At 57.9% G+C, this 110559-nt stretch carries 114 protein-coding genes (2 of these 114 running past the window's edge); 60 read left to right on the top strand and 54 right to left on the bottom strand.

The features are described from left to right. Positions 1-106 carry the end of an SDR family NAD(P)-dependent oxidoreductase gene (locus tag ACR3EH_RS11560; RefSeq protein ID WP_171184472.1) on the top strand. 620 nt of this gene lie to the left of the window's left edge, so only the last 106 of its 726 coding nucleotides appear in the window; the start codon falls outside the window, past its left edge; the stop codon is at positions 104-106. Between the two features lie 3 nt (positions 107-109). On the opposite strand, the gene ACR3EH_RS11565 is transcribed toward ACR3EH_RS11560, so the two are convergent. Next, positions 110-1762 (bottom strand): DUF6504 family protein, encoded by a 1653-nt coding sequence (locus ACR3EH_RS11565; protein WP_171648267.1) that lies wholly within the window; start codon positions 1760-1762, stop codon positions 110-112. 61 nt (positions 1763-1823) lie between these two features. Beyond that, positions 1824-2111: an I78 family peptidase inhibitor gene (locus ACR3EH_RS11570; protein ID WP_171184468.1), complete on the bottom strand. Its 288-nt coding sequence runs from the start codon at positions 2109-2111 to the stop codon at positions 1824-1826. Positions 2112-2240: 129 nt separating this feature from the next. Here ACR3EH_RS11570 and ACR3EH_RS11575 point away from each other — a divergent pair, with 129 nt between their 5' ends. Continuing rightward, positions 2241-3353, top strand: a complete 1113-nt coding sequence (locus ACR3EH_RS11575) for an S-(hydroxymethyl)glutathione dehydrogenase/class III alcohol dehydrogenase (protein WP_170488149.1) — start codon at positions 2241-2243, stop codon at positions 3351-3353. A gap of 57 nt (positions 3354-3410) precedes the next feature. Here the strand turns inward: ACR3EH_RS11575 and ACR3EH_RS11580 are convergent, their stop codons facing one another. The 4 genes from ACR3EH_RS11580 to ACR3EH_RS11595 form a co-directional block, all read right to left on the bottom strand. Then, positions 3411-3758: a single stranded DNA-binding domain-containing protein gene (locus ACR3EH_RS11580; RefSeq protein ID WP_171184466.1), complete on the bottom strand. Its 348-nt coding sequence runs from the start codon at positions 3756-3758 to the stop codon at positions 3411-3413. 373 nt (positions 3759-4131) lie between these two features. Beyond that, entirely contained in the window at positions 4132-5070 is a 939-nt protein-coding gene (locus tag ACR3EH_RS11585; protein WP_171184463.1) for a DMT family transporter, read from the bottom strand. Positions 5071-5214: 144 nt separating this feature from the next. Further along, entirely contained in the window at positions 5215-5628 is a 414-nt protein-coding gene (locus tag ACR3EH_RS11590) for a group III truncated hemoglobin (protein ID WP_171675824.1), read from the bottom strand. 48 nt (positions 5629-5676) lie between these two features. Next, positions 5677-8595 carry an error-prone DNA polymerase gene (locus tag ACR3EH_RS11595; protein WP_171184461.1) on the bottom strand — a complete coding sequence of 973 codons (2919 nt, stop codon included), beginning with the start codon at positions 8593-8595 and terminating at the stop codon, positions 5677-5679. A 109-nt stretch (positions 8596-8704) separates the two neighbouring features. Between ACR3EH_RS11595 and ACR3EH_RS11600 the strand changes: the two genes are divergently transcribed. Continuing rightward, complete coding sequence (locus ACR3EH_RS11600) at positions 8705-9169, top strand: DUF1203 domain-containing protein (RefSeq protein ID WP_171184459.1); 465 nt, start codon at positions 8705-8707, stop codon at positions 9167-9169. On the opposite strand, the gene ACR3EH_RS11605 is transcribed toward ACR3EH_RS11600, so the two are convergent. Continuing rightward, positions 9166-10155 (bottom strand): ABC transporter ATP-binding protein, encoded by a 990-nt coding sequence (locus tag ACR3EH_RS11605; protein WP_171184792.1) that lies wholly within the window; start codon positions 10153-10155, stop codon positions 9166-9168. The two genes, ACR3EH_RS11600 and ACR3EH_RS11605, sit on opposite strands and share 4 nt — an antisense overlap. An 87-nt stretch (positions 10156-10242) precedes the next feature. Here ACR3EH_RS11605 and ACR3EH_RS11610 point away from each other — a divergent pair, with 87 nt between their 5' ends. The 3 genes from ACR3EH_RS11610 to polA all read left to right on the top strand — a co-directional run bounded on the left by ACR3EH_RS11610 (position 10243) and on the right by polA (position 13841). After that, positions 10243-10419 carry a zinc-finger domain-containing protein gene (locus tag ACR3EH_RS11610; RefSeq protein ID WP_170533977.1) on the top strand — a complete coding sequence of 59 codons (177 nt, stop codon included), beginning with the start codon at positions 10243-10245 and terminating at the stop codon, positions 10417-10419. 82 nt (positions 10420-10501) lie between these two features. Continuing rightward, the gene (locus ACR3EH_RS11615; RefSeq protein ID WP_171184457.1) at positions 10502-10972 is read left to right on the top strand and encodes a hypothetical protein; all 471 of its coding nucleotides are present in this window, start codon (positions 10502-10504) and stop codon (positions 10970-10972) included. Between the two features lie 70 nt (positions 10973-11042). Beyond that, the gene (gene polA, locus ACR3EH_RS11620) at positions 11043-13841 is read left to right on the top strand and encodes a DNA polymerase I (protein WP_171184455.1); all 2799 of its coding nucleotides are present in this window, start codon (positions 11043-11045) and stop codon (positions 13839-13841) included. Between the two features lie 42 nt (positions 13842-13883). Here polA and ACR3EH_RS11625 read toward each other — a convergent pair whose 3' ends face one another. Both ACR3EH_RS11625 and ACR3EH_RS11630 read right to left on the bottom strand, forming a co-directional pair. Continuing rightward, on the bottom strand, positions 13884-14114 hold the full coding sequence (locus ACR3EH_RS11625; RefSeq protein WP_171184452.1) for a DUF2798 domain-containing protein: 231 nt from the start codon (positions 14112-14114) through the stop codon (positions 13884-13886). 62 nt (positions 14115-14176) lie between these two features. Continuing rightward, positions 14177-14932, bottom strand: coding sequence for a hydroxypyruvate isomerase family protein (locus tag ACR3EH_RS11630; RefSeq protein WP_171184451.1), 756 nt, complete (start codon positions 14930-14932; stop codon positions 14177-14179). 178 nt (positions 14933-15110) lie between these two features. On the opposite strand from ACR3EH_RS11630, the gene ACR3EH_RS11635 reads away from it, so the two are divergent. Then, a complete protein-coding gene (locus ACR3EH_RS11635; RefSeq protein ID WP_171184449.1) occupies positions 15111-16067 on the top strand; it encodes a DMT family transporter in 957 nt (318 codons plus the stop codon). Here the strand turns inward: ACR3EH_RS11635 and ACR3EH_RS11640 are convergent. Beyond that, positions 16050-16625 (bottom strand): DUF1285 domain-containing protein, encoded by a 576-nt coding sequence (locus ACR3EH_RS11640; protein ID WP_171184447.1) that lies wholly within the window; start codon positions 16623-16625, stop codon positions 16050-16052. The genes ACR3EH_RS11635 and ACR3EH_RS11640 overlap by 18 nt on opposite strands. A gap of 64 nt (positions 16626-16689) precedes the next feature. Between ACR3EH_RS11640 and ACR3EH_RS11645 the strand changes: the two genes are divergently transcribed. From ACR3EH_RS11645 to ACR3EH_RS11660, 4 genes are read left to right on the top strand one after another with little or no spacing between them, the layout of a single operon-like run. Beyond that, the gene (locus ACR3EH_RS11645) at positions 16690-17697 is read left to right on the top strand and encodes an AAA family ATPase (RefSeq protein ID WP_171093089.1); all 1008 of its coding nucleotides are present in this window, start codon (positions 16690-16692) and stop codon (positions 17695-17697) included. Beyond that, the gene (locus ACR3EH_RS11650; protein ID WP_171184445.1) at positions 17694-18569 is read left to right on the top strand and encodes a DUF58 domain-containing protein; all 876 of its coding nucleotides are present in this window, start codon (positions 17694-17696) and stop codon (positions 18567-18569) included. The genes ACR3EH_RS11645 and ACR3EH_RS11650 overlap by 4 nt, the downstream gene beginning before the upstream one ends. Further along, the gene (locus ACR3EH_RS11655; RefSeq protein WP_171184443.1) at positions 18566-21328 is read left to right on the top strand and encodes a DUF4159 domain-containing protein; all 2763 of its coding nucleotides are present in this window, start codon (positions 18566-18568) and stop codon (positions 21326-21328) included. The genes ACR3EH_RS11650 and ACR3EH_RS11655 overlap by 4 nt, the downstream gene beginning before the upstream one ends. Beyond that, on the top strand, positions 21325-23367 hold the full coding sequence (locus ACR3EH_RS11660; protein ID WP_171093093.1) for a hypothetical protein: 2043 nt from the start codon (positions 21325-21327) through the stop codon (positions 23365-23367). The genes ACR3EH_RS11655 and ACR3EH_RS11660 overlap by 4 nt, the downstream gene beginning before the upstream one ends. Here the strand turns inward: ACR3EH_RS11660 and pbpC are convergent. Together pbpC and ACR3EH_RS11670 are read right to left on the bottom strand one after the other, a co-directional pair. Continuing rightward, on the bottom strand, positions 23364-25400 hold the full coding sequence (pbpC, locus tag ACR3EH_RS11665; RefSeq protein ID WP_171184440.1) for a penicillin-binding protein 1C: 2037 nt from the start codon (positions 25398-25400) through the stop codon (positions 23364-23366). The genes ACR3EH_RS11660 and pbpC overlap by 4 nt on opposite strands. A 36-nt stretch (positions 25401-25436) precedes the next feature. Next, positions 25437-30863 carry an alpha-2-macroglobulin family protein gene (locus ACR3EH_RS11670; RefSeq protein ID WP_171648277.1) on the bottom strand — a complete coding sequence of 1809 codons (5427 nt, stop codon included), beginning with the start codon at positions 30861-30863 and terminating at the stop codon, positions 25437-25439. Between the two features lie 116 nt (positions 30864-30979). On the opposite strand from ACR3EH_RS11670, the gene ACR3EH_RS11675 reads away from it, so the two are divergent. Continuing rightward, positions 30980-33238, top strand: coding sequence for a response regulator (locus tag ACR3EH_RS11675; RefSeq protein ID WP_171675826.1), 2259 nt, complete (start codon positions 30980-30982; stop codon positions 33236-33238). A gap of 84 nt (positions 33239-33322) precedes the next feature. On the opposite strand, the gene yaaA is transcribed toward ACR3EH_RS11675, so the two are convergent. The 3 genes from yaaA to ACR3EH_RS11690 all read right to left on the bottom strand — a co-directional run bounded on the left by yaaA (position 33323) and on the right by ACR3EH_RS11690 (position 36632). Continuing rightward, positions 33323-34093 carry a peroxide stress protein YaaA gene (yaaA, locus tag ACR3EH_RS11680; protein ID WP_171184433.1) on the bottom strand — a complete coding sequence of 257 codons (771 nt, stop codon included), beginning with the start codon at positions 34091-34093 and terminating at the stop codon, positions 33323-33325. Between the two features lie 133 nt (positions 34094-34226). Next, positions 34227-36266: a DNA helicase RecQ gene (gene recQ / locus ACR3EH_RS11685; RefSeq protein WP_171184432.1), complete on the bottom strand. Its 2040-nt coding sequence runs from the start codon at positions 36264-36266 to the stop codon at positions 34227-34229. 78 nt (positions 36267-36344) lie between these two features. Then, the gene (locus ACR3EH_RS11690) at positions 36345-36632 is read right to left on the bottom strand and encodes a YggT family protein (RefSeq protein WP_171178365.1); all 288 of its coding nucleotides are present in this window, start codon (positions 36630-36632) and stop codon (positions 36345-36347) included. Between the two features lie 127 nt (positions 36633-36759). Here ACR3EH_RS11690 and ACR3EH_RS11695 point away from each other — a divergent pair, with 127 nt between their 5' ends. The 10 genes from ACR3EH_RS11695 (at position 36760) to smpB (ending at position 44972) form a co-directional block, all read left to right on the top strand. Next, positions 36760-38127: an MFS transporter gene (locus ACR3EH_RS11695; RefSeq protein ID WP_171184430.1), complete on the top strand. Its 1368-nt coding sequence runs from the start codon at positions 36760-36762 to the stop codon at positions 38125-38127. Continuing rightward, complete coding sequence (gene mepA / locus ACR3EH_RS11700) at positions 38124-38987, top strand: penicillin-insensitive murein endopeptidase (RefSeq protein WP_171093108.1); 864 nt, start codon at positions 38124-38126, stop codon at positions 38985-38987. The genes ACR3EH_RS11695 and mepA overlap by 4 nt, the downstream gene beginning before the upstream one ends. Continuing rightward, a complete protein-coding gene (locus ACR3EH_RS11705; RefSeq protein WP_171184428.1) occupies positions 38960-39844 on the top strand; it encodes an esterase-like activity of phytase family protein in 885 nt (294 codons plus the stop codon). The genes mepA and ACR3EH_RS11705 overlap by 28 nt, the downstream gene beginning before the upstream one ends. A 91-nt stretch (positions 39845-39935) precedes the next feature. Beyond that, positions 39936-40583, top strand: a complete 648-nt coding sequence (locus tag ACR3EH_RS11710; RefSeq protein WP_171184427.1) for a queuosine precursor transporter — start codon at positions 39936-39938, stop codon at positions 40581-40583. Between the two features lie 264 nt (positions 40584-40847). After that, positions 40848-41267, top strand: a complete 420-nt coding sequence (gene arfB, locus ACR3EH_RS11715; protein ID WP_171184425.1) for an alternative ribosome rescue aminoacyl-tRNA hydrolase ArfB — start codon at positions 40848-40850, stop codon at positions 41265-41267. Between the two features lie 57 nt (positions 41268-41324). After that, the gene (locus ACR3EH_RS11720) at positions 41325-42071 is read left to right on the top strand and encodes an SDR family oxidoreductase (RefSeq protein ID WP_171184423.1); all 747 of its coding nucleotides are present in this window, start codon (positions 41325-41327) and stop codon (positions 42069-42071) included. A gap of 81 nt (positions 42072-42152) precedes the next feature. Further along, positions 42153-43169: a P1 family peptidase gene (locus ACR3EH_RS11725; protein ID WP_171184421.1), complete on the top strand. Its 1017-nt coding sequence runs from the start codon at positions 42153-42155 to the stop codon at positions 43167-43169. Positions 43170-43282: 113 nt separating this feature from the next. After that, entirely contained in the window at positions 43283-43696 is a 414-nt protein-coding gene (locus tag ACR3EH_RS11730; protein WP_171093120.1) for a c-type cytochrome, read from the top strand. Positions 43697-43894: 198 nt separating this feature from the next. Beyond that, positions 43895-44437 (top strand): isopentenyl-diphosphate Delta-isomerase, encoded by a 543-nt coding sequence (gene idi, locus ACR3EH_RS11735; protein ID WP_171184417.1) that lies wholly within the window; start codon positions 43895-43897, stop codon positions 44435-44437. 58 nt (positions 44438-44495) lie between these two features. Next, complete coding sequence (gene smpB, locus ACR3EH_RS11740) at positions 44496-44972, top strand: SsrA-binding protein SmpB (RefSeq protein ID WP_171093124.1); 477 nt, start codon at positions 44496-44498, stop codon at positions 44970-44972. A gap of 83 nt (positions 44973-45055) precedes the next feature. Here the strand turns inward: smpB and ACR3EH_RS11745 are convergent, their stop codons facing one another. The 4 genes from ACR3EH_RS11745 to panB all read right to left on the bottom strand — a co-directional run bounded on the left by ACR3EH_RS11745 (position 45056) and on the right by panB (position 48939). Then, a complete protein-coding gene (locus ACR3EH_RS11745) occupies positions 45056-45625 on the bottom strand; it encodes a carboxymuconolactone decarboxylase family protein (protein WP_171184415.1) in 570 nt (189 codons plus the stop codon). Between the two features lie 78 nt (positions 45626-45703). Next, positions 45704-47182 (bottom strand): glycerol kinase GlpK, encoded by a 1479-nt coding sequence (gene glpK, locus ACR3EH_RS11750; protein WP_171184413.1) that lies wholly within the window; start codon positions 47180-47182, stop codon positions 45704-45706. A 69-nt stretch (positions 47183-47251) separates the two neighbouring features. Further along, complete coding sequence (gene panC, locus ACR3EH_RS11755) at positions 47252-48103, bottom strand: pantoate--beta-alanine ligase (RefSeq protein ID WP_171184411.1); 852 nt, start codon at positions 48101-48103, stop codon at positions 47252-47254. Then, complete coding sequence (gene panB / locus ACR3EH_RS11760; RefSeq protein WP_171184409.1) at positions 48100-48939, bottom strand: 3-methyl-2-oxobutanoate hydroxymethyltransferase; 840 nt, start codon at positions 48937-48939, stop codon at positions 48100-48102. Before panB ends, panC begins: the two co-directional genes overlap by 4 nt. A 170-nt stretch (positions 48940-49109) precedes the next feature. On the opposite strand from panB, the gene ACR3EH_RS11765 reads away from it, so the two are divergent. The 6 genes from ACR3EH_RS11765 to ACR3EH_RS11790 all read left to right on the top strand — a co-directional run bounded on the left by ACR3EH_RS11765 (position 49110) and on the right by ACR3EH_RS11790 (position 56610). Next, positions 49110-50597 carry an ABC transporter substrate-binding protein gene (locus ACR3EH_RS11765; RefSeq protein ID WP_171675828.1) on the top strand — a complete coding sequence of 496 codons (1488 nt, stop codon included), beginning with the start codon at positions 49110-49112 and terminating at the stop codon, positions 50595-50597. A 134-nt stretch (positions 50598-50731) separates the two neighbouring features. Continuing rightward, complete coding sequence (locus ACR3EH_RS11770; RefSeq protein ID WP_253746724.1) at positions 50732-51730, top strand: ligand-gated ion channel; 999 nt, start codon at positions 50732-50734, stop codon at positions 51728-51730. A 40-nt stretch (positions 51731-51770) separates the two neighbouring features. Then, positions 51771-52718 carry an ABC transporter permease gene (locus tag ACR3EH_RS11775; RefSeq protein WP_171184403.1) on the top strand — a complete coding sequence of 316 codons (948 nt, stop codon included), beginning with the start codon at positions 51771-51773 and terminating at the stop codon, positions 52716-52718. Next, positions 52715-53530: an ABC transporter permease gene (locus ACR3EH_RS11780; protein ID WP_171184401.1), complete on the top strand. Its 816-nt coding sequence runs from the start codon at positions 52715-52717 to the stop codon at positions 53528-53530. Before ACR3EH_RS11775 ends, ACR3EH_RS11780 begins: the two co-directional genes overlap by 4 nt. After that, positions 53527-55125, top strand: a complete 1599-nt coding sequence (locus tag ACR3EH_RS11785) for an ABC transporter ATP-binding protein (RefSeq protein ID WP_171184399.1) — start codon at positions 53527-53529, stop codon at positions 55123-55125. The genes ACR3EH_RS11780 and ACR3EH_RS11785 overlap by 4 nt, the downstream gene beginning before the upstream one ends. A 21-nt stretch (positions 55126-55146) precedes the next feature. Continuing rightward, positions 55147-56610, top strand: a complete 1464-nt coding sequence (locus tag ACR3EH_RS11790; protein ID WP_171184397.1) for an aldehyde dehydrogenase family protein — start codon at positions 55147-55149, stop codon at positions 56608-56610. On the opposite strand, the gene pncB is transcribed toward ACR3EH_RS11790, so the two are convergent. Further along, positions 56607-57899: a nicotinate phosphoribosyltransferase gene (gene pncB, locus ACR3EH_RS11795; protein WP_171184395.1), complete on the bottom strand. Its 1293-nt coding sequence runs from the start codon at positions 57897-57899 to the stop codon at positions 56607-56609. The two genes, ACR3EH_RS11790 and pncB, sit on opposite strands and share 4 nt — an antisense overlap. A gap of 164 nt (positions 57900-58063) precedes the next feature. Here pncB and ACR3EH_RS11800 point away from each other — a divergent pair, with 164 nt between their 5' ends. Next, positions 58064-58594, top strand: a complete 531-nt coding sequence (locus ACR3EH_RS11800) for a hypothetical protein (RefSeq protein ID WP_171093151.1) — start codon at positions 58064-58066, stop codon at positions 58592-58594. On the opposite strand, the gene pncA is transcribed toward ACR3EH_RS11800, so the two are convergent. After that, complete coding sequence (pncA, locus tag ACR3EH_RS11805) at positions 58591-59184, bottom strand: bifunctional nicotinamidase/pyrazinamidase (RefSeq protein WP_171184393.1); 594 nt, start codon at positions 59182-59184, stop codon at positions 58591-58593. The genes ACR3EH_RS11800 and pncA overlap by 4 nt on opposite strands. A gap of 96 nt (positions 59185-59280) precedes the next feature. Here pncA and trhO point away from each other — a divergent pair, with 96 nt between their 5' ends. Next, positions 59281-60186, top strand: a complete 906-nt coding sequence (gene trhO / locus ACR3EH_RS11810) for an oxygen-dependent tRNA uridine(34) hydroxylase TrhO (protein WP_171184391.1) — start codon at positions 59281-59283, stop codon at positions 60184-60186. 65 nt (positions 60187-60251) lie between these two features. After that, the gene (locus tag ACR3EH_RS11815) at positions 60252-60764 is read left to right on the top strand and encodes a potassium channel family protein (RefSeq protein WP_171184389.1); all 513 of its coding nucleotides are present in this window, start codon (positions 60252-60254) and stop codon (positions 60762-60764) included. 3 nt (positions 60765-60767) lie between these two features. On the opposite strand, the gene ACR3EH_RS11820 is transcribed toward ACR3EH_RS11815, so the two are convergent. After that, positions 60768-61097, bottom strand: a complete 330-nt coding sequence (locus ACR3EH_RS11820; RefSeq protein ID WP_171093159.1) for a hypothetical protein — start codon at positions 61095-61097, stop codon at positions 60768-60770. A 186-nt stretch (positions 61098-61283) separates the two neighbouring features. On the opposite strand from ACR3EH_RS11820, the gene betB reads away from it, so the two are divergent. Continuing rightward, positions 61284-62738, top strand: a complete 1455-nt coding sequence (betB, locus tag ACR3EH_RS11825) for a betaine-aldehyde dehydrogenase (RefSeq protein ID WP_171184386.1) — start codon at positions 61284-61286, stop codon at positions 62736-62738. Positions 62739-62958: 220 nt separating this feature from the next. On the opposite strand, the gene ACR3EH_RS11830 is transcribed toward betB, so the two are convergent. The 5 genes from ACR3EH_RS11830 to ACR3EH_RS11850 are packed head-to-tail and all read right to left on the bottom strand — an operon-like array spanning position 62959 to position 67584. Further along, entirely contained in the window at positions 62959-65097 is a 2139-nt protein-coding gene (locus ACR3EH_RS11830) for a hypothetical protein (RefSeq protein ID WP_171675830.1), read from the bottom strand. Next, entirely contained in the window at positions 65094-65963 is an 870-nt protein-coding gene (motA, locus tag ACR3EH_RS11835) for a flagellar motor stator protein MotA (protein ID WP_171093164.1), read from the bottom strand. The genes ACR3EH_RS11830 and motA overlap by 4 nt, the downstream gene beginning before the upstream one ends. Before the next feature lie 47 nt (positions 65964-66010). Then, the gene (locus ACR3EH_RS11840; protein ID WP_171184382.1) at positions 66011-66595 is read right to left on the bottom strand and encodes a MotE family protein; all 585 of its coding nucleotides are present in this window, start codon (positions 66593-66595) and stop codon (positions 66011-66013) included. Next, positions 66592-67077, bottom strand: a complete 486-nt coding sequence (locus tag ACR3EH_RS11845; RefSeq protein ID WP_171184380.1) for a DUF6468 domain-containing protein — start codon at positions 67075-67077, stop codon at positions 66592-66594. The genes ACR3EH_RS11840 and ACR3EH_RS11845 overlap by 4 nt, the downstream gene beginning before the upstream one ends. A gap of 9 nt (positions 67078-67086) precedes the next feature. Continuing rightward, positions 67087-67584: a flagellar basal body-associated FliL family protein gene (locus ACR3EH_RS11850; RefSeq protein ID WP_171184378.1), complete on the bottom strand. Its 498-nt coding sequence runs from the start codon at positions 67582-67584 to the stop codon at positions 67087-67089. Between the two features lie 118 nt (positions 67585-67702). Between ACR3EH_RS11850 and fliF the strand changes: the two genes are divergently transcribed. The 5 genes from fliF to fliP are packed head-to-tail and all read left to right on the top strand — an operon-like array spanning position 67703 to position 70890. Then, on the top strand, positions 67703-69286 hold the full coding sequence (gene fliF / locus ACR3EH_RS11855) for a flagellar basal-body MS-ring/collar protein FliF (RefSeq protein ID WP_171675832.1): 1584 nt from the start codon (positions 67703-67705) through the stop codon (positions 69284-69286). Further along, positions 69286-69483 (top strand): hypothetical protein, encoded by a 198-nt coding sequence (locus ACR3EH_RS11860; RefSeq protein WP_253746726.1) that lies wholly within the window; start codon positions 69286-69288, stop codon positions 69481-69483. The genes fliF and ACR3EH_RS11860 overlap by 1 nt, the downstream gene beginning before the upstream one ends. A gap of 3 nt (positions 69484-69486) precedes the next feature. After that, positions 69487-69882 carry a hypothetical protein gene (locus ACR3EH_RS11865; protein WP_253746728.1) on the top strand — a complete coding sequence of 132 codons (396 nt, stop codon included), beginning with the start codon at positions 69487-69489 and terminating at the stop codon, positions 69880-69882. Beyond that, positions 69875-70162, top strand: coding sequence for a FliM/FliN family flagellar motor switch protein (locus tag ACR3EH_RS11870; RefSeq protein ID WP_171093175.1), 288 nt, complete (start codon positions 69875-69877; stop codon positions 70160-70162). Before ACR3EH_RS11865 ends, ACR3EH_RS11870 begins: the two co-directional genes overlap by 8 nt. Then, positions 70162-70890 carry a flagellar type III secretion system pore protein FliP gene (fliP, locus tag ACR3EH_RS11875; RefSeq protein ID WP_171675834.1) on the top strand — a complete coding sequence of 243 codons (729 nt, stop codon included), beginning with the start codon at positions 70162-70164 and terminating at the stop codon, positions 70888-70890. Before ACR3EH_RS11870 ends, fliP begins: the two co-directional genes overlap by 1 nt. An 88-nt stretch (positions 70891-70978) precedes the next feature. Here the strand turns inward: fliP and ACR3EH_RS11880 are convergent, their stop codons facing one another. Both ACR3EH_RS11880 and ACR3EH_RS11885 read right to left on the bottom strand, forming a co-directional pair. Then, positions 70979-71578, bottom strand: coding sequence for an MlaC/ttg2D family ABC transporter substrate-binding protein (locus tag ACR3EH_RS11880; RefSeq protein ID WP_171184372.1), 600 nt, complete (start codon positions 71576-71578; stop codon positions 70979-70981). Continuing rightward, positions 71568-72383 (bottom strand): MlaA family lipoprotein, encoded by an 816-nt coding sequence (locus tag ACR3EH_RS11885; protein WP_371732097.1) that lies wholly within the window; start codon positions 72381-72383, stop codon positions 71568-71570. The genes ACR3EH_RS11880 and ACR3EH_RS11885 overlap by 11 nt, the downstream gene beginning before the upstream one ends. A gap of 290 nt (positions 72384-72673) precedes the next feature. Here ACR3EH_RS11885 and ACR3EH_RS11890 point away from each other — a divergent pair, with 290 nt between their 5' ends. From ACR3EH_RS11890 to ACR3EH_RS11905, 4 genes are read left to right on the top strand one after another with little or no spacing between them, the layout of a single operon-like run. Beyond that, positions 72674-73129 (top strand): RidA family protein, encoded by a 456-nt coding sequence (locus tag ACR3EH_RS11890; RefSeq protein WP_171184370.1) that lies wholly within the window; start codon positions 72674-72676, stop codon positions 73127-73129. Beyond that, complete coding sequence (locus tag ACR3EH_RS11895) at positions 73126-73896, top strand: glycerophosphodiester phosphodiesterase family protein (protein ID WP_171093183.1); 771 nt, start codon at positions 73126-73128, stop codon at positions 73894-73896. Before ACR3EH_RS11890 ends, ACR3EH_RS11895 begins: the two co-directional genes overlap by 4 nt. 45 nt (positions 73897-73941) lie before the next feature. Beyond that, complete coding sequence (locus ACR3EH_RS11900; RefSeq protein WP_171184368.1) at positions 73942-75129, top strand: GNAT family N-acetyltransferase; 1188 nt, start codon at positions 73942-73944, stop codon at positions 75127-75129. Beyond that, entirely contained in the window at positions 75126-75419 is a 294-nt protein-coding gene (locus ACR3EH_RS11905; protein ID WP_171184366.1) for a 4a-hydroxytetrahydrobiopterin dehydratase, read from the top strand. Before ACR3EH_RS11900 ends, ACR3EH_RS11905 begins: the two co-directional genes overlap by 4 nt. Here ACR3EH_RS11905 and ACR3EH_RS11910 read toward each other — a convergent pair. The 4 genes from ACR3EH_RS11910 to ACR3EH_RS11925 all read right to left on the bottom strand — a co-directional run bounded on the left by ACR3EH_RS11910 (position 75416) and on the right by ACR3EH_RS11925 (position 76939). Beyond that, a complete protein-coding gene (locus ACR3EH_RS11910; RefSeq protein ID WP_171093188.1) occupies positions 75416-75724 on the bottom strand; it encodes a hypothetical protein in 309 nt (102 codons plus the stop codon). The genes ACR3EH_RS11905 and ACR3EH_RS11910 overlap by 4 nt on opposite strands. 24 nt (positions 75725-75748) lie before the next feature. Next, positions 75749-76096, bottom strand: coding sequence for an EF-hand domain-containing protein (locus ACR3EH_RS11915; RefSeq protein ID WP_171093191.1), 348 nt, complete (start codon positions 76094-76096; stop codon positions 75749-75751). A 10-nt stretch (positions 76097-76106) separates the two neighbouring features. Further along, a complete protein-coding gene (locus tag ACR3EH_RS11920; protein ID WP_171093193.1) occupies positions 76107-76352 on the bottom strand; it encodes a glycine zipper 2TM domain-containing protein in 246 nt (81 codons plus the stop codon). Positions 76353-76453: 101 nt separating this feature from the next. Continuing rightward, positions 76454-76939, bottom strand: a complete 486-nt coding sequence (locus ACR3EH_RS11925; protein ID WP_171184365.1) for a peroxiredoxin — start codon at positions 76937-76939, stop codon at positions 76454-76456. 99 nt (positions 76940-77038) lie between these two features. Here ACR3EH_RS11925 and ACR3EH_RS11930 point away from each other — a divergent pair, with 99 nt between their 5' ends. Genes ACR3EH_RS11930 through ACR3EH_RS11945 form a run of 4 tightly spaced genes read left to right on the top strand, consistent with a single transcriptional unit; the run spans position 77039 to position 79640 of the window. After that, positions 77039-78250 (top strand): NAD(P)/FAD-dependent oxidoreductase, encoded by a 1212-nt coding sequence (locus ACR3EH_RS11930; RefSeq protein WP_171675836.1) that lies wholly within the window; start codon positions 77039-77041, stop codon positions 78248-78250. Beyond that, on the top strand, positions 78247-78807 hold the full coding sequence (rsmD, locus tag ACR3EH_RS11935; protein WP_171184361.1) for a 16S rRNA (guanine(966)-N(2))-methyltransferase RsmD: 561 nt from the start codon (positions 78247-78249) through the stop codon (positions 78805-78807). The genes ACR3EH_RS11930 and rsmD overlap by 4 nt, the downstream gene beginning before the upstream one ends. Continuing rightward, positions 78800-79441: an HAD family hydrolase gene (locus tag ACR3EH_RS11940; protein ID WP_171184359.1), complete on the top strand. Its 642-nt coding sequence runs from the start codon at positions 78800-78802 to the stop codon at positions 79439-79441. The genes rsmD and ACR3EH_RS11940 overlap by 8 nt, the downstream gene beginning before the upstream one ends. A 19-nt stretch (positions 79442-79460) precedes the next feature. Further along, positions 79461-79640 (top strand): hypothetical protein, encoded by a 180-nt coding sequence (locus tag ACR3EH_RS11945; protein WP_171184357.1) that lies wholly within the window; start codon positions 79461-79463, stop codon positions 79638-79640. Here ACR3EH_RS11945 and map read toward each other — a convergent pair. From map to sfsA, 4 genes are all read right to left on the bottom strand, one after another. Next, entirely contained in the window at positions 79628-80440 is an 813-nt protein-coding gene (map, locus tag ACR3EH_RS11950; protein ID WP_171093205.1) for a type I methionyl aminopeptidase, read from the bottom strand. The genes ACR3EH_RS11945 and map overlap by 13 nt on opposite strands. Before the next feature lie 165 nt (positions 80441-80605). Beyond that, a complete protein-coding gene (locus ACR3EH_RS11955) occupies positions 80606-80956 on the bottom strand; it encodes a hypothetical protein (RefSeq protein WP_171184356.1) in 351 nt (116 codons plus the stop codon). 46 nt (positions 80957-81002) lie between these two features. Beyond that, positions 81003-81377, bottom strand: coding sequence for a hypothetical protein (locus ACR3EH_RS11960; protein ID WP_171184354.1), 375 nt, complete (start codon positions 81375-81377; stop codon positions 81003-81005). Positions 81378-81544: 167 nt separating this feature from the next. Next, positions 81545-82240 (bottom strand): DNA/RNA nuclease SfsA, encoded by a 696-nt coding sequence (gene sfsA, locus ACR3EH_RS11965; protein WP_171184352.1) that lies wholly within the window; start codon positions 82238-82240, stop codon positions 81545-81547. Positions 82241-82290: 50 nt separating this feature from the next. Between sfsA and ACR3EH_RS11970 the strand changes: the two genes are divergently transcribed. The 4 genes from ACR3EH_RS11970 to ACR3EH_RS11985 are packed head-to-tail and all read left to right on the top strand — an operon-like array spanning position 82291 to position 85207. Continuing rightward, positions 82291-83013, top strand: a complete 723-nt coding sequence (locus ACR3EH_RS11970; RefSeq protein ID WP_171184349.1) for a competence/damage-inducible protein A — start codon at positions 82291-82293, stop codon at positions 83011-83013. After that, complete coding sequence (locus ACR3EH_RS11975; protein WP_171184348.1) at positions 83010-83720, top strand: GNAT family N-acetyltransferase; 711 nt, start codon at positions 83010-83012, stop codon at positions 83718-83720. The genes ACR3EH_RS11970 and ACR3EH_RS11975 overlap by 4 nt, the downstream gene beginning before the upstream one ends. Before the next feature lie 30 nt (positions 83721-83750). Next, positions 83751-84308 (top strand): peroxidase-related enzyme, encoded by a 558-nt coding sequence (locus ACR3EH_RS11980; RefSeq protein WP_171184788.1) that lies wholly within the window; start codon positions 83751-83753, stop codon positions 84306-84308. Beyond that, entirely contained in the window at positions 84305-85207 is a 903-nt protein-coding gene (locus tag ACR3EH_RS11985; RefSeq protein ID WP_171184347.1) for an OmpA family protein, read from the top strand. Before ACR3EH_RS11980 ends, ACR3EH_RS11985 begins: the two co-directional genes overlap by 4 nt. A 78-nt stretch (positions 85208-85285) precedes the next feature. Here the strand turns inward: ACR3EH_RS11985 and ACR3EH_RS11990 are convergent, their stop codons facing one another. Beyond that, entirely contained in the window at positions 85286-86191 is a 906-nt protein-coding gene (locus tag ACR3EH_RS11990; RefSeq protein ID WP_171093217.1) for a LysR family transcriptional regulator, read from the bottom strand. Positions 86192-86418: 227 nt separating this feature from the next. Here ACR3EH_RS11990 and ACR3EH_RS11995 point away from each other — a divergent pair, with 227 nt between their 5' ends. Both ACR3EH_RS11995 and ACR3EH_RS12000 read left to right on the top strand, forming a co-directional pair. Continuing rightward, positions 86419-86859 (top strand): DUF4399 domain-containing protein, encoded by a 441-nt coding sequence (locus ACR3EH_RS11995; RefSeq protein ID WP_171184345.1) that lies wholly within the window; start codon positions 86419-86421, stop codon positions 86857-86859. Positions 86860-86926: 67 nt separating this feature from the next. After that, positions 86927-87535, top strand: a complete 609-nt coding sequence (locus tag ACR3EH_RS12000) for a LysE family translocator (RefSeq protein ID WP_171184343.1) — start codon at positions 86927-86929, stop codon at positions 87533-87535. 6 nt (positions 87536-87541) lie between these two features. On the opposite strand, the gene ACR3EH_RS12005 is transcribed toward ACR3EH_RS12000, so the two are convergent. Then, on the bottom strand, positions 87542-89569 hold the full coding sequence (locus tag ACR3EH_RS12005; RefSeq protein ID WP_171670647.1) for an NADPH-dependent 2,4-dienoyl-CoA reductase: 2028 nt from the start codon (positions 89567-89569) through the stop codon (positions 87542-87544). A gap of 137 nt (positions 89570-89706) precedes the next feature. On the opposite strand from ACR3EH_RS12005, the gene ACR3EH_RS12010 reads away from it, so the two are divergent. Together ACR3EH_RS12010 and trhA are read left to right on the top strand one after the other, a co-directional pair. Next, a complete protein-coding gene (locus ACR3EH_RS12010) occupies positions 89707-90201 on the top strand; it encodes an RNA pyrophosphohydrolase (protein WP_171184338.1) in 495 nt (164 codons plus the stop codon). A 66-nt stretch (positions 90202-90267) separates the two neighbouring features. Next, on the top strand, positions 90268-90912 hold the full coding sequence (gene trhA, locus ACR3EH_RS12015; protein WP_171184337.1) for a PAQR family membrane homeostasis protein TrhA: 645 nt from the start codon (positions 90268-90270) through the stop codon (positions 90910-90912). A 59-nt stretch (positions 90913-90971) separates the two neighbouring features. Here trhA and ACR3EH_RS12020 read toward each other — a convergent pair whose 3' ends face one another. Genes ACR3EH_RS12020 through ACR3EH_RS12030 form a run of 3 tightly spaced genes read right to left on the bottom strand, consistent with a single transcriptional unit; the run spans position 90972 to position 93547 of the window. Beyond that, positions 90972-91961 (bottom strand): adenosine kinase, encoded by a 990-nt coding sequence (locus ACR3EH_RS12020; protein WP_171184335.1) that lies wholly within the window; start codon positions 91959-91961, stop codon positions 90972-90974. Then, positions 91958-92602, bottom strand: a complete 645-nt coding sequence (nth, locus tag ACR3EH_RS12025) for an endonuclease III (protein WP_171093231.1) — start codon at positions 92600-92602, stop codon at positions 91958-91960. Before nth ends, ACR3EH_RS12020 begins: the two co-directional genes overlap by 4 nt. A gap of 57 nt (positions 92603-92659) precedes the next feature. Next, a complete protein-coding gene (locus ACR3EH_RS12030) occupies positions 92660-93547 on the bottom strand; it encodes a serine hydrolase domain-containing protein (RefSeq protein WP_171184334.1) in 888 nt (295 codons plus the stop codon). 139 nt (positions 93548-93686) lie between these two features. Between ACR3EH_RS12030 and ACR3EH_RS12035 the strand changes: the two genes are divergently transcribed. Together ACR3EH_RS12035 and ACR3EH_RS12040 are read left to right on the top strand one after the other, a co-directional pair. After that, positions 93687-94538: a bifunctional helix-turn-helix domain-containing protein/methylated-DNA--[protein]-cysteine S-methyltransferase gene (locus ACR3EH_RS12035; RefSeq protein WP_171184332.1), complete on the top strand. Its 852-nt coding sequence runs from the start codon at positions 93687-93689 to the stop codon at positions 94536-94538. Positions 94539-94545: 7 nt separating this feature from the next. Then, entirely contained in the window at positions 94546-95151 is a 606-nt protein-coding gene (locus ACR3EH_RS12040) for a glyoxalase superfamily protein (RefSeq protein WP_371732096.1), read from the top strand. Between the two features lie 62 nt (positions 95152-95213). Here ACR3EH_RS12040 and ACR3EH_RS12045 read toward each other — a convergent pair whose 3' ends face one another. Then, positions 95214-96650, bottom strand: coding sequence for an aldehyde dehydrogenase family protein (locus tag ACR3EH_RS12045; protein ID WP_171675838.1), 1437 nt, complete (start codon positions 96648-96650; stop codon positions 95214-95216). A gap of 214 nt (positions 96651-96864) precedes the next feature. Here ACR3EH_RS12045 and ACR3EH_RS12050 point away from each other — a divergent pair, with 214 nt between their 5' ends. Next, positions 96865-97515, top strand: coding sequence for a peroxiredoxin (locus tag ACR3EH_RS12050; RefSeq protein ID WP_171093240.1), 651 nt, complete (start codon positions 96865-96867; stop codon positions 97513-97515). A 221-nt stretch (positions 97516-97736) separates the two neighbouring features. Here ACR3EH_RS12050 and ACR3EH_RS12055 read toward each other — a convergent pair whose 3' ends face one another. Next, positions 97737-98426, bottom strand: a complete 690-nt coding sequence (locus tag ACR3EH_RS12055) for an outer membrane protein (RefSeq protein WP_171105790.1) — start codon at positions 98424-98426, stop codon at positions 97737-97739. A 255-nt stretch (positions 98427-98681) separates the two neighbouring features. Here ACR3EH_RS12055 and ACR3EH_RS12060 point away from each other — a divergent pair, with 255 nt between their 5' ends. Then, a complete protein-coding gene (locus tag ACR3EH_RS12060) occupies positions 98682-99317 on the top strand; it encodes a DUF1326 domain-containing protein (RefSeq protein WP_171184325.1) in 636 nt (211 codons plus the stop codon). A gap of 6 nt (positions 99318-99323) precedes the next feature. Here the strand turns inward: ACR3EH_RS12060 and ACR3EH_RS12065 are convergent, their stop codons facing one another. From ACR3EH_RS12065 to ACR3EH_RS12075, 3 genes are all read right to left on the bottom strand, one after another. After that, entirely contained in the window at positions 99324-100328 is a 1005-nt protein-coding gene (locus tag ACR3EH_RS12065) for a Hint domain-containing protein (RefSeq protein ID WP_171184323.1), read from the bottom strand. A 177-nt stretch (positions 100329-100505) separates the two neighbouring features. After that, positions 100506-102653, bottom strand: coding sequence for a polyribonucleotide nucleotidyltransferase (pnp, locus tag ACR3EH_RS12070; RefSeq protein WP_171184321.1), 2148 nt, complete (start codon positions 102651-102653; stop codon positions 100506-100508). 118 nt (positions 102654-102771) lie between these two features. Beyond that, positions 102772-103059: a hypothetical protein gene (locus ACR3EH_RS12075; RefSeq protein WP_171093251.1), complete on the bottom strand. Its 288-nt coding sequence runs from the start codon at positions 103057-103059 to the stop codon at positions 102772-102774. Positions 103060-103134: 75 nt separating this feature from the next. On the opposite strand from ACR3EH_RS12075, the gene ACR3EH_RS12080 reads away from it, so the two are divergent. Further along, positions 103135-104736 carry a BCCT family transporter gene (locus ACR3EH_RS12080; protein ID WP_171184319.1) on the top strand — a complete coding sequence of 534 codons (1602 nt, stop codon included), beginning with the start codon at positions 103135-103137 and terminating at the stop codon, positions 104734-104736. A 60-nt stretch (positions 104737-104796) separates the two neighbouring features. Here ACR3EH_RS12080 and ACR3EH_RS12085 read toward each other — a convergent pair whose 3' ends face one another. Next, the gene (locus ACR3EH_RS12085; protein WP_171184318.1) at positions 104797-105567 is read right to left on the bottom strand and encodes a nuclear transport factor 2 family protein; all 771 of its coding nucleotides are present in this window, start codon (positions 105565-105567) and stop codon (positions 104797-104799) included. Positions 105568-105748: 181 nt separating this feature from the next. Here ACR3EH_RS12085 and ACR3EH_RS12090 point away from each other — a divergent pair, with 181 nt between their 5' ends. Next, positions 105749-106126 (top strand): winged helix-turn-helix transcriptional regulator, encoded by a 378-nt coding sequence (locus ACR3EH_RS12090; protein WP_171093255.1) that lies wholly within the window; start codon positions 105749-105751, stop codon positions 106124-106126. A 90-nt stretch (positions 106127-106216) separates the two neighbouring features. Here ACR3EH_RS12090 and rpsO read toward each other — a convergent pair whose 3' ends face one another. The 6 genes from rpsO to rbfA form a co-directional block, all read right to left on the bottom strand. Then, positions 106217-106486, bottom strand: coding sequence for a 30S ribosomal protein S15 (rpsO, locus tag ACR3EH_RS12095; RefSeq protein ID WP_170329634.1), 270 nt, complete (start codon positions 106484-106486; stop codon positions 106217-106219). 143 nt (positions 106487-106629) lie between these two features. Beyond that, positions 106630-107643, bottom strand: coding sequence for a calcium-binding protein (locus tag ACR3EH_RS12100; RefSeq protein WP_171675840.1), 1014 nt, complete (start codon positions 107641-107643; stop codon positions 106630-106632). 94 nt (positions 107644-107737) lie between these two features. Next, a complete protein-coding gene (locus ACR3EH_RS12105) occupies positions 107738-108241 on the bottom strand; it encodes a DUF1643 domain-containing protein (RefSeq protein WP_171093258.1) in 504 nt (167 codons plus the stop codon). 21 nt (positions 108242-108262) lie between these two features. Next, entirely contained in the window at positions 108263-109168 is a 906-nt protein-coding gene (gene truB, locus ACR3EH_RS12110; protein WP_171184314.1) for a tRNA pseudouridine(55) synthase TruB, read from the bottom strand. 54 nt (positions 109169-109222) lie between these two features. Continuing rightward, the gene (locus tag ACR3EH_RS12115; protein ID WP_171184312.1) at positions 109223-109966 is read right to left on the bottom strand and encodes a phosphodiester glycosidase family protein; all 744 of its coding nucleotides are present in this window, start codon (positions 109964-109966) and stop codon (positions 109223-109225) included. Beyond that, positions 109963-110358 carry a 30S ribosome-binding factor RbfA gene (rbfA, locus tag ACR3EH_RS12120; RefSeq protein WP_171093264.1) on the bottom strand — a complete coding sequence of 132 codons (396 nt, stop codon included), beginning with the start codon at positions 110356-110358 and terminating at the stop codon, positions 109963-109965. The genes ACR3EH_RS12115 and rbfA overlap by 4 nt, the downstream gene beginning before the upstream one ends. Before the next feature lie 91 nt (positions 110359-110449). Between rbfA and dapB the strand changes: the two genes are divergently transcribed. After that, positions 110450-110559, top strand: the 5' end (the start) of a protein-coding gene (dapB, locus tag ACR3EH_RS12125; RefSeq protein ID WP_171093266.1) for a 4-hydroxy-tetrahydrodipicolinate reductase. Its footprint extends 700 nt past the window's final position; the window shows 110 of its 810 coding nt (coding positions 1-110); it begins with the start codon at positions 110450-110452; the stop codon falls past the right edge of the window.

The following is a 110559-nucleotide window of genomic DNA, read 5'->3' on the forward strand; positions in this document are numbered from 1 at the left end:
AGCGATGTCGCGCCGCCGGTTCCGTACCGATTTCCCGGCACCATTCTCGTGGTTTATTCGTTTGATTGACTACCTGCCGGATCTGCTGGTGTATCGCGGAAAATAGACTCTAACAAAACTGCCCCTGACAGAACCAGCCTGCCGACATGGTGCCTCCGTGCCCGTAGAACAGCCATAGGCGTTCGCCCTGTTCCGTCACCACCACCCAGTAATCGCGCACGCCGCTGCGCCAGTTGGGATCGTCCAACCACCATTCCGGCGCGATCCGTTCCGGGCCAGTAGCCTGGGCCAGTAGCCAGTCGCGTCCGCGCCAGCGGAAGGCGGTTGGGACATCCGGGGTTTCCGGTGCCATAACCGGCTCGGGCTGCCACATCTGCAAGGGGCGTGGGCGCGGCGGTGCAGGCCAGTCGCGCGCGGGTTCCGACCATGCAGCCGCCAGCGTCTGTGCCGTTTTCTCGGGGATATGAGAGGCGGCGGGATGCCGTCTTGTGATCGCCTCCAGCCCCACCCGCGCACCCAGCTTGCCGATCAGGTCATCCACGGCTGTATTGCCCTCAAGCCGGTTACGGGCCACGCGGCGTGCCTCGGCGTGACCGGTGATGGTGCGGGCATGGATGGGCTCGGTCTGGATCGCCTCAAGCCGCAGCATGTCGATGCCATAGCCCGCATCGATCTTGTCAATTTTCATCTCTAACAAAGGACGAATGCGATGTTTGTCATAGGTCGGGCGGGCTAGTCCAATCTCGATGACCTCGGCCGCCTGATCGGCGCGATGCGCCTCTAGCCGCAGGGTGCGGACACCGCGATCTTTCTCTTCCAGCTTGGCGCAGAGGGTGGGCAGCACCCGATCGACAGCGGCCATCACATCCTCAATCAGGCCGATTGGGTTGGGCAACGTCATCCGCACCGCAAAATGATGTGGTGGGCGGGCCGGAGAAACCGGCTCGGGCGCGCTGCCCATGGCCTGATCCAGCCGCAATACCAACCCCCGCCCGAACCGCCGCGCCAGCGACGCGCGTGGCTGTCCCAGCAAGTCACCGATTCGGCGCAGGCCCAGACGGTTCAACTGCGTCACAACCGGGTCGTCCAATCGCAGCGCCGCGATGGGCAGGGGGCTGAGCGCGCCATAGGATTGCCCCGGCGCTGCAATACGCGCGCCACCACCCAAGGCCATCACCTGCGGTGCAGTCCCGCCTTTGGTCCAGTGCCGCCGCTTTCCTGCCCGGGCGCGGGTGGCGCGGGCTTCCTGGCTGATGGCGTCGCCGTTGCGGTCGGATGTGGCCTCTTGCCCTGCATAGCGCGCCAAAGCCCAGGCTGCGCCCAGCGTGTCGGCAATGCCCATTTGTACGCTGAGGCCCATATCAGCGCAGTCCGTTTCAAGCACGCTCAGCAGCGTCTCTTCCCCGCCAAACAGATGCGCACAACCCGACAGATCAACGATCAGCCCATCCGGAGCTTCTTCGGCCACCCAAGGGCTGAACTTGCCCGCCCAGCGGCGCAGCGCGGTTAGAAACGCGGCTTCGGCCGGGGCGTTGCGGTGCCGTGTGATCAGGCTGGCGCACATGGCATGTGCATCGCGCACGGGCTGGCCCACACGCAGCCCGGCGGCCTGTGCTTCAGTATTCAATGAGGTAATGACCTGCATGTTCGACTGCTCAGTAACCACAGCCAACGGCCCGGAATGCAGCCCCCGCGCGGCGCGGATCAGCCGTTCAGCCCCAAGACGGGGAAACCACAGTGAAAGTACTCGGCGTTTTGGCATCGGCAGACATCAAAATGTTCCCATTTTGTTCTTACCCGAGAATCAACGCCCGAGTCCACGCTTACCCGCAGGTCAGGCGCTGAATTACACCGGCACCATTTACAAAGACGTTCAGTCTGTCGATCCGGTAATCCTGCGTTGCAATGTCATCAGGTCCCAGCACACGGGTGCGTTCCGGCAAATCGGCCTGAATGGTCGAAACCGGCTGGCCCACCGAGTCGGCAAATGCTTCGCCCTGACAAAAGGCCAGATCAACCGGCGCGGCCTCGGGCGCAAGTCGCGCTTCTTCGGGGGCCGGGGTCTCGGCGCAGGCGGCCAGAAGGATCAGAATCGGTAAAAATCGGTGCATTGGCGTTCCTCATTCCGGCAATGTCGTTTCTGCAATATCAAACAATTAGCAAGTCTGTCATGAAAGCACAGTTGAAAACACCCTGCAATTGACGCAGGGTCGGGTCAAAGAAGACAGGGAGACAGTGATATGCGCACCCGTGCCGCCGTCGCCGTTCAGGCGGGCAAACCTTTGGAAGTGATGGATGTGAACCTCGAAGGTCCCAAGGCGGGCGAGGTTCTGGTGGAGATCAAGGCCACCGGCATCTGCCACACGGATGAATTCACCCTGTCCGGGGCAGACCCCGAAGGTCTGTTCCCAGCCATTTTGGGTCACGAAGGCGCAGGTGTTGTGGTTGAGGTCGGCCCGGGCGTCACCAGCCTGAAGCCGGGCGATCACGTGATCCCTCTTTACACTCCTGAATGTCGCGAGTGTGAATACTGTCTGCATCCCAAAACCAACCTGTGCCAGGCGATCCGGGAAACCCAAGGCAAAGGCTTGATGCCCGACGGGACCTCGCGATTCTCGACTTTGGATGGCGATCCGATCCTGCACTATATGGGCTGCTCGACCTTCTCGAACCATACAGTTCTGCCCGAGATTGCGCTGGCCAAAGTGCGTGAAGACGCGCCCTTCGACAAGATCTGCTATATCGGTTGCGGCGTCACCACTGGCATTGGCGCGGTGATCAACACCGCCAAGGTCGAGATCGGCAGCCGCGCCATCGTGTTTGGTCTGGGTGGCATCGGCCTGAACGTGATTCAGGGGCTGCGTCTGGCCGGGGCAGATCAGATCGTTGGCGTTGACCTGAACCCATCGAAAGTCGAGATGGCCACGAAGTTTGGCATGACCGATTTTGTGAACCCCAAAGAGGTCGAAGGCGACCTGGTTCCCTATCTGGTCAACCTTACCAAGGGCGGCGCGGATTATACCTTTGACGCCACCGGCAATGTCGGCGTGATGCGGGACGCGTTGGAATCGGCGCACAAAGGCTGGGGTGAATCGATCATCATCGGCGTGGCGCCGGCTGGGGCCGAGATCTCGACCCGCCCGTTCCAGCTGGTCACCGGCCGGTCATGGCGCGGCACCGCCTTCGGCGGCGCGCGAGGCCGGACCGATGTGCCCAAGATCGTCGACTGGTATATGGAAGGGAAGATCGAGATCGACCCGATGATCACCCACACCATGGGTCTGGATGACATCAACCACGGCTTTGATCTGATGCATAAGGGTGAGAGCATCCGGTCGGTGGTGGTTTACTGATAGCTGACTTTGGCAGGCCACCATAAGGTGGCCTGTACCTGAATCCTCCTTCTGAATTTACCCGAGAAATTCGCAGTTTTCTTCGATATAGGATCTAATCCTCAGCGCGGTTTCTTCTGTTTTGGCGTATGTGTCCTCGCCATGAAACAGCACCGAAAAATTTGTTAGCGAAATGACCACATGCGTATTGCCACCATTGCGATCGCTCCAGACGGCTTTACCTATTTCAATCTGTTTCTGAGCGGTTTTGCGCTTATGCCAGTATTCTTGTTGGCCGGACCAATCGTCACGCGCTGAGAGTGTGAATGATACGAAAGGATTGTCCCCGTCGCGCCCATCGAAGACCTTGGATTCTGGGATTGGATACCCGTCTGCGGCAAACTGGGCCTTAACTTCCTCACTCAACCCGTCCATCGGATGAAAGAGGTGCGCACCGACAAGGTCAATCTCAGCGAAATGCCAGAGAATACGACCGCCACCCTCTTGTTTTTCCCATTGTTCCTTTGTGAGCGTACATTCCTGGACGGTGAGTTTTGTGAAAAAGCGAGGCTCGTCATGTTCAGCGATAATTCAGGTTGCTGCATCCTCATTAGCCAGTGCCGACATGGTGGAAGTTGCCAAGGCCAAGAGCGTCAAAGCAAGTCTCATGTTGTGTTCTCTAAACTGCAAGGGTCAATCAATGCTCTACTTATGCGCGTAGTGTGCACAACTCACGCTATAGTTTGCGATTTTGGAGATTAGGCTAGTTCTGTTGCATCGGCGCCGGGTTGCTTTTGGATTATTTCCCCGGTCGCGACGCCCCTGTATCTGATCGTGGAGACCGTACCCGCAGAACCGGGGTGTTCACAGACGTGGTGTTAGAGCGACTCTCTCTCCAGACCACAAAGACACCGGACGCAATGATGATACTGGCCCCGACGGCGACCCAGCCGTCCGGGTGTTCCCCAAAGAAGACCATGCCGAAAATCGTGGCCCAGATGATCTGGCTGTATTGGCTGGGCGCGACAACCCCGGCGGGTGCCGCGCGATAGGCGAGGATGATCAGGTGCTGGGCGATAACCGAAAACACGCCGACCAGCGCCATCATGGCCAGATGCAGCAGGGATGGCGGCTGATACACAGCCGGCTGCGCAAGGCTCATGACCAGAATGGCCAGTAGCATAGGATAGAGGATCAGTACGGCGGATCGTTCCTCGTTCCCGATCTTGCGTACAAGAACAGAGCCAAACGCGCTGCAAAATGCGGCTGTCAGGGCGGCGAGGTGGCCGAGGGTGATGTCTGTCGCGCCCGGACGCAGAACTATCAGAACGCCGATCAGGCCAACACCGACTGCAGCCCAGCGTTGGATGCGCACAACTTCTCCCAGAATGGGGATCGACAGGACGGTCACAATCAGCGGGAAGGAAAACAGCAGCGAATAGACCTCGGCCAGTGGTAGCACCGAAAAGGCGTAAAAGGCGCAGACCATAGATGTAACCACAAGGCCCGAGCGCAACAGCACCAGCCAGGGATGATGCGGGCGGAAGTTGCTGGGCGTCCGGTCGGCCAGCATGGATACGGCCATTGGCACAAAGGAAAACAGCGTGGCGAAAAAGATGATCTGCATCACCGAATAAGTCCCGCCCAGCACCTTGATCAGCGCGTCGTGGCTGGCAAAGACCGCAAATCCCGCGAACGCGAAACCAAGTCCCCGGAGGGTGGTGTTTTGAGTGCTCATCGATATGGCCTCAGGTGATGTCGGTGTGGTGGCACTGTGTCGTCGCAGCGCAGAGGGGCTGTCTTGCCCCTGAGTAACCCCATTTTTGCGGTCCGCATAGCCCCTATTTTACCGCTAACATGGCAAAGCCGCCATGCAGAGGGATCAACGCAGGATCGGTGGCGCGTCTTTGGGTTGACGGGCCGATTGCACGCCTGCCTTCATCCCCACGCCGATACGTCGGGCCAGCGCGACCCATGGGATTGCGGTGTCGTGCGGCAGCGTCTGGGTGGCTATTTCTTCGAACAGGTCCAACCAGTGGGCGAACATCTCGGGTTTTACATCAGGCCGTTCGATATGGACCCGCTGTGGATTGCCGTCATAGCTGCGTTCAAACAAGATGGCGTTGCGCCAGAACGCGGCGATCTTTTTCTCATGCGCGGGCCAGTCGGTGACATGGTTGGCAAAGACCGGACCCAGCACAGCGTCTTCACGCACGCGGGCATAGAAGGCGTGGACCTGCGCATTGATCTGATCGGGTGTCGCCGGAAAGCGCGGCGGCAGGATGGGTCTGGTCATGAGGTCACCAAATTCGACTCTGTCCCGGGGAAGTATCCCCTTCAGCCGTCATGCAACAGGCGTGGTTTTGTCGCGCGGCTCGGGCGTCAGGATATGCCGTAGCAAGGCCACCGGATGCGCCCGCAGGCTAAGACGGGTGGCGACATAATCCTCGACCACCTGCTCACCCAATGTCATCTGCGGCAGATAGGCTTCGGGCTCGTCCAGCGCCTCACCTTCCAGATCCTGCGAGAACAGAGGCAAGGGCTTGGCGGTTGCAATCGCTTTGGCCTGCCACAATGCCTCGCGCCGGGTTAGGTCGCAGGCGGCGAAGGCATCGGCCTCGGCCAGCCGTTCGATCACCGACGGCCCCAGCCCCGCGCGACGCCACACATCGTCGACCTGATGGTAGCCGTTGCCGCGCGCGGCGGTCAGCCAGCTGGCGTCTTCTTCGCTGAGTCCCTTGATCTGGCGGAACCCCAGCCGCAGGGCCAGCCCGCCATGGCCGTCGGGCTCCATCACGTTGTCCCAGAAGCTGGCATTGATGCAGACCGGACGCACCTGCACCCCATGTTCCCGCGCATCGCGCACGATCTGGGCAGGGGCATAGAACCCCATCGGCTGTGAATTCAGCAGGGCGCAGGCGAAAATACCGGGATGGTGGCATTTGATCCAGGCGCTGGCATAGACCAGCAGTGCAAAGCTGGCCGCGTGGCTTTCGGGGAAACCGTATGAGCCAAACCCTTCGATCTGTGAAAAACACCGCTCGGCAAAGTCGTCATCATACCCGTTGCGCTTCATTCCGCGCAGGAATAGCGCGCGGAATTCGCTGACATTGCCATGCTTTTTGAAGGTTGCCAGCGACCGTCGCAGCCGATCGGCCTGTTCCGGGGTGAACCCCGCGCCCACAATGGCGATCTGCATCGCCTGTTCCTGAAACAATGGTACGCCCAGCGTTTTACCCAGCACCTCACCCAGTTCGTCCGAGGGGAAGCTGACCTCCTCCTCTCCGTTCCGGCGGCGGATATAGGGGTGAACCATGTCGCCCTGAATGGGGCCGGGGCGGATGATGGCGACCTCGATCACCAGGTCATAGAAATTGCGCGGCCGCATCCGGGGCAGGAAGTTCATTTGAGCACGTGATTCCACCTGAAACACGCCGATGCTGTCGGCTTTGCACAGCATGTCATAGACCACCGGATCCTCAGGCGGCAGGGTTGCTAGTGTATAGCTGGTCTGGTGGTGCTGACCGATCAGATCGAATGCCTTGCGGATGCAGGTGAGCATCCCAAGGCTGAGGACATCGACCTTGAGGATGCCAAGCGAGTCGATGTCGTCCTTGTCCCAGCAGATGACCGTACGGTCCTCCATCGTGGCGTTCTCGATAGGAACAAGTTCGTCCAAACGCCCCTCGGTTATGATAAAGCCGCCGACGTGCTGGGATAGATGACGGGGGAAACCGTCAATCTCATAAACCAGCATTAGAGTCTGTTTCAGGCGGCGGTCCTCGGGATCGAGGCCGATCTCGCGCATCCGGTGCGCCTCAAGCCCGACGGTCGAGAAGAAACCCCAAAGCTGCGAGGACAGCGCCGAGATCGTGTCCTCGGTCAGCCCCATAGCACGGCCGACCTCGCGAATGGCCCGCTTGCCGCGGTAATGCACGACCGTGGCGCAGAGCCCCGCGCGTTCGCGGCCATAGCGGTCATAGATGTGCTGGATCACCTCTTCGCGGCGTTCGTGTTCAAAATCCACGTCAATGTCAGGCGGTTCATCACGCGCCTCAGAGACAAAGCGCTCGAACACCATCGTACCCATCTCGGGGCTGACTTCGGTGATGCCGAGGCAGAAACAGACCACCGAATTGGCTGCCGAACCGCGCCCCTGGCACAGGATGCCCCGAGATCGGGCGAAATGGACGATGTCGCGGACGGTCAGGAAGTAGGGTTCATATTTCAGTTTGCCGATCAGCGTGAGCTCATGGGCCAACATCTTCTGAGCCTTATCCGACGCGCCCGCAGGATAGCGCCATTTCAGCCCCTCATGCGCCAGACGGTGCAGACGTTGGGTCGGAGTTTCCTGTTCGCTGCCTTCGCGGGGATATTCATAGCGCAGCTCGTCGAGCGAGAATGTGAGTTGCGTGCTGAGTTCATGGGCGCGGGCAACAGCGCCCTCGTGACCTTTGAAGATGCGCAACATCTCGGTCTCGGATCGCAGGCGCTGTTCCCCATTGGCAAGCGCTTCGCGGCCCAGATCATCCACCTTACGGCGCAGGCGGATGGCGGTCAGAACGTCGGCCAGCTTACGACGGGCCCCGTGATGCATCATCGGTGTGGCACTGGCGAGTGTGGGGATGCCCAATTGCTTTGATTCAATCTCTAACAAAGAGAAATATGCGCTGTCTGCACCATCGTATCGAGGGTGCATCAACAGGTTTATCCGCCCGGCAAAGCGGCGCGTCAGCTGTTGCGCTTGTGTCCTCCACGCGCTCGCGCCGCCTTGGGATCGGTCCGCCTGTGGCCAGAGCAGCAGGTGTAGACCGTCGGAAAACGCCAAAAGGTCGGACAGGTGCAGGATGCAGTCGCCTTTCTCGGCACGCAGGCGACCAGTGGACAGGATGCGGCATAGGTTGCCCCAGCCCTGCCGGTTCAGCGGCAAGGCGGTGACGGTAGGTGCGTCGGTAAAGATCAGCCGCGCGGCTGGGATCAGGCGCGGCACGGCGTGAATCGGATACGAGGGCGGTTTGGCGATGTGGTCAGGGTAGGGTGGGCCGATGGAGGTGTTCTGCTCTTCCCACTCCAGCCGTTCGCGGACCTTGCGGGCAATCTCGCGCGCCTGGGTGTGGGCGCGGACAATCCCGGCGACCGAGTTGTCATCGGCAATCGCAATGGCGGGCAGGCCCAGGGTGACGGCGCGCTCCATGTATTCCTCGGGGTGCGAGGCCCCGGTGAGGAAGGTGAAATTCGATGTGATCGACAGCTCGGCATACATGGCGAGTCACTATTATATTCACGTTTTGTTCTTTTTCGAGTCCTTTGCGCAGAAAACGGGTCGCTTGAGATCGATCAGATCGGCAGGGTCGGCAAAAAGGAGACCCGATATGTTCAAGATAACCGCACTGCCCACATCCGAAGTTCGCGCCCTTCAAGCTGGAGCGTCGGACGCTTATGGCGCTACGCCCGAGCGCACCGTTTCGACGGGTACAGGCAACCCTTGCCGCCACTGCCTACAGAACATTCCCGAAGGCGAAGAGATGATGATATTGGCCCATCGTCCTTTTTTAGAGACACATCCGTATGCGGAAACCGGCCCGATCTTTCTGTGTGCCGCACCGTGCGAGCGGTATGAGGGGGAAGAGATGCCCGAGATTCTGACCACCTCTCCTGACTACCTGATCAAGGGCTATGGTGCGGATGACAGGATCGTCTATGGCACCGGGGCGATCACGCCCATGGAGCAGATCGGCGCAGCGGTGAAGGGCATCTTTGCTCGACCGGATATCGCTTATATCCATGTCCGCTCGGCCAGAAACAACTGCTATCAGGCGCGGATCGACCGCGCCTAAAGCTTGACCCGGTGCATTCCCCGGCGCGGCTGATCCTGATCGTCTGCAGGTTCCTCGGCGCGCGACGATGTCAGTGCAAGGAACACATCCTCAAGATCGGCTTCCTCGGTACGCACGTCGCGAATGCGGATACCCACGGCACGGACGGCTTCCAGCACCTGCTCGGCGCTGGTTTGATTGCCTTGATATTGCAGCACAAGGCTACCATCGTCGCGCAGTCCGGCTTCGACCCCTTCGGTTACAGGCAGATTCACCACAGGGTTGTCTGGGACGATCACCATCGTCCGGCTGTCCATCCGACCCAGCAGGTTGGCGGTGCTGTCCTGTGCGATCTTTTCGCCATGGTTGATGATGGCGATCTCGTCGCACATCTCTTGCGCTTCTTCCAGATAATGCGTGGTCAGGATGATGGTCATGCCCTGTTCATTCAGTTTGCGCACATTGGTCCAGAGCATCTGACGCAGTTCAATATCCACACCAGCCGTGGGTTCATCCAACACCAGAATCTTCGGGTGATGCACCAGCGCCTTGGCCAGCAAAAGCCGCCGCCGCATCCCGCCCGACAGCGTGCGGGCATACGCCTCGGCCTTGTCGCTGAGACCCACCAGCTCCAGAATCTCATCGCTGCGGCGCTGCGCCTTTGGCACGCCGTACAGACCGGCCTGAACCTCCAACGCGCCACGTGGGGAAAAGAACGGGTCCAGGTTCAGCTCTTGCGGCATCACGCCAATGGCGGCACGCGACTGGCGCGGGTTCTGATCCTGATCGAATCCCCAAATTGATACATGGCCCGAGGATTTCACAACCAGCCCAGCGAGAATGTTGATTAGGGTCGATTTCCCAGCTCCGTTTGGCCCCAACAGCCCAAACACCGACCCGCGCGGAACGGTCAGGTCTATGCCTTTCAGCGCGTGTTTCTCGGGCTGGCCCTTGCCGCCGCGATAGGTTTTGCGCAGCCCTTCGATCCTGATTGCCGCATCGCTCATGTGGCTCTTGCCCCCGGTTTGCTCATCGCTCATAAACGCACCTAGTACATGCCCGCGAGGCCGACAACCGAAGAAGGATCGCCAGCCGTGACCATCGAAGCGCCGGAAACCAAGATCGTCGAAACCACCCGTGTTGCCTGTGATGGCGGTGAAGGTGCGTTGGGGCATCCGCGCGTGTGGCTGCAAATCCCCGAAGATACCGGCTGGGTCGAGTGCCCCTATTGCGACTGCAAATATGTTCTGAAGGGCACAGAACAGGGCTGATTGCCCGCCTAACCGGGTTTCGCCCAAATCTCGCCGCGATTTTCATGGTAGTGCGTTGGTACAACCATCGTAGGTGAGTGTGATGACCGACATGACTGCCACTGACACGGCCAACCCGGTTTTTGGTTGGATCGGGTTTTTCCTTGCTGCATTGGCTTTATTCGCTGCTTTGTTTGTGTTTTGGGCCGGTCCTTTTGCGCCGCAACACTCCGCCGGCGTTTCATTGGGTGAACTGGCGGCTGAGCTTGGCAAATCCACCTTGCGGGCCGCAGCCGGGCTTGAGCAGCCCGCACCCGTGGCCCAAACCCGCGACCTGGACGATTACTTGCAAATTGGTGTGGCGATGCTGGGTGGGCTGGCAATTGTTGTCTCGGTGATTGGCATTCTTCGTCACGAAAAACGACGCCCGGCCATCGCCGGAATGGCCATTGGAACTGGCGCGATCCTGTTCCAGTTCTTCGCCTTCGCTTTCTTCGCTTTCCTCGGCGTTCTGGTGATCATGGCGCTTCTGAACAGTTTCTCGGACGTTTTCGGCGGCCTCTTTGGTGGCTAACACACGTTCCTGACTGGTCACCCGCGTGCCCCTGTGGCAGAACCATCCCTGACCGACAGGGAGAGCGTGCATGAGCAATTTTGGAAAAGGGTGTCACCTGCATCTGATCGACGGATCGGCCTTTATTTTCAGGGCTTATCACGCGCTGCCTCCGCTGACTCGAAAATCCGACGGATTACCGATCGGGGCGGTCTCGGGCTTTTGCAACATGCTGCAGAAATATGTCGAGGGAAACGCCGGACCAGATGCGCCAACCCATGTCGCGGTGATCTTCGACAAGGGTTCGCACACGTTCCGGAACGATCTATACGATCTTTACAAGGCCAACCGCGAGGCGATGCCAGAGGATCTGCGCCCGCAGATGCCTCTAACGCGCGAGGCGACAAAGGCTTTCAACATCGCTTGCAAAGAGCTTGAGGGGTACGAGGCTGACGACATCATCGCCACGTTGGCCGTTCAGGCGCGTGAGGCCGGGGGCCGTGTGACTATCGTAAGTTCCGACAAGGACCTGATGCAGTTGGTCGGCGACGGAGTTGAGATGCTGGATGCGATGAAGAACAAGCGCATCGACCGGGATGGGGTTATCGAGAAATTCGGTGTGGGCCCTGAACGGGTGGTCGATGTGCAGGCTTTGGCCGGGGATTCGGTGGATAATGTGCCGGGTGCCCCTGGGATTGGCGTGAAAACAGCAGCTCTGCTGATCAATGAATATGGCGATCTGGAAACGCTGCTGGATCGCGCGGAAGAGATCAAACAGCCAAAGCGCCGTCAGACGCTGATGGAAAAACGAGACCAGATCGAGCTGTCCAAGAAGCTGGTGCAATTGGACGAAAACACACCGCTGGATTTCACTCTGGACGATCTTGAGGTCAAAGACCCGGATGCCGAAACCCTTCTAGGGTTCCTGGCCGAGATGGAGTTTCGCACTCTCACCAAGCGCATCGCAGATAAACTGGGGGCCGAAGCTCCGGTGATTGCTGACGCGCCTGCGCCTGCGGCTGAAGAACCGGAGGCAACGCTTATTCCGTTTGATGCGTCGAAATACGAGTGTGTGCGCGACGCCGAGGCCCTGCAAAAGTGGATCGATAAGTCCTATGAGCGCGGTTGGGTCGCTGTCGATACCGAAACCACCGGACTGAATGAGATGATCGCCGATCTGGTCGGCGTCTCGCTGTGTGTTGAAGCTGGTGAGGCTTGCTATATCCCGCTGACCCACCGCGATGGGACTGCCGATGATCTGTTCGGCTCGGATGCATTGGCTGAGGGTCAGATGCCGTTGGACGAGGCTCTAACCTTGCTGAAACCGATGCTCGAGGATCCGTCGATACTCAAGATCGGGCAGAACATGAAATACGATGCCAAGATTTTTGCGCGCCATGGCATCAACGTTGCCCCAATCGACGATACGATGTTGATGTCTTATGCGATGCATGGCGGCGAGCATGGGCATGGGATGGACACATTGTCCGAGCGCTATCTGAGCCATACGCCAATCCCGATCAAGCCGCTGCTGGGATCGGGCAAATCCGCAATCACATTCGACAAGGTTCCAATTGATGAGGCCACGGCCTACGCCGCTGAGGATGCGGATATCACCTTGCGTCTTTGGCAACTGTTCAAGCCTCAACTGCATCAGGTCCAAGTGACGACGGTGTACGAGACGTTGGAACGCCCCTTGGTGCCCGTCTTGGCCGAGATGGAGATGCATGGCATCAAGGTGGACCGCGATGTGCTGAGCCGTATGTCTAACGCATTCGCGCAGAAAATGGCCGGATTAGAGGCCGAAATTCACGAGCTGGCCGGTGAGACTTTCAATGTTGGATCGCCTGCGCAGTTGGGTGAGATTCTGTTCGACAAGATGGGTCTTGAGGGTGGCAAGAAGGGGAAGACCGGGAAATATTCGACCGGGGCGGACATTCTGGAAGATCTTGCGACCGAACACGAACTACCGCGCCGGGTGCTGGATTGGCGGCAGCTGTCCAAGCTGAAATCGACCTACACAGATGCGCTGCAGACCCATATCAACCCTGATACGGGGCGTGTGCACACGTCTTATTCCATCACCGGGGCGAATACGGGACGTTTGGCCTCGACCGATCCGAACCTTCAGAACATCCCCGTGCGCACCGAGGAAGGGCGACGCATTCGTGAGGCGTTTATCGCCGAGCCGGGCAATGTGCTGGTGAGCCTCGACTACAGTCAGATCGAACTTCGGATTCTGGCGCATATTGCGGATATTCCGACTTTGAAACAGGCATTCTCGGACGGGTTGGACATTCACGCCATGACGGCATCCGAGATGTTCGACGTGCCGCTGGATGAGATGACGCCCGACATTCGCCGTCAGGCCAAGGCGATCAACTTTGGTGTGATATACGGCATCTCGGGTTTTGGTCTGGCGCGGAACCTACGCATTCCGCGGGCCGAAGCCCAGGGCTTCATCGACCGCTATTTCGAACGTTTCCCGGGCATTAGAGCCTATATGGACGACACCGTCGCCTTTGCCAAAGAACACGGCTATGTCCAGACCTTGTTCGGGCGCAAGATTCATACGCCCGAGATCAACGCCAAGGGACCTCACGCCGGGTTCTCAAAACGAGCAGCAATCAACGCGCCCATTCAGGGCACTGCAGCGGATGTGATCCGACGGGCCATGGTGCGGATGCCTGGGGCGATCAATGGGCTACCGGCTAAGATGCTGCTGCAGGTGCATGACGAATTGCTGTTCGAAGTGGCCGAGGATTCCGTGGATCAGGTGATCGGCGTGGCGCGCGACGTGATGGAGGGTGCCTCGGACCCGGCGGTTAAGCTGGACGTCAAGCTAAGTGTGGATGCCGGGCAAGGCGCGAATTGGGCCGAGGCGCACTAGCGACGCGCCTCATCCGGCCCGGCGGGCCCTCTTCGTCGCGGGTCAGTCCTGCGGCCCGACCATGCGGTTCACCATACGTTGCACGGAAGGGCCAAACAGCAGAATGACGGTGAAGGCGATGGGCCAGCAGAAGGCCCAGGATGCCATCCAATCTCCGAAAGTGCTGGGGCCGAACCCGATGGCTTTCACTGTTGCGATCCCCGTCACGATAAAGGACATGAGGCCGGACATGATCAGGCTGAATACGGCGCGGGCGTAGCGGGCTGGTATCATGGCGGGTATCCTGAAGGTCGTATTGCCTTTGATCTGCAACATTTGCCTGTAAAATACCAGTGCTAGGGCTGCATCCAATCAAGGCTGTCGGATGTTTGCGATGTCGAAGGTGTGTATTCGGCACTAACCCAACCGGTGTAACCGGACGCGTCCATGGTCGAGAACAAGTTCTGGAAATCGGTTAGTCCGCGCCCCGGTTCCGATCGGTCCGGGGCGGCGCCGATCTGCGCGTGGATGACCCTCGGGTGAAATTGTTCCCAAACGGCCTGCGCATCACCGTGGATCATGTGGGCGTGAAAGCTGTCATATTGCAGGCCGACATTCGGGCGGTTAACACGATCCAGCACCTCGGATGCAAGATCGAAATTGTTCAGGAAGTAGTCAGGCTGCGACACCGGATTGAGTGGTTCAATCGTAAATTTCTGCAGCGGGGCGCTATCGGCGGCCCATTGCAGGTTCTGGACAAAGCTATTCAGCGCATCCGACCCCGAGGCATATCCTGACATAATGTGGATGAGTCCCGGGCGCAGAACATCAGCATAGCGCAGGACACGGCGGATATCCGACTGAAACCGGGCCTCGCCGCCAGGAACCGCTGCGTATCCGGGTTGGCCGCCCGTATAATTGGGCGGTGGGGCGTTGATCAGTACCAGCTCTAACCCGTTGGCCAATAGGGCACGGCGGGTTTCTTTTGCGGCCATGTCATAGGGGAACAGGATCTCAACGGCAGTGAAACCAGCATCTGCGGCGGCTTGAAACCGGTCGAGATAGGGCAATTCAGTAAAGAGCAGGGACAGGTTGGCAGCAAATCTGGGCATGTGCGGTCTTTGGTTGTGGCAGTCCGACCCTAACCGTCACGCCTTTTCCGGGGAAGAGACTGAAAACGACAAGTTGTCGAAAACCGGCCAGATCATGTCCGCAGGATCAGTGACCGTCACGCCATACCAGCGAATCATTTCCAGGCTGTAACAACAAAAAAGGTCTGATCCCATGGCCATGAGCCCTGAACCCGCAAGCGGGAACGCGGCATCGTTCTCATCTGCGCGCAGTTCGGCCCTGTCGGGCAACGGACTGGCCGTGGCGTCGATGATGGCTTGGGCGGCCGGGTTTCCTGCGGCCGACGTGCTTTTGCAAAGCTGGCCCCCAGTTGCTCTGCTGGCGGCGCGCCTGGCTTTGGCTGTCGGTGCGATGTTACCGCTCTGGTTTATTCTTGACGGACCAAGCCGCGTATTGAGGGCGAAATGGGGCCGGGCAATGTTTGTTGGCAGTTTTGGGTACGGGATCGGCATGTTCCTTTTGATCCTTGCTCAGAAGTTAACAGACCCGGTAACCGTTGCAATTATTGCGTCCTGCGCGCCGCTGGCAGCAACGTTGCTTGAACTTGCCGCTGGCACCCGGCGTTTAAAGTGGAACTTTGCCATTGGCGTGCTGGTGTCGATTGTGGGCGGATTGATTGCCACCAGCGCCAATGCTCCGGCGCAACTGGGGCTGGGCGCTGTCTGTGCAATTGCGTCAACCGGACTTTTCTGCTGGGCCAGCATGGCGACGGTTCGCGACTTTCCCGAGCTCAGCCAAACCGGGCGCACCACGATCACCTTTACAGGTGGGTTGCTGATGGCCGGGGTTCTTTGTTTTGGGTCCGCGCAAATGGGTATGGATGTGATGCCGCGCGCAGCAGTGGATGCGCAGCAGGTTGGGATGCTTATGATCTATGCGCTGATTGCCATGGGGCTGAGCCAGGTTCTTTTCATCGCGTCAGTTGGTAAACTGGGCGTTGCCTTAGCGTCGTTCCATATCAACATCGCACCGTTTTACGTGATGCTGATCATGCTGATGCTGGGGGATGACTGGAACTGGACCCGCGCGCTGGGCGCGGGTGTCGTCGCTTTGGCCGTTGTCTTGGCGCAGGACCGCGCGCCTCGACGGTGCCGAGGATCAGCCAAGCTCGGTTGACGGGATCAGCCCAAAGAACTTTTGTCCAGACCAAACGCCAAACCAGCCGTCGTGATGGGTGCCAATCTCAACGAGGCGATAGAAACTTTTGCGATCTATGCGTGCTTCAAGATCGGAACGGATCATGATGTAGGGTGAAGGTTCGTTTGTCACCGGGTCGATAACGATCCGGATCGGATGACCTGAACCTGCAACAGCGTGATCGCCTACATGAGTAGTAAAGGTCAGGTTTTGCTGCTCGCCTTCGCCATCTCGATCAAAATCCACGGCGACAAACGGGGCGTCTTCAACAGTGATTCCCACCTTCTCGACCGGGGTGACGAGGAAGTATTTCCCGTCTTCTTTCTTAAGAATTGAGGAAAATAGCTTCACCAGCTCGAAACGGTTGATGGGTGAGCCTAAGTAACTCCAGGTGCCATCTTTTGCGATATGGATGTCCAGATCGCCGCAAAACGGGGGATTCCATAGGTGAACGGGCGGTAAACCCTTGGTTTTGGCCGCTTTGACTGATGCAGCCAGACCATCCGGCGACGGTTTCACAGGTTTTTGTCCGCTCATTGCTTTTGCCATTTCCTCTTAGCGCGATACACTTCAATCATATTAGTCCACAGAAGGGAAAGTCATGACCGAACCTGCCGACCTCGTAGCCGAGATCGAAGCGCTGGAAAACAAGCTGCAAGAGGCCAAGTCCTCGATCACCCGTCGCTTCATCGGGCAGGAAAGGGTTGTGGATCTGACCCTGACCGCGCTGTTGTGCGGTGGTCATGCCCTGCTGATCGGTTTGCCGGGGCTGGGAAAAACGCGGTTGGTCGAAACGCTGTCGACTGTGATGGGCTTGAACGGCAACCGCATTCAGTTCACGCCCGACCTGATGCCCGCAGATATTCTTGGGTCCGAGGTTCTGGATACTGCCGATGACGGTTCACGGCATTTCCGTTTTATCTCCGGCCCGATCTTCTGCCAGTTGTTGATGGCGGATGAGATCAACCGCGCCAGCCCGCGAACGCAGTCGGCTTTGCTGCAAGCGATGCAGGAACGCACGGTGACAGTGGCGGGTGAAGATCGTTCGCTGGGAACGCCCTTCCACGTATTGGCCACGCAAAACCCGATCGAACAGGAAGGCACCTATCCGCTGCCCGAGGCGCAGCTGGACCGTTTTCTGGTTCAAATCGACGTCGAATACCCGGATCGGCAGACCGAGCGCGATATTCTGCTGGCCACAACCGGTGTGGAAGAGGAAGAGGCGCATCAGATTTTCAGCAAAGAAGACCTGTTGGCGGCCCAAGTCCTGCTGCGCCGGATGCCAGTGGGTGAATCGGTGGTTGAACTGATCCTTGATCTGGTTCGCGCGTTCCGCCCTGAGGAAGCAGGCGTGTCCGAACGCGTTTCGGAAACCGTGGCCTGGGGCCCCGGCCCCCGCGCGGCGCAGGCGCTGATGATGACGGTGCGGGCACGTGCGATGTTGCAGGGGCGGTTGGCTCCGAATGCCGAGGATGTTCTGGACATGGCGCGCCCGGTGCTCAGCCACCGGATGGCGTTGAACTTTGCGGCGCGGGCGCGCGGTGACAGCCTTGCCGAGCTGATTGACTCGACGGCTGCCGGTCTGATCCGCACCGAGGCCGCGGCGTGAATGCGGCGCTGACCCTTCGCGAAAGATCCGAGGCCGAGGCGTCCCGGCTGCCGCCCCTTTTGGCGCGGGCCGAGCATTTGGCCGGAACCGTCCTGTTGGGCGATCACGGGCGGCGGCGCTCGGGTATGGGCGATGATTTCTGGCAATACCGCCCCGCGCAAATCGGGGACAGCCGCAGGATGATCGACCACCGCCGTTCGGCGCGGGGGGATCAGCAGTTTGTGCGCGAGCGCGAATGGCAGATCGCGCAATCGGTGATGCTTTGGGTCGATCAAGGTGCGTCTATGCGGTTTTCGTCTGACAAATCGCTGCTAACAAAGGTGGATCGCGCCCGGTTGTTGGGGCTGGCAACCTCGATCTTGCTGGTACGCGGCGGAGAACGTGTCGGCCTGACCGGCACAACCCTGCCGCCCCGGCGCGGCAACGCGCAGATCATCCGTTTGGCGCAAGCCTGGTCTGAAGATGATCAAACGGATTACGCCCCGCCTGAACACCGTGCCATGATCCCCCATGCCCGCGCCGTGTTTATCTCGGATTTCCTTGGTCCCTTGGATGAGGTTGAATTGGCCCTGACCAAAGCAGCTGACCGCGGCGTGCGCGGTGTGGTGTTGCAAGTGCTTGATCCAGTCGAAGAGACATTTCCGTATCGGGGCCGGACGATTTTCGAAAGCGTCGGAGGATCTGTCCGACACGAAACCCTCAAGGCGGCTGAGTTGCGGGACCGCTATTTGGAACGTCTTGCACGCCGCAAGGATGCCCTGACGCAGTTGTGCCGTGCAACCGGCTGGCAACTGGGCTTGCACCATACGGGCGATAGCGCACAAGCGGCTCTATTGTGGCTCTATCGGGCCCTGGATGGGGGCACGCGATGACGGTTCTTGCGGGCATAGGCTTTACCGCGCCATGGGTTTTGCTGGGGCTTTTGACCCTGCCGATCCTATGGCTGATTCTGCGCGCTGTACCGCCCGCACCGATCCGCCGGATGTTCCCGGCTGTTACGCTGTTGTTGGGGCTGAAGGATGACGAAAGTGTTTCGGATCGTACCCCATGGTGGTTGTTGCTGCTGCGGATTTTGGCGGCTGCGGCCATTATCATCGGTCTGGCCGGACCGGTTCTGAACCCATCGCGGGATGAGACCGGCACCGGTCCGCTGTTGCTGGTGCTGGATGCCAGTTGGGCTGGTGCAACGCGCTGGTCGGCTACGCTGGACCAGATAGACACTCAACTGTCCGAAGCCGGACGTGCAGGACGAACTGTTGCGATTCTGCGCCTGACAGAGCCGGAAGAACCCGTTTTTCAAGCGGCCGAGGCATGGCGCGGGCGCCTTCCGGGACTGACCCCAAACCCTTGGCAACCGACCGCAGATCAGCTTTCGCAAACCATTGCGGCACTGGACGAGGTTGAAGGCGGCTTTGAAACGCATTGGTTCAGCGACAGGTTGGACTATGCCCAACATGCAGGGTTGGTTTCTGCCCTTCAGGCGCGTGGTGATGTGACGGTCTATCAGGGGGCATCAAGGCCCATTGCGATCCTGCCGGCAGCCTATCAGGACGGGCTGATCCAATTGACGGTTCAACGCGCGGGTCCCGGCCCGGAAGAACGGGTGACGGTTCTGGCACAGGGGCGCGATCCGGCAGGCACGGCGCGGGTGCTGCATTCGGTCGACCTGACCTTTGAAGCCGGGGAAACCACGGCGCAGATCGAACTGGCACTGCCGTCGGAATTGCGCGCTCGGATCACGCGCTTTGAAATTCAGGGCCAAAGATCAGCCGGGGCCGTGACCCTGACAGATGACAGCTTGCGTCGGCGTGAGGTTGCGCTGATTGCCGGCACCCTGAACCGTGAAGGGCTGGAGCTGTTGTCGCCTCTGCATTACCTGACACAGGTTCTGATCCCCACGGCAGATTTTGTCGATGGTGGTCTGCTTGAGGTTCTGCCTGCGAACCCGGACGTGATTGTCCTGTCGGATGTCGCGCAAATGTCGGATACCGAAGAGGCCGGTCTGATCGAATGGGTCGAACAGGGTGGCCTGCTGCTGCGGTTTGCTGGTCCGCGCATGGCAGCCAGCGATCTGGGGCGGGACACCGAAGACACCCTATTGCCCGCACGTCTGCGCAGCGGCGGACGATCTGTTGGTGGCGCGATGAGCTGGGGTGAGGCCAAGACCCTGGCCCCGTTCCCCGAGAATTCACCGTTCTACGGATTGGATATCCCGGGTGATGTGGTCGTCTCGACCCAGGTCATGGCTCAACCAGACCCTAATCTGGCGGATCGCGTGATTGCGTCTTTGTCCGACGGAACGCCATTGGTAACGCGCAAGGCGTTGGGATTGGGGCAGGTGGTGCTGTTCCACGTGACCGCAGATGCAGAATGGTCCAGTCTGCCGCTGTCGGGCCTGTTTGTCGAAATGCTGGATCGTCTGGCCGTGGCCTCGGCTGCGAAATCCCGGCAAGAGGCGCAGTTGCAGGGCACCACGTGGGAGCCGGTGCAGATCATGGACGGTTTTGGCACATTGTCTGACGCGGGCACGCTGGTTGGTGTGGACGGGGTGCAGTTGATTTCAGGGCAGATCGGGCCGGATCTACGTCCGGGCCTGTATGAAAGCGGCAAGCAGAAGCTGGCGCTGAATGTTGTTTCCGAGGATAGCGAACTGCGTCCGGTGGTCTGGCCAGCCAATGTGCCGATCAAAGGGCAAGAGGCCAGCACCGAAACGCCGCTGTCAGGTCTGCTGCTTAGCCTTGCCCTGATCTTGCTTACAATCGACGTGATCGCCTCTTTGGCTCTGTCCGGCCGGTTGGGTTTGGCTCGTGCTGCTGCCGGGGTTCTGGCGGCGTTTCTGCTGGTGCCCGAGGTTCAGGCGCAGACGCCGGAAGACACCGAATTCGCCTTGGCGGCGACGCATGAACTGGTTCTGGCACATGTGCTGACCGGCGACGCACAGGTGGACGATATTGCGCAGGCAGGGTTGCGGGGATTGGCACAAACCTTGTTCTATCGCACTTCGGTGGAACCCGCTGAACCAATCGGCGTCGATCTGGAACGCGATGAGCTGGCATTCTTTCCGCTGCTGTACTGGCCGATTTCCCCAAGCCAGCCTCAACCTTCTGCTGAAGCTTATGCGAAACTGAACGCCTATCTGCGCTCGGGTGGGATGATCCTGTTTGACACGCGTGATGCGGACATCGCTGGTTTCGGCGCGTCCAGCCCGAATGGCCGCAAGCTGCAGCAACTGGCTGCACCGCTGAATATCCCTGCATTAGAGCCGATTCCACGTGATCACGTTCTGACCAGAACGTTCTATCTGTTGCAGGATTTCCCGGGCCGTTACTCTGGCACAGAAGTCTGGGTGGAAGCTGCGCCACTGGATGCGGAACAGATCGAAGGGATGCCGTTCCGCAACCTCAATGACAACGTGACCCCGGTCGTCATCGGTGGGAATGACTGGGCCGGGGCCTGGGCAGTGGATCGCAACGGGCAGGCTCTGCTGCCTGTCGGGCGCGGTTACGCCGGAGAACGGCAGCGAGAACTGGCCAATCGTTTTGGCGTCAATCTGGTGATGCACGTGCTGACCGGGAATTACAAATCCGATCAGGTCCACGTGCCCGCCCTTCTGGACAGGCTAGGACAATGACCGGAACCGTCATATTCGACCCACTGATCCCGTGGCCTATTCTGGCCGCTGTGGGTGCGATTGCCGTGGCTGGGGTTGTGTTGGCCCTGTGGCGTGGCCTGTCGGGCTGGGCGCTACGTGGGTTGGCGGCTCTGGTGGTTCTGGCGGCTCTGTCCGGTCCGGTTTATCAGATCGAAGATCGCGCACCGCTGACAGATATTGTCCTGATGGTCGAGGATGAAAGCGCCAGCCAGTCGCTTTCGGACAGGGCGGAACAAACCGCACAGGCTGCCGAGGAACTCGCTGCCGAGATTGAGGGGCGCAACAACACGGAACTGCGCCGCATTCAGGTTGGCGACGGGGACGGGGATGAAGGCACGCAGGTTATGGCCGCCCTGAATGAGGCTTTGGCCGAAGAACCCCGTGCCCGGATCGCTGGTATCCTGGTGGTGTCAGACGGGATTGTGCACGATGTCGATCAGGCCCCGGACCTGCCCGCACCGATGCACCTTCTGCAAACCGGGCGTGAAAGTGACTGGGATCGTAGGCTTATCGTCCGCAATGCGCCGGCGTTTGCCATTATTGGCGAGCCGGTCACATTGACCCTTCGGGTGGAAGACAGTGGTGCTGCACCTGCGGGCGCGGCGACTGCGCCACTAGAGATTTCGGTCGATGGCGGCGCACCCGAGCAGTTCAGTGTTCCCATTGGTCGTGATGTAGAACTGCCCATCACGCTGCCCCATGGCGGGCGCAACGTGATCCAATTTTCTGTGCCGCAGGCCGACGGTGAATTGACCGACCGAAACAACACTGCCCTGATCCAGATGAATGGCGTTCGGGATCGTCTGCGCGTTCTACTGGTCTCGGGGGAGCCGCATCCCGGTGGACGCACATGGCGCAACCTGTTGAAATCCGACAGCTCGGTCGATTTGGTACATTTCACAATTCTGCGCCCACCTGAGAAACAGGATGGTGTGCCTGTTGATGAGCTGTCCCTTATCGCCTTTCCCACGCGTGAGCTGTTTCTGGAAAAGATCAACGATTTCGATCTGATAATCTTTGACCGTTACAAGCGGCGCGGCATCCTGCCAGCGATCTATCTGGACAACGTTACCAGTTACATCAATGACGGGGGCGCGGTTCTAATTGCGGCAGGTCCCGATTTCGCCAGTGCCGATAGTATCTTCCGATCTCCTCTGGCGCCGATCTTGCCGGCGCAGCCTTCGGCACGAGTGTTCGAAGAACGGTATGTGCCAATGGTCAGCGACTTGGGGCAACGTCATCCGGTGACAACCAATCTGGGCGATTCCGAGGATTGGGGGGCGTGGTTGCGTCAGATTGACGTGAATCACCGCTCGGGCGAGGTTTTGATGACAGGTATTGAAGAACGCCCGCTGCTGGTTCTGGATCGCGTTGGCGAGGGGCGCGTTGCGATGCTGGCCTCCGACCACGCTTGGCTGTGGAGCCGCGGTTTTGAAGGTGGTGGCCCGCAGTTGGAACTGCTGCGCAGGCTGGCCCATTGGATGATGAAGGAACCCGAATTGGAAGAAGAGGCGCTGTGGGCCGAGGCCAACGGGCAATCGATGCGCATCATTCGCCAGACGCTTGAAGATGAGGTTGGGCCAGTGACGGTGACGCGCCCGAATGGCGAGACTTTGGAAATCACCTTGGAAGAAGTTTCTCCCGGTCGGTTCGAAGCACAATACTATGGGCCAGAGATCGGACTGTACCGGTTGCAGGAAGGCGACCATATGGCCGTGATTGGCCTTGGCCCTGCTGCACCGAAGGAGTTTGAGCGTACCATCGCAACCGGCGATGTTCTGGAACCGATCTTGGCCAATATGCGGGGTGGCGTGATCCGTTTGGAAGACGGTTTGCCATCCATCCGCGACGTGCGCGCAGGGCGTCCTGCGGCTGGCCGGGGTTGGATCGGTCTGACCCCACGAAATGCGTATGAAACACGGGATGTTACGCAGGCGGGTCTGTTGCCGCCCTGGCTGGTTCTGCTACTGGCAGGAGGGTTCCTGTTGGGCGGTTGGCTGCGCGAAGGGCGGCGCTAATCAATCCTGATTGCTGCCCGGTCCGATTGGCCCTGCGCATCCACCACAACAAGCAAGGTGAAACCGGCCCCCGGGTTGGGGATATCGAACTCTCGCTGCCGCTGTCCAGTCAGCACGGGCACACCATCCGCCAGCACTGAAAATGGCGCGACACCCCCGCGCAGTTTGACCGTTAGGGGTGCTCCAAATGTCTCTAACACGGCGTTTTCAGGCGGGAACAGCAGGTCCGGCGCCGAAGGATCATTTTCAAAAGCCGCCGTGCGGGGGCGGAAACGTTGCAAGGGTTGGGGCAATTGCGCAGCGCCGACCAGCAAGGTCGAGGGCGGCGGCGGACGCAGCGGGGAAAGCGCGGGTTTCAGCAGGCTGAAGGCTTCGGCCAGAAGCGGTGCGGCGAGATCGCCTCCGAACGCGCCGGGAACTGGCGTTCCGTCCGCACGACCCAGCCAGACCCCAATGACATGCTGCCCGTCAAAGCCGATGGCCCAGGCATCGCGGTGGCCATAAGATGTGCCGGTTTTATAGGCCAGCGCCCCTGTCGCACCGCCTGCTGGGGGTGAAAGCCCGGCCAGAATGTCGGCAACCTGCCAGGCAGAGGTTTCTGACAGAACGCGCGGAGTTTGCCGCGTATCCGCCAGAGCGTCATGATGCAGGATCGGGCCTTGCCCACCGGCTGCAAGAGTGGCGTAAATCTGTACCAGATCGCGCAGGCTCAACCCCACACCGCCCAATGAGATCGCCAATCCGGGCGTGCCGCCGTTCAGACGTGGTTCTGATCCAGCCAAGCGCAGCGCCGTCATCACGCGCGCAGGTCCCAACGCGTTTGTCAGACGCACAACAGGAATGTTCAGTGATAATTGCAGAGCGTCCCGAACCCTTACATCGCCCCGGAATGCGCCATCAAAATTGCGCGGGGCGTATCGACCGAACATTACGGGGCTGTCGCTGATCAGGGTCTCGGGGTGGGCCAGTCCCTGATCGAAGGCCAGCCCATAGACCAGTGGTTTCAAAGTTGATCCAGGCGACCGCAGCGCTTGGGTCATATCCACAAAGCCCTGACGGGCATCCTGATACCCGGCGGACCCGACCGAGGCCAAAACCTCACCACTGCGGTGATCCGCGACGATCAAGGCCCCGGATACGCGCGGCCCGGCACGGATAGCGGCTTGGGCCACCAAACCCTCCAACCGGGCCTGCAACCGGGCGTTCAACGTCAAATCGACCGCGCCGGTTGCCGGGGTCAGACGTTTCACGCGGTCGGTCAGGTGCGGCGCCAGACGCGGGAAGGTTCGCATGTGGTCTGGAATGGTTTCTGCTATGGCCGCGCTGGTTTCAGCCGCAGTCAGGGTGCCATATCGCTCGAGCCTGCGCAGAACCCGGTCACGGGCTACTCGGGCTGTCTCTGGCTGACGATCCGGGCGCCGAGCTTCCGGGGATTGCGGCAATGCGATTAACAGGGCCGCCTGTGCTGCGGTCAACCGAGTTGCGTCTTTTCCAAACCATGCACGGGTACCGGCTCGGATACCTTCCAGATTGCCCCCATAGGGTGCGTGGGTCAGATAGAGGGTCAGGATTTGCCGTTTGCTTAACTGCTGCTCCAGGGCCAATGCGACTCTAATTTGACGAATTTTACCGCTCCAGCGCCCGGTTGAGCCATCTTCGATCAGCCGCGCGACCTGCATGGTCAAGGTTGACCCACCGGACACCGTGCGTCCATTCCAAAGGCTTTGCCCCACAGCGCGAAGCATCGCAACCGGGTCCACTCCGGCATGTGTCCAGAACCGTTTGTCTTCGTACCGGACGAGCATTGCGGTGAAATTCGGATCGACCGCACCGGGATTCAGTCTCCAAATCCCATCTTCAACGGGAAACGCACGCAAAAGGTCGCCATTCCGGTCCTGCATCTCGACTGATGTTTCGGTCAGAACAGGGGGAAGAACTGTGGCATCGACCCAGCGGTGCAGACCGTCCCGTGCCAGTGCCGTCAGATAGAGGGCACCGGCCAGAGCCAGCAGAAGCCTCGACGGCCTATGCATGACAGCCACCCGGGCAGTGATATAGCGCGGTGCAAATCACTGAACCTCGATCCGGCCAGTCGCTGTATGCGCGCGGTTTTGCGGGCGGTACATATCCTCGACCGAGGCTGCAGGATGATGGAAGACACCCGGCGTAACAGCGCGCGCGACGTAGGCCAGCGTCACTGTTTCTCGCCCGGACAGATCAACAGCGGCGAGGAAACGGTCCGAGCGGAACTCGGTATGGGTGGCATCGGACAGATCCAACCAGTCAAGCGAACGCACATCGCCTGAACGCAACAGGCTGGGGTTGTCGATTTCGATCCCTGCGGCAAGTGGATCATCGACCATCAGCCGCGCCCCGCCACTTTCGAACGGGGTCACTGTCAGAACCGTGACAAACCTTTCACCGGTTTCAAAGCTGTTGGCGTCAATCGGATCGCCATCCATCGAGTAATATTGCCGTTCGATCGAATAACCGGTGCCACCCGCCTCCGGCGGAACCTCAGGAATCCCGGTGACTGTCAGGGTGATGTCCGTTGCTTGGCCGTCACTTGCCGTGATATTGACCTCATCCACCTGACCAGACTGCAGAACCTGCACAAACGGACCAGACACCTGAGAGCCGTTGACGGTCAAGCCCGATCCAGTCGGATCAGACACCAGCGCATGGGCGGCCAAAAGCGACCACGTTGCCTCTTGCGTGGACAATGGGGCGCGACCGGCGCTGACACGTTGGATCAGTGCGTCGCGATTGACGGCCTCGCTGCCCGCGCCCACGGCAAGGGTCAACAGACCCGCCGAATCCCGCAGGTGTGTGCCGTAATCCGCGCGCCAGTAATTTTCCTGCTCATCGGGGACCTGTTCCAACATGCGAGCGGCACGGTTGAACATCGCATCCGCCCGAGTCTGATCGCCATAAGATGCCAGCGCTGCGCCCAATTGTGCAGCTGCCAATGGGGTGTCAAACGCATCCCCTTTGACATCTGCATAGTAACGCAGATCACCCATCGAGGCTGCGCCTTCTCGTGCCAGAACCATCAGGGTATAGGCAATATCCTGACCGCCTTCGTCGAAGTCGGGCGCATAGTTGACCCTGTTTCGAAGGTTATCCATGGCCTGGGCAAAGGCGCGATCCGGCACTGGGTATCCCTGAGCGCGCGCACGGGACAGGAAGTCTGTCACGTAAGCGTCCAACCAGAAATCTCCGCTGTCCGCGCGCCACAGGCCAAAGGCACCATTGGCAGCCTGACGGGTCAGGACGCTGCGAATGGACTCTGTGATGCGCCGATCCACCACCGGACCGTCCCCCAGCCCCGAGGCTTGCGCGACGGATGACAGATAAAGCAGCGGCAGGGCTTTGCTGGTGATCTGTTCCGTGCAGCCATAGGGGTAACGGTTCAACTGATCCAACAGACCGGGCGTGTCGAACTTTGCCAAAGCTCCGGCAGATAGGATGGCCTTGGCCGAACCGGGCTGGAACCCGTCAAATACGTCCTGCGAAAACAGGAAACTGTCGTCGCCCCCCAACGCGAAACGTCGTGTCTGTGCAATCACCGGATCGTTGGCACGTACGGGCATGCGCAGGGTTTGCGACAGGTCGCGGCCGTCCGGTGTGGTGATCGAAACACTGATTTCGGGATCGCCAACAACGCTGGCTGTGACGGGGATGTCAAAGATCGCCTTGCCACCGTTTTCCAACACAAAGCTGGTCGGTGCCGCGCCCAGCTCCAATCCACCGGAAGCCGTCAGACCAAGTGCCATCTCTCCGGGTGTGCCATCGGCATGAACGATCTCAAGCCGCATTCGGCTTTGATCTCCGGGGGCAAGGAAGCGCGGCAGGCTGGCGGTGACGACCACCGGATCGCGGACGATCATATCGGCTTCGGCCTGCCCGACCGCTTTGGGTGACCACGCAACCGCCATCAATCGGACAGTGCCATTGAAGGCGGGTAGGGGAACGTCCACCTCAACCTCTCCGTCCGGGCCGACCTGAACCGGGCCGCTGAATACGGCCATCAAGTCTTGCGTCGGAGGTGGGGATTGGCGACGCAAGCCGTTGTCGGCGTCACCGCCGGAACGGACGGTGCCCATCGCTCCGGTCATGCCGTCGATCAGGCGCCCGTAAACGTCGCGCAGATCCACGCCAAGACGGCGTTGCCCAAAGTAATATTCCTGCGGATCCGGGCTTTCGAATCCAGTCAGGTTCAGAATGCCCACATCCACTGCAGCCAGTGTCAGCCAGACAGGGTCATTCTCCGAGGCGTTCTCGACCCTAACACGGGCCTTTTGCGTTTGCTGTGGCGATGTGACCTCGGGCACATCAATTGCGACGTCCAGTTTGCGATCTGCTGGATCAATGGTGGCATGTGCTACACCCATCGCACGCGCCGGGTTTTGACCTGCTACGACGTTCATCGGACGGATGACCGTGGCGGTGACATACGCCCCCGCACCCCAATCTTCGGTCACTTGGATCGGGATCACGGTTTCACCTTCCGGCACGTCCACCATCTGGCGATGGATCAGCCGGTTGGACAGGATTTCGATCTGGGCAACGCCCGCCATGCGCGGGACGATCCGCAACTGCGCGGTATCACCTGCGCGATAGCTGTCACGGTCCAGCGACATCTCAAGCCGGTCCGGTGTAGTTGACGCATCCGCGGCCTGATACCAGCCTGCATAGAAATCGACGGCGGTTTCGGCATATGTGCCGTCGACGCGCTGGACGACCAGTTCATAACGGCCCCAATCCACGGGCTGCGCCAGAGTCAAAGGATCGGTAGAGATGTCCACTTCGCCGGTGGCAATGCGCGTGCGGCGGGTTGTCGGTTCCCAATTCCAGTTGCCGTACAGCTGATACCACTGATACCGCGTCTCGACCCGGTTCAGAGTCCAGCGCAGGCGCATAGGGCTGGGCGTTAGATCAGGAGCGAGGGCGACGATCTGAAACGCAGCTTCGGTACCTTCGGGAACAACCTCTTCGAACAAAGTTTTGACACCGATCGCCGGCTGCGGTGGCAGGACCGGAGCAGACAGGCGACGTTCAACCGGACGGCCAGAGCCATCGGTCAATCGTGCGATGATTTCAGCCTCAATGGGCTTTCCTTCAGTCTCTAACACTGGAATTTCGACGGCTACGGTGGCCTGTCCCGCCGCATCCGTGCGCGTGTTTCCGAAATACGTGCTTTTGATCACGGCCTCAGCATCGTAGCGGCCAAAGCGGTAACCTTCGTACCCCAGAACGGTATCCGCGGCGCGCGCGATGACCTGTCCGTCAATGCTCAGGTCAGATCCCGGCGCACCAAAAAGATAGCGCGCATCTATGGAAAGCGGTGGGCTATCGCCGGGCCGCAAGGGCGCGTCGGGTAGGGACAGATCGAAATCGATACGTTCAGGCAGAAAGTCCTCGACCAGCACCGTCTGACGCGCCAGTGCCTCGCCTTTGGGGTCAGATTTGATCTCAAGCTTCCAGGCCCCACGCGGTACGTCTACGGCCACAGGCAGTGCAAAAACATGCCCCCCGACAACGCCCCCGTCCGAGACAGATCGACGGTATTCAACCCCGTCCGGGCGATACAGGATCGCTGTGAGGGGCAGCCCTACGATTGCCTGTGCCTCACCATCTCGGGACAGCGCGGTGACATGGATGACCTCTCCGGCACGATAGGCACCCCGGTCCGTGGTCAGGAAGACATCAACCGGCCCCGCAGGCGCGCGCCCTTCAACGCCGCGATCCGACAGGTCAAAGGCGGGATCGGTGAGGGACAAAAAGCTGAAATCGCTGTCCCCGGCAGAGGCCATCACCAAGGCAGGCGCACTGGCCCCTTTTCCGCGGATCAGGCCGGGATCGAAGGTGGCATAGCCGGTTTCATCGGTCCGCGCGGTTGCGATGACCGCGTTTGCATTAGTGACCAGCGAAACCTCGACATCCTGACGGGGTGCCGCATCGCTGAGGCCGCGCACCGTCACGTGAAGCCCATCTGTGCCAAGTGCGGTGCTGATCCCCAGATCGGACAACACAAACCATTGCGTCGCGCCGGGGTCGTCATAAGGATCAGCCCCGGGAACACGGGCTGTCAGCGCATAGATGCCTGCAGACTGACCAGCGATGGCCTCTGCCATAGGAAGGCGCGCTGTCATGGTTTGGTTCAACTGATTGGATACCTCGGCAGTGCCGGTCCAGATATCCTCGGCAATCTGGTCCGAGAATTCCTCTTCCTGCCATTCACTGAGCGGACGGCCAAAGAAGTCCTGTTGCACCGCGCGCAACAGGTTCCGGTCGCTGACCCGCCGCAGGATCAGCTCCAGCTCAGTAACGTTGACCGTTTCGACCGGCAAAGCCGCATCCGCAGATTTCGGAAGAACATAGCTGCGTCCGGGAAACCGAACCGACGGTGTGCGGTCGCGTACATAGTGGGTCAGTTCAACGTTGCGATTCAATGCCTCACCCGAAGCGGCAGGCAAACCTTGGCGTAAAGTCAGGCGATAGCGCTGGCCATGCGCGACCCCATCTACGCAAAGCTGCTTTTCGTCGACCTGAACAACCAAGCCGGTGTCATTGCGCTGCACATAGGGATCGTAGTCAACACCGGCCTTGACAAGAGGTTCCGAAAACTCAACACAGATCCGGGGCGCGACCGCGTCGCTCTCGACCGAGGTATCGACCACTCGAAACCCGTATTTCCCGATTGCATCATCCAGCGCGGCCAGTACGTCCTCACGCGGCTGAAGCTGTTCGGCCAGCCGAAGAGCGGGGATCATGTCGCGGCCACGGTCCACGGCTTCCAGAGCGTTGGCCAAAGTCATCAAGGCCGTGATTTGTGATCCCGTGCCCTCGGACCGCAAATAACCATTGATCGCGGCATTCAGTGCACGGTTTCGAAGATCGCGCCGCTCGTTCCAGCCTGAGGGATTAATGGTCAGCAACAGGCGCGCGTATTCCACCCAAAGATCCGGTGCATCGCTGAGAGACACGGCAACACCGGTCCATTGCATCGCTTGTGTCGCACTGCCCGCGCTATTCGCTGCGTCCAACACAGCTTGCAGGTCGTAACCGCCGGCAGGATGCAGGAATCCCAGGTTGCGCGCCTGATCTGTCGCCCGATTCAAATCAGCAGAACCCAGCACGCTCAACGCCGCCGCACGGGTTTTGCCCAATATCAGAGCCTGTTCCGAAGTCGTTACCTTTTGCGCGGAAAGCGCACCCTGATACGCCTCTTGCTGGGTCACCCCGTCCTTGGGAAAGCAGGCATTGGATCGCGTGTTATAGGTGAAAGCTGTGCAGCGATCATTGGCCGAGCAAGCCCGAATGCATGATTTCAGATCTGTGTCAAACAGCGCATCCAGATCTGACCCATAAAAATCGGTATCCCGCGTGGTGATATAGCGGAAGTCAGGCACGGCGTTCTGCGCCAGAGCGGTGACGGGCAGGATCAAGAGTGAAAAGATATAAGTTATTGAAATAAAAACAAAGCGGTGCATGCTGCCCTCCTCTTTGTGCTCAGCCTTGCATGGCGCGCGCCGGTTGCGCAACGGCTTAAACAGTTTTTCATTCTCTGCCGCGATGCTGAAATCTGTACATCCCGGAAAAGATCACAATGAGTCTTGCACAAAAATTGGCACAGGAGCGGCGCGCGCGGCTGGCCGCCGAGCGTATGTTATCGCTGAAACAGGCCGAGCTTTCGGCGGCCAACCGGAAACTCGGCCAGCATGCCATGGCTTTGACCAAACGTATCGGTGAAACACAGGCCGAGGTCGAAACCGTCCGGGATGAGAATGAAAAGGTCAAATCCGATCTGACCGTAGCTCATGCCAAGATCGAGGTGGCAGAACGTCGTCTGTGGCACTCAATTCAGACCATCCAGGACGGTTTTGCTTTTTTTGACTGCGATGGTCGCCTGATCGGGGCCAACACCGCTTATCTAAGTGTTTTGGATGGTTTGGATGAGGTGGTGCCCGGGATAACTTATCCTCGAATTCTTGAATTGCTGACAACCGAAGGCATTGTTGACATTGGGGATGAAACCGCTGACGCGTGGCGCGCCAAGATGCAAATGCGTTGGAAGCGTGCCAATCCGCCACCGATCGTGTTGCAACTGTGGAATGGGCAATACATTCGTCTGATCGACCAACGGGGAAGCGGCGGCGACGTTGTCAGCCTTGCGCTTAACATCACGGCTTCGGTGCGACATGAGACCGAACTGACAGCAGCGCGTGAACGGGCGGAGGCGGCCAACCGCGCCAAATCCGCGTTCTTGGCTAACATGAGCCACGAAATCCGCACTCCGATGAACGGCATCGTCGGGATGAGCGAGTTGCTGGACGAAACCCCTTTGAATGAAGAACAGCGCTTGTACGTCAATACGATCAGAAACTCAGGTGAAGCCCTGCTTGTGATTATCAATGACGTTCTGGATTATTCGAAAATCGAAGCTGACAAACTTGTCCTGCACCCAGAGCACTTCGACCTAGAGCGCTGTATTCTAGAGGTTGCGATGCTGTTGCAGCCCAGCGTACGCGACAAGGGTCTGACATTGCTGGTAGATTATGATTTGTTCCTGCCCACTCTGTTCGTCGGTGATCCGGGCCGGATTCGGCAGGTTTTAACCAACTTGGTTGGCAATGCGGTCAAGTTCACGTCCGAAGGGCACGTTTTGATCCGTGTCACTGGTGTGCCTCATCCAGATGCACAAACCTGCGATATTCATGTAGCCATCGAAGACACAGGCATCGGAATCGAGCCTGAAAAAATCGGCCATATCTTTGGCGAGTTCAATCAAGTTGAAGACGAACGCAACCGCCAGTTCGAAGGTACGGGGCTGGGGTTGGCCATCACCAAACGCCTGATTTCCATGATGGGCGGCGCGGTCTGGGTCGAAAGTGAGATGGGGCAGGGGTCCTGTTTTGGGTTTCGCATATCGCTGCCCACCGCCGAAGGTCCGCAACCCGAACCTCCAGATCTGAAAGATTGTGTGAAACACGTCATGGTGGTCGAAGATCTGGCCGTAAACCGGGCCATCCTTGCGAAGCAGCTTGGCCGCCTGGGTGCTGAAGTCACCGTTTGTACTTCGGGGGGGGAAGCGCTGGCCAAAATAACTGATCGGGTTGAGCTGGTCTTGTGCGATCACGACCTGCCGGACATGGACGGGTTGGACCTTGCAACCTCGCTCAAAGACCGGGGCTGGGGGGATCTGCCTGTGATCGTGATGTCCGCAAATCCCGCTTTGATACACGCCCATCCGGCGCGCGACCTGGTGAGCGGCGTTTTGCAGAAACCAATCCCCCGGTCTGAACTCTATGGCAGGCTGATGGCTCTCAAAGCGTCTTCTACGGCTGATTGCTTGGCCAAACCGAAAATTTATGAGTCTAATAAGGACAAAACCAAAGAAACCAATACCCGTCACATGAAAATTCTCGCGGCGGAAGACAACCGTACCAATCAACTGATCCTGAAAAAGATGGTAAAGGATTTGAATATCGACCTGCGCTTTGCATCGCATGGCCTCGAAGCGGTTGAGATCTATCAGGAGTTCGAACCCGATCTGATATTCATGGATATCTCTATGCCAAAAATGGACGGGAAACAGGCCACCACGGAAATCCGAAAGCTCGAGGTCGAAACCGGCCGACACGTCCCCATTGTTGCCTTGACCGCTCACGCGATGGCAGGGGACGATGAGGGGATCCTATCTGCCGGGCTCGACCATTACCTGACTAAACCTCTGCACAAGACACTCATCCATCAAATGATCCTGCAACATCAACCAGACGACGTGACCCGCGTTGATGAAACCAATCCTGAAGAGACCAGCAGAGGCTGTAGTGACAACAAACATGATCCTGCTTCATCTGGCTAAATATACCTCGGGGAGCGCGAGGGGCTGACCCCTCGCTTCCTTCCTGACACGCAATCAATGATCTTTGTTGTTTTACAGATGTTTTCAGGCCGCATAGGGTCTAACAAAGACCGGTTTGTCCTCTTCTGACAGGTCCGCGCGATAGGCATAACCGCCTGTGTCGAACTCCAACAAAGCCTTGGGGTTGGTCAGGCGGTGCTGGATGATGTAACGCGCCATCGCACCGCGTGCTTTTTTAGCAAAGAAACTGACGATTTTCGGGGTGCCGTTCTTATCTTCCATGAACACCGGCGTGACGACACGCAGTTTCAGCGCATTTGGGTCAACCGCGCCAAAATATTCCTGGCTGGCGCAGTTGATAAGAACATCGCTGCCAATTTCCGTGCCTTGTGCATTCAGCGCTTTGCTGAGCTGGTCGCCCCAGTAGTCATAAAGATTCTTGCCGCGCCGGGTTTTCAACTTGCTGCCCATCTCCAGCCGATAAGGCTGAATCGCATCCAGCGGTCGCAGCATGCCGTAAAGTCCCGAGAGGATGCGAAGGTGATCCTGGGCCCATGCCATTTCGTCCGCATCCAGAGATGCAGCCTCTAAACCTTGATAAGTATCGCCAGCAAAGGCCAGCGCTGCAGGGCGCGTAGCCTCGGCCTCGGGCGCGTCCACAAAGGCGCGATAGCGGTCGCGGTTCAGGCGTGCCAGATCGTCGCTCAGGCTCATCAGCTTTTTCAGGTCGCCAAGTGTCAGGTTCCGTGCGGTCTTTGACAGCCGGATCGCGTCATCCTGAAAGTCGGGCTGTGTGACCGCGACATCCCGCTCTGCCCAATCCAGCCGCTTGGCCGGGGAAATCACTACCAGCATATCCGCCCTCTTTCCTTGCCTGATTTGGTGTATCTAGGTCGTTTTGCGTTTTACCAAAAGTGCTTTTGTCGAAAGGCGCGGTCGACCATAGGGAGAGGCAGCGTCTTTTGACAGCATTGAAACGCAAAACGAACTAGCCCGCCTCACGCAGCACGTCCAGAAAGGCAGCGCCAAACCTTTCGTGACGCCGATCACCCAACACTGTCTCGATCCCGCGCGGATCATCCGGCCGCATCTGCGCCACCTTCGCCAGTTGCGAGGCCGAGCAGGTCAGCGGCTTATCTATCCCATCGGGGCCGCGCGATAACTGAGACTGTACTTCGAGCAAACGATCGTAAATCTCACCTTGGTCCCGCCCCGCCAGTTTGCGGCGGGCTGGGTGCACGGCCTCAACCGCGCCTGCGATGACTTCAAGGAAGGTGTCGCCATAGCGTTCCAGCTTTTTGGCACCAACACCGCCAACACGCGCCATGTCATCCAGTGTAGCGGGGCGTTTTTCAGCCATTTCGATCAAAGTGCGATCAGGGAAGATCACATAGGCTGGCACACGTGCGGTTTCTGCCAAAGCGCGGCGTTTGGCCTTAAGTGCCGACAGCAACGGTGCGTCTTCCTCGGACACCATGGCTTTCACTGCGGGGCGGCGCGTGGCCTTTCGGATCGTGTCCTTGCGCAGGTTGATCTGCGCCTCGCCTTTCAGGATCGGCTTGGCAGCTTCGGTCATGCGTAACGCGCCATGGCGTTCTGGATCAGGGCGGACCAGATCATGCCCCATCATCTGCCGGAAAATCGCTTGCCATTGAGGGCGCGACCAGTCTTTGCCGATGCCCCAAGTGGACAGATCGTCGTGACGACGCGCGCGTATTTTGTCGGTCTCGTTCCCCAGCAGAATATCGATCAGATGGCCCGCGCCGAACCATTCTTCGGTGCGCAAGATACAGGAAAGGGCCATGCGGACGGGGGTGGTGCCGTCGAAGACCTCGGGCGGCGTGTCGCACAGATCGCATTTCCCGCAAGGTTCGGCCTGTTCGCCGAAATAGCCCAACAGAGTTTGACGGCGGCACACCAGCGCCTCGGCCAGACCCAGCAAAGCGTTCAGGCGGGCGTGGTCGGCCATGCGGCGCTCGGGCGGGGCCAACCCTTCGTCTATCTGCGACCGTCGCAGGCGGATATCGTCGGGGCCGAATAGGGTCAGCGTCTCGGCGGGGCCGCCATCGCGCCCAGCGCGGCCAATCTCCTGATAGTAAGCCTCGATGGATTTGGGCAGGTCCGCATGGGCGACCCAGCGGATATCGGGTTTGTCGATGCCCATGCCAAAGGCAACCGTGGCAACGATGATCAGACCATCCTCGCGGGCGAAGCGCGCCTCGACGATGCGCCGGTCCTCGGGATCCATACCGCCGTGATAGTGGCAGGCGGTGTGGCCTTCGTCGCGCAAAGCCTTGGCCAGCACTTCGGTCTTGTTGCGGGTGCCGCAATAGACAATGCCGGATTGACCCTTACGGGCAGCGGCGAAATCGAGGATCTGTTTACGCGGCCCGTCCTTGGCAGCAAAAGCCAGATGGATGTTGGGCCGGTCAAACCCACGCAGAAACTTGTGTGGTTCGATGCCGTCAAACAGTTTTTCGACAATCTCGTCTTGCGTCTCTGCATCCGCCGTGGCGGTGAAGGCAGCAAGAGGGACGTCCAGCGCGCGCCGAAGTTCACCGATCCGCAGGTAATCCGGGCGGAAATCGTGGCCCCACTGGCTGACGCAATGCGCCTCGTCCACGGCAATCAGGCTGACATTGATCCGGCGCAGCATGCCTAACGCCGACCCGGCCGCCAGACGTTCCGGTGCCATGTAAAGTAGCTTGAGCCGTCCGGCCTCCAAAGCTTCCCACACCGCGTCGGTTTCTTCAGGTGTGTTGCCCGAGGTCAGCGCCCCGGCCTCGACCCCGGCCTCCTGCAACCCACGCACCTGATCACGCATCAGGGCGATCAGTGGCGATATCACTACGGTCACGCCATCTCGCAGCAGGGCGGGCAGCTGAAAACACAGAGATTTACCGCCCCCGGTCGGCATGATCGCAAGCACGTTTTCGCCAGCGGTCACGGCATCGACTATCTCTTCCTGTCCGGGGCGGAAGTCATCGAATCCAAAGACATCTCGCAGCAAGGGTGCGGAGTCGAACATCTGCGGGGTTGCCCTGTTTTAAGGTTTATCTGCTCTTAAGACAGGACAATCACATACTAAGATTCGGTGAACAAGAGGTCAGTAGAAATAGGGTGCATTGTTGATCAGGATGATCCGCAGCGCATAGACCCCGATCAGGACCACCAAAGGTGTCAGATCCAGCCCGCCCATATTGGGCAGGATGCGACGGATTGGGCCGTAAATAGGCTCTAATATGCGGTTCAACCCGTACCAGATTTGCGCAACCAGTTGCTGGTGCAAGTTGAGCACCTGAAAGTTGATCAGCCAGCTCATGATCACATGGGCCAGAATGATGAACCAGACAACGTCCAGGATCAGCAGCAGGATTTGGATCAGCGACAGCATGGGTTCTCCGTTTTCTTGTTGGCCGAGACCTAAGCACCACAGCGGCAAAGAGCAAGTGCCTGACACTCAACGCTTGCGAATTGAACCAAACCCCCGTCTTATAAACACAACAATAACAGAGGCAGAAATGGCAGAGATTTCCAAACGCAAGCGCATCTGGGGCTGGTGGTTCTTTGACTGGGCCAGCCAGCCGTATCACACGCTGTTGGTCACCTTTGTCTTTGGCCCATATTTTGCCGGGGTGGCAGCCGGGTATTACGCGAACAGTGGACTGGATGCCGAAGCCGCAGCCGCGCAGGCACAAACGGTCTGGGCGAACTGTTTGACGATCACAGGGTTAATCATTGCCTTTGGCGCGCCTTTGCTGGGGGCGATGGCGGATGTGTCGGGGCGGCGCATTCCGTGGATCTTTGCGTTTTCGGTTATGTACGCGGTTGGATCCGGCGCGTTGTGGTACACGATGCCCGATGGCTCGAACATGTGGCTGATGCTGTCGGCCTTTGGGCTGGGTTTCGTGGGCGCGGAATATGCGCTGATATTTATCAATTCTCAGCTACCTGATCTGGGCGACGACAGTGAAGTGGGCGAGATTTCGGGCTCGGGCTTTGCATTTGGCTATTTTGGCGGCCTGATCTCACTGGCGATCATGTTGGCGCTGTTTGTGGAACAGGCGAACGGCAAAACACTGATCGGAATGGAGCCTGCCTTGGGTCTAGATGCGGCGACCCGGGAAGGCACCCGTTTTGTCGGCCCGTTTACGGCTGCTTGGTTCATTCTGTTTATGGTGCCCTACTTCCTGTGGGTGCGCGATGACGCACCAAGTGACAAAACGGGCAGCGTGGGTGAAGCGCTGCGTCTGCTTGCAAAATCAGTGTCTAACCTGCGCCATCGCGTCAGTCTTGCCAGCTACCTCGGTTCGTCCATGTTCTTCCGTGATGCGCTGAACGGGCTTTACAGCTTTGGCGGTGTCTACGCGCGTTTGGTGCTGGAGTGGGACCTGATCAAGATCGGAATTTTTGGGATTGTCAGCGTTTTGGCAGCGGCGGCATTTTCCTGGATCGGCGGCAAGCTGGACAAGAAATACGGCCCCAAACCCGTGATCATCGTTGCGATTTGGGTTCTGATATTCGTCTGCGCCACTGTGGTCATGATGGATCGGACGCAAATCTATGGCATCCAGCTCGAAGAAGGATCCAGTTTGCCGGATATCGTTTTCTTCGGCTGCGGTGTGTTGATCGGTGGTATGGGCGGCATTCTTCAATCGGCCAGCCGCTCAATGATGGTGCGCCATACTGATCCCGAGGCTCCGGTGGAAAGCTTTGGGCTTTATGGTCTGTCGGGGCGCGCGACAGCATTTGCGGCACCGCTTTTGATCGGAATTGCAACAACCGTGACCGGCAGTGCCCGGCTGGGGGTGTCACCCATCGTTGGGTTGTTTATTCTGGGACTATTCCTGATGCGCTGGGTCAGACCGGAAGGGGATCAGAGCAGATGATTTTAAAGCGTTTTTTGATAATCGTGGCTGCACTTGCTTTGGCGGGTACAGCGACGGCAGAGCCGTTGGCAAAGCAGTTGTTCGGTGCGCAACGGGTCAATTCGCAACAAAAACCGGCCGCGTTCGGCAGTTATTCGCGCGGATGCGCCGCCGGATCAGTGCAATTGCCCGAAACCGGGGCCACTTGGCAAGCTATGCGTCTGTCACGCAACCGCAACTGGGGACACCCCGAGGCGATCGATTACGTCAAGGACCTCAGTAAGTTTGCCGCGAAACAGCCGGGCTGGAACGGTCTCTATATAGGGGATATCAGCCAACCACGGGGTGGCCCGATGACGTCGGGCCATCGGTCCCACCAGCTGGGTCTGGATATCGACATCTGGATGCTGCCCGGGGACAACATGCGTCTCAGCCGCAAAGCGCGCGAGAATATCTCTTCTATTTCTCTGCGTCGCGCAAATGGGGCTTTTGTCAACGGGAACTGGACGAAACAGCACCATGCTGTTCTGCGCGAAGCCGCCAAAGACAAGCGTGTCGCGCGTATTTTCGTCTTTCCCGGTGCTAAAGTACAAATGTGCAAGGATGAGAAGGGCAACCGCGCCTATTTGCGCAAGATCAGACCATGGTGGGGGCATCACTATCATTTTCACGTCCGTCTGAAATGCCCCCGAGGGTCGAAGGGTTGCGTCAATCAGGACCCGCCCCCCAAGGGCGATGGATGCGCTCAGGCGCAGGAATGGGTGAACAACATCCTCAATCCGCCGCCACCTGACCCAAATGCCCCAGCCCCCAAGAAACGCCGGGAATATGTTCTGGCTGATTTGCCACAACAATGCGCCGCCGTTTTGCAATCCAACTAAGCGTCTTTCTGTTTGCGGCCACGGCAGTTGTGGCGGTCGAAATCAAGTCCGCCACCCATCTGCACAGTTTTGAATGGAATAATCCGGCGGATTGGTTTGGTGGGTTTTCGGCGCTGCACGTTCTGGGCGACAGTCAACAGATACTGGTGCTGAGCGATCGGGCCAGAATAGCCACGGCTCGCGTCGAGCGGGACGGAGACCAGATCACCAGCATTTATGTTTTGGATCAATGGCGGGTCTTGTCCAGCCAGGGGAGCATTATGAAAGGTGGTGTAGGCGATTCCGAAGGGCTTGCGCTGGCACCAGATGGTGGGCTCTATATCTCGTTCGAAGGGGTGCACCGGATCGCCTATTATCCAGAGCCAGGTGCCAAGGCGCGAGTTTTGCCGCGACCCCCGGGCTTTAACGACCTCGCTGACAATGGGTCTTTCGAAGCTCTTGCCATCGATGTGCGCAGCCAGCTTTACACAATGCCGGAAAAAGACCGTACGGCTGAAGGGGACATCCCGGTTTACCGTTGGAACGGTGATGCATGGTCGATCCCATTTGTCTTGCCGCAGCGCGATGGTTTCAAACCTGTCGGCGCCGACTTCGGCCCGGACGGAAAGTTTTATGTGCTCGAGCGTACGCTGGGTTTTTTCGGCTTTCGCTCGCGGCTGCGTCGATGGGATGTGGCCGATGACGCACCCAGCGCCGAAGAGGTCCTGTTCGAAACAACAAAAGGCGCGCATGACAACCTCGAAGGGCTGTCTATCTGGCGTGACGGTCAGGGCCGTTTGCGGGCCACGATGATCTCGGATGACAACTTTCTGGCTCTGCAGCGAACCGAATTGGTGGAATATCTCCTGCCCGATTGACAGAGCCACGGCAAGGGTCTAAACGCACGGCTTGCCTTGGGACGGTCCCTTGGCCAAGTCGCCGCTACCTTGTTAAAACGGGCATCAAAACATGCAACGCGCTTACATTCCCGGCATCATTGCCATGGCCGCCATTGTTGTGGCCTCAAACATCCTGGTCCAGTTCCTGATCCTTGACGGGCTGTTGACCTGGGGTGCTTTCACCTATCCGCTGGCCTTTCTGGTTACAGACATCGTGAACCGCGTCTACGGCGTCGTTCCGGCCCGCAAGGTCGTGTTCGCCGGGTTTGTCACCGGTATCATCTGTTCGCTGATCGGCAGTCAGATCATGCTGCAAGGCGACGGTTTTGAATACGCCGCCGTACCGCTGCGGATCGCAGTTGCCTCGGGCACGGCCTTCCTGATCGCTCAACTGACCGACGTCACCGTGTTCAACGCCATGCGCGGCGGCCGCTGGTGGCGCGCACCCTTGGTCTCGACGCTGGTTGGATCAGCGCTTGATACCGCCATCTTCTTCACCATCGCCTTCTCGGCCTCGGTCACTTTCTTCGGTGCCAACGCCGATGCCGCGATCAACTGGGCGTGGGAGCCTGTACCGTTCATGCTGTCCGGCCCGATGGCCCCGCTGTGGGTGACGCTGGCTTTTGCAGACTGGCTGGTGAAACTGTCGCTGGCGCTGATTGCTTTGATCCCGTTCAAAGTCATTGTTGCCCGGCTGACTGCCGCACAGCCTGCGTAAAAAAGTGCTTTGAGAATGGCGCATCTTGTGTCAGGCTCAAAGTTAACCGCAACAGATAGAAAAGGAGGTGATCCAGTGTCAAGAAAGAGATTGGAGAGAGGTGTCGGAACAACCGGGGGGAAAGCCTGCTAGGGCAGCCCTTGGCGGGGCGTTCGCTCCGGCTGGTCGATTGATCTAACCGACCCGACCTCCTTAACTTTCGAAGGGCCGTCCCAAAAGGGGCGGCCCTTTCTGTTTCCACCCGTGCCATGTAAGGTCGGGCCCATGTTGCGCATCACCGACGATATCATCCTGCAAGACTGGGAAATGACCGAAAGCTTTGTCCGTTCTTCCGGTCCCGGTGGGCAGAACGTCAACAAGGTCTCCACGGCTGTTGAACTGCGGTTCGAAGCAACGCGCTCCCCCTCTTTGCCGGATCCGGTCAAGAGCCGCTTGAAACGGCTGGCCGGGCGGCGCTGGACCAAAGAGGGCGCAATCATCATCCAATGTGAAGAAACCCGTTCTCAGGCCCGAAACCGTGAAATCGCGCGCGCTCGGCTGGCCGAACTGATCACCCGCGCGCTCGTCAAACCCAAACGGCGCATTGCCACCAAGCCGACCTACGGGTCGGTCAAGCGCAGGTTGGCGGCCAAGAAGGCGCGCGGCGACGTCAAAGCACTGCGGGGCAAGGTCTCGGAAGAATGATCTGGCATCTTTTCGATGCGTTGTTACTCTGCCCCTGATAGGCAGGAGGGCAACGCCATGAGGCTGGAGGGAAAAACCGCAATTGTCACCGGTGGCGCATCCGGGTTCGGCGCAGGGATCGTGCAGAAATTCCTTGACGAAGGCGCGCGCGTCATGATCGCGGATATCAATGGCGAAGCGGCGCTGGATCTTGCGAACACACTCGGAGAACGGGCAATCGGACACCAGGTTGACGTTGCAGACGGGGCTTCGGTTCAAGCCATGGCAGATACCGCAAGGCGTCAGTTCGAAGATCTGGACATTCTGGTGAACAACGCAGGTGTCACGCATTTGCCGACCCCGCTCGAAGATGTCGCCGAAGACGATTTCGACCGCGTGTTCAATGTAAACATGAAATCGGTCTATCTGACCGCCCGCGCCTTTGTTCCGGCGATGAAAGCACGCGGGGCAGGTGCGATCCTGAACGTGGCCTCAACGGCTGGGTTATCCCCGCGTCCCAACCTGAACTGGTATAACGCCTCAAAAGGCTGGATGATCACGGCAACCAAGACCATGGCCGTGGAACTTGCCCCGACCGGTGTGCGTGTAAACGCGATCTGCCCGGTTGCCGGAGAAACACCGCTGCTGAAATCCTTCATGGGCGAAGACACGCCCGAGATTCGCGCCAAATTCCTATCGACCATCCCGCTGGGCCGCTTCTCCACACCAGAAGACATGGCCAATGCTGCCTGTTTCCTCTGCTCGGACGAGGCCAGCATGATTACGGGTACAGCGCTTGAGGTTGACGGTGGCCGCTGCATCTGATCCGCTCTTCATCTGGCCAAAAATACCTCCGCCGGAGGCAGCGCGCTTGCGCGCTTTTCGGCCTGAACATCGAAGCAAAAAATGACCCCCGGACCCAAAAACCTGATCACCGATATCCCCGGCCTGATGGTCGGCAACGCGCAGGACGACACGCTGAAATCCGGCGCGACAGTTTTGACGGCGCAGGCTCCGTTTGTGGCTTCGGTCCATGTGATGGGGGGCGCACCCGGGACGCGCGAAACCGATCTTCTTGCACCAGACAAAGCCGTGACACATGTGGATGCGATTGTATTGTCTGGCGGCTCTGCCTTTGGACTGGATGCCTGTTCCGGCGTCTCAGACGGGCTGCGCAAAAGGGGGCTGGGTTATCCGGTCGGCGACGTCACTGTGCCCATAGTTCCGGGCGCGATCCTGTTTGATTTGCTCAACGGTGGTGACAAAAACTGGGTTGAAAACCCCTATCGTGCCTTGGGTCGCACAGCGTACGAGGCAGCGTCGGACCAATTCGATCTCGGCTCAGCAGGCGCCGGCACCGGAGCCTTGGCTGCGATGCAAAAGGGCGGGCTGGGCTCTGCTTCGTGTGTTCTGGACAGTGGCGTCACTGTTGGCGCGCTGGTTGCCGCCAATCCGCTGGGCAGTGTGACAACACCTGGGGATCAACACTTCTGGGCGGCATCGTTTGAAATGGGTGATGAGTTCGGTGGTTTAGGGCCTGATCCCAATGCAGCTCTTGGTGCGCCGCAGGCCAGCCGCAAGGCGCAGGCGATGAAATCCGCAGACCCGAGCAAAACAAATACTACCATTGCCGTCGTCGCAACCGATGCAGCCTTGACCAAGCCCCAATGTCAGCGGATGGCCGTTGCCGCCCATGACGGCATTGCCCGTGCAATTGTGCCCGCCCATACACCGGGCGACGGCGATCTGGTGTTTGCCACCAGCACCGGTGTGCGACCCTTGTCAACCGAAGCGGAGCTGGGGCTGATTGGTCACGCTGCTTCGGTTTGTCTGGCACGGGCCATTGCGCGGGCGGTTTATCTGGCGACTCCGGCCGCAGGCGACCTTTTGCCCTGCTGGTCCAGGGTACATGACATAAGTTAAGGACATCCCTTTTGTCGCAGTGGCACAGTAGGCCTGCGCGGCAATCTGCGCGTTGACTCTTTTTTGCGCCGAAGGTCCATTCGGTGCAGCAAATTTGTATCGGAGCAATAGCTATGAATCGCATCCTCGCTACCGCAATTGTCGGCCTTCTGGCCCTGCCCGCCTATGCTGAAGGCGATGCCGAAGCCGGTAAGAAAGCCTTCAACAAATGCAAGTCCTGCCACCTGATCGCTGACCCGGAAGGCGAAGTGATTGTCAAAGGCGGTAAGACTGGCCCGAACCTGTATGGCATCGCTGGCCGCACTGCTGGCACATATGAGGGCTTCAAATACGGTGACAGCATCGTTGCTGCAGGTGAAAAAGGTCTGGTTTGGGACGAGACGACCTTTGTCGAATACTCGCAAGATCCCAAAGCTTTCCTGAAATCCTATCTGGATGACACTGCGGCCAAGTCGAAAATGACCTTCAAGCTGAAAAAAGGCGCCGAAGACGTCTATGCCTATATCGTCAGCGTTTCGGGCGAATAAGCCGTAACGCAAGGTGCAACAGCACAAGGACCAAAGGCCGCAGCCCCTGCGGCCTTTCGTGCGATTGATGCCGGGGCAAATCACGGCCACTTTGGTATCAGACAGGTGGTTTCCACCCGTCGCACAGCCAGACCGATCCGGCGGCAGCTAAACTCACAACAACCGCCCGGTAAATGGACTGGCAGCAGGAGAGGACAGATGGGAATCATGATCCCGGCCTGGGTCGACGGCGAATTGACCCCTGTGGACAAGCTCGAAGCGCATGAAAAAGGGCTCAAGCACAAGGCTGTGTCCGTGTTTGTTGTGCGCGGAACGGAAATTCTGCTGCAACGTCGCGCAATGGGCAAATACCACACGCCCGGCCTGTGGGCGAATACCTGTTGCACGCATCCGGATTGGGATGAAAGCTCGTCGACCTGTGCGGTGCGCCGTTTGCGTGAAGAGCTTGGGATAACCGGTCTCTATCCAGAATACCGGCACCGTCTGGAGTACCACGCGGATGTCGGCAACAACATGGTTGAAAACGAAGTTGTCGACGTCTTTCTGGCCCATGTTCGCGGGCAGCTAAAGATCGACCCTAACCCTGACGAAGTTATGGATATCCGCTGGATCGACTATCATGATCTTCTGGCAGAAGTAACCCGTCACCCGGATCGTTTCACGCCATGGCTAAAGATCTATCTGCACAAATATGCTGACACGATTTTTGGCCCTGATCTGATCATTTCTGCCAAATCCTGATGCAGTTGGGAAAACCCTGCCTTGCAAGGTCGGCGCAAGCCGCCTAAATCAACGCGTCATGGCCAAGCAGAAGACAGACCCGAATTACAAGGTAATCGCCGAAAACCGGCGCGCCCGCTTCGATTACGCGATCGAAGAGGATATCGAGTGCGGTATTGTACTGGAAGGGTCCGAGGTCAAGTCCCTGCGTGCTGGCGGGTCGAACATTGCGGAAAGCTATGCTTCGGTCGACGACGGGGAACTGTGGCTGATTAATAGCTATATTGCGCCTTACGAGCAGGCCAAGGTGTTCAAGCACGAAGAACGTCGTCGTCGTAAGCTGTTGGTGTCACGCAAGGAATTGTCGAACCTGTGGAATGCGACGCAGCGCAAGGGGATGACGCTGGTGCCGCTGGTCCTGTATTTCAACCACAAGGGTCGGGCGAAGATTAAAATCGGCATCGCCAAAGGTAAAAAGATTCATGACAAGCGTGAGACGCAGGCCAAGCGCGATTGGTCACGTCAGAAGCAGCGGCTTTTGAAGGATCACAGTTAGACCGCGCTGGCTTGGTGTGACCGAGTGTAATCTGCTGCGTCGCCTACACTTACGGAAAAGGTCGGCAAGCAGCCCGTGATGCCCTATGGCCTTGCCCTTAAAGAAGGCTTTCGCCATTCGAACCGTTCCACAGCGCTGTCCAGCGGCACTTCCGTCAATGCGGCCGTGTAGTTGCTGACGACCTTGTTTGCGATGCCCAAAACAACCTCTAGCGCGTTTTGCTGAGTGTATCCGGCGGCCAGAAATTTATTCAGGTCGGCTGGCGCGATGCTGCCCCGGGTGCGTACCATGGATTTGGTGAATTCATGCAGCGCATTGAGCTTTTCGTCGGGCAGTGTGTCGCCAGAGCGCAGGCTTTCCACAGCATCAGGCGTCAGCCCGGCCATTCGCGCCAATTTTGTGTGCCACGGGACGCAATACTCGCAGTTGTTCTCGAAATTCACGGTCAGATACACCACTTGCTGCTCTGCCGCCGTCAGTGTTGTTTTGGCAAACTCGTCCAGACAATCCAGGTGGGTCTTAAGCAACTGTGGGGACAGCGCCATAACGCCCTGCAAATTCGGAATCACCCCGTAGTCTGCTTTGGCCTTGTCCAGGAATGGCTTCGCGTCTTCGGGTGCGTTGTCAGGAGTGAGGACTTCAAAAGATGTCATAGCGTTTCCTGCAGGGATTGCGTTGCAAGTCAGCCCACGCCAGCGGCGCAGACATGTTTCGGAAAACAATTCTATGGATCAAAACGCCATTGCGGCCTGTACTGCGCGTTGCCAGCGGGCATAGGCCGCATCGCGGTCGTCCTGCGCCATTTTTGGCTCAAACCGTGTGTCCAGCCGCCATGTTTCAGCAAACCCATCTTGATCGGGATAAACACCGGCCTTCATGCCAGCCAGCCATGCGGCCCCCAATGCAGTTGTTTCCTGCATCACCGGACGATCCACCGGCGCGCCCAGACAGTTCGACAGGCCCTGCATGGTCCAGTCAGACGCACTCATCCCGCCGTCGACGCGCAAGATGACATTGGTGTCTGCCCCCCAGTCGCCCTGCATGGCATGCCACAGGTCACGGGTTTGGAATGCGATGCTTTCCAGCGTGGCGCGCGCGATTTCGGCCCGGCCCGAGCCACGGGTCAACCCGAACATCGCGCCACGGCAATCGGGTTTCCAATAAGGTGCGCCCAATCCGGTAAAGGCAGGCACAAGAATGACATGTTGGTTCGGATCTGCCTGAGCGGCAAGATCACCGCTTTGAGGTGCCGAGTCGATGATCTGCAGTGCGTCGCGCAGCCATTGCACGGCTGCCCCGGCGATAAAGATCGATCCTTCCAGCGCATAGGTGCGCTGTCCATCCAACTGATAGGCAACGGTCGTCAACAGGCGGTTTTTCGACTGAACCGGCTGCGCGCCCGTGTTCAGCAACGCAAAGCAGCCCGTGCCATATGTGGATTTCATCATGCCCGGCTGGAAACAGGCCTGCCCGATTGTGGCGGCCTGCTGGTCTCCCGCAACGCCCAAAATAGGAATGTCGCCCCCGAATAAAGTGGTGGAGCCGAAATCCGCAGCGCAATCAAGTACGTCAGGCAAGATGGTCAGGGGTACATCCAGCAGGTCGCAAATCTCGGCGCTCCATGTGCCTTTGTGGATGTCAAACAAAAGGGTGCGGGCGGCATTGGTGGCATCTGTGGCATGGACACGGCCTTCGGTCAGTCGCCAGATCAGGAAACTGTCGATCGTGCCAAACAGCAACTCTCCGGCATCGGCCCTCTCACACGCGCCCGAAACGGTATCCAACAGCCATTTCACCTTGGTGCCCGAGAAATATGGGTCCAGCAGCAATCCGGTTTGGGCGGTGACGTCATCCTCGCACCCGGCCTGTTTGTAGCGTGCGCAGATATCGGCGGTGCGGCGGTCCTGCCAGACGATGGCGTTGTGGATCGCTTTGCCGGTGTGTTTGTCCCAGACGACGGTCGTCTCACGCTGGTTGGTGATCCCGATCCCGGCGATCTGATCGGCGGAAATGCCGGTGGTTTCCATCACCTCGCGGCACACGTGCAAAACACTGGACCAGATATCTTCGGGGTCATGTTCAACCCAACCTTCTTGCGGGAAGTGCTGAGGGAACTCTTGCTGTGCGGTGCCAACCGGCTGCATTTGCGCATCAAACAGTATGGCGCGCGAGGACGTGGTGCCCTGATCGATTGCCAGAATATAGGTCATGTCCGCTCTCCCCCGGTCTCGTTTCGCGGGACTTTAGCGCAAACAATGGCGCAGGGGCCAGAGCAGAAATCAGGCTGGATCAACCGGGATATTATCGATCAGACGAACGCCATCGGCCCATGCAGTTACGAACAGGCGGGCTGGCCTGCTGGCACTGGGCAGGCTTTCCAGCGTCTCGGCGCAGCGCAGGTCCACGTATTCGACCTCTGAAAACCCGGCGGCCAGCAAGCGCGCTTTGGCATCTTGCGCCAGAGTTGCGAAATCACCGCCCTCTGCCAGGTTTTGTGCGACCTGTTGCATGACCTTGTTCATATGTTCTGCGATTTTTAGCCCATCAGGGGAAAGCAGAAGGTTGCGGGACGACATCGCCAGCCCAGAAGGCTCGCGCACAGTCGGGCAGCCGATCACCTCGATTGGAATGTCCAAATCACGGGCCATGCGCCGGACAACCAGCAGCTGTTGGTAGTCTTTTTCCCCGAAATAGGCTCGATCTGCTTGCGTTTGGAGAAACAGCTTGGCGACAACGGTGGCTACGCCCTCGAAATGGCCTGGACGGAAAGGGCCTTCCATCATATCGGTCAGGCCAGAGACAGAAACCGTGGTGGAAAAGCCGTCAGGATAGACTTCCTGCGGGTCCGGTACATAGATCGCGTCCACGCCGTAAGGGGCCAGTTTTTTGGCGTCTTCATGTTCAGTGCGTGGGTAATTTGCCAGATCTTCGGGGTTGTTGAACTGTTTGGGGTTCACAAAGATCGTCACGATGACCCGGTCACAACCTTCCTTTGCGGCCTGCGCCAGCGACAAATGCCCTTCGTGCAGCGCACCCATGGTCGGAACCACGCCGATCGCATCGCCATTGCGGTGCCATTCAGTGGTTTTGGCGCGCAGCTCTGCCAGAGACCGCAAAATCGGCGCGGTCATGCTTTGGCCCCTTTGGTCGGAGCCTGATCTGCAAAGACATGTTCGTCTGCCGGGAAGGCCCGTGAGCGCACCTCGGCGGCGTATTCCGCGATTGCAGCCTCGGCCAGTGGGCCCAGCTCGGCATAGCGTTTGACAAACTTGGGTTTGAAGGCGGTGAAAAAACCAACCATGTCGTCCACGACCAGTATTTGCCCGTCACAGCCTGCGGATGCGCCGATTCCGATGGTTGGGATCGCGACCTCTTCGGTGATCTGGTCTGCCAGTCCTTGGGGAACTTTTTCCAGAACGACTGAAAACGCACCGGCCTCGGCCACGGCGCGGGCATCTGCCATAACGGCTTCTGCCTGCTCGGCACGACCCTGCACCTTGTAGCCACCCAGCGTGTTGATCGATTGCGGGGTCAGCCCGATATGCGCCATCACGGGGATACCGCGCTTGACCAGAAAGCGGATAGTTTCAGCCATCTCAACGCCACCTTCCAGTTTCACGGCCCCAGCACCTGTTTCCGCCATAAGGCGCGCGGCATTCCGGAAGGCATCGGCCGGAGAATGTTCGTAGCTGCCAAACGGCATGTCGACGACCATCATCGCCTTGTCCAATCCGCGCGATACAGCCTGACCGTGCAGGATCATCATCTCCATCGTGACGCCCAGCGTGGATTCAAGCCCGTGCAGCACCATGCCGACGCTGTCGCCCACCAGAACAAAGTCGCAATGCGCATCCATCAGACGTGCCATGGGCGTGGTATAGGCGGTTAGCGAGACCAAAGGCGCGCCGCCTTTTTGGGCGCGAATATCCTCGGCATTCGGGGCTTTCTTGCGGGCGGTGGCGCTCATGTGTCGCTCCTGCAGGTATTATGTTGCAGTGCGGCATAGCAGACCGAACAGGGCCAAAGAAACCCCGGTTGCGCGAACATTCCCTTGATTGACCTCAGGTTTACAGGAAAACTGGTCTCAAAATGGCCCTGAAAACAAGGGTGCAACCAGTTTCAGTAGGGAGAGTTCACATGACAAAATTCATGTTTCGGACATTTGCGTCGACCTTGGCGGTAGGCGTCAGCCTGTTTGCCTCGCAGGCTTTTGCAAAATCGGACATCACCATCGCGATGCAGCTTGAACCCCCGCATCTGGACCCGACCAGCGCCGCGGCACAGGCCATCGACTCGGTGGTCTATACAAACATTTTCGAAGGTCTGACCCGGTTCATGGGCGATGGCTCGGTCGTGCCTGGCCTGGCTGAAAGCTGGGAGATTTCTGACGATGGTACGGTTTATACCTTCAAGCTGCGCGATGGTGTGACCTTCCATGACGGCACAACCATGGATGCCGAGGACGTCAAGTTCACCCTTGATCGCGCCACAGCCGAAGACAGCGCGAACGCCCAGAAGGCGCTGTTTGCCGGGATTGAAAGCGTTGAGGTTGTCGATCCACTGACTGTCAAAGTCACTCTTTCGGAACCAAACGGCAATTTCCTGTTCAACCTGGCTTGGGGGGATGCGGTCATTGTCGCGCCCGACAGCATCGAAAACATCAAGACCAACCCGGTCGGCACCGGGGCCTACACCTTTGGCAACTGGGTGCAGGGCGACAGCATCACGCTGAACCGCAACCCCGAGTATTGGGGCGATCAGCCCGCGTTAGAGACTGCAACCTTCAAGTTTATCTCGGATCCAACCGCCGCTTTTGCCGCGATGATGGCCGAGGATGTGGACGTATTCGACAACTTCCCGGCGCCGGAAAACCTGCCGCAGTTCGATGCCGATTCGCGTTTTCAGGTTCTGGTCGGTACAACCGAGGGCGAGACGATCCTGTCAACCAACAACAAACAGCCGCCGTTTGACGACATTCTTGTCCGGCAGGCCGTAGCTCATGCCATCGACCGGCAGGCGATTATCGATGGAGCGATGTTTGGCTATGGCACGCCGATTGGAACCCATTTTGCACCGCATCATCCGGCCTATGCCGATTTGACCGGCGAGTCCGCATATGACCCGGAACAGGCCAAGGCGCTGCTTGCCGAGGCCGGTTTTGAGAACGGGTTCGAAACTACACTACACCTGCCGCCACCGTCTTATGCACGCCGGGGCGGTGAAATCGTTGCCGCGCAACTGGCCGAGGTCGGCATTACGGCCGAGATCATCAATGTCGAATGGGCGCAATGGCTGGAATCGGTGTTCAGGGGCAAGGACTTTGGGCTGACGATTGTCAGCCATACCGAACCCATGGATATCGGAATCTATGCGCGGCCAGATTACTACTTCCAATATGAAAGTTCCGATTTTCAGGCGCTGATGGATACGCTGAACGCCACCACCGATCCTGATGAACGCAGCCGTTTGTTGGGTGAGGCCCAGCGTCTGATCTCAACCGATTATGTGAATGGCTATCTGTTCCAATTGGCCAAGCTGGGCGTCGCAAAGGCCGGTGTGCAGGGGTTGTGGGCAAACGCCCCCACAGCAGCGATCGACCTGACACAGATCAGCTGGTCTGAATAATGCCTGAACCGGGGCTTTTTGGCAGGGCCCCGGTCTCACTCTCTTTTCGTGTGTCTCTCGCAATGGTCTTGTATCGCGGTTTTTGTTTTCTTTTACTGGCCCTTTGCCTTTCGTCGATTGCGCCGGACAGGGGCTTGGCGCAAAACGTATTGGGTGGGCGTCTGGATGCATTGACCGGCACGCCTGAAAACCCGCTTGACGTTGGCATAGGTATCCGCATCGACCAGATCACCAGCGTCGATCAAAAGGCCGAAAACTACGGCGCCGTTGTGGTTTTGCGGGTCGAATGGACGGATCCTGCGCTGGCATTTGATCGTGCCGAGATCGGGCGCGAGATCCGGGTGTTCAACCCGCCGGATCTGGCAGATCATGCCGCCGATATCGGCACCGTTTTGCCCGCCTTTGTCATCCACAACCAGCAATCCAACAAATGGATACACGAATCTGCTGCGTCCCTGCGGTATGACGGGCGCGTGGTTTATGTCGAGAAATCTTCGCTGACATTACAGGCACCGCATTTTGATTTCCGTAAATACCCGTTCGACACACAGGAGTTCCACTTCGAAGTCGTATCAATCTTTCCCTCTAACTACGTGAACTACCGCCCGCTTGAAGAATACTCGGGACTTGGCGATCTGTTGGGGGAAGAAGAGTGGATTTTGGACAATGCACGTCTGGAAGCAACCAAGGTCACAGGTTTGTCCGGCAGGGAAAGCGATCAGGTCGCGCTTGTTTTCGAAGGTAACCGGCACCTGACCTACTACGTCATTCGGGTTTTCTTGCCGATGCTGGTTCTGATTTCGGTTGGCTGGGCGCTGTTTTTCCTGGATGAATACCGCCGCAGGATCGAGATTGCGGGCGGCAATCTGCTGGTCTTTGTTGCATTCAACTGGGCGATCTCGGCAGATTTGCCAAAGCTGGGCTATCTGACCTTTCTGGATTTTGTCCTGCAATGCATGTTCCTGATGACCGGGGCCTTGATTGTGTTCAATGTGGCGTTGCGGAAACTCAAAGTGTCCGGAAGGGAAGGCACAGCGCGGACGTTGGACAATTACGCGATCAAGTGGATCTATCCTCTGGGCTATGCCGCAATCGTGGCTTACGCGGTTTTCGCCTATCTTCTGGTGCCTTAGACGCTGGACCCGCGCCTGATGTGACCCTAACGTGGTGCCAATGCTCCGCTATGCCTTTAAACGCCTGATTTCGCTGTTGATCAGCTTGGCCGTCGCCTCGGTCGTCATCTTTGCGGTGATCGAGGTCGCTCCGGGCGATCCGGCCTCGTTCATGCTGGGCGTGAACGCGCAAGAAGACACGCTGGCAGCGTTGCGGGCTGAGCTGGGCCTGGACGGGTCAAAAGTGCAACGGTACCTCAACTGGGTCGGCGGAATGCTGGTGGGGGATTTTGGTACGTCCTACACGTACCGCACGCCGGTGTCCCAGATGATCGCAGACCGGCTTTGGGTGTCGCTGCCGCTGGCACTTTATGCGCTGACTCTGTCAACCTTGATTGCGTTTCCCGCCGGGATCTACGCCGCCGCCCGCCGGGGCAAGCCGGGGGATCTGGCGGTAATGGGCGCCACTCAGTTGGGCATTGCCGTGCCCAATTTCTGGTTTGCGATGATGCTTGTGCTGATCTTCGCCATCAACCTGCGCTGGTTCAATGCAGGCGGGTTTGTCGGTTGGAGCAACGGGTTGTGGGCCGGACTACATTCGCTGACCCTGCCCGCAATCGCACTGGCCTTGCCACAGGCGGCTATCCTCGCTCGCGTTATGCGGTCGGCTCTGCTGGACATTCTGGGCGAGGATTTCATGCGCACCGCCCGGGCCAAAGGGTTGACCCAACGTCAGGCGCTGTGGCGGCACGGGGTGCGAAATGCGCTGATCCCGGTGCTGACCATCATCGGCTTGCAGTTCTCCTTTCTGCTGGCCGGGTCGATCATCATCGAACAGGTATTCTACCTGCCTGGCCTTGGGCGGCTGGTGTTTCAGGCCATCTCGGCTCGTGATCTCATCGTCGTTGAATCGGTGGTCATGTTACTGGTCTTTGCCGTAATCACCGTGAATTTTCTGGTCGATCTGGCTTATGCCGCCGTCGACCCAAGGCTGAGGAGCAGGACATGAGCCGCAACCTGTTTCTGGGCGCTTGTTTGTCTTCTCTGGTGGTTTTGGCCGCGCTGATTTCGTTTGTCTGGACCCCCTATGATTACTCGGCCTTGAGCATTCCAGAGAAGCTTCAGCCCCCAAATGCGCAGCACTGGTTCGGTACGGATCACTTCGGGCGTGACATGTTTTCGATGATCATGGTTGGTGCGCGCACGTCCATTGCGGTGGCTTTGGTGGCCGTGGGGATCGGTATGGCGCTGGGGGTCCCGCTTGGCCTGACAGCCGCGGCCCGCAAAGGATCGTGGTTGGATGAGGTCATCATGCGCGGCAACGATCTGGTTTTTGCCTTCCCCTCGCTGGTTATCGCCATCCTCATCACCGCCGTGTTTGGTGCCGGAGCGATTAACGCCATCATTGCCATCGGCATTTTCAACATCCCCGTTTTTGCCCGTATCACCCGGGGTGCGGCCCTGTCGCTGTGGGAGCGAGAGTTCATCCTTGCCGCGCGCGTGTCGGGAAAAGGGGCAACGCGGATATCGGTCGAGCATATCCTGCCCAATGTCGCCAACCTGCTGATCGTGCAGGGCACCATTCAGTTCAGTCTTGGAATTTTGGCTGAGGCCGGTCTGTCCTACGTCGGTCTGGGGGCACAGCCGCCCACGCCAAGTTGGGGCAGAATGCTGGCGGATGCGCAGACAATGGTCAGTTTTGCCCCGCATTTGGCTCTGATTCCAGGCGTGGCGATCATCGTCACAGTCTTGGGATTGAACCTGCTGGGCGACGGGTTGCGGGATTGGCTGGATCCCCGGATCAGGGTGGCGCGGGCATGAGTTTGTTGCGCATCAAGAACCTGTCACTGTCGATCCATGGGACATCGATCCTGAAACAGGTCGACCTGTCCATCGATCACGGTCAGATCGTCGCCGTCACGGGTGAAAGCGGTTCGGGTAAATCCATGACGGCCTTGGCAGTGATGCAGTTGCTTCCGAACGGAGAAGAGGTAGACGGCTCGCTCCAACTAGAGGGCAAAGATCTGCTGACCCGGTCCGAGGCCCAGATGTGTGCTTTGCGCGGCGCATCCATCGGAATGGTTTTTCAAGAGCCGATGACAGCGCTCAACCCCGTTAAAACCATTGGCGATCAGGTGATGGAAACGATCCTGATCCACAAGGCGATGCCTCCTTCTCAAGCCTGGGTGCGCGCTCAAGAGGTTCTGACCCGCGTCGGTTTGCCTGCCGATCGATTCCCTTTGTCCCGCTATCCACATGAGCTGTCTGGTGGGCAGCGCCAGCGTGTGGTGATCGCCATGGCCATTGCACTGCGCCCCAAGCTGTTGATCGCGGATGAGCCGACAACGGCGCTGGATGTCACCACACAGGCGCAGATCCTCGATTTGCTCAAGGGGCTGGTGCGCGAATATGACATGGGTCTGCTGATGATCACCCATGATCTGGCCGTGGTCGCGGATATGGCTGACCAGATCACCGTCATGCGTCACGGCGAAGTGGTCGAAAGCGGCGCGACCAATCATTTGATGCACAACATGCAGCACCCCTACACCCGTATGCTGTTTGAGGCATCCGGCCATCAGGTCACGCTGCCAGAGCCACCGCAGCCTCAGCCGTTGCTGGAGGTGAGCCAGGTCGTGCGCGCGTACCGCCTGCCCCGAAAGGGCTTGTTTGACAGGCCGCTTCATCACAGGGCTGTGGATGGTGTGAGCTTTACCCTCAATCGAGGAGAGCGTTTGGGGCTTGTGGGTGAGTCTGGCTGCGGAAAATCGACCCTAACACGGGCTATTTTGGGGTTAGAAGAGGTGCAATCGGGCCAGATTCGACTGGACGGGCAGCCTGTGTTCACAGGTCACAAACCCAACCTTGCGGTGCGCCGGAAGATGCAGGTGGTTTTCCAAGACCCCTTTGGCAGTTTCAACCCGCGCCACCGTGTTGCGCGTCTGATCACCGAACCCTTCCATCTGCTAGATACTCCGCCGACTGGATCGGACCGTCAGGATCGGATCGCTGAGATGCTGACAGCGGTCGGCCTCAGCCCGGATGACGCGGGTAAGTACATTCACGAGTTCTCGGGCGGGCAGCGTCAGCGGATTGCCATCGCGCGGGCGCTGATCATCCGACCTGAATTGATCCTGTTTGACGAAGCTGTCTCGGCGTTGGACGTATCGGTCCGAGCGCAAATCCTGGATCTGCTGGCCGAGCTTTGCGACGCCTACGACCTGACCTATCTATTCATCAGCCATGACCTGAGCGTTGTGCGCACCGTCACCGATCGCGTGTTGGTGATGCAATCCGGTCAGATCGTTGAACAGGGCGAGACCAATCAGGTCTTTGAAGCGCCACAACACCCCTACACACAAACTCTGATCGCAGCCGCACCGCGATTGCCAGAGATTGAGATGATATCGGCCTAAAACTACTGATTAGAGCCTGAAATGGAGGCAAAATTGACGCAAAAGATATGGTTCGACCCCGCTCTTTGCCTGATTGATGGACGCTGGGTGCCCGCGTCCTCGGGTGAATCCCTGCCGCTCATCAACCCCTCGGACGGGACCGAAATCTGCCAGATCGCACGTGGTTCAGAGACAGATGTCGATGCCGCAGTTCAAGCGGCTCAAGCCGCATTGCAGGGCGATTGGGGGCGTAAAACGGCGTTGGAGCGGGGGCGTATTCTGACGAGGTTGGGTCAGCTGGTGCTGGAACGGGTCGAGGATCTTGCGCAGCTTGAGGCAATGGATGTGGGTAAGCCGCTGACGCAAGCCCGTGCCGATGCTGTTGCGCTGGCCCGGTATTGCGAATTCTATGGCGGTGCAGCGGATAAGGTGATGGGAGAGACCATCCCCTATCTTGATGGCTACACCGTTTATACGCTGCGAGAACCGCATGGGGTGACGGGCCATATCGTGCCGTGGAACTACCCGATGCAGATCATTGGGCGTTCGGTCGGGGCGGCGCTGGCCATGGGCAATGCTTGCGTTCTGAAACCCGCAGAGGAAGCTTGTTTAACGGCACTGGCTTTTGCTCTTCTGGCGCAGCAGTCGGGCTTGCCTGCCGGTGCTTTGAACGTCGTACCCGGTCTGGGGGCTGAGGCGGGCGCGGCGCTGTCCGCACATCCGGGGGTGAACCATATTTCGTTTACCGGCTCGGTGGCCACGGGAGCCCTGGTGCAACAGGCAGCTGGCCGCAATGTGGTGCCTGTAACGCTGGAACTGGGCGGAAAATCCCCGCAACTGGTCTTTGACGATGCCGATCTGGACGCGGCGCTGCCGTTTTTGGTGAATGCTGGCATACAGAACGCAGGCCAGACGTGTTCAGCCTCGTCCCGCATTCTGGTTCAGCGCGGCGTGTACGATCAAGTCAAGTCCCGTATGTCTGAAGCCTATGAACAGCTGACCGTCGGACCTGCAATGCAGGATTTGCGCGTGGGGCCCTTGATCTCGGACCGGCAGAAACAGATCGCCAGTAGTTTTCTGGGCAAAGGCACGGATCTTACCATCGCGGCACAGGGGCAGATTGTCAGTGACGCGCCTGAAACCGGCGCTTACGTTCGGCCCACCTTGTTTGCAGATGTATCGCCCGATCACGTGCTGGCACGGGATGAGATTTTTGGCCCGGTTCAGGTTTTGATCCCGTTTGACACCGAAGAACAGGCTCTAACAATCGCTAACAGTACGGAATACGGCCTGGTTGCCAGCATCTGGACGCGTGACGGGGCCCGGCAGATGCGACTGGCGAAAGGGCTGCATTCGGGGCAGGTGTTTATCAACAACTACGGTGCCGGGGGCGGAGTTGAATTGCCCTTTGGCGGTGTTGGCAAATCCGGTCACGGTCGCGAAAAAGGGTTCGAGGCTTTGTACGGGTTCTCACAACTGAAGACGGTTGCCGCCTATCACGGTTAGACAACAACCTCGATCGCTTCTTGCGCGCCGACCCCGAAAACACGCTTGTACCGCTTGATCTGGTCTTGTGGTCCCATCGCCTTTTCCGGGTTGTCCGACAGCTTCACCGTCGGGCGACCGTTGGCAGAAACCGCTTTGCAGACCAATGAGAACGGGGCCAGTGCGTCATTGGGCACAAGTCCGCGAAAATCGTTGGTCAGCAAAGTGCCCCAGCCAAAAGAAATATTGGCACGACCGGCGAATTGGGAGTGCAATTCCTGAATTTTCTCGACATCCAGACCATCTGAGAAAATGATCCGCTTTTGCGTCGGATCTTCACCGCGCGACTTCCACCACTCGATCGCCACTTCGGCCCCTGCCGCCGGGTCGCCGCTGTCGATGCGAATACCGGTCCATCCGGCCAACCAGTCGGGGGCGTTGTCCAGAAAACCTTTGGTACCGTAAGTGTCGGGCAAGATGATACGCAGGTTGCCGTCATGCTCATCATGCCAGTCGCTTAGGACGTCGTAAGGGGCTTGCGCCAATTCTGCGTCGGTGTCGGCCAGCGCTGAATAGACCATGGGTAATTCATGCGCGTTGGTGCCTATGGCCTCAACTTCGCGCCGCATGGCGATCAGGCAATTTGACGTCCCGGTAAACGACGGACCCAATCCTTCGATCATGGCTTGCACGCACCAATCCTGCCACAGGAAGGAATGCCGCCGCCGCGTGCCGAAGTCCGCGATGCTCAGACCGCCAACCGAGCTCAGCTTTTCGATCTTTTCCCACACGCGGGTCATCGCGCGGGCATAAAGCACCTGCAGCTCGAACCGTCGCATATCATTGAGAACGGCGCGCGATCGCAGTTCCATCAACACCGCCAGCGCAGGGATTTCCCACAGCATGACCTCATGCCATTTGCCTTCGAACGTTAGTTCATACTGATCGCCCTTCCGTTCCAGATGGTAGGGCGGCAGGCGCATATTCTCGAACCATTCCATGAAATCCGAGCGGAACATCTGTCGTTTTCCATAGAACATATTGCCCCGAAGCCAGGTGCTTTCGCCCCGGCTCAGGCTAAGTGAGCAGATGTGATCCAGCTGTTCCCGCAGTTCTCCTTCGTCGATCAATTTCGCCAAAGGCACGTGATTCGACCGGTTTATCAGGGAAAAAGCCACAGTTGTTTGGGGCTTGTTTCGAAACACTGACTGACACATCAGCAGTTTGTAGAAGTCCGTATCGATCAAAGACCGGACAATAGGGTCAATCTGCCATTTGTGATTGTATACACGGGTCGCAATGTCGACCATGGGGAACTCCTGCAATTTCCGTAGTTAGATCAATCGACAACGGGAATGGCAAGAGTCGCTGATTTGGTGACAATGCCAGTATGACGTCACATTACCGGCATATTGTGCATTGTTTTCACCAGTTAGTGAGAAGAGGGGATGGAAATACGGAACTGAGTTTGTGAATGGGTCTCGAGTACGATTTTGATATTGTTAAAGCTGCACTAGACGATTTTGACTCTGAAAAGCCGGGGGCTCAGAGGGATGGGGGCCGTCAGGTGCATGCAGTTTTCCGCGACATTAGAACTGCGGATGCTTTGCGGGGAACTTCGCCGAAAATCCGCAAGATGTTCCTGGACGCCGGGTTCAGCCTTGAGTCGCGCAACAGCGGCATCGTGCCGGGGGTTTTCCCTGCCGAGGATCAAGCCGACCGGGTGCGGGTTCTGAGGTCACTGTTTGCCAATATAAAGACGCATGGGGTTCGCGGGGAATATTGCGGCGAATTCGACCTGATGGATTTCCTGACCTACGTGCGTGTTGCGCAGCCGATGGCAGGGATCGTGCGTGCGCGTCAGGTGCGTACGCCACCGCCAAAACCGGTGCAGCCTAGCAACGACCGGCGAACAGTACCTGGCCGCATCGGGTTGGCTTTGGGGTTGGCAGTCGTTTTGTTTGTGATTCTTAAGCTTCTGGCAGCCGCCGGGACGACCCCTTAAATCAGGGTAACTCCGGCGTCGCGCATGGCCTGTTCCGCTGCGGCCAGCGACCCCTCCATATCAATGGCGCGGCAGGCGTCCATGCGAACAGTGACATCAAACCCCAACCGTGCGGCATCCACGGCCGAGTAATGAACGCAGAAATCAGTGGCCAAACCAACCAGCGTCAAGCGGTCGATACCTCGTGTTTCCAGATACCCTTTCAACCCTGTGGGCGTTTTGTGATCATTCTCAAAGAATGCAGAGTAGCTGTCGATGGCACCGCGAAACCCTTTACGGAGGATCAGATCGCCATTGACGCGGAGACCAGAGTGAAAAGCGGCCCCCTGCGATCCTTGAACACAGTGGTCGGGCCAGAGAACCTGAGGGCCGTAGGGCATCTCGATCAAATCAAACGGGTTTTTACCCTCATGTGAACTGGCGAATGAGGAATGTCCTGCAGGATGCCAGTCTTGTGTCAGGATCACAGCGTCAAAATCGTCCATCATTGCGTTGATGGGGGCCACGATTTCATCCCCCCCTGCCACCGCCAAAGCACCGCCGGGGCAGAAATCGTTCTGAACATCTATGACGAGCAGGGCATGGGTCATTGCGGCCTCCTTTGATTGTCTTATCGGTAGGGGGCGGGGCGTCAGGCGTCAATGCACTCCCTTGCGGCTTCGGGTCTACGAAGGTAAATCGCGCCTATGTATACCATCGCTGCCCTGTATCATTTCACACGTTTCCCGGATCCCGCCGCGTTGCGCGACCCGCTGCTGGACCTTTGCCGCGCCCAATCAGTCACCGGCACATTGCTGCTGGCGCATGAAGGGGTCAACGGCACTATCGCAGGTCCGCGTGCTGGGATTGATGCGGTTCTGGAATATATTCGCGCCTTGCCCGGTTGCGCGGATCTTGAGTGGAAAGAGGCGACCTCGGATCATCCGCCATTTGGCAAGATGAAGGTGCGGCTGAAGAAAGAGATCGTGACTATGGGGCAGCCGGATGTCGACCCGCGTGCCCGCGTTGGCAACTATGTCGAGCCGCAGGAGTGGAACGACCTTATTCGTTCGGACGATGTTGTGGTCATCGACACGCGCAACGACTACGAAGTGGCAATAGGCACGTTTGAAGGCGCAATAGACCCTGAAACGGCCAGTTTCCGCGATTTTCCGGCGTGGTGGGAAGAAAACAAGGACCGTTTTCACAACAAACGCGTCGCCATGTTCTGTACCGGCGGTATCCGCTGCGAAAAATCCACCAATTATCTGCTGGGGCAGGGGGTTGAGGATGTCTATCACCTCAAAGGGGGCATCCTGCGGTATCTGGAAGAGACGCCCGCTGAAGACAGCACCTGGCAGGGTGAGTGTTTTGTGTTCGACAATCGCGTATCCGTTGGCCACGGCCTTGTAGAAGGGCCACACATGCTTTGCCACGGTTGCCGCCGACCGATCTTGCCTGAGGACATGAAATGCCCGGAGTACGAACATGGCGTGTCCTGCCACCAATGTATCGATGAGACGTCCGAGGCCGATAAAATGCGCTTTCGCGAGCGGCAAAAGCAGATCCTGCTGGCGCGCGAACGGGGTGAGACGCATTTGCGGCAGGATTGAATTCGGGTTGCAGGCCATTGCTTTAGGTCGGATGATCACCTGGAAATCAGCTTGAAGGGGCACTCATGCGCCGCAAACCCACAACACTGGAAGAGTGGAAGTCGACCTTTTTGGCTGCGTTGGGTTTGGTTCTGGCAAGCTTTCTTGCCTGGTATGGCCTTTCACGCCTGAGCGAAACGACCGCAGGTGACACGATCGGCACAATCGCTTCGGTTGGTCTGTTGATCTGGCTGGTGTCGCAGTCCTGGTACTACATGACCCAGGTAAAATCGCCGCGCAGGCTTTTGTTCCTGATGGGGGTGTCGTTCATACAGGTGGTCCCATTCCTGTTCGCTGCGGTATATGGCGCGTTTGGATACAACGATCATTGTGTCGTCGGCGCGCAGGGTCCGGGTGACATTCTGTATTTTTCCTATGTGACCTTCACAACGGTTGGATATGGCGACATGTCTCCAACCGGCCTGTGTCGCGGGCTTGCCGTGTCCGAGGCTGTGACAGGATATATCCTGTTGGGTATGTTCGTTGCAGCGGCGGTCGCGCTTTATGCGCGCAATCACAGCCATGAAGACCCTAAATAGGCTCTATTTGTTGTGATCGATCCAGCGCGACATCATTTTCTTGTCGCGAAAACACTCGGACGGGATAGGGCGGCGTTTGCTGCGTGAAATCCGCTCGGCAAAGGCGACTTGCTTGCCTGTTGGGTAGTTGTCGAATTGCGACGTGCTGCGCGGTTTGTGCGTTGAAATCCAATCCGAAAGCAGCTTTCGGTCACGTTGTGCCTCGACCGGTATCTCCAATGCCGATTTTTCGGCAATTGCGCGGGCATAGCGCATCTGTCGGTCCGTCACCGGAAGCAGATGATAGTCGTTGCTGGGCCCGTTTAGGGCAGATTGGCGCGTGTGCTGGGCCATCGGTTTATCCTCTGACTATGTAGAACATAAATAGAACATTAACCGAAAATTTCAAGGTTTGGGGGCTTCGGTTGGCATGATCCTGCCGTCCGAATGAATTTATTGACTGGTCAATCAATAATCTTTAGGGCCGATTTCAACGAACCAATTGTCCCGTTCAGACGGGTGAATAGAAGAGGACTTGGTATGAAGTTTCAGCCCAAAGCCAGCCATTTCATTGATGGCGCGTATATCGAAGATACAGATGGTGCCGCCATCGACGTGATTTACCCGGCCACTGGAGAGGTGATCGCGCGATTGCATTCGGCAACACCGGCGATTGTTGAACAGGCTCTGAACAGTGCCAAAAGCGCACAAACAGCCTGGGCGGCGATGTCGGGAACCGAGCGGGGCCGGGTGTTGCGCCGAGCGGCTGACATCATGCGCGAACGCAATTACGACCTTTCCGTTCTGGAAACCCATGACACTGGGAAGCCGATCCAGGAAACCACCGTGGCGGATGCCACTTCGGGCGCGGACGCGCTGGAATACTTTGGTGGATTGGCCGGCAGTTTAACCGGCGAACACATTCCTCTGGGCGGCGGCGATTTTGTCTATACGATCCGCGAGGCTCTGGGCGTTTGCGTCGGGATTGGGGCATGGAACTATCCGACCCAAATCGCCTGCTGGAAAGGGGCCCCGGCGCTGGCCTGCGGCAATTCCATGGTATTCAAGCCATCCGAGACCACGCCCCTTTCGGCGTTGAAAGTCGCAGAAATCCTCATCGAGGCCGGCGCGCCAAAAGGCGTTTACAACGTGATCCAGGGATATGGGGATGTGGGCGCTTCGCTGGTCACTGATCCGCGCGTGGCCAAGGTTTCGCTGACCGGCTCTGTTCCGACGGGCCGCAAGGTCTATGCCGCAGCAGCCGAGGGCATGAAACACGTCACCATGGAATTGGGCGGTAAATCCCCGATGATCGTGTTTGATGACGCCGATATCGAAAACGCGGTTTCGGGTGCGATCCTGGGCAACTTCTATTCCTCGGGTCAGGTCTGCTCCAACGGCACCCGCGTGTTTGTGCAAAAGGGTATCAAAGAGGCCTTCCTCAAACGTCTCTCCGAACGTTTGGCCAACGCCAAAATCGGCGATCCGATGGATGAGGATGTCAGCTTTGGTCCGATGGTCAGCGAAAATCAGATGAATATCGCGCTGGGCTATATCGAAAAAGGCAAGGCCGAGGGTGCGCGTCTGGTTTATGGCGGAGCGCGGCTTGATGGCGACGGGTTCTACATGCAACCCACAGTTTTTGCCGACGTGACCGACGACATGACAATCGCGCGCGAAGAAATCTTTGGTCCGGTCATGTCGGTGCTGGATTTTGACACCGAAGCCGAGGTCATGGCCCGCGCCAACGACACTGAATTCGGTCTGGCCGCTGGTGTCTTCACCAGCGATCTGACACGCGCCCACCGCGTTGTGGCGGGGTTTGAGGCAGGTACCTGCTACATAAACACCTACAACCTTGCTCCGGTCGAAGCCCCGTTTGGCGGATCGAAAATGTCCGGCGTGGGGCGCGAGAACTCGAAACTGGCGATCAACCACTTCAGCGAGATGAAAACCGTCTACGTCTCAATGAACGACGTCGAGGCACCCTACTGATAAACGATGGTTCGGCTATAGACCCGTTTTCTGCGCCCGGCACAAATGTCGGGCGCAGAGCATATCAACAGGGCTGCAATCCGTTTTTTTGGATTGCTGATACTTGCGAAACCTACCTCGGCGAGGACGAAGCCTTGAATGGCTATCGAGGGGTTCATCCCACGACGTAGTATTCCCGCATTGTGAAAACTTGTTGACCGCGGCACGCGAGAAGCGCGTGTCACTCTCTATTGATCGAATTGAACATCTCAGCGATCTGCTGTCGGGTCGTTTCACTGTTTTCAAGCAGATCCTGTGCGTCTTTCAATGGTTTTTCCAATTGCCTTTCAGGGGGAGCAATCAAGGACTGAGTGGTCCGGTTTAGAATCGCGTATTTCCCATCCGTAGGATCAACCGTGTCTCCTGGCAAACCTGCCAACCAGAAAAGCCGGTTTGCTGCCTCGTCTTGCTCCAAACTCTGCAGGACCTCAGCTGCGCCCGTAAAGTCCTGCGCTACTTCCATGGCCTGTGCTCGCAACGCCCGCGCTTTGTCCGAGTCGTCCTTAGCCAATTCAAGCAGCGCTTTGTGGGGGCGTTCCGAAAGCATGGCTGCCCTGGCTCGCAAACGGGCCCTTTCAGCCCGACGGGTTTGATCTTCGGTTCTGTTTGACAGAGCAAACGCCTGATCCGCGAACCCGAGCGTGGCGAGCCGATCAGCCAATGCGATTGCGGCGTCTGTGGTCAGGGGTGGCGTTTTTTCCTTCTGCAGGATGTGAAATGTTTGCTGTAAGAAGGTCACGTCATCGGACCGCTCTGCCAACAGGTGCAGATGCCGATTGAACGCGCGGTCCCTGTCCTGCCCGTTTTCCAGCGCCAGAATGATATTGAATGCAGGATCAAAGTCCTGACTAAGGCTCAGCGCAATCGCATGGGTGCGGGCCATCATAGGGCCCAGATCCGAGCGCCGATACTCAACCGAAAAAGACGCAGCCAACTCAAGCTCTTGCGTGGAAACGGTTTTGCGCTCGGTCCAGCGCTTTTCTACCAAACGGGCCAAGGCCACCGGTGCTTCAGGCGTTGCTTCGGTTGCCGTAACAACCTCGGTCAGCAACTTTTCTTCACGGGCTCCGTTGCCTTCGGCTGCGGCAATCATGGCCTTGGCGCGCGTCGTGCTGGGCGACACGCTTTCTTCAATACGCTTGACTGAACGTATCACTCTGCGCGCGGCTTCCAATTGGTTTCCTTCGACGAGAATTTGTGAAAGCTGCATACCAAACCTGCGGCGGAGATGATCCGGCAATCCTGCATATGCTTGCTCGATTGCTTCGACATCGGCATCGGCAGCTAACGCATTGTCAGAAAGGACAGCCCAAAGCGCTGCATCGCTGTCGCAACGTTGCAAACCACTGAACGGACTGGTGTTTTGCACCGCCGTTTCGTCTACGATCCGCGCAATCGCCTTGATGCGATCCGCTTCATCAGACACTAACTCGGTCAATTCTAAAACGGCCAAAGCCTCGGCCCCAAAGCCGTGGTATGCATACAGCTTAGCCAGTTTCAGAGCGCTGTCTTCGTCGAGCGTGTCAAACTCATGATAAAGCGCTGTACGCAGAACAGATACCTGCGTGGCGAATGGGTCCGCTGTGGACCAACTTGAGAAACCCAATTCGGACGTCGAGATGCAGGCTTTTTGAAGGTCGAGTTGCAGAACCTCGGAATTCAACACATCCTGCAGATCGTCCAGCACAGTCGTCAGGCGTATATTCGCACTCAAGCCGCTCAACAGTGGATCTTCATTGGATGTGATAGAACTGCGCGGTCCAACCGGGGCCAGATGCAGATCAAGCAGCTTACGGTCAGCGCCCTGCAAAAACCGAGTCGACAGTTGGTCTTTTAACCCACGCTCAAGAAGCGGCAGGTCAAGCCCTGACATTTGCGCGTTTGTATCCGAAGCAGTTGTTGCATTAACGGGCCGTTGTTGCATCGGCGGTGGAATATCAGCCAGCAACGGCGGCAGGAACTCTCCCGGCGTGATGTCGAGAACGATCATCGACCCTCGGTACAGAAAAGCCGAAGCCACGCATTCGCAGCCGAACTCAAGGTCCAAAGCGTCCCCGGGTTGAGCCTGTGACAGCGATTCAAGACGGTTCGTCGTCAATCTGCTGAAAACCGATCCTGTTCGAAAGGTCACGCCGCCCAAGTCCACCGTCAATCGCGCGCCGTCTCTGCGCTGGGCCAATCTCCATTCTGTGTTCGGCGGCACTTTAAACACCAAACGCGTATAGCCGTCATGCTCACCTGACCGAACTGCCACGTCTTGCGCCGTGGCTGAGGTGGCCGCTGCGACAACAGCCGATATCAACAGTCCGAGATGTTTCATGCGGCCGCCTGCTTTAGGTCCTTCAACGCTTCTTCAAGTTCGGTAAAGCCGGGGCGGTTGTGCGTGGGTGTATTCTGACGGCCGACCTCGATACACATGGCAGCATTGTGGTTGTGCAGGTTTGCGACCAAAACTTCCTTGATAAGTTGATAGAAGTGATTGTCTTCCTCGACCACGGATTTCAATTTCCCGGCAAAGGGGCCCACCAGACCATACGCCAGGAAAACCCCAAGGAACGTGCCTACCAAAGCACCGCCGATCAGCTTGCCCAGCACCTCGGGAGGTTGATCGATCGAGCCCATGGTCTTGATGACCCCCAAAACCGCTGCCACGATTCCAAGCGCGGGCAAGCCGTCTGCCACTGTCTGTAAGGCATGGCTCGAGTGCATCGCGTGATGAAAATTCGCCTCCATCCGCTTTTCCAGCACCTCTTCCACTTGGTGGGGATCATCATAATTCATCGCGGCAGACCGCATCGTGTCACAGATCAGATCAACCGCTTCCTTGTCGGCTTGAATCTTGGGGTAGGCAGAAAACAGGCTGGAGTTTTCCGGATCTTCGATATGTTGTTCAACCTCAACCGGATTGGCGCGCGCAATACGGATCAGCGAAAACAAAAGGCAGAGAAGGTCGCGATAGTCTTCGGGTTTCCATTTCGGACCTTTGAAGACCTTGCCCATATCCTTGACCGTGTGTTTCACACCGCCCATGTCATTGCTGATCAGAAAAGCGCCAACTGCTGCACCGCCGATCATCATCATTTCGAACGGCAGAGATTTCAGAATGATGGTCATCTTGCCGCCAGCAGCAAGGTAGCCGCCGAAAACCATCACAAAAATGACGACAATTCCTACAATTCCAATCATTTGAAATCTCCGGTTAGAGGGTGCGCTAGACGGGGTGACACAGGTAACTATTCCAGTGGGGCTGAGGCGTTGCGCCCGGCCATGACCACGCTGATCGTATAGGCCGCCTCAGGACTGAGACCCGCCAGAATCCCAGCCGCAGAGTCGGGCGGCATACGGGACAGGAATCCAGCTGCAAAAGTTGGCTCCATGGTTTCAAATAACGCGGCGGCATCTTTGGGTTTCATGGTCTGATAAACATCTGTCAGACGGGTCAGATCTTTCTCGGCGGCGTTGTCGGCAACGGCCAGAGTAGCGCGCAAAGACTGCTCTGCCTCTTCAAGCGCAACCAAACGCGTCTCAATCGCTTGACCGGCGATCTCCAGCGCCTTTTCCTGTTCACGAAGCATGTCTTCACGTTGCTTGACCCGTTCTTCTCGCTTTAGAAGTTCATTCAAGAGCGCCTGAATATCGCGTGCCTTTGGTGCTGTGGGTTTGGATTCTGCAAACTCAGATTCTGTCGGCTTCGCAAGGGCTGGTCCCGCCTCTAACCCGATACGAATAACGGCAGAGCCGAGCATCAGTAAGGCAATGACGGTTAGGACGCCGGCTCGCGGGCGGCCGTCTTGTCGGGAGGCGCGGCGACGGCTCATGCCTGGGCTCCGTCCTGATTGCGGTCATGGCGGAAAAACATCAGCCCATCGGGGGCTTTGTTTTGCTGTTCCTTCCCTTCAGGCGCAGCGGACTCGGCGGGGTCTGCGGAGATTTCTTGCTCAATATCGCATGGCTCTTTTGGTTGGGTTGCATCAGAAACCGGCTCTTCCGTTGCATCCGGCTTAGGTGCCTCTTCGGGGACAATGTCATGCATTGACGCCATCATGAGTTCCAGCCGCTGAGCGACGGTTTCAGCCCGTTGTGTCAGCGCCCCAAGCTGTTCACCGGACTGATCAGATGCGTCACGTGCGTTATCCAGAGATTTCTTCAGCTCTTCCGCTTGTGTTGATAGCACGGCCACGGCGCCACCAACGCCTTTCTCAAGGTCGGTAAACCGCTTAAGGCGGCGCGATAGAACAAAACAGTACAGACCCGCACCCAGCGCGCCAGCGACCAGCAAAATATCCGCAATCAGCTCCAATTTCGCCTCCTAATTCAGTACAAATTCCATGACCAGCACGTCGCGAACGCGACCGTCGCCTACAACAATTTCAACGCGCCGTAGCAAGTGGCCACGGATGCGCATCAGCGCCAGCGGATCTTCAAGATCGTGCAACTCCACTGCCCGCAGATATCCGTTCAGAACATCCATGATCCGCGGCAGCATTTTTTTGACGTCAGCCACATACGGGGCGTTCACTTCGAGCTGCGCGTGAAATTTCAGATGCCGAGAACTGCCCGAATTCACAGATACGATCACGGGTGGCAGATCTACGAACCCGACATCTGCCAATGCTCTGGCTGGCGTGTCCTTTTCGACGTCCTGACTTGATTCTTTTGCGGCTTTACCGCCGAACGGAATCAGCCCTGAAGAGGTCAGGAAATACCCGCCAGCAGCCCCGGCAATCGCCAGAATCACCCCGATGAGTATTGCTTTTTTTCCCTTTTTGTCAGGGGCTTCTGCCTGTTCAGCCGTTGCGTCGGTCATGACGTCCTCATTCATCCGTTCTGTCGTTTCATAACCGGTCAGGGACTAACCGATTGTTAAGGGCAATCGTCCAAACAAGAGATGCGCCGGGCAGAATGTCGGCGAGTCGGAGGTGAGCGTGCAGCAGATCGGAACTGTCTGGGCAAGTTTGGACAGGCGTAAACAAATTTTCGTTGCTGGTGCGGTTGCGCTGGTGTTTTTGGGAATTCTGGGAATGTCCCGCCTTGTAACGGCGCCGTCCATGACGCTGCTGTATGCAGGCCTGGAAAGCGGCGCGGCGGGGGATATCGTGCGTGCCCTGGATCAGCGCGGTGTCATCTATGAGATTCGCGGTGGATCAATCTATGTCCCCGGCGCGCAGCGGGATGAGTTGCGGATGACCCTGGCCAGCGAAGGTCTGCCAGCGAATGGCAACCGGGGGTATGAACTGCTGGATTCGCTGAGTGGGTTTGGCACCACCTCGCAGATGTTCGATGCAGCATACTGGCGCGCAAAAGAAGGTGAGCTGGCGCGCACAATAGTCGGCAGCCGGCACGTCAGCCAGGCACGTGTGCACATCGCCAACGGATCGGCGAACCCATTCCAGCGCAGTGTATCACCTACGGCTTCCGTCTATCTGGTGCCTTCTGGCGCCGACATCACCAGCGACCAGGCCAAGGCCATCCGGTTCCTGATTGCCTCAGCCGTGAGCGGGCTTGCGCCCGAGAACGTGACCGTGATCGACTCGAACGGGGCCGTGATCGGTGGGCAGGACACAGCTGTTGCCGCTGATACAGCGGAAGACAAATCGCGCCAGCTGCGTGAACGTGTTCTGCGTTTGGTCGAAGCGCGCGTTGGAACCGGAAATGCGGTGGTCGAGGTCAGCGTGGACACTGAGACCAAGACCGAATCCATCCGCGAGCGTCGCTTTGATCCCAAGAGCCGTGTGGCGATCAGCACGGATGTAGAAGAACGCTCGGACAGTGCCCGCAATCAGTCTTCCGATGTCACCGTGGCATCGAATCTGCCCGATGGAGATGGGGCTGGCGGGGATGAGTCAAACTCCACCGCCACCCAAACGCGTGAGCGTGTGAACTATGAGGTCTCTGAGACAGAGCTTGAAGTGCACACCGCGCCCGGTGCGATCAAACGACTGACGGTTGCTGTGTTGGTGAAAGGGACCCGGACTGTGGATGCCTCGGGCGTGGAATCATTTGCACCGCTGCCACAGGCAGAGCTGGACGCGCTTCAGGAACTGGTGGCTTCGGCCGTGGGTTTCGATGCCGCGCGCGGGGACGTGATAACTCTGAAGTCTCTGGATTTACCGATAGTAGAGCCGCAAGGCACCTTGGCGTCGTCTTCAATGTGGCAAAAGATTCATCTGGATGCCATGTCCCTGATCCAGATGACGGTTTTGGCTGTTGTCTCGTTGGTGCTTGCGCTGTTCGTCATCCGACCGATCCTTATGAAGCCTGCAATGACGACGGCGCTGTTGCCCGCCGCTGACGAAGCAAGTGAAGGCGCTTCGGTTCTGACTGGTGAAATTGCAACGGGCGAGGGTGCTGATTTCGCACCTTTGCCGCCACAGGGGGGCGTTCCTGTTCTGAGCGATAGCGCCACTGAAGATCCGGTCGCGCGATTGCGGACAATGATCGGCGACAAGCAAGAAGAAACAGTCGAGATTCTGCGCAGTTGGCTTGAAGAAGGCGAGGAGAGGGTGTGATGTCTATTGCCCATCTGCTTGAGGATTTCACCGCTCAGACCAGCACCGGCAACGTTCTGCTGCTGGATGAGGAAACGCTGGAAGAACAAAGGCTCGCATCTTTCGAAGAAGGCTACGGGGCTGGTTGTGAAGACGCCTCTCAGGCTCAAGAGCAAAACCGTGGGAAGGTTTCGGCCGAGCTTGCGCAGTCGCTGTAGGACATGTCTTTCACCTGTCACGAGGCAATGATGCGGATGACCATGTCTTTGGAGCCGATGTTTGAAAGTCTGGTCCAAAAGGTTTTGCCCCAGATGGTTGAACAAGGGCTGGCCGCACGTCTTGTTGAACAATTGTCCGAGATGGCACGGTCGCAGATCGAGCAGCCGATGCAGATCATGGTGCCGACCGGATGCGCTGAAGATGTTAAGGCGCTGTTGCTCTCGGGCACGCATCGCGAACCGAATGTCATCGAAGATCCTTCGCTCGAGGCCGGGCAAGCCCGCCTGCAGGTCGGAACCAACCGGCGCGAAGTGGATTGCAGCGCTTTGCTGACCACCGTCGCACAGATTTTTGACGCTTATGTTTTTGAGGCAAGAGAGGCTTTGTCCAATGAATGACACTCAAATCCCGCAAACAGAAAAACCAAACCCGTTTGAATCTGTCCCGATCGAGGTGACAGTCTCGGTTGGTCGTGCCCGTCCGCTAATCAGGGATCTGTTGAACATGGGCGAGAACGCGGTTTTGACGCTGGACAAACGGATCGAAGATCCGGTCGACCTTTACGTCGGGGACCAGCTGGTTGCGCGTGGTTTGCTGGAAGAGATGGAGGGCGACCAGGCCGGACAATTGGCTGTGCGCCTGACCGAGATTGCCGACCTTCAAAACGGGATCGGTTGATGCGCTTTGCGATCTGGCTGGCTCTGGCTATTGTGCTGACCCCATCGCTCGCTGCAGCGCAGGATGTGACTTTGTCCCTTGGCGAGGGCGGGTCGATATCGGCCCGGACCATCCAGTTGATCCTTTTGATCACGGTGTTGAGCATAGCGCCGGGCCTGGCTGTTATGATCACCTGTTTCCCGTTTCTGGTTACAGTGTTGTCGATCCTGCGACAGGGAATAGGCTTGCAGCAATCGCCGCCCAATATGCTGATTGTCAGTCTGGCGTTGTTTCTGACCTATTTCATCATGGACCCCGTGTTCACCGAAGCCTGGGAAAGTGGCATTCGCCCGATGATGGAGGAAACGTTCGGGGTCGAGGCCGCGCTGGAACGGGCGCTGGGCCCCTTCCGCACTTTCATGGCAGCCCGCTTGGATGCGGATACTTTTTTTGCCATGGCTGCCCTACGTCCCGGTGGAGATGAGATTGAACTGTCAGCGCAAGCGCCGCTATCCGTCCTGATGCCGTCTTTCATGCTGTCCGAAATCGCGCGGGCTTTTCAGATTGGCTTTCTGATTTTCCTGCCGTTTCTGATCATCGATCTAGTTGTTGCAGCGGTGTTGATGTCGATGGGTATGATGATGGTCCCTCCGGCAATCGTATCCTTGCCATTCAAACTGGCGTTCTTTGTCATAGCAGACGGCTGGGCGTTGATTGCAGACGCTTTGGTGCGCAGCTATGCGCCCTGAAATCGAAAAAAGGGTCAGAAGAACCTGACCCTTTCGTATGCTCTGGCAAGATCTTCGAGCTGGCGCGTGACCACGCCCGGCCGCAAGGTCAGCCTGTTTTGTTCAGATCTCTGATCAGTTGATCCAGATTGCCTTTCCGGGCATCCAGCATAGCGCCGATTTCGGTGCGTTCGGTCAGCAGAAGGTTCACGCCTTCGATGAACATATTATAGAACTTGTCCCGGCCCGACTTGTCGGAAACCAGAAAGGTCACGTCAAAGGGGGCCGAGCCGCGCAGTTTGACCAGCGTCCGAACTTCGTACCCGGCCTTGATTTTCCGGGCATTGCGCACATCGACCTCGCCGCCAATGAACTCTCGGAACCGGCGGCCATATTTACGCGAGATATAGCCCTGGAACGCTTTGGTGAACTTTTTCAATTGGGCCGGGCTGGCCGTTCGGGCATCAGCACCCAGCGCGTAACGCGCCATGATGGGAACATCGCCATATTGAACAAATATCTTTTCGAAGTCGCGCAGCATTGCTTTTTCAGACTTGCCTGAATCGATCACCCGATTGATGTCAGCAACCACGCTGTTGACCAGCGCTTTTGCTGCGGCTTCGGTCTGTGCCAAGGCTGGCATCGGCAGCAGGGCCAATGCAAGGCCCGAGGCGATGAAGTGGCGGCGGTTCAACTCGTTATTCGGCATAGGGGTCCTCGTAGGGGTCTAAAAAGGGGTCCCTGACCGGGTCTGTCCCGGTTTCGGCATAGGGGTCAGAATATAGATCCAGATAGGCGTCTTCGTCATCTCTTGCCAGTTCAAAGCGGCGATTTTGCAGAAAGATCAGGCGTGCCTGCGCGTAACTGTCTGCACTTTCATAAAGAATCGAATCGACTGTATCCGAGAACCGGCCGCGATCTCCCATGCGGCGGACGATCTCGGCGTATACGCCAATGTTGTCGACGGGTCGCACCGGAGAAAAATTGATTGGGTTTGAGAACAAGTTGATCACAACCCCGATCGCATCCCGTTGGGTCGATGGGCCGTAGAAGGGAAGCTCAATATATGCGCCTTCGCCCACACCCCACACATGCAGCGTCTCGCCGAAATCGGTATCCACTGGTGGCAGGTTCAATTCATCCGCCGGTGCGGAAAGACCAAAGCCACCCACAGTCATGTTGATCACGAAGCGCAGCAACGCGTTGCCCATCTGTTTCGGATTGCCCTGCAACAGGTAATCAACGGCCTGCCCTGGCAGCGAGATGTTTTCGGCGAAGGTGCTGAAACTGGTCACCATCGGGTCAGGAACGATCTTCACATAGCCTTTCGAAGCAGGGCGGAACAAGAATCGGTCCACACCAAGGTTGAACTTGTGGATCGCCCGGTTGTTGTTCTCATACGGATCAAAAACGTCGCTACGCGAGGCCCCCTCGGGCGGGGTCGTAGCGCAAGCAGACAGAATGGCCATGCATGACAGGACAATAAAATGTTTCAGGCGCAATCTGCTTGGCACGGTTTGCTTCTCCCAAAATGGTCCGACACATGGTCCGCCGGACGTTCAATCAAAATCCACGTGCTGGGGTGGCACAAGTTCTGTCACTAGTCGTTTCGGGTCTTAAATGAAACACCTTGCGTGTAACCTGTCATTTGGGGGCGGGTAAAGTGACCAAGGATCAACAGCTCGTAATAAGTAAAGAAACGCTCAGATCGCTGGCAGACAGGACATTGCCGGTTTTCGACTTTCCCAAACCAAGCTTCCCGGTTAGCGTCCGGCAGAGTCGAATTTAGGGAAGGACCCTCTCAATGAGCATCGCCGCAAAACTGGAAACCCTGGGTGTTACACTGGATGAAGCGCCTGCACCCGCTGCCAACTATGTGCCATTCGTGCGCATGGGCAACATCGTTTATGTGTCGGGCCAGATTTCGAAAACCGATGAACTGATCACCGGTAAACTGGGGGATGACATGGATGTCGAAGCCGGAGCCGCAGCGGCACGGGTTTGCGCGATCAATCTGTTGGCACAGGTCAAAGCAGCCTGTGGCGGCGACATCGAAAAGCTGGTGCGCGTGATCAAATTGACCGGGTTTGTTAACTCGACGGCGGATTTCACGCAGCAGCCGCAAGTGATCAACGGCGCGTCCGATTTCCTTGTCGAGGCGCTGGGCGATGCCGGTCGCCATTCGCGCTCTGCCGTCAGTGCCGCGTCACTGCCGTTGGGCGTCGCGGTTGAGATCGAAGGGATTTTCGAAGTCCAATGACACCCACATTGCCGTCAGAGTTTCTTCAACGCCCGATTGCGCATCGGGCGTTGCATGACATTTCCGACAACCGCCCTGAGAACAGCCGCGCCGCCATTCAGGCTGCAATTGACGCCGGATATGGGATCGAGATTGACCTGCAACTGACTGCAGATGGTCAGGTGATGGTCTTTCACGACTATGACCTCAAGCGTCTGACCGGGCAGACCGGCGCGATTCAGCAGATCACCGGGGCAGAGGCGTCGGCGGTTCCGTTGCTGCATTCCGACGGTGAAGGTATCCCGTCGCTGAAAGAAGTACTGGATATTGTCGCCGGTCAGGTGCCGTTGCTTGTTGAGTTCAAAGATCAGGACGGAGCCATGGGCACCGGCATCGGTCCGCTGGAGCAAGAGGCCCTGCGTATTCTGTCGGGCTATGAAGGCCCGCTGGCGCTGATGTCGTTCAACCCGAACTCGACCGCTGAACTGGCGCGCCTGGCCCCGCATTTGCCATGCGGGATCGTAACATGCGCCTTTGAGTCGGAGGATTGGCCGTTGTCTCAAACCGTCCGCGAACACCTGCGCGACATTCCGGATTTTGAGCGGAGCAACGCCAGCTTCATCAGTCACGAGGCTGCCGACCTGACGCGCCCCCGCGTGGCCGAGTTGAAGGCGCGCGGCGTGCCGATCCTTTGCTGGACCATCCGGTCGCCTGAACAAGAGGCAGAGGCCCGTGAAGTTGCCGACAATGTGACATTCGAAGGGTATCTGGCTGCGCATTCAGCTTGAACCCACTCTGACCTGTCACAGATAATGGACAGGCACGGAGGACATATGGATCAGGCACAGATCGAAATTCAGGTACTAGGCACCTTGTCGCAGATTTCTGCGGCAGAGTGGGATGCCTGCGCCTGCCCCGAGGCCGCTAACGGCGGGCGGCCTCTTGATCCCTTTACGACCCATCGGTTTCTGCTGGCGCTGGAAGAAAGCGGGTCGGTCGGGCGCGGCACAGGCTGGCAGCCCCAATATCTGACGGCTTATCTTGACGGGATGCTGATTGCAGCGGCCCCAATGTACGCCAAATCGCACAGTCAGGGCGAATATATCTTCGATCACAGCTGGGCCCATGCCTATGAAAGCGCAGGTGGGCGATATTACCCCAAGCTGCAGATTTCGGTGCCGTTCACCCCTGCAACCGGACGACGTTTTCTGGTGCGCCCGGGTTACGAGAGGATCGGCATGTCAGCCCTTGTGCAAGGCGCAGTGCAACTGGCGGCAGACAATCAGGTCTCATCGGTGCACGCGACCTTTTGTACTGAAGACGAAGCGCTGGCCGGGGAACAGATGGGCCTGATGTTGCGCATCTCGCAGCAGTTTCACTGGTTAAATGAAGGCTATTCTGATTTCGACGCTTTCCTGATTGCCCTGTCATCACGCAAACGCAAGAATATCCGCAAGGAACGGGCGCAGGCCAATGACTTTGGCGGTGACATCCGCACCCTGACCGGCGACGCGTTGCGCCCGGAACATTGGGATGCATTTTGGCGGTTCTATCAGGATACCGGTGCGCGCAAATGGGGCTCGCCCTATCTGACGCGTCAATTCTTTGATATTGCGCAGGAAACCATGGCAGACGACATGGCCTTGGTGCTGGCGGAACGAGATGGCTATGCCATCGCGGGTGCGTTGAACTTCATAGGTAGTGAAACGCTTTTTGGGCGGTATTGGGGCTGCGTTGAACACCATGCCTGCCTGCATTTCGAATTGTGCTATTATAGGGCGATAGACTTTGCCATTGCCCATGGTCTGGCCCGGGTCGAGGCGGGCGCTCAGGGTGAACACAAACTTGCGCGAGGCTATTTGCCAACGCGCACGCATAGCTTGCACTGGGTCGGCGATCCGGGTTTTGCTGATGCCGTCAAAAAATATCTGGACGCCGAAGGCCGTGCAGTGGGAGAAGAGATCGAGATTCTAACGGACTACGGCCCGTTCAGGAAATCGAACCCGGAGGAACAGCAATGACCGAACTCTTGTCGACCGAAACCCGTGGCCCGCTGCTGGATCCGCTGTTCAAGAACGGCTGGACGATGGTCGAAGACCGAGACGCGATCACCAAAACGTTCATCTTCGACAATTTCGTTTCTGCCTTTGGTTGGATGACCCAAGTAGCGATTTGGTCTGAGAAATGGAACCACCACCCGGAATGGTCAAACGTGTACCGCACGGTTGAAGTCGTTCTATCCACCCATGACGTGGGCGGGCTGTCCTCGTTGGATGCCAAGCTGGCACGCAAGATGGACAGTCTTTGCTAGCGATCGTTGCCTGAGCCCTGGCCACCGGCGAGGGACGCGGCAGTGCCCATCTGTCGGAACTCGGCAGGTGTCACAGTCCCGTCGCTGACGTCAATGGATCTTGGGATACCCGTTGTCTTGTTTCCAATCTGGCGCACGCTGCGCGCGGCGGGGTTAATGTCGAGACAACGGTTTTCATAACAGGTCAGCCCGGATAGATTGATTTGAATGCGGGCCTGACCGTCCGGCCCCGTCACAACCGGGGCCTGCGGAACGTCACACGCTGCGACCAACGCCAATACACCCAAACCAATCCATTTGTTCATCTCAAACTCCTGTCCGTGGCAGGCCTAGTCCAGCTGGCCATTGCCATCCTTGTCCGCAGCGTTGAAATCCTCACCCATCTGAGCATCATATTCCGCTCTTGAGATAAAGCTGTCCTTGTTGCGGTCAACATCCTGAAACTGCTTGATGTCTAAAAACGGCTTTGCCTCGTCCAGCCCCAAAGTGCCATTCTTGTCTTCATCCATGGTCTGGAATGCGTAATCCGAGAATGCGTTGAACTCATCCTTGGACAAGAAGCCATCATTGTTCGCGTCAATGGCGTTCAGCTCTTTTTCATGCAATTCAGCAACGGTTTCCGCTGTTGCTGCAGATGCCAGAATAAAGGCTGCGGTTATGAAAATTGCTCGTGTCATGTCCATCCCCTCAGCATGCAAATCTTTGACCTTCAAATCCGCCAGCAGCAGCGCCTGCCGCGGTCAGTATCGTCTTGCCCGACCCACCGCCGAACTGGTTGCCGATGGCGCCACCGATCAACGCGCCGCCCAATGTGCCGCCCAGGCACGCGATCTCGTGCTGGCGCGCGGCTTGTTGTTGTGGGGTAGGGGCCGGTCCGCAGGCCGAGATCAGGGCTGCACCGGTCAGAATGAGTGATAATGTCTTAAGTTTCATAAAGAACTCCACGTATGCGTAGGCCAAGTATTTGCGCAATGGAGCAAGGCTTCAAGTTAATTTGGGGTGCAAAGGCCCCGGATACCCGGGGCCGATGTTGTTCAAATGGCCTCTAACAAGCCCTCACCGGCAGAGATCTCACAAGCGCCTGGATTTTCTTCCAAATTCAAGGCTGTGACTTTGCCGTCTTCAACCAACATGGCATAGCGCTTGGATCGTGCAATCAGACCGACAGGCGGGGCGTCAAAATCCATGCCAATGGCTTTGGTGAATTCCGATGTCGCATCGGCCAACATGGTCAATCCGGCCTCGGACGCGCCTGTCGCTTCGCCCCAGGCTTTCATGACAAACGGATCGTTGACTGAAATGCAGATGATTTCATCCACGCCTTTGGCGTCGAACTGATCTTTCGTCCGCATGAAGCTGGGCACATGCGCCGAATGGCAAGTCGGCGTAAACGCACCCGGAACGGCGAAGATCACCACTTTGCGGCCCTTGGTCTTTTCTGAAATCCGAACCTCTTCCGGCCCCTCCGCGCCCATCTGGGTCAGTGTCGCTTCGGGAAGGGCGTCTCCTGTTGAAATCATTTTTCAGCTCCTGTTGTTTGGATTTGCAGAATTGGGCTTAGCCGCAATATAGGTGGTCCAAACACGGAGACCACGGGAAAACTGCAGGGTGGGCAAAACATGAGCCAAATTGTCGTGATCGGTGCCGGTCAGGCGGGGGCATCTTTGGTGGCGCGGTTGCGCAAGGATGGGTTCGACGGGGACATCACTCTTATCGGGGCTGAACCGCATTTGCCCTATCAGCGCCCGCCTTTGTCCAAGGCATACCTTCTGGGCGAGATGGAGCTGGAGCGCCTGTTCCTGCGACCCGAGAGTTTCTATGCCGAGAACAAAATCACCCTTCGTCTGGGTCAGCACGTCACGGGCATCGATCGGCAAGCCAAGACTGTGACGTTGGGGGACGAGGTCATTTCCTACGACGAACTGGCGCTGACCACCGGGTCCGATCCGCGCCGTCTGCCCGCGGCTATTGGTGGCGACCTGGAAGGTGTGCATGTGGTGCGTGATCTGGCGCATATCGACGATATGGAGCCCAAGGTCACTGAAGGTGCCCGTGCGCTGATCGTGGGCGGTGGCTATATCGGGCTCGAGGCCGCAGCCGTCTGCGCCAAGCGCGGCGTCAAGGTGACTCTGGTCGAGATGGCCGACCGTATCCTGCAACGGGTCGCGGCACCCGAGACCAGCGACTATTTCCGCGCATTGCACAGTGACTACGGCGCTGACATTCGCGAAGGTGTTGGGTTGGATCGGTTGATTGGCGAAAACGGCAAGGTCACAGGCGCCCTTCTGACCGATGGAACCGAACTTGAGGTTGACTTTGTTGTAGTTGGTGTCGGCATCGCGCCCGCAACCCAATTGGCCGAGATGGCGGGGCTTGAGTTGGACAACGGCATCAAGACCGACGCCCATGGCCGCACTTCGGATCCGTCAATTTGGGCGGCAGGCGATTGTGCTTCGTTCCCGCACGGTGAAGGCCGGATCAGGCTAGAGAGTGTGCCCAACGCAATTGATCAGGCCGAGATCGTCGCGCAGAACATGCTGGGCGCTGCCAAGGACTACACCGCGACGCCGTGGTTCTGGTCGGACCAGTATGACGTCAAGCTACAGATCGCCGGTCTTAACACCGGATATGACCGCGTTGTGACCCGCAAGGGCGAAGGGCAGACCGTGTCCTTCTGGTACTACAAGGGCGATCAGTTGATAGCTGTGGATGCAATGAACGATCCCCGCGCGTATATGGTCGGCAAACGCTTGATCGACGCAGGCAAGACGGCCGATCCGGCCATCGTGGCGGATCCGGACGCGGACTTGAAGCCGCTGCTCAAAGCGTGAGGGTCATCGCCGGAGAGTTCCGGGGCCGCGCTTTGGCCTCGGTCGGCAAAGGGGATGCGGGGGCACGTCTGCGCCCCACCACTGACCGTGTGCGCGAAAGCCTGTTCAACGTCCTGACCCACCAGATCGACTTTGACGGTTTGCGGGTGCTGGATCTGTTTGCAGGTACCGGGGCGCTGGGGCTCGAGGCGCTGTCGCGTGGTGCGGCGCATGTCACCTTTGTTGATGACGGGCGCGTGGCGCAGGGATTGATCCGCAAGAATATCGACCTGACACGCAGCGCCGCGCGCACTGACTTGATCCGCCGTGACGCCACGCGGCTGGGAGACAATCCAAGCGTGCCTTATGATCTGATCTTTCTTGATCCCCCTTATGGAAAGGCCATGGGCCAGAAAGCTGTTACCGCTTTGGCAAACGGCTGGCTTGCCGAGGATGCACTCTTGGTTTGGGAAGAAAACACCCCGATGCAAGCACCCGCAGGGTTCAAGCTGCACGACAGTCGGAAATACGGCGACACGCATATCTCTTTGATGTGGAAAGACGAGTCGGATGCATGATCTGGTGATTTTCGATTGCGATGGCGTTCTGGTCGACAGCGAAGTGATCTCGAACCAGGTGCTGATGGGCAATCTGGCTGGTTATGGCCTGCACCTGACATTGCCTGAATGCATGTCGCTGTTTGTAGGCGGAACGATGGTTGGAGTACGCGACAAGGCACGCAGCATGGGTGCCGATCTACCCGAGGGCTGGGTGGATCAGATCTATGCTGAAACCTATGACCGCCTGCGCAAAGGGGTACCTTTGGTGCCTGGTGTTTCCGAATTGTTGGCGGCACTGGATCAAAACGGCATCCCGTTCTGCGTTGCGTCAAACGGCAGCCCGGACAAGATGAAGATCACTCTGGGTCAGAATGGGATTTGGGACCGGTTTAAGGACGTTATGTTCTCGGCTCATGTTCTGGGAACTGGCAAACCGGACCCAAAGATGTTCAAGCTGGCCGCTCAGCGCTTTGAAGCAAATTCCCCTGTGGTTATTGAAGACAGCCAGAATGGTGTAACAGCGGCCGTGCGGGCAGACATGCGCTGTTTGGCCTATGCCCCGCACGGAGGCGGCGACAGCTTGGCTGATCTGGGTGCCGAAGTCATCACGGATATGGCACAGGTGCACCGGCTTTTGGGACTCAGAGCCTGAATTGTGCTAACGTGCGGTCATGGACCGCGCCCTTACACCCTTTAGCTGGACGTTTGCCCGCGACGCCGAAGCCTCAACCGGGCCCGAGCGCAAGCCGATGCGCGCGCCGGTTTTTATCCACGACGCGGTGACGCCTTGGGGGGCAGAGACAATGCTGCTGAAAGTGATGCGCGAACAGGCTGCCGATCAGGAGGAATAGGTCGGGTGGAACTTGTCGCCCGGCGAGAGTGTAAAAATCTCGACCCCATCCGCCGTAACACCCACCGAATGCTCGAACTGTGCCGACAGTGACTTGTCGCGGGTCACAGCTGTCCAGTCATCGGCCAGCGTCTTGGTTTCAGGACGGCCCAGATTGACCATCGGTTCGATGGTAAAGAACATACCCTCTTCCAGAACCGCGCCAGTGCCCGGACGGCCATAGTGCAGAACGTTGGGCGGCGCGTGGAACACGCGGCCCAGACCATGTCCACAAAAATCGCGTACAACACTCATCCGGTGCGCTTCGACATAAGCCTGAATGGCGTGGCCGATATCGCCAAAAGTGTTGCCGGGCTTGACCATCTCGATGCCCTTGAACAGCGCGTCATGGGTTACTTGGATCAGCCGTTCTGCCTTGCGGGGCAGTTTCCCGGCCACATACATGCGCGAGGTGTCGCCAAACCAGCCATCGACGATGACAGTCACGTCAATGTTCAGGATGTCGCCATCCTTCAGCTTTTTTTCACCCGGAATACCATGGCAAACGACGTGATTAACGCTGATGCAGCTGGCGTGCTGATAGCCTTTGTACCCAATCGTGGCCGAAGTTGCGCCTGCGTCTTCAACCATCTGAGTGATCAGCCCGTCAATCGCGCCAGTCGTCTGGCCGGGAAAAACGTGTTCTGCAATATCATCCAGAATGCGTGCCGCCAAAGCCCCTGCCGCGTGCATTCCGGCAAAGTCGCTTTGTTCATAGATGCGGATGCCGTCTTTGGTCAGGCGGCCACGATGTTCTTTCATCGACGCTAAGCTCCAAATGTTTCGCGCAGCATTCCTTTTACGCTGCTTGTGCAGAAAGTACCAGAGGGCGCAGGGTCACACTCCTTGAGCGAAGTAGTTCGACGGCTTATCGGTTTCAACAGCCGCTAGTTCATGTCGTCTTTACGACCCTATGTCGCAACAGGCTCAATCCCACGCTATTTTGGGGGGCGGAGTGCCACAAACTTCCAAACGAGCGGACAGTGCTATCAATTTACCCTTGGTCGCGGCTATTTCGCCTTCCAAGTCATCTCCCGACAAACTGGATACGGGAACTCCGATCAACAGCACACCAACAGCGTCACCAGCAACCGCTTGTTTCTGGGCGGAAACCAAGGCGGGTACTCTGGCGACCTCTTGTTGGTAGAGTTGTCGTGCCTTCGCGCAGGAAACGTCGCTATAGACATCCCCTATTGGAACCGGTGCAATCGAACTTGGTTGTTCCGCGCACGCGGTGACGGCGAGAAGGACTGCCAATGTGATTAAGTTTTTTGGCATGCTGAACTCCGTGATTTCTGACAAAAGGCGACAGTTTCGCGAAGGCTCAGCAGGTATAGGTGAACTCCCACTGAGGGTCGATGACCAGTCGGGCAGAACGGATGTCACATGTTCTGCCGGTTGACTTCAGGTATTCTGCCGCTGCCGATTGAAAGACCAACTGCGTGGGGTCCATACTGCCAGCCAAGCCGAATGTTGCCCCTTCGGCGGCACCTGCCAATGCCGCATCTCCCAAGCTGGGCGTCAGCATAATCAAGCCGCTTTCAGGCTTGTCGAAGATGCGCCAGGTTCTGCCATAGGCTTCGAAGTTTATTGGGTCGACGTCGCCATATGTCTTCATCGCGTAACTCATGCCCGAGCAAGAGGCCGTGTATAGGAGTGCGGCGCACAGAACGGTCATACCAATAGCTTTGTATCGCATGACAAATCTCCCCCCGAAATTGTCGTGCTGAGTAGCAAAGCTTTTTGTGCGCTAATTAACCTTGATATGAATCAACAAATACCGTTTTAAGAATATATATAGTGAGCTTTAGGTTTGACCCGAGACGCCAGGCTTTCTTGTTTCTCGAGGGTGCTGCTGAATGGGCTCTAGATCTGTTTGGGTAAGACTGCGACACCCAAAGGTGAAATCTCTGTCCCATACACCAACCGTTCCACCCCCTGCGCCTGTGCTGATTCAAACGCCGCCGCATAGGCCGGGTCAATATCAGCCGCCAGTGCAAACTGGTCGCAATCGGTGCGTTGTACCAGATACAGCATGATCGCGCGGTGTCCTTGCGCGGCCATTGCTGCCAGCTCGCCCAGATGCTTGGTGCCGCGCGCCGTGACACTGTCGGGAAACTCGGCCAGGCCGGGCTGGCGCGAGAGGGTCACGCTTTTGACCTCGACATAGGCGTGGGGCAGGCCCGGCCCGGTCAGTAGGAAATCGATGCGGCTGTTTTCGCCGTATTTCACCTCGGGCCGGACGGTGTCATAGGCGGCCAGTTCTGCGATCTCACCAGCTTCAAGCGCTGCCCTTAAGGCGCGATTGGGAACCGAGGTGTCAACGCCAGTGAAATGCCCGTTTTCGTGATCCACCAGTCGCCAGCCGTATTTCAACTTTTTCTTCGGGTCGTCATTGGGTTCCAGCCAGATTTTCTCGCCCGGTTCGGCAAGCCCCATCATCGATCCCGGATTGGCGCAATGGGCTGTAACCTCATGCCCGTCTTCCAGCGTGCAATCAGCCAGAAAGCGTTTGTAGCGACGGATCAGGCGGGCGGGGACAAGAGGGGTTTCAAAACGCATGGTTCAGGGCCTATACCTGCCCCTGAGAACGATCAAGAGGGGAGAGCGCCATGGCCAATCCAACCGCAGCGATGCTGGTGATCGGGGATGAAATCCTGTCCGGCCGCACCCGTGATGCGAATATGCATTTTCTGGCGCAGGAGCTGACGAAACATGGCATCGACCTGAAAGAAGTGCGCATTGTCAGCGATGACGCCCCTGCCATCGAAGGGGCGGTTAAGGCATTGTCTGATGCCTATGACACCGTCTTTACCAGTGGCGGCATTGGTCCGACCCATGATGATATAACCGCCGATTGCATCGCGCGGACCTTCAATACGCCGATTGATATCAGGGATGACGCGCGGGCATTGTTGCAGGCGCATTACGACAAATCGGGGTTGGAACTGAACGCCGCCCGACTGCGCATGGCCCGCATTCCCGATGGTGCGGCGCTGATCGACAATCCGGTCTCGACTGCACCGGGCTTTACTCTTGTGAACGTGCATGTGATGGCCGGTGTGCCTTCGGTGTTTCAGGCGATGGTGGCCAGTGTTCTGCCAACGTTAACCGGAGGCAACCCCTTGCTGTCGCAAACTCTGCGCGTGGATCGGGGCGAGGGCGATATTGCCACAAACCTGTCCGCCTTGGCCGAAGAGTTCAGCGACCTGTCCATCGGCTGTTATCCGTTCCAGATCAACGGAGCCTTCGGTGCCAACGTCGTGATACGAGGCACTGACGGAGGGCGGATTGATGCGGCGATGACCCGTCTGGCGAAAGAGTTGCAACTTTGAGCTTGAACTGGGCGGATATTGTCGACGGCACATGGCCTGCCGCAGGCTATAAGGCGCTTGGCCCGTTCCAACTGCGCGAAGGGCGGGGTGGCGGGTCACGTGTTTCTGCGGCCAATGCGCTGGGTCCTGCAACAGACGCGGATATTGACGCCGCCGAGGCTGCAATGCTGGCCATGGGACAGAAACGCATTTTCTGCCTGCGTCCGGGTGATGAGGCGCTGGATACAAAACTGGCTGATCGGGGGTACAGCGTTCTGGACCCGGTCAACATCTATGCCTGTCCGGTCGACCTGCTGACAGATCAACCGATCCCTCCGATCATGGTCTTTTCGGTCTGGGAGCCGCTTGAGATCATGCGCGAAATCTGGTCTTCGGCTGGGATAGGCGCAGAACGGCAAGCGGTCATGGCGCGCGCGAAAGGTCCCAAGACCAGCCTGTTGCTGCGCCATAACGATAAACCCAGCGGCGTGGCATTTGTCGCGATGCACGGGGATGTTGCGATGGTCCACGCGCTTGAAATTCTGCCCGATCATCGCCGCCAAGGTCTGGGCCACTGGACCATGCGCGCGGCGGCAATCTGGGCGCGGGATAATGGCGCGCAGACCCTCAGCGTGATCTGCACCAAAGCCAATGCAGGTGCCAATGGCCTTTATCGCGCGCTCGGGATGGAGCTTGCAGGCGAATACCATTACCGTCACCTTGAGTGAACTGAAGAGGCTGCCGTGACACAAAAAGACATGCCCACCGCGCTGAACCTGCCCATGGTCGATCCGCTGCCGCCGGAAACGCAGAAATACTTTGATATCTGTGTCGAAAAGCTGGGAATGGTGCCGAACGTATTGAAAGCCAACGCATTCGACATCGACAAGCTGAACGCCTTCACAGCGATGTACAATGACCTGATGCTGGCCGACAGCGGCTTGTCCAAGCTGGAGCGCGAGATGATAGCGGTGGTGGTATCGTCGATCAACAAGTGCTTCTACTGTCTGGTCGCACATGGCGCGACGGTGCGTCAGCTGTCGGGTAATCCGCAACTGGGTGAGATGCTGGTGATGAATTACCGCGTTGCGCCGCTGGATCCACGTCAGCGTGCGATGCTGGATTTTGCTGCCAAGATGACTACCTCCAGCGCCGAGATCGAAGAACCCGACCGGCAGAAGCTGCGCGATGTTGGGTTCACCGACCGGGACATCTGGGACATTGCCAATGTTACCGGTTTCTTCAACATGTCCAACCGGGTGGCCAGCGCGACAGCAATGGTACCCAACGAAGAATATCACGCACAGTTTCGATGATCCGTACGGCTGTCCTTTTATCAATGCTACTGACGGGGCCGGTTCTGGCGCAGGACCTGACCCTGCCCACCAGTGCGCGCCAGATCAGTGACCGAACCTCGCCGTTGGACAGTTATGACCTGCCGACGGGGCCTTATGAGAACGGGGCAGTGCCTTCTGACACAATCGAAGGTCGGGTTGAGCGGTTCACGTGGCGGTTACAGGCAGGTTCCAGCACGACACTGCAATTATTGTCCCCGCTGCGCGACCAGATCGAGGCGCAAGGCTACAAGATCCTGTTTGAGTGCGAGGCGCAAGCATGCGGCGGCTTCGATTTCCGTTTCTGGACGGAAGTTGTGCCGACACCAGACATGTATGTCGCCATTCAGGATTACCGTTTCCTTTCAGCGACCAAGGGGTCCGTTGCGCTTAGCTTGTTGGTCAGCCGCAACCCGCCAGATGGCTACGTACAGTTGATCCGCGTAACGCCGCAGGATGCGCCTGACCCTGATCCGGTTTTGGTCGAACAGGCCGTCGAAGGCTCGGGCGGATTGCTGGAGGCTCTGACAAGCGCAGGGCATGTAATCCTGGATGATTTGCATTTTCCAACCGGCGAGGTGGCATTGGGTGAAGGGCCGTTCGCCTCGCTGACTCTGGTCGCCGGTTACCTGTCTGACAACCCCGATACGCGACTTGCGTTAGTAGGGCATACCGATGACACTGGCGCGCTGTCGGCCAATATCTCTGTCAGCAAAAGCCGGGCCGAGGCCGTACGCACCCGATTGATCGAGGCGCATGGCGTGGCCCCCGAGCGGATCGAGGCGCAGGGCGTGGGCTATCTGGCTCCGATAACGTCCAACGCGACGCCCGAGGGGCGCGACCTGAACCGCCGGGTCGAAGCGGTTTTGCTGGTCAACTGAACAGGTACGGTCAAGCCTAAAGGCAAAAAAAGACCCGCACTTTGACATGCGGGTCATAAGGTTGGTCTTCAGGGAGAATTACCAGTCCATCGGGCCTTTGTCGTGGTAGGAATTGACCAGGAAGTCGATGAAGGCCCGAACTTTGGGTTGTGTGAAGCGGCCAGGCGGGTAGACGGCATAGATGCCCTGAACCTCGTCCGGCAGAGATGGCATGGCGTCGACCACCTGTCCTGATTTTAACGCTTCGGCATAAAGATAGCTGGGAAGGTAAGCGATCCCCAGCCCCGAGATGGCCGCGTTCAGCAGCGATTGCCCGTCATTCACGCTCAACCAGCCCGCGGTACGCACCTGGCGTTTTTCACCCGATGGCGCGGTCAGTTTCCAGACGTTGCCCGAGGATTGGCTGGAATAGTGCAGCAGCTTGTGTTCGTTCAGATCATCGATCTTCTGCGGGCGTCCGAAGCGTTCAATATAGCTGGGTGCAACCACCATGCGTTTCACGGTTTCAGTTAGCTTACGGGCGCGCAGCGTGCTGTCTTCCAGCTCGCCGATGCGGACGGCCACGTCAAATCCTTCGGAAATCAGTTCGACATAACGGTTGTTCAGAACCATGTTCACTGTGATGTCGGGATAGGCGGCCAGGAACTCGGACAAAACGGGGGACAGGTGATTCACGCCGAAGTCGGTGGCAACGCTGATGCGCAGCAGGCCCGATGGGGCCGATTGCATCGACGTAACCAGCGAATCTGCTTCGCCCGCGTCATTCAGAACACGCCGCGCGCGGTCATAGTAGGCAAGGCCGATTTCCGTCGGCGACACCCGGCGTGTGGTGCGGTTCAGCAACCGGGCCCCCAGACGCGCTTCGAGGCTCGAGACATGTTTGGACACGGCGGATTTGGAGATGCCCATCTTTTTGGCCGCATCGGTGAAGCCACCTTGATCCACCACATTGGCGAAGGCTTCCATTTCAGTCAGTCGGTCCATACTCGTTCCCCAGATCTTGATTTCCTCTCTGACTATGGCGCTGAATCTGGGCGGAAACGCGGCAGACATGGGATAATATCAGGGATTTGAATCGGATCGTTTGCGTATGGGAAACGCAGAAACAGTGGTTTCCAAATGCGCCTGTGCCCCTGTCTGGCTATGTTTTTTGGCGCAGCGACCTAATGTGTTACCTTGAGGATGGCATTTTTGTGACAAGGGAGGAGACCATGAAGACCGTTTTCACCATCGCTGCCTTTTGCCTTTTTGCGGGCTTTGCACACGCCGGGGGTGAAACGCCTTCGAACCCCGACGCGAAGGTTTATTTCGTTAATCTATCTGACGGTGACACAGTGCAATCACCGGTCACGGTTGTCTTCGGTCTCAGCGGAATGGGCGTCGCCCCGGCCGGGACCGAGAAGGAAAATACCGGCCACCACCACCTGTTGCTCAACCGCCCCCCGATTGGTGAGGGCGAGGATGGAGCGGATGAGCTGGCTTATGGCCTTCCTGCCGATGACAACCATATGCATTTTGGCGGCGGCCAGACCGAGGTGACACTGGACCTGCCCGCAGGTCAGCACACGCTGCAACTGGTATTGGGAGACGCGGGCCATGTGCCACATAATCCACCGATTGTGTCCGAGGTGATTACGATTACCGTTGAGTAGGTAGCTGCACGCCTGTTTACTTTCGGTTTGATGTGGGGAACTCTCCGGCAAGTGGTCGGAGGGTTCAATGTCGCTTGAGTTTTTCATTACATCTTTGATCGTCGTGCTGTTGCCGGGCACCGGCGTCATCTACACGCTGGCCATTGGGCTTGGCCGAGGATTTCGCGCCAGCATTGCGGCGGCAGCAGGCTGCACGCTTGGAATCGTACCCGCCGCTGTGGCCAGCATTATCGGCTTGGCCGCTCTGCTGCATACAAGTGCGCTGGCCTTTCAGGTTCTCAAATACCTTGGGGTGCTCTACCTGTTCTATATGGCGTGGGGGATTGTCCGCGAGGGCGGTGCGATGGAGGTCAGCGCGAATAAATCAGCCAAAGGGTACCTTAGAATTGCGGCGACCGGCACGCTGATCAACGTGTTGAACCCCAAACTATCGTTGTTCTTCCTCGCGTTCCTGCCGCAATTTTTGCCCGCCGGCACAAACCATGCAGGGCTGGCTTTGGTGCAACTCGCGCTTGCCTTCATGGCGATGACCTTTGTTGTCTTCATCGCCTACGGGGCCTGCGCGGCCTTGGCGCGGGACTACATAATCCACCGCCCGTCAGTGATGGCCTGGATCAAACGGTGTTTTGCAACGGCCTTTGGCGCGCTGGGGGTGAAACTTGCGCTGTCCGACTGACCGAGCTTAAAGCTCGGCCGCCAATCGTGTTCCCTGATTGATCGCCCGTTTGGCGTCCAGTTCGGCCGCTACATCCGCACCGCCGATTACGTGGGGGGTAACGCCGCGTTCGATCAGCGCGTCCGCCAGCGACCGGTCTGAAACCTGCCCGGCACACAGAACGATTGTGTCCGCCGAGATCGCGGTCGGGTCAGCACGGTCTTCGCCAAAGCTGACATGCAGGCCGTCATCGTCGATGCGCTCATAGTTCACACCGCCCACGAAGTTGACGTTTTTCATCTTCAACGCTGCACGGTGAATCCAGCCAGTTGTTTTACCCAATCCCTTGCCGTGTGCCTGTTTCTTGCGCTGTAGCAATGTGACCTGACGCGCAGGCGCGCTGGGTTGAGGCCCTTCTGGCGCAAGGCCCGAGCGGTGCTCGGCCGGGTCTGTTACGCCCCATTCCTTCATCCAAAGCGGCAAGTCGGTGGTTGCGCTGTGCCCGTCCTCCAAAAGAAATTCGGAGACGTCAAAGCCTATACCGCCTGCGCCGATTACGGCGACGGATTCGCCGACTTCGGCCTTGCCACGCAGCACGTCGATATAGCTGAGGACATTTTCTCGATCCTGCCCCGGAATCTGCGGATCGCGCGGGGTGACGCCGGTTGCGATGATCACCTCGTCAAAGCCGGTCAGATCGTCGGCGCTGACCTCACGGTTCAATTCCACCTTTACGCCCAGATCGGCCATCATGGTGCGATACCAATCGACCAGCCCCCAAAACTCTTCCTTGCCCGGAACCTGTTTGGCCATGTTCAACTGCCCACCAATCTCTGCGGCGCGGTCAAACAAAGTCACGTTGTGGCCGCGCTGGGCAGCGGTCATCGCGGTGGACAAACCGGCTGGGCCCGCACCGACAATGGCAACGTTTTTCTGCGTCGAAGCAGGCTCAATCACCAGTTCAGTCTCATGACAGGCGCGGGGATTGACCAAACAAGACGTCAGCTTGCCGCTGAATGTATGATCCAGACAGGCTTGATTGCACGCAATGCAGGGTGCGATTTGCGCAGATTGCCCCGCAACGGCTTTGTTGACGAAATCGGCGTCTGCCAGCATCGGGCGGGCCATCGACACCATATCGGCACAGCCGGAGGCCAAAACCTCTTCGGCGACCTCGGGCGTGTTGATCCGGTTCGAGGTGATTACAGGTATCGAAACCTTGCCCATCAGCTTTTTCGTCACCCAGGCGAAAGCAGCACGCGGCACACTGGTGGCGATGGTCGGAATCCGCGCCTCGTGCCAGCCAATGCCGGTGTTGATGATGGTGGCACCGGCCTTTTCAACCTCTTGCGCCAGTTGCACCACTTCTTCATGGGTCGAGCCGTTGGGGACCAGATCAATCATCGACAGGCGGTAGATGATGATGAAATCGCGGCCAACGGCCTCACGCGTGCGGCGCACGACCTCGATAGGCAAGCGCATTCTGTTTTCGTAGGTCCCGCCCCAGCGGTCTGTGCGTTTGTTGGTATGGGTCACAAGGAACTGGTTCAGGAAATACCCTTCAGACCCCATGATCTCGACCCCGTCATAGCCCGCCTGTTGGGCCAGAACGGCGGCGTTCACGATGTCGCTGATCTGTTTTTCGATGCCGTCTTCATCCAGCTCATTTGGCGGAAAGGGTGAGATAGGGGATTTCACCGGACTGGGGGCCACGCATTTCGGGCCATAAGCATAGCGGCCTGCGTGCAGGATCTGCATCGCGATCTTGCCGCCTGCTTCGTGCACCCGCTGGGTGACGATGGAATGGTTCGCCACCTCTTTTTCATTGGTCATCATCGACGCGCCGGGCAGAACCGAGCCCTCAAGATTTGGACCAATGCCACCTGTCACCATAAGCGCCACGCCGCCGCGCGCCCGGTCCGCATAGAATTCAGCCACCCGGTTCCAGTCACCGGTTTCCTCAAGCCCCGTATGCATCGAACCCATCAGCACGCGGTTCTTCAAGGTGGTAAAGCCCAGATCCAGCGGGGCCAGCATGTTTGGGTACGCAGTCATGGCGAAACTCTCCCTCCCGAATATGCGAGTTAGATTGACCTTCGCGTCATCTTTGTCACGCGAAACCCCACGTCACCCTCTTTGCTGTTGCCCCTGTGGTTGTTAGAGATTGGCGGAACAATCCGATGAGGCCCCGTATGACCCCCGAAGATATCGCCAAGCTGCCCTACCGTCCTTGTGTGGGGCTAATGCTGATAAATGCGGACGGCAGGATTTTTGTGGGTCAGCGCAATGATCGCCACAAAGACGCCTGGCAGATGCCGCAGGGCGGCGTGGACAAGGGCGAAGACCCGCGCGATGCGGCCCTGCGCGAGTTGTGGGAGGAAACCGGGGTAACCTCGGACCTGGTGGAGATCGTGGCCGAAACCGACGGTTGGCTGCCCTACGATCTGCCGCAGGACATCGTGCCCAGGATCTGGAAAGGGCGCTATCGCGGGCAAGAGCAGAAATGGTTCCTACTGCGCTTTGTCGGTAAGGATGATCAGATCAACATCGAAACCGACCACCCAGAGTTTTCACAATGGAAATGGCAAGCGCCTGATCGGTTGATCGACGAGATCGTACCGTTCAAACGGGACGTGTACGAGCAAGTGCTGGCGGCTTTTGAAGACCACCTCGGCTCGTATAAGTGACGCTTGGGAAAGTTGGACATCCTTTTGGCGGGACTTTAGCGCAGAGCTGTTTTTAACTGGCCAGTCATGATGAAAACCACCTATCCCAGCCCCGCGCGTGCGCATCGTACCGCCGACATGATTGTCCATGTGATCGGTTTGTCCCTGATCCTGACGGCTGGCAGCCTGCTGATCGTGAACGCCTATCAACGTCTGGATGTTGCGCTGCTTCTTGCGGTCATCGTTTATGTTCTCAGTGCACTTGCGTCGAACCTTGCGTCCTGCGCCTATCATTTTGCGCCTTGGCATGATCGCCGCAAGCTGTTGCGCCGTATCGACCACGCCGCGATTTATCCCAGTATCTGCGGGACGTTCACACCATTCTTCGTTCAGGCGGGCACGGCATGGACCATGACCTTGCTTTGGGTGTGCTGGGGGCTGACCATCGCAGCCGTCTGGAACAAGATCGCGAATGAGACGGTTAAGTCGCGATGGTCGACGGCATCATACCTTGGTTTGGGTGGTATCGGTTTAGGCGCAATCCCAGACATGACCACCGTTCCCGCAGCCACCCTTTGGTGCATTGCGGGCGGTGCAGTCAGCTATGTCGTTGGAACGATGTTTTACGCCCAAAAGACACTGCCGTTTCGTTATGCGATTTGGCACGTCTGGGTGAACCTGGGTGGGGTTCTGATGTTCGTCGGAATCTGGCTGGCGCTGTTTTCTAACTAAAGGGTAGGGTTGGGGCGCTGACGCCCCAATCCATTTTGTGAAAAGGACCCGATCCGAGGTCAGAGCAACCCTTCGGCGCGCAGCAATTCCTGCATGTTTGCCTCGGGGCGCGGACCGATATGGCTGATGACTTCGCGGGCACAGACATTGCCGATCTTTGCGCAAGTCTCATAATCCCGACCTGTGGCCATGCCAAACAGGAAGCCTGCAGCGAACTGATCACCCGCACCTGTTGCGTCCACGGGCACAATCTTTTCAACCGGCACGTCAATGCGGCCGTCACTATTCAGAACTGTCACACCGTCGCCTGACCGGGTGCAGACAACCAACGGACAGATGGCGGCGGTTTTGGCCAGCGCTTCCTCCAGATCGTCGGTTTCGAACAACGACTTGATCTCGGCCTCATTGCCGATCACGAAATCCAGTTCGTTTTCGATCAGCAACAGGAAATCGACGCGGTGACGTTCCACGCAGAACGGGTCGGAAATGGCAATACCGGCCTTTCCGCCGCCCTTGTGACAGGCGCGCGCGGCTTCAAGAAACGCGGCTTTGCCCTTTTCCTTGTCGAACAGATAGCCTTCGAGGAACATGATCTGGCTGTTTCCTGCAACGTCATCCGAGACGTCCTGCGAGGACAGCTCGGATGAAATCCCCAGATAGGTGTTCATCGACCGCTCACCATCGGGCGAAACAAAGATCATCGAACGCGAGGTCGGCAGCTCTCCGCCCGGAACCGGTGGGTTCACGAAGTCAACGCCGTCTTCGTTCATCGCATCCGCATAGAACCGCCCCAGCGCGTCGTCGTGCACGCGCCCGATAAAGGCAGCGTCCAGTCCAAGGGCACCGGCCCCCGCGATGGTGTTGGCGACCGAACCGCCAGGCGTCTGCACGCGGCCTTCCATCGAGGCATAGAGAACTTCACCGCGCTCCTGCTCGATCAGCTGCATGATGCCTTTCTCGATGCCCATCAGTTCCAGGAAACTGTCGTCGGCCTGGGAAATCACGTCTACGACGGCATTTCCGATGCCGGTCAGTTGGTAAGTTTTCATTGGGTTTTGTCCTCGAATCGACAGAGATCACGGATGATGCAGGTCGGGCATTGCGGCTTGCGTGCCTTGCAATGGTACCGGCCATGCAGGATCAGCCAGTGATGTGCATGAAGCTGGAAATCAGCAGGTATGTTGTCTTCTATGGCGCGCTCGACCGCGTCCACGTCCTTACCGGGGCAAATGCCGGTTCGGTTGCCGACGCGAAAGATATGCGTATCAACCGCCTGAGCAGGTTGCCGCCACCACATGTTCAGAACCACGTTGGCCGTCTTGCGCCCGACACCCGGCAGCGATTGCAACGCAGCACGGGAATTGGGAACCTCGCCGCCGTAATCTTCGACCAGAATCCGGCTAAGCTTGATGACGTTTTTCGCTTTCTGACGAAACAGGCCGATGGTCTTGATATGTTCGATCAGACCCTCTTCGCCCAGGTCCAGCATCTTTTGTGGTGTGTCGGCGATCTTGAACAATTCGCGCGTGGCTTTGTTGACGCCCGCATCGGTCGCCTGCGCCGACAGCGCGACGGCCACGACCAGGGTATAGACGTTCACATGCTCAAGCTCGCCCTTGGGTTCGGGGTCGGCCTCCTGAAAGCGCGTAAAGATCTCGCGGATCGTATGATAGTCGAGTTGTTTTGCCATCCGGGCCTTAATGCCGTGGGATTGTGCGGGCTGCAATTGAAAACACGCTTTATGTAGTCATGCGCGAAGCTCGTTTAGCTTGGTTGCAAGCTTTACAGCTTCAAACTCTGCAGGGGTCTCGTCACCCATTGGGCAAAAGCTGGCCACCAAAAGCCCGGAAGGGGTGTCTGGAAACTGCGCGATCAAATTTGCCGAAAACGGGCCGCATCCAGTGTGCCCGATAACGCGGCCCACGGGTTGGGCCGCACCGATCATCAGACCAAGCCCATAGCCGGTTTCGCTCCAAACCCGTCCCGGAATAGCCGGGCCTTGCATGGAACGGCTGAGCAACTGGTCTTTACTTGCAGCAGATAACAGATCGCCGTTCAGGACGGCGCGTAACAGGCGCAAGGCGTCGGTTGCAGTGCCCATAAGGCAGCCGTGGTAGACCCAGTCCGGGTGATAACCATGCGCGTTCCAATACAGTTGTTCGAAATCATCCCGTGTCCGAGCAACACGCGCGGTCAGACCCAGCGGCTGGCAAATACGAGCCTGCATGATTTCGGCCAGACTGGCGTTGTGCACCTCTTCCAGAAATTGGCGCAAGAGCAGATAGCCCACATTTGAATATACCCAGTTCGTTCCGGGCGGGTAGGCGAGGTTGCGAAAATCTGCTTCTGCCAACAACTGCTCGACAGACCAGGGATCTGCACCTTGCGCGACGGCATCTCCATAGCCCGGTAGCGCCCCATAATCTCTCAGCCCGGCGCGGTGCTGCATCAATTGGCGCAGCGAAAACGGATGCTCTCGGAACGGTGCATCAAGATCGCATTGCTGGCGTTCCCACGCCTGCATGACAAGAACTGCGATTGCAGTTTTGGTGAAGCTCCACCAGGGAAACAGGGATTCACCGCACTCGTCCAGAAGAACGCGGCCTGTTTGGTCCATGGCGGCGGAGAGGGTCATGTTCGGCCCGGAATTGATTGGATGTGGTTCGACCCTAAGTCAGATCAATTCTCAAAGAAATACGGTTGCGCAAGTTTCGGGTCGCTCACCAATAGGCAGACGACGTATAGTCTGGGAAATAGTGCAAGAGGTAAGCGACATGAATGTCCAGACCCCGGAAAGCGGATACCACTACAACGTCATGCGCCGCGCAATCGACCTGATCGATCAGGGTGGCGAGGGCCTGAGCCTCGATGAGCTGGCCCGTCAGATGGATATGAGCCCCGCCCATTTTCAACGCTTGTTCTCGCGCTGGACCGGGGTATCGCCGAAACGGTATCAACAATACCTCACGCTGGGCCACGCAAAGGCCCTGCTGCGCGAGCGGTTCACCACATTGGAAACCGCGCATAACGTTGGCCTGTCCGGCAGCGGCCGCCTGCACGATCTGTTCCTGAAGTGGGAATCCATGAGCCCCGGCGAATACGCTCGGAAAGGCGCAGGATTGACGATCTATTGGGGCTGGTTCGAATGCCCCTTTGGCCCTGCGCTGGTCATGGGCACAGACAAGGGCATCTGCGGCATGGCATTCGGGGCAGAGACCGGGGAAGAGGCCGCGATGGATGACATGATCTCGCGCTGGCCCAAAGCGGATTTCGTTGAGGATCCGATGCGTTTGCGTCCTTGGGTGCTGAGTGCCTTTGGGGCTGCCAGCGACCGGTTGGAACCAACGCCGCTTTACCTGATCGGATCGCCTTTGCAGATCAAAGTGTGGGAAGCGTTGATGCATATCCCTTCTGGGCAGGTCACAACCTATTCCGAGATCGCGCAGCGCGTAGGCTCACCACAAGCTGTTCGCGCCGTGGGAACGGCAGTTGGGCGCAATCCGGTCAGTTGGTTGATCCCTTGTCACCGCGCGCTGCGTAAATCAGGTGGGTTAGGTGGTTATCACTGGGGTCTGCCGGTGAAGCGCGCCATGCTGGCCTATGAAGCAGCGCAGGCAGACGCCTGATTGACAGATGACCCGACCGCTGCCAAAAGGCACCGCAGGTTCGGGTCCCCTGCCGTTCGCGGCCTTTGGCTTTGGTGAAACCCGGTTTGAAAGACATCTGTTGCCCTTTTTCCGGCGCGCGGATGGTAATGCGAACCCCGTCCAGACTTCGCGCCCGTTCAAAGACACGAGGCACATGATGACACGACTCCAAACCGTTGCTCCGGTTGAAGAGCTGAAAGAGCAGGCAAAACGCCTGCGGGAAAAACTGAAAGCGACGGGCGTATCCCTGTCGCATAGCGCCACACTGGAACTGCTGGCCCATCAGCACGGCGTACGAGACTGGAACACATTGCATGCAATGGCCGGAAATCGGATGCACCTGCGTGTAGGTGACCGGGTTGAGGGACGATACCTGGGTCAGGCATACACGGGGGAAATTCGCGGCATAACTATGCTGGGCGATGGCGCGCGCCGTCGTGTTACCCTGCATTTCGATACGCCCGTCGATGTGGTGCGGTTCGATAGCTTTTCCGCCTATCGACAGCGCGTCACCGGAGAGATTGGCTGGGATGGTCAATCCCTACGGCACACATCTGACGGAGAGCCTCAGCTTGTGGTGCGGCCTGTTTGAAACACTAAGGGCGGGGCACCTGTATTGCCCCGCCCAAATTGATTGACTCATTGGACAACTTATTAAGCCGCCCATCCGCCGACCGCTTTGACTTCAAGGAAGTCTTCCAAACCGAAAACACCACCTTCGCGCCCGTTGCCGGATTGCTTCATACCCCCGAACGGAGAGCCTGCGCTGCGTGACTGGCCGTTCATCTCGACCATGCCCGACCGCAAGACACGTGCCATACGATTGGCCCGCGCGCCGTCTTGCGTCTGAACATAGTTGGTCAGGCCATACGGCGTGTCGTTAGCGATCTCGATAGCTTCTTCTTCGGTGTCGAAGGGGATCATGGTCAGAACCGGACCGAAGATTTCTTCGCGTGCGATGGTCATCTGATTGTTGGCGTCGGCAAAGACTGTAGGGCGGACATAATAGCCTTTGTTCAGCCCCTCTGGCCGTCCGGTGCCACCAGCCACCAAACGGGCACCTTCGTCGATGCCTTTCTGAATCAGGTCCTGAATCTTGGTCCACTGGACCTCATTCACCACCGGGCCAATGTGGCGGCCTTCTTCGATGGCAGGGCCGACCTTGACCATGTTGGCCACTTCAATCGCCGTTTCCACCGCCTTGTCGTAAATCGGGCGCTGCACCAGCATCCGGCTGGGTGCATTACAGCTTTGGCCCGTGTTTTGCATCATGTGCAGCACACCGCGTTTGACGGCCTTGTCATCTGCATCCTCAAAGATCACATTCGCGCCTTTTCCGCCCAATTCCAGATGCACTTTCTTGAGTGTCTCTGCAGCGTTCTTCGAAATCGCGGTACCAGCACGGGTCGAGCCGGTAAAGCTGACCATATCCACATCTGGATGGCCGGAAAGTTGCGAACCAACGCCCACCCCGTCACCGTTAACCAGATTGAACACGCCGGGCGGAAAGCCTGCCTCATCCATCATCTCGGCAAAGATCATCGCGTTCAGCGGGCTTTGTTCTGATGGTTTCAGCACCATGGTACAACCCGCAATTGCAGCCGCACCGACCTTGAGCGTGATCTGATTCATCGGCCAGTTCCACGGCGTGATTAGGGCGGCGACGCCGACCGCCTCATAGATGATGCGATCATTGGGGGCGTGGTCGCCCAACGGGCGTTCGAACTCAAACGCCTTGGCGGCGCGGATGAAGTTTTTCAGGTGGTAGATACCCGCCCCGGCCTGCGCCGAACGGGCCAGATCAATCGGTGCACCCATCTCAAGTGACATGGCTTGCGCCAGATCCTCGGAACGCGTCGCGTAAAGTTCGATTAGTTTTTCCATCAGCGCAATGCGGGTTTCCACCGGAGTCGCCATCCAACCGGGCAGCGCGGCTTTGGCCGCTGCAACAGCCGCATTTGTGTCGGCTTCATCACCCAGTGAAATCACAGCACAGGGTTCCTCGGTCGAAGGGTTGATCACTTGAAAATCATTGGGCGACGAAGGAGAGACCCACTGACCGTTGATGTAAAAATCCCGCTTTTCGATCATCGTGAATCCTCCTGATGGATCGGCACTAACCCAGTTGTCAGCGCATACTCTGGCAGCCATACCAAGATCGAGCAATAGCGAATTTGATCAAATTATTTTCCTTTAACGCGGTCGAATTCCGTATCCCTGAGCGCAGGGGATGGTTTAACCTGCGCGCAAAGTGACTAGGTTCCAAGCAACCGACTCAGGTTTTTAACAGGAAAGGAGATGCCCCATGGGTTTGCGCATCAACGATACCGTCCCAAATTTTACAGCAGAAACGGATCAGGGCACCGTTCAGTTTCACGACTGGATCGGCGACAGCTGGGCTATTTTGTTCTCGCACCCAAAGGATTTCACCCCTGTTTGCACCACCGAGTTTTCGGCTGTTGCGCAACTGAATGACGAATGGGCCGCGCGCAACACCAAAGTGATCGGCGTATCGGTCGATGGGGTCGAAGACCACAAGAAGTGGAAGAAGGACATCGAAGAATACGGCAAGGCCAACCCCGGTTTCCCGATCATCGCCGATGACGGTTTGGCTGTGTCCAAAGCCTTCGACATGTTGCCCGCAGAAGCCTATCTGCCTGACGGTCGCACTCCGGCTGACAGCGCAACTGTGCGTTCGGTTTTTATCATCGGCCCGGACAAGCAACTTAAATTGTCGATGACCTATCCAATGACCGTGGGTCGGAATTTTGCCGAGATCCTGCGCGCTCTGGACGGGCTGCAGATGTCGGCTAAGGGCGTTGCAACCCCGGCTAACTGGGTACCGGGTGAAGATGTGATCATTCCGCCTGCAGTGTCGAACGATGAAGCAAAAGAGAAGTTCGGCGAGTTTGAAACGATCTTCCCTTATCTGCGCAAAACCAAGGCGCCGTCCTAAATCGGTTGCCGGTTCAGAGGGGGGGCTGTCTGCCCCCCATCGCGCCTTTCGGCACGATTCCCCCCGAAGGTATTTTCGGCCAGATGAAGCAGGCGGTTGTTACGGGCAGGGCGATCCAAATTACATCCGACGTGAGTTGTGTTGCTTGAATGCCCCCGCACCTGAGGTGCGAGGGCTAGAAGGCGGCAGAAAACCGGAGAGAAACCTGACGCCCAAAGCGATCAGAACTTGTAGCGCAGCCCGAAATTCACGCTGAATGTGTCCAGATCGTCTTCAACTGTGCCCGTCAACGCGCCGTTCGGGGCCAGCCGCTCCGACGATACGTCAAAGGCGCGGGCATAGCGGGCGTCTACGGTAAAGGCGGTCGACGGGTTGATGTCATATGCCACGCCTGCGATCACCTGAGCCGCAAGAGCGGTGTCGCTGTCATCCAGTGCCACACCGGGGCCGTAAGCGAAATCCAGATCCGAGTAGGTGGCACCCAGACCAAACCCTGCAAACGGGGTCAGCGCACCGGCTTGTTTGAAGTCGAACAAGATGTTGGCAAAGAGCGAGGTTTGCGAAACGTCGCCAGAGATGTTGCCTTCTGGTGCTGGTCCGTTGCCGGTAAAGTTCACACCATCCACGTCGCTGTCGCGATAAGAAAGCTCCAGTTCGATTCGTGTTCCGATCGTGTCATTGGACCACTGCGGGATCTCTTTACCAATGGCCACGCCCAGGCCGAAACCTGCATCAAAGTCTGTATCGACCGATTGTGTTGCGCCCCCGATTGTGCCCGAAAAGTCGCTGTCTTGCAGTTGGCTGTAGCCGATAAAGCCCTGAACATAGGTGCCGTCACCCAGGCTTTGTGCGGTTGCTGCGGTTGTGCCCAGCATCAGGGCGGCGGAGGTCAGGATGAAACGACTAACCATGATCATGTCCTTTGTTCCAAAACGTTTCCCTGCTTAGATCATGTGTCTGGTGGTGCATGGAAAGGGTTCCGGCGGTCACATCGGGTCACTCTAATTTGGCGTCATGTGATAGAATAAATCGCATATTCGAGTTGTTGTCGCTGAATGGCAGGCCGTCGATTTCTGATCTGCGCAGGGACGTGCTAGTATGGCTCAAGGGGGCTGTTCCACAGGCGAAGGCCATCGGGATTTCACTGTACTTTGCAGGAGAAAACCATGGCGTTTACAGATTGGTATGTTGAAGGAGAAAGCTTCGGAAACTGCAATTGCGGTTATGCCTGCCCTTGCCAATTCGAAGAACTACCGACCCACGGAAACTGCCGGGGCTTCGAAGTGCTAGAGATTGGCACAGGGTATTTCGGTGACACTGATCTGGGTGGTGCCAAGGCCGCGCTGATCTATGCCTGGCCGGGGCCTATTTTCGAGGGCGGCGGAGAAATGCAGGTTGTCATTGATCCTGCTGCGACCCCAGCACAGCGCGCGGCGCTGGAAAAGGTCTTTCACGGTGAGGAAACGGAGGAGATGGCGACGCATTGGTACGTGTTCCGTGCCATGTGCGAAAAGGTGCACGACACGCTCTACCTGCCGATTGATTTCGAAATGAACATGGAAGAGCGGACCGCCCGTGTGTCCATCGGCGATGTGCTGAGCTCGACAGGTCGCCCCATTGAAGCCCCTCATGGCGGGGGACCGCATCGCGTACGAATCGATATTCCTGGCGGTATCGAGTTCTCTGTGGCCGAGATCGGCAGCGCTACAACGCGCGCAGACGCGGCGATCAAGCTGGATTTGAACGACAGCTATGGCCAATGGCACGTTTTGAAACACGGGCCGGGTGGTGTTGCCCACTAAACCGAGTTAGGCGGCCTTCTTAAGCGCATTTGGGTAAACCCGCCAATTTGGAACCTTCAGGTCTGATTTCAGCATTCCGGCTTCGAAAGGTTTAAGGACCGGTAGCACCGTTGGTCCGTAACCAGTCGCGCCGTGGGACAGGTCCGGGAACAGGTCGAACAACTTGCGCAGGGTGGCAGGTGCCATTGCACTGAGGGTCGTGTCGCCGGGATAAAAGGATTCGGACCAGATTCCTTCGACATTCACCAGCTCATGCTGATCTAAAAGGATGTGAACATATTCGATCCCCTGCTCAGGCGGGTCCTGCACAATGCTTTGCCCATTTATCAACGCCTTCGCCGGGGCCAACATCACGGTCTCGCCATGCATCAGTTCCATCATCGCTGAGGTTACAGCGACCCGATGTTGCGGCGACACCAGCAGGTCGCGCGTGGGGCAGTTCGGACCGAAACAGCCCGCCTTGAAACGCACTGGGCACAGATGCGGAGAGGAGCGCAGCTCTTGCGTCGACAGATGCCGTCGACCGATCCAGCGCACCGGGCGGATGCGTCCACCTGTGGTCAGGACAGGGTCCCCAGGTTCCAGTTCTTCCACCTGGCGCTGCCCGGTGGGGGTCAGGATCAGCGACCCTGTGGTGAAGCACACGAAAGACGGCAAGCTCTGATACGGGGTAGAAGATGCGGTGCCGCCAAAGCTGGTGTCTTCGATGGTGTCATTCAGCGCAGCTTGCCCCGAAGTGACGATGATATAGCGCGGGTTGCTGAACTGGATCAGGGTGAAACTGACAGGCGCGCCGTTGATCGTTCCGGTATACGTCTCGAACGTACTGAAATTCTGAGACGAGGCGGTAAAGCCCGGCAGCCCGGACAGGTCCAATTGGGTGCTGTCGGGGTCTGGGTCATCTAAGATCGCGTCGTTGTCCGTTACTTCAACAGAATACGCGGCCGTGATATCGACGTTGCGTGTGCTGAACGGGTCTGCACTGATTTCATAGACTGTAATCGTGGCCACGGTCGCACAACATCCCTGAGAGCAACTAAGTCACCCTTAAGGTTGTGCTAATACGTTTAAGAAACGTTACTGGTTGATTTACCTAGACCAGATTACTGGGGAGTGGTCGAAGTCACACCTAAACCAAAAAGGCCCCGGACAGTGCCGGGGCCTTTCGAGCCTGAAGACAGGTACAGATTACTCTGCGTCTTCTTTCTTTTCTTTCTTCTCGGGAACGATCTCTTCGCCGGTTTCCTGATCGACGACTTTCATCGACAGGCGGACCTTGCCGCGATCGTCAAAGCCCAGCAGCTTGACCTTCACTTCCTGACCTTCCTTCAGAACATCCGACGGATGGTTCAGGCGGCGATTTTCGATCTGGGACACGTGGACCAGACCGTCGCGCTTACCAAAGAAGTTCACGAAGGCGCCGAAGTCGACGATCTTGACCACTTTACCGGTGTAGATCTGACCTTCTTCCGGCTCGGCCACGATAGAGTAGATCATGTCATAAGCCTTCTGGATCGATTCACCATCGGGCGAGGCGATTTTGATCACACCGTCGTCGTTGATGTCGACCTTGGCACCCGAAACTTCAACGATCTCACGGATGACCTTACCGCCCGAGCCGATCACTTCGCGGATCTTGTCGGTCGGGATGTTCATGGTCTCGATGCGCGGGGCGTGGACCGAGAATTCGTTGGTCTCGGACAGGGCTTTGCCCATCTCGCCCAGAATGTGCATCCGTCCTTCTTTGGCCTGTGCCAGAGCGGTTTCCATGATCTGCGGCGTGATACCTGCGACCTTGATGTCCATCTGCAGCGAGGTGATGCCGTTCTCGGTACCTGCCACTTTGAAGTCCATGTCGCCCAGGTGGTCTTCGTCACCCAGGATATCGGTCAGAACAGCGTAATCGCCATCATCTTCCAGGATCAGACCCATGGCCACACCGGCAACCGGTGCTTTCAGCGGAACACCTGCGTCCATCATCGACAGCGAACCGCCGCAGACAGAAGCCATCGAGGAGGAACCGTTGGATTCCGTGATCTCCGAAACCACGCGTACGGTATAGGGGAAGTCGGTCGGCGCAGGCAGAACCGCCTGCAGCGCGCGCCATGCCAGCTTGCCGTGACCGATCTCGCGACGACCGGGCGAACCCACGCGACCCACTTCACCCACCGAATACGGAGGGAAGTTGTAGTGCAGCAGGAAGTTCGATTTGAAGTTGCCGTGCAGCGCGTCGATGAACTGCTCGTCATCACCGGTGCCCAGCGTGGTCACGGCCAGCGCCTGTGTTTCACCACGGGTGAACAGGGCGGAACCATGGGTACGGGGCAGCAGCGAGGTTTCGGCTTCGATGGCGCGTACATCGGTGGTCGAACGACCGTCGATGCGCTTGCCGCCTTTGACGACGTCGCCGCGCAGAATACCGGCTTCCAGCTTTTTCATCGCCGAGCCGAGATTGGCGTCTTCCAGCTGTTCTTCGGTCAGTGCTTCTTTGATCGCTTCGCGGGCAGCGGCAACAGCGGCGGTGCGCTCTTGCTTGTCGGTGATCGCGAAGGCGGCGCGCATCTGCTCTTCACCGGCTGCGGAAACAGCGGCGTACAACTCCGAGTAATCGGGGGCGACGAACTCAAACGGCTCTTTGGCGGTTTCTTCGGCCAGCGAGATGATCAGGTCGATGACCGGCTGGATTTGCTCATGCGCAAAGGTCACGGCACCCAGCATTTCGGCTTCGGACAGTTCGTAAGCTTCCGATTCCACCATCATCACGGCGTCTTTGGTACCGGCAACAACCAGATCCAGACGCTGTTCGGGGTTCAGGCGCAAGTCCTGCATATCGTCTACGGTCGGGTTTAGGACGTATTCGCCATCCACGAAACCAACACGGGCACCGGCGATCGGGCCCATGAACGGCGCGCCCGAGATGGTCAGGGCAGCCGAAGCAGCGATCATTGCAACGATGTCGGGATCATTGACCAGATCGTGGGACAGCACGGTGCACATCACCAGAACTTCGTTTTTGAAGCCGTCAACGAACAGCGGGCGGATCGGACGGTCGATCAGACGCGCGGTCAGCGTCTCTTTCTCGGTCGGGCGCGCCTCGCGCTTGAAGAAGCCACCCGGAACCTTACCGGCGGCGTAGTATTTTTCTTGGTAGTGTACGGTCAGCGGGAAAAAGTCCTGACCGGGCTTTTGTTGCTTGGCAAAGGTCACGTTAGCCATGACGCTGGTTTCGCCCAGCGTGGCAATCACAGTGCCGTCCGCCTGACGGGCAACCTTGCCGGTTTCCAGTGTCAGCGTCTCTTCGCCCCACTGAATCGATTTCTTCGTTACATCAAACATATGCGTATCCTAGAACGGAGCACTCCCGCCCCTGCGGGTCTCCGGTTTGCATGGCGGCCCCATTGCCGCCGACCCCACTTTATCTTCCATTCGAGTGCCGGGGTCAGGGCACAACGTCTCAGATACCGCGCGCATACATGAGAATGCGTTGGAAGGAAAGAGAAACCGCATCCGGTGGCTGGATCATGCTGAGACTGGCAATGGCTTTCCTTATGAGCTCAATTTTCAGGTCAAAACTTGAAACTGAGCGTGGCGAAACACAGCGTTTCATTCCGGTCAGACGGTAAAAACTCGCAAGAGAGCTTTCATCGCTAACATATGAAAAATCGAATGCAATTGTAAAAATAACAAGGCTGTATAAGCTTTTACGAATAAGCCCGCGGTCGAAATGACGGAAACGCGCCAAGGGGGTAACTATCTCATAACCGTCCGCCGACCGAATACCTTGGCGTTTGCAAAAAGCGAACAGAAGGGCAATCGAATGGCACAAACAAAGAAGATGCTGGATCCGGACCCCCGGATTTACGACTTCGAAACGGAATATGAGCTGGGGCAGGACAACGTCCGGCCATTTGGTCTGGATATTCACAACCCGGTTTTTCTGATCTCGAGTATTTTGATCTTTGCGTTCGTTCTGATCGCATTGGCCAACCAAGAGGCTGCGGCTTCTTTCTTCGGCTGGCTCCGGCCCTGGCTGACCAGTACGTTTGACTGGTTCCTGGTTCTTTCGGTTGACGCGATCACCCTGTTCTGTCTGGTGTTGATTGTTTTGCCCGTTGGTAAAGTACGGATCGGCGGCAAAGACGCCAAGCCTGACTATTCCTATGCTGGATGGATCGCGATGATGTTCGCCGCCGGTATTGGTATCGGTTTGCTGTTCTTTGGCGTGATGGAGCCGGTCTACTATAACTTTGCCGAAGGCGGGAATGCGCGGCCCTTGGGCATTGATATCGCAGTTCCAGGAAATGAATATATCGGCATCGTCGGCACAATCCACCATTGGGGGCTGGAAGGTTGGGCGGTCTATGCCGCTGTGGGCCTGAGCCTTGCAATCTTTGCCTATAACCTGAATCTGCCACTGACCCTGCGGTCGGCCTTTTATCCGATCCTGGGTGAGCGCGTCTGGGGCTGGTGGGGCCACCTCATCGACACGCTTGCGGTGTTTGCGACGTTGTTCGGCCTGACGACCTCTTTGGGTCTTGGGGCGCAACAGGTTGCGGCAGGGCTGAACGAGGTGTTCGGCATCGAACCCAGCCCAACCGTGACCGTCCTGCTGATCATCGGCATCACCATGATCGCGCTGGGATCAGTCCTGATGGGGATGGATGCAGGCGTGAAACGGTTGAGTGAGATCAACATGATCATGGCTGTGGGCTTGTTCCTTTTCGTCATTGTTGTCACCGGCGTTGGTACAGCCATCGCGCGGTATTTCAACGTGATGGTGGATTACGTGACGCACCTTCCGGCGCTGTCGAACCCGTTCGGGCGCGAAGACACCAGCTATTTCCACGGCTGGACGACGTTCTACTGGGCCTGGTGGATCGCATGGTCGCCGTTTGTGGGTATGTTTATCGCCCGCATCTCGAAGGGACGCACGGTGCGAGAGTTTATCCTCTGCGCGCTGTTGGCCCCAACTGCGGTCTGCGCCCTGTGGATGTCAACCTTTGGCGGTGCGGCCATCGACATGCTGAACGCAGGCGGAGCCGAAGGCGTCCGCGCCACGGTGATCGACAGCTACGCCCCCGAAGGTGCGCTGTTCGGCTTCCTGAAAGAGCTGCCGCTTTATGGCATCGTCGCGCCCATCGCGCTGATCCTGATCGTGGTGTTCTTTGTCACCTCGTCCGACTCGGGCTCGCTGGTGATCGACACGATTACCGCAGGCGGCAAGATGGATGCGCCAGTTGTACAGCGCGTGTTCTGGTGCACGCTGGAAGGTCTGGTCGCCATCGCCTTGCTGCTTGGGGGTGGCCTATCCGCCCTGCAGGGTGCTGCGGTTTCAACAGGGATACCGTTCACGCTGGTGGTCCTGATAATGTGCTACTGCCTGTGGCTGGCGCTGAAATCGGAAAAGGCGAAGATGTAAATACGACCGCTATGAAAATTGAAAACGCCCACCAGATGGTGGGCGTTTTTTGATCCGGTATTAAAACTTGCCGTTGTCATGCGCCATTTCAGACGGGATGGGTGAGACGACATCCCAATGCTCAACAATTTTCCCGTCCTCTACGCGCCACATATCAAAGAAGGCCCATGGCTCACCGCCCATGATGGCATCGGTGGCCACGAAGACGAAGTTACCTTCGGCCACGGCAAATTGAGGTTCAAATTTGGTGATTACCATGCCTTGCGCAGCAAAGGCTTCGATCGCGGCCATCAAGCCCGACAGGCCATCCTCAATCGAAGGATTGTGCTGCATATAGACCTCTGGGTCCATGTAGGTTGTGACGTTCTCTGGCGCGGCACCGCCCAGCACATCACGCACAAAGCCCAGCACCAGCGCCTTGTTTTCTTGGGTTTTGTCGAGGTCGGTAATTTCAACCGGCCCGTCCGTCATGCCACGCCCTGACGCAGTGGTTTTGGGGATGGGTTGCAGATTGTCCCAGTGTTCGACAACCTTTCCATCTTCCACGCGGAAGATATCAAAGGCCGCAAGCGACGAGGCTCCAAACGCGTCGGCATTGTCATAAGTGTTGTGCAGCACAACCATGTCGCCTTCGGCAATCACACGGTGGGTTGTGGCAGTCATGCCGGATTGTCCAACCAATGGGATCAGCCCCATCAGCCCTTCAGCGCCGGTCGGAACCTGCGGATTGTGCTGGATGTAATCGGCGCTCACCATCTGGCGTGCGGCTTCTGGGTCGTGATCGATAAAAGCGGCTGATAACAGGGCGAGGACAAGCTCTTTAGGGGTCATGGTCAATTCCTGATGATTCGAGTTGTGCTGATAGTAAGTATTAAAAACGCACCACATTTCAATTACGCACTAAAAAGTCACGAGGTTACTCCTAGGATACTCCATTAAAAAACATAGCCTTGCGATTATTTCGGGAGGTTCTATTGTTGTTATAAGTTACTAAACCGCACCAGAGGTCCTCATGCTCCCCATTGGCGTCAACAGCAAGGCCGAAGCGTCCAACTGCTCAATCCGTTCGGTTCTGTCCAACGTCACCGGCAAATGGCGGATGATCATCATTTTGGCCCTTGAGGATGAGCCGAAACGGTTTGGAGAGCTCAAACGCTGTATTGGGGACGTGACGCAACGTGTGTTGACCGAAAACCTGAGAGGGTTGCAACGGGATGGGTATTTGACTCGCACTGTCGATCCCGGCCCGCCTGTCGCGGTTTCTTATGCGCTGACACCTTTGGGTCGCGACCTGTTGGAGCTGCTCAAGCCGCTTGTCTATTGGTCACACGAACAAATGGATCAGGTCAAATCCGCGCGCATGGAATATGAACGGGCCCACCCAGATTGAGGGCACCTGACTCCCAGCTGGTTGACCTGCACAAAAAAACGCCCGCCAAAGTGACGGGCGTCTGAAATCTGCAAGCGATGTGGTCCGAACTTAACGGCGGATGCCCAGCTTTTTGATCAGGTCCTGATAACGCGCTTCTTCTTTGCCCTTCAGGTAGTCCAGCAGCTTACGGCGCTGAGCAACCATTTTCAGCAGACCGCGACGACCGTGGTTGTCTTTTTTGTGGGTCTTGAAGTGCTCGGTCAGGGTGTTGATGCGCGAGGTCAGGATGGCAACCTGTACTTCAGGCGAACCGGTGTCGCCTTCTTTGGTTGCGAATTCTTGCATGACGCGTGCTTTTTCAGCGGCAGTGATCGACATCGGGGTCTCCTTTAAAGGTTAGAGTTGATGGCGCAGGCCGGGATGTCGTCCAGCACAGGCCCATGGAGAAAACCGCACCGATTCCGATGCAGATGGGCGCGTATAGGCGCATTTTTGTCAAATGGCAAAGGGAATCTGCGGGGTCAGACCATCTTTCCATACTGTTCCAGTTGGGCTTCGGTGATCAGTTGGATATCGGCTGCCGTCATCCCTTCCGCACCATAAACCTGAGCCACTTCCTGACCGTCGATGATCACCCGAGTAAGATTTGAATCTTCAGTGTCAGGTTCCACGGCTATTTCAGGCTCGGATTCGTTCTCCCAAGTGACAAGCAACTTATCCTCACCCGGCTGGAACCCCAAAACGGTTATATCGTCTTCACCTTGCCCCACCACAATGTCATCGGCCCCCTGACCGCCGGTCACCACATCGCCGCTGCCGGCCAGAAGGGTGTCATTGCCGGCACCACCATTCAGGAAATCCTGTTCGGCTGCACCGTCTTCTATTCCGAATACAAAATCGTCCCCGTCGCCGCCAAAGATCGCATCCTCGCCTGCGTCTCCGGTCAGGACATCATCCCCAAATCCGCCTTGTAGTGTGTCATCATCAGCCCCACCTGCCAAAGTATCATCGCCCTGCCCACCATAGAGCTCATCTTCGCCCTCGCCTCCGTCCAGAGTGTCGTCGCCGAAATGCCCGAACAGAGCGTCATTGCCCGTGTCCCCAAACAGCAGGTCATCATCCGCTTCGCCATGCAGGACATCGTTGTCCCGCCCGCCATAGATGGTATCTATCCCGTCGCCGCCATGCAGGACGTCGTCCCCCTGGCCCCCGTGGATCGTATCTTCACCGCCATAGCCGTTGATCTGATCCACACCGTCCCCTCCGGTGATGATGTCCGGGCCGTCTTCTCCGGCAATCACCAAATCGCCTTCGAATTCGGAAAGGACGATACCGGTGGACAGGGGTTCGACCTCGGTTTCGACGTGGTCTTCGACGTTTTCGCCGATTTCCAGAAATTCCCCGGTTTCGGCTTCGGTCGGCGGCTCATCTTCGGGAATGTCTTCTGACGTGTCCTCGTCTTCGATCAGCATGTCGCTCATCGCGTAGGCTGCACCGCCAATGGCGGCCAGTCCGATCAATCCGGTCAGAAACATGACACTCCTCCGATAGCAGAATGCTCCGAGGATGAGTGTTTCATGCCGGGGACAGCGGCGTCAAAGACAAGCCGTTGAAATGGTTAATACTTTATCACCACTGCTCGGGTCGCTGAGTGTATGCGATGTAAAGGGGGTGCTTTGGGTGGCCGTCTTTGGTCAAACCCAGATGGAACAGGGGTTGACCCGTCTGACGCAACAGCTGTTCAACTGCCAGGCCACGGTCCAGATGTGCGCCGTGGGTGCCCCAGGCGGCGATGACCTGATCGGCCCATGCGACGCCGTCCAGAATAGCTTTGTCATTCGCAGGCCCGACCGGCTCGGCGGCAGCGCGCATCTTGCGCGGGTCGGTGTCGCGCCAGGCAAAGATGTTGGTCACCTGAAACGCGCCAAACCCCAAGGCCCGCGCACGCCGTTCGCAGCGCTCCACCGTGGGGTCATTCTGCACCTCGGTCGCGGTCGAAGGGTTCAGCATCACGAACAAAGCTTTGCGGCCTGCCGGATCCCATACGCGGGTCAGGCTATAGCGATAGTGCTCGCAATCGGAATAGACGGCGGTTGAGGGCGCATCGCCCTTGGTATGCGTTCGGGTGATCATGCCAACCGCCTAGCACGTGTTTCAGGAAACGAACACCCGGCTGGGATGCAACTCGCCTGATTTGTAGACACCCACAGCCACCGCTTTACCATCCAGCGAGGCCCAGGCTTCATCGCCGTATTCGACGTCTGATGCCAGCACCATGCCGGGATTGCCGTTGCGCAGGCGAGTGGCACCCTCAGGGGTGCATTTCAATTCGGGCAGGTCCGACAGGCCGGTTTCCAGCGGGTGCAGATACGCGTCCAGTGCAGTGGTCTTGGCCATCTCGTCGATTTGTTCGACGGTCAGGCCATCTTCGGCCTCAAACGGGCCGGACCAGATGCGGCGCAGCTCCCTAACGTGTCCGTGGCATCCCAATGCCTCACCCAGATCGCGTGCGATTGAGCGGACATAGCCCCCTTTGCCGCAGGTCATTTCCAACACCACGTGGTCTTCATCGGGGCGGTCGACAAGGATCAGTTCCTCGACCCAAAGGGGTCGGGCGGTCAGTTCTACATCTTCGCCATCGCGGGCCAGTTTATAAGCGCGCTGGCCGTCGATCTTCACCGCAGAGAACTTTGGCGGAACCTGCATGATGTCGCCCAGAAACGGGGTCAGCGCCTGTTTGATGTCCTCATCCGATGGGCGCGCATCGCTGCTTGCGATTACTTCGCCCTCGGCATCGTCAGTGTTGGTGGCTTGACCCAAACGCACGGTGAACGTGTAAGCCTTCAGCGCATCGGTGATATAGGGAACGGTCTTTGTCGCCTCACCTAAGGCCACGGCCAGAACGCCGGTTGCTTCGGGGTCCAGTGTGCCCGCATGGCCCGCCTTTTTGGCATCCGTCGCCCAACGCACCTTGTTGACCACCGACGTAGAGGTCATGCCCGCAGGCTTGTCCACAACCAGCCAACCGGAAATGTCGCGACCCTTGCGTTTGCGTCCCATCTTGCACCTTGCCTTTTGCTGAGGCGCGCGGGTTAACGGATCACACCCGCCCTGTCAATTTGCACGCATGTCCTCAACTACACCCACAATCGGTCCCAACGAGAATCCCAGATCCGAGCGATTGCCTGCCCGGTCATACATCCGTGAGATATTGCCATCCAGAAACAGCGCGTTTGGGGTGTTCAGAACATCGCGAAACAGGCTGCCGAATTCGTGGAAGGTGACATAATCTTCAGAAATGGCGAAAACCGCCCGCGTGCCATCAGCGCTCGTGCCAACGCCGTTGCGGATATAGCGCGAGGTCGAATCAGGCAGAAAGCGCGGGTGCAGTCCGCCGTCGATCACCAGCATTGGGCCGGATTGGGTGGCAAAGCGGCAGGTGGGGGCCTGGTCGACGAAATCCAGTGTCTCGAACACATCGGCGCGCCCGTCACGGATGCAGAAAACGCCATTGGGCAGCAGGCCGAAATTGCCGGGGCCGGGGTTCGGGATCACCCGCATCTGCTCCTGCCCATCCTCGACATAATGGCCGACGGGCGAGCGGTCGTCGTGATACATGCCGGCGTTCATCGCAAAGGCCAGCCGTTTGCCCTCGGGTTCAAGCGTCTCGTTTACCGATGAGAAATGCCCCAACACTTCGCCGTCTTCACCCTTCAGAAACAGGCGCAGATCTGCTGCAGTCGCATCGACCTCGCAGACGGTGTAGCGCAGATCCTCATGAGTCACCTTTTCGCAGGTCACCGCAGAGGCTTGCGCGGCCCATAAAGCCGCGCCCAAAATGGTCAGTGCCCGGATCACTCGTCCAGATCGCGGCGCACCGCGTCCTGCTGGAACATGCGGCGGGTGTCGTCCAGACGGTCAAACGTGTCATCCAGACGGAACCGCAGATCGGGCGAGAACTTCAGGTTCAGTTTCTTGCCGATCACGCGTCGTAATTCGCCTTTATTGCGGGCCAGCAGGTCGATCACGTCCTCTTGCCCTTTGCCGCCCAGAGGCAGCACATAGGCGGTGGCGATTTTGAGATCGGGTGAGGTACGGACCTCACCCACGGTGATTGACATGCGGTTCAGGTCAGGGTCGTGGACATCTCCGCGCGCCAGAACTTCGGACAGGGTGCGACGGATCAGTTCGCCGACACGCAGCTGTCGTTGGGACGGGCCGGGGCCATCGTGGAATTTGTTCTTTGCCATATCTCCGATCTAAGCCCAAAGCGGGGCTTTGCCAAGCGGGCGCGAACGGGGTAGGAGGCTTTGAGCCGACTTAGCGAAAAGGACCAGCGCAATGACCCATATTCCGGGGATCGTTATCACAGGAGCTTCGGGCCGTATGGGGCAGATGCTGATCAAGACTGTCACTGACAGCGAACAGGCGCGTTTGGTTGGTGTGGTGGA

Source organism: Ruegeria sp. BG7 (assembly GCF_056535685.1).

What these genes read in the sequence shown, in the direction of transcription:
- ACR3EH_RS11565 (WP_171648267.1), bottom strand. Translation starts at nt 1,762, where the DNA reads ATGCCAAAACGCCGAGTACTTTCACTGTGGTTTCCCCGTCTTGGGGCT.
- ACR3EH_RS11570 (WP_171184468.1), bottom strand. Translation starts at nt 2,111, where the DNA reads ATGCACCGATTTTTACCGATTCTGATCCTTCTGGCCGCCTGCGCCGAG.
- ACR3EH_RS11575 (WP_170488149.1), top strand. Translation starts at nt 2,241, where the DNA reads ATGCGCACCCGTGCCGCCGTCGCCGTTCAGGCGGGCAAACCTTTGGAA.
- ACR3EH_RS11585 (WP_171184463.1), bottom strand. Translation starts at nt 5,070, where the DNA reads ATGAGCACTCAAAACACCACCCTCCGGGGACTTGGTTTCGCGTTCGCG.
- ACR3EH_RS11590 (WP_171675824.1), bottom strand. Translation starts at nt 5,628, where the DNA reads ATGACCAGACCCATCCTGCCGCCGCGCTTTCCGGCGACACCCGATCAG.
- ACR3EH_RS11595 (WP_171184461.1), bottom strand. Translation starts at nt 8,595, where the DNA reads ATGTATGCCGAGCTGTCGATCACATCGAATTTCACCTTCCTCACCGGG.
- ACR3EH_RS11600 (WP_171184459.1), top strand. Translation starts at nt 8,705, where the DNA reads ATGTTCAAGATAACCGCACTGCCCACATCCGAAGTTCGCGCCCTTCAA.
- ACR3EH_RS11605 (WP_171184792.1), bottom strand. Translation starts at nt 10,155, where the DNA reads ATGAGCGATGCGGCAATCAGGATCGAAGGGCTGCGCAAAACCTATCGC.
- ACR3EH_RS11615 (WP_171184457.1), top strand. Translation starts at nt 10,502, where the DNA reads ATGACCGACATGACTGCCACTGACACGGCCAACCCGGTTTTTGGTTGG.
- polA (WP_171184455.1), top strand. Translation starts at nt 11,043, where the DNA reads ATGAGCAATTTTGGAAAAGGGTGTCACCTGCATCTGATCGACGGATCG.
- ACR3EH_RS11625 (WP_171184452.1), bottom strand. Translation starts at nt 14,114, where the DNA reads ATGATACCAGCCCGCTACGCCCGCGCCGTATTCAGCCTGATCATGTCC.
- ACR3EH_RS11630 (WP_171184451.1), bottom strand. Translation starts at nt 14,932, where the DNA reads ATGCCCAGATTTGCTGCCAACCTGTCCCTGCTCTTTACTGAATTGCCC.
- ACR3EH_RS11635 (WP_171184449.1), top strand. Translation starts at nt 15,111, where the DNA reads ATGAGCCCTGAACCCGCAAGCGGGAACGCGGCATCGTTCTCATCTGCG.
- ACR3EH_RS11640 (WP_171184447.1), bottom strand. Translation starts at nt 16,625, where the DNA reads ATGAGCGGACAAAAACCTGTGAAACCGTCGCCGGATGGTCTGGCTGCA.
- ACR3EH_RS11645 (WP_171093089.1), top strand. Translation starts at nt 16,690, where the DNA reads ATGACCGAACCTGCCGACCTCGTAGCCGAGATCGAAGCGCTGGAAAAC.
- ACR3EH_RS11655 (WP_171184443.1), top strand. Translation starts at nt 18,566, where the DNA reads ATGACGGTTCTTGCGGGCATAGGCTTTACCGCGCCATGGGTTTTGCTG.
- ACR3EH_RS11660 (WP_171093093.1), top strand. Translation starts at nt 21,325, where the DNA reads ATGACCGGAACCGTCATATTCGACCCACTGATCCCGTGGCCTATTCTG.
- pbpC (WP_171184440.1), bottom strand. Translation starts at nt 25,400, where the DNA reads ATGCATAGGCCGTCGAGGCTTCTGCTGGCTCTGGCCGGTGCCCTCTAT.
- ACR3EH_RS11670 (WP_171648277.1), bottom strand. Translation starts at nt 30,863, where the DNA reads ATGCACCGCTTTGTTTTTATTTCAATAACTTATATCTTTTCACTCTTG.
- ACR3EH_RS11675 (WP_171675826.1), top strand. Translation starts at nt 30,980, where the DNA reads ATGAGTCTTGCACAAAAATTGGCACAGGAGCGGCGCGCGCGGCTGGCC.
- yaaA (WP_171184433.1), bottom strand. Translation starts at nt 34,093, where the DNA reads ATGCTGGTAGTGATTTCCCCGGCCAAGCGGCTGGATTGGGCAGAGCGG.
- recQ (WP_171184432.1), bottom strand. Translation starts at nt 36,266, where the DNA reads ATGTTCGACTCCGCACCCTTGCTGCGAGATGTCTTTGGATTCGATGAC.
- ACR3EH_RS11690 (WP_171178365.1), bottom strand. Translation starts at nt 36,632, where the DNA reads ATGCTGTCGCTGATCCAAATCCTGCTGCTGATCCTGGACGTTGTCTGG.
- ACR3EH_RS11695 (WP_171184430.1), top strand. Translation starts at nt 36,760, where the DNA reads ATGGCAGAGATTTCCAAACGCAAGCGCATCTGGGGCTGGTGGTTCTTT.
- mepA (WP_171093108.1), top strand. Translation starts at nt 38,124, where the DNA reads ATGATTTTAAAGCGTTTTTTGATAATCGTGGCTGCACTTGCTTTGGCG.
- ACR3EH_RS11705 (WP_171184428.1), top strand. Translation starts at nt 38,960, where the DNA reads ATGCGCCGCCGTTTTGCAATCCAACTAAGCGTCTTTCTGTTTGCGGCC.
- ACR3EH_RS11710 (WP_171184427.1), top strand. Translation starts at nt 39,936, where the DNA reads ATGCAACGCGCTTACATTCCCGGCATCATTGCCATGGCCGCCATTGTT.
- arfB (WP_171184425.1), top strand. Translation starts at nt 40,848, where the DNA reads ATGTTGCGCATCACCGACGATATCATCCTGCAAGACTGGGAAATGACC.
- ACR3EH_RS11720 (WP_171184423.1), top strand. Translation starts at nt 41,325, where the DNA reads ATGAGGCTGGAGGGAAAAACCGCAATTGTCACCGGTGGCGCATCCGGG.
- ACR3EH_RS11725 (WP_171184421.1), top strand. Translation starts at nt 42,153, where the DNA reads ATGACCCCCGGACCCAAAAACCTGATCACCGATATCCCCGGCCTGATG.
- ACR3EH_RS11730 (WP_171093120.1), top strand. Translation starts at nt 43,283, where the DNA reads ATGAATCGCATCCTCGCTACCGCAATTGTCGGCCTTCTGGCCCTGCCC.
- idi (WP_171184417.1), top strand. Translation starts at nt 43,895, where the DNA reads ATGGGAATCATGATCCCGGCCTGGGTCGACGGCGAATTGACCCCTGTG.
- smpB (WP_171093124.1), top strand. Translation starts at nt 44,496, where the DNA reads ATGGCCAAGCAGAAGACAGACCCGAATTACAAGGTAATCGCCGAAAAC.
- ACR3EH_RS11745 (WP_171184415.1), bottom strand. Translation starts at nt 45,625, where the DNA reads ATGACATCTTTTGAAGTCCTCACTCCTGACAACGCACCCGAAGACGCG.
- glpK (WP_171184413.1), bottom strand. Translation starts at nt 47,182, where the DNA reads ATGACCTATATTCTGGCAATCGATCAGGGCACCACGTCCTCGCGCGCC.
- panC (WP_171184411.1), bottom strand. Translation starts at nt 48,103, where the DNA reads ATGACCGCGCCGATTTTGCGGTCTCTGGCAGAGCTGCGCGCCAAAACC.
- panB (WP_171184409.1), bottom strand. Translation starts at nt 48,939, where the DNA reads ATGAGCGCCACCGCCCGCAAGAAAGCCCCGAATGCCGAGGATATTCGC.
- ACR3EH_RS11765 (WP_171675828.1), top strand. Translation starts at nt 49,110, where the DNA reads ATGACAAAATTCATGTTTCGGACATTTGCGTCGACCTTGGCGGTAGGC.
- ACR3EH_RS11775 (WP_171184403.1), top strand. Translation starts at nt 51,771, where the DNA reads ATGCTCCGCTATGCCTTTAAACGCCTGATTTCGCTGTTGATCAGCTTG.
- ACR3EH_RS11780 (WP_171184401.1), top strand. Translation starts at nt 52,715, where the DNA reads ATGAGCCGCAACCTGTTTCTGGGCGCTTGTTTGTCTTCTCTGGTGGTT.
- ACR3EH_RS11785 (WP_171184399.1), top strand. Translation starts at nt 53,527, where the DNA reads ATGAGTTTGTTGCGCATCAAGAACCTGTCACTGTCGATCCATGGGACA.
- ACR3EH_RS11790 (WP_171184397.1), top strand. Translation starts at nt 55,147, where the DNA reads ATGGAGGCAAAATTGACGCAAAAGATATGGTTCGACCCCGCTCTTTGC.
- pncB (WP_171184395.1), bottom strand. Translation starts at nt 57,899, where the DNA reads ATGGTCGACATTGCGACCCGTGTATACAATCACAAATGGCAGATTGAC.
- ACR3EH_RS11800 (WP_171093151.1), top strand. Translation starts at nt 58,064, where the DNA reads ATGGGTCTCGAGTACGATTTTGATATTGTTAAAGCTGCACTAGACGAT.
- pncA (WP_171184393.1), bottom strand. Translation starts at nt 59,184, where the DNA reads ATGACCCATGCCCTGCTCGTCATAGATGTTCAGAACGATTTCTGCCCC.
- trhO (WP_171184391.1), top strand. Translation starts at nt 59,281, where the DNA reads ATGTATACCATCGCTGCCCTGTATCATTTCACACGTTTCCCGGATCCC.
- ACR3EH_RS11815 (WP_171184389.1), top strand. Translation starts at nt 60,252, where the DNA reads ATGCGCCGCAAACCCACAACACTGGAAGAGTGGAAGTCGACCTTTTTG.
- ACR3EH_RS11820 (WP_171093159.1), bottom strand. Translation starts at nt 61,097, where the DNA reads ATGGCCCAGCACACGCGCCAATCTGCCCTAAACGGGCCCAGCAACGAC.
- betB (WP_171184386.1), top strand. Translation starts at nt 61,284, where the DNA reads ATGAAGTTTCAGCCCAAAGCCAGCCATTTCATTGATGGCGCGTATATC.
- ACR3EH_RS11830 (WP_171675830.1), bottom strand. Translation starts at nt 65,097, where the DNA reads ATGAAACATCTCGGACTGTTGATATCGGCTGTTGTCGCAGCGGCCACC.
- motA (WP_171093164.1), bottom strand. Translation starts at nt 65,963, where the DNA reads ATGATTGGAATTGTAGGAATTGTCGTCATTTTTGTGATGGTTTTCGGC.
- ACR3EH_RS11840 (WP_171184382.1), bottom strand. Translation starts at nt 66,595, where the DNA reads ATGAGCCGTCGCCGCGCCTCCCGACAAGACGGCCGCCCGCGAGCCGGC.
- ACR3EH_RS11850 (WP_171184378.1), bottom strand. Translation starts at nt 67,584, where the DNA reads ATGACCGACGCAACGGCTGAACAGGCAGAAGCCCCTGACAAAAAGGGA.
- ACR3EH_RS11860 (WP_253746726.1), top strand. Translation starts at nt 69,286, where the DNA reads ATGTCTATTGCCCATCTGCTTGAGGATTTCACCGCTCAGACCAGCACC.
- ACR3EH_RS11865 (WP_253746728.1), top strand. Translation starts at nt 69,487, where the DNA reads ATGTCTTTCACCTGTCACGAGGCAATGATGCGGATGACCATGTCTTTG.
- ACR3EH_RS11870 (WP_171093175.1), top strand. Translation starts at nt 69,875, where the DNA reads ATGAATGACACTCAAATCCCGCAAACAGAAAAACCAAACCCGTTTGAA.
- fliP (WP_171675834.1), top strand. Translation starts at nt 70,162, where the DNA reads ATGCGCTTTGCGATCTGGCTGGCTCTGGCTATTGTGCTGACCCCATCG.
- ACR3EH_RS11880 (WP_171184372.1), bottom strand. Translation starts at nt 71,578, where the DNA reads ATGCCGAATAACGAGTTGAACCGCCGCCACTTCATCGCCTCGGGCCTT.
- ACR3EH_RS11890 (WP_171184370.1), top strand. Translation starts at nt 72,674, where the DNA reads ATGAGCATCGCCGCAAAACTGGAAACCCTGGGTGTTACACTGGATGAA.
- ACR3EH_RS11895 (WP_171093183.1), top strand. Translation starts at nt 73,126, where the DNA reads ATGACACCCACATTGCCGTCAGAGTTTCTTCAACGCCCGATTGCGCAT.
- ACR3EH_RS11900 (WP_171184368.1), top strand. Translation starts at nt 73,942, where the DNA reads ATGGATCAGGCACAGATCGAAATTCAGGTACTAGGCACCTTGTCGCAG.
- ACR3EH_RS11905 (WP_171184366.1), top strand. Translation starts at nt 75,126, where the DNA reads ATGACCGAACTCTTGTCGACCGAAACCCGTGGCCCGCTGCTGGATCCG.
- ACR3EH_RS11910 (WP_171093188.1), bottom strand. Translation starts at nt 75,724, where the DNA reads ATGAACAAATGGATTGGTTTGGGTGTATTGGCGTTGGTCGCAGCGTGT.
- ACR3EH_RS11915 (WP_171093191.1), bottom strand. Translation starts at nt 76,096, where the DNA reads ATGACACGAGCAATTTTCATAACCGCAGCCTTTATTCTGGCATCTGCA.
- ACR3EH_RS11920 (WP_171093193.1), bottom strand. Translation starts at nt 76,352, where the DNA reads ATGAAACTTAAGACATTATCACTCATTCTGACCGGTGCAGCCCTGATC.
- ACR3EH_RS11925 (WP_171184365.1), bottom strand. Translation starts at nt 76,939, where the DNA reads ATGATTTCAACAGGAGACGCCCTTCCCGAAGCGACACTGACCCAGATG.
- ACR3EH_RS11930 (WP_171675836.1), top strand. Translation starts at nt 77,039, where the DNA reads ATGAGCCAAATTGTCGTGATCGGTGCCGGTCAGGCGGGGGCATCTTTG.
- ACR3EH_RS11940 (WP_171184359.1), top strand. Translation starts at nt 78,800, where the DNA reads ATGCATGATCTGGTGATTTTCGATTGCGATGGCGTTCTGGTCGACAGC.
- ACR3EH_RS11945 (WP_171184357.1), top strand. Translation starts at nt 79,461, where the DNA reads ATGGACCGCGCCCTTACACCCTTTAGCTGGACGTTTGCCCGCGACGCC.
- map (WP_171093205.1), bottom strand. Translation starts at nt 80,440, where the DNA reads ATGAAAGAACATCGTGGCCGCCTGACCAAAGACGGCATCCGCATCTAT.
- ACR3EH_RS11955 (WP_171184356.1), bottom strand. Translation starts at nt 80,956, where the DNA reads ATGCCAAAAAACTTAATCACATTGGCAGTCCTTCTCGCCGTCACCGCG.
- ACR3EH_RS11960 (WP_171184354.1), bottom strand. Translation starts at nt 81,377, where the DNA reads ATGCGATACAAAGCTATTGGTATGACCGTTCTGTGCGCCGCACTCCTA.
- sfsA (WP_171184352.1), bottom strand. Translation starts at nt 82,240, where the DNA reads ATGCGTTTTGAAACCCCTCTTGTCCCCGCCCGCCTGATCCGTCGCTAC.
- ACR3EH_RS11970 (WP_171184349.1), top strand. Translation starts at nt 82,291, where the DNA reads ATGGCCAATCCAACCGCAGCGATGCTGGTGATCGGGGATGAAATCCTG.
- ACR3EH_RS11980 (WP_171184788.1), top strand. Translation starts at nt 83,751, where the DNA reads ATGCCCACCGCGCTGAACCTGCCCATGGTCGATCCGCTGCCGCCGGAA.
- ACR3EH_RS11985 (WP_171184347.1), top strand. Translation starts at nt 84,305, where the DNA reads ATGATCCGTACGGCTGTCCTTTTATCAATGCTACTGACGGGGCCGGTT.
- ACR3EH_RS11990 (WP_171093217.1), bottom strand. Translation starts at nt 86,191, where the DNA reads ATGGACCGACTGACTGAAATGGAAGCCTTCGCCAATGTGGTGGATCAA.
- ACR3EH_RS11995 (WP_171184345.1), top strand. Translation starts at nt 86,419, where the DNA reads ATGAAGACCGTTTTCACCATCGCTGCCTTTTGCCTTTTTGCGGGCTTT.
- ACR3EH_RS12000 (WP_171184343.1), top strand. Translation starts at nt 86,927, where the DNA reads ATGTCGCTTGAGTTTTTCATTACATCTTTGATCGTCGTGCTGTTGCCG.
- ACR3EH_RS12005 (WP_171670647.1), bottom strand. Translation starts at nt 89,569, where the DNA reads ATGACTGCGTACCCAAACATGCTGGCCCCGCTGGATCTGGGCTTTACC.
- ACR3EH_RS12010 (WP_171184338.1), top strand. Translation starts at nt 89,707, where the DNA reads ATGACCCCCGAAGATATCGCCAAGCTGCCCTACCGTCCTTGTGTGGGG.
- trhA (WP_171184337.1), top strand. Translation starts at nt 90,268, where the DNA reads ATGATGAAAACCACCTATCCCAGCCCCGCGCGTGCGCATCGTACCGCC.
- ACR3EH_RS12020 (WP_171184335.1), bottom strand. Translation starts at nt 91,961, where the DNA reads ATGAAAACTTACCAACTGACCGGCATCGGAAATGCCGTCGTAGACGTG.
- nth (WP_171093231.1), bottom strand. Translation starts at nt 92,602, where the DNA reads ATGGCAAAACAACTCGACTATCATACGATCCGCGAGATCTTTACGCGC.
- ACR3EH_RS12030 (WP_171184334.1), bottom strand. Translation starts at nt 93,547, where the DNA reads ATGACCCTCTCCGCCGCCATGGACCAAACAGGCCGCGTTCTTCTGGAC.
- ACR3EH_RS12035 (WP_171184332.1), top strand. Translation starts at nt 93,687, where the DNA reads ATGAATGTCCAGACCCCGGAAAGCGGATACCACTACAACGTCATGCGC.
- ACR3EH_RS12040 (WP_371732096.1), top strand. Translation starts at nt 94,546, where the DNA reads ATGACCCGACCGCTGCCAAAAGGCACCGCAGGTTCGGGTCCCCTGCCG.
- ACR3EH_RS12045 (WP_171675838.1), bottom strand. Translation starts at nt 96,650, where the DNA reads ATGATCGAAAAGCGGGATTTTTACATCAACGGTCAGTGGGTCTCTCCT.
- ACR3EH_RS12050 (WP_171093240.1), top strand. Translation starts at nt 96,865, where the DNA reads ATGGGTTTGCGCATCAACGATACCGTCCCAAATTTTACAGCAGAAACG.
- ACR3EH_RS12055 (WP_171105790.1), bottom strand. Translation starts at nt 98,426, where the DNA reads ATGGTTAGTCGTTTCATCCTGACCTCCGCCGCCCTGATGCTGGGCACA.
- ACR3EH_RS12060 (WP_171184325.1), top strand. Translation starts at nt 98,682, where the DNA reads ATGGCGTTTACAGATTGGTATGTTGAAGGAGAAAGCTTCGGAAACTGC.
- pnp (WP_171184321.1), bottom strand. Translation starts at nt 102,653, where the DNA reads ATGTTTGATGTAACGAAGAAATCGATTCAGTGGGGCGAAGAGACGCTG.
- ACR3EH_RS12080 (WP_171184319.1), top strand. Translation starts at nt 103,135, where the DNA reads ATGGCACAAACAAAGAAGATGCTGGATCCGGACCCCCGGATTTACGAC.
- ACR3EH_RS12085 (WP_171184318.1), bottom strand. Translation starts at nt 105,567, where the DNA reads ATGACCCCTAAAGAGCTTGTCCTCGCCCTGTTATCAGCCGCTTTTATC.
- ACR3EH_RS12090 (WP_171093255.1), top strand. Translation starts at nt 105,749, where the DNA reads ATGCTCCCCATTGGCGTCAACAGCAAGGCCGAAGCGTCCAACTGCTCA.
- rpsO (WP_170329634.1), bottom strand. Translation starts at nt 106,486, where the DNA reads ATGTCGATCACTGCCGCTGAAAAAGCACGCGTCATGCAAGAATTCGCA.
- ACR3EH_RS12100 (WP_171675840.1), bottom strand. Translation starts at nt 107,643, where the DNA reads ATGTTTCTGACCGGATTGATCGGACTGGCCGCCATTGGCGGTGCAGCC.
- ACR3EH_RS12105 (WP_171093258.1), bottom strand. Translation starts at nt 108,241, where the DNA reads ATGATCACCCGAACGCATACCAAGGGCGATGCGCCCTCAACCGCCGTC.
- truB (WP_171184314.1), bottom strand. Translation starts at nt 109,168, where the DNA reads ATGGGACGCAAACGCAAGGGTCGCGACATTTCCGGTTGGCTGGTTGTG.
- rbfA (WP_171093264.1), bottom strand. Translation starts at nt 110,358, where the DNA reads ATGGCAAAGAACAAATTCCACGATGGCCCCGGCCCGTCCCAACGACAG.